Raw genomic sequence first — 97,258 nt, forward strand, 5'->3', positions numbered from 1 at the left:
CGTTGGCTATGGACCTATAATCACGAACGCCCCAACATGGCCCTCGGCGGTATCACGCCGAAACAGAAACTGGCCTTGGCCGCATAGCCTCTACTCTCAGGCCGCTTCAAAAACGGGGGGATTACCGAAAGGCGGCATGTCCTTTCATGGCGGTTTTATAGGAGTGATGATTGCCATGGCTGTATGGGCCTATAAGGCAAAGCGAAACTTCTGGGATGTGATGGACTTTATTGCCCCCTTGGTCCCACTCGGTTATGCGGCTGGGCGGATCGGCAACTTTATCAATGCCGAATTGCCAGGCAGGCTGGCCGATGCCAGCTTGCCATGGGCAATGATCTGGCCCAATGTCGACAACCTGCCGCGCCATCCGTCCCCAATATATCAGGCATTGATCGATGGCGTATTGCTGTTCATTGTCTTGTGGATATTTGCACGCAAGCCCCGGCCACGCATGGCGGTCAGTGGTGTATTTGCATTGGGTTATGGGTGCGCACGCTTTTTTACTGAATATTTCCGCACGCCGGATTATGAAGTGATATTTGCCGGGATCACGATTTCAGCTGGCCAGATGCTGTCAATCCCAATGATTTTACTGGGCGCCCTCTTGCTGTTATGGGCGTATAGAAGAACCCGGGAAAACCGTTTGGCATAGTTATTGAAGCTGGAAAGCGATAACGTAAAGTACTTCAAATGAGAGATAAACGGAACTTGATTGACGGGAGAAAGCCTATTGTTTTTATCCAAGTAGTAAATTGATTACTTAACATAACATCCTATTTTAATTAGCTGTGAAGGAGAAAGTCATGAAAAAAACCGGTTTAGTGATCACCGTCTTTGCTGTCCTATTGTCAGGCTGTGCTGCTACGGCGGGTGAGTCAAAAATGGACAGCGGTTCAACGCAGCACGGTAAGGGAATGATGATGGGTATGGCAAAGATGGATGCGAACAATGATGGCGTCATAGCCAAAGACGAATTCATGAAGTCGCACGAAATGATGTTTGAGCGTATGAAAAACAAGGATGGCGTAATTGAGGCTAAGAAAATGGAAAACTGCTGCGCCGGCATGATGGGGGACGGCATGAAGGGAGGAATGATGGGCGGAGATAAGATGAAAGGCCACTCCATGATGGAGGGATGCCCGATGATGGACGGGCATATGGGAAAGGGTAAATAATTTTCGCTGTTCGATAAAACGATCCTTTCCTTTGCAATGTTGTTGAGCGCCTTCGGTAACGGTTAAAATTGCGTCGGCTCATGCGTCACACTGCCATCAAGAATTTGGATGAAACTGACCTGATATAGGAATTTGTAGCCAGTCGACAGGTTAGTCTTCCGGTTCATTTTTCCAATCGCAACCTACTGAGACCAGCCGTCACGTTAGTTCATACATTGCATTCGGGTGCGTTTACCCTGAGTCCCGGTATGGAAGACGGTTATCCTTTCTTCGGATAAATGTCAGGCAAGCACCAATCAGTACTTACCGTAGGACGCAAGTGGAAAGTTTGGCTCAAGTAATTGTTTTAGGCACGATCCGATTAAGCTTCGATGTGCTCTCGGAATTCGATAATGCCAAGATAGAAGAAGCGCTTGGCAAATGAATCGGCACATTTGCCGCCTCACACAAGGCAACTCTCGCTGGTGCCGTCACGGCGAATTAGGGGCATGCTTTGCAGCGTATAATCCCTTCTACGATGCAATATAGGAACCGGTCCGGCCTGTTTTACATACATCCATAAACAAGCTATTACGTATTTGAAATCTTCCCGTCATGCATTTGACAGTTGTATTTACGTATGATGATTATGCAGTCTAGTTTAACTAACGGGAGAATTGTCATGTTCAAGAAAGTTTTTGTTTTTTCCACTGCCGCTATGATTGCGTTGTCAGCATTTGCCGGAGATCCGTTCACGATCGAAAAATCGATCGAGCTCAAGGATGGATCGACGGTTCACATCTTTAAAGACGGTAAGATGGGAATGGAAAACAAATTCGGAAAAGTCGTCAGCATGAATGACGGCGATATCATGGAGGCCAGCAGCGGCGAGAAGATTGCTATGGACGGTAACGAGACGGAGCGCTTGCGCATGATGCTGCGTCCTCAATACCAGTACTGATACTGAATGCATTAATGCCGAGTGGCGGCATAAGTGGTTTGCCAATGTGCGGGGGGGGGCTGAGGTCGTTTGTGGAACATGTGCCCCATGATCGGCATGTGAGAAGGTGGCCCCGTTGAGAAATTTGGCCCAAGGATATCGTTAAACGGTTGATTCGCTTCGCTCCCTCGTGGCACCGGAATAATTGAATCCCATCAGGTGCAGGCTTCGGATCGAGTGTATGCCTGCGGATACCGCACTAGAATCGATTTCTCCAGTAACCAACGCGCCGTCGGTGAATGCAATCAGTATTGGAATTTCTGCTTGCGAGACCGGGGCGCTTCATCCGCCATTCTTGGTGCGGCAAACCGCTTAATGCAAGAACGTTGCATTGCTGCCGGCTGCGCGTAATCGGATGGCGGTTATCAGTGTCCGACACACGTCCGCGCATCGTCGACATGCCTTGAGACACCTTCTGCAGTGATCATCGTGGTGTTTTGCGCACTCGGTGGCGCAGGCGTCGCAGGTCTCGACGCAAATTTCGGAAATATTCTTCACCTGAAGAAGTGTGTCGTTCGTTATCTGCTGAACCGCGTTATACAGCAGTGTCGCAAGACTTCGGCACATTTCTGCGCATTCCAGGCTGAGCATGAGGCACGCTTCGGATTCATTCTGATTGGATGAGATTCGCAAAACGCACTCATCGCAGGCCGCAGCGCATTCAATGCAGGCATGCATACATGCTTCGAACGGTAGCTGCTCCATTTTCCTTTATCAGATAAATATGGATGACTGGACACGGATGATTTAATACTCGGCCATCCACTAACGTGAGAAGTGTAATTGAGATGAACATTTGACCGGATTACAAATTTGTAATTTCCCGGGAAGTTGATGAGCGACAAATGTGATTAGTCGACCGCCGATTGGTGCTTATTGCTGGCACACGTCGCCTCGATAGGAGTAGGAGCCAATGTCCCTTCAAATTGTCGTACAAAAATGAAGGGGCTGGAAAGTGGCATTGAGAACCATGGCACCGACTAAAGGGCGCAGTACGCTTCGAAAGGCGCTCGCAGCAGTGCCGTCATGGAGAATGACGCAGGCGGAATTTTCACGCGCAGGTTCCGGTCAAAGAGATGTTGCCGCACATGACGCAGTCGTGCTCCACATGACGCAGTCGTGCTCAATACGTTGCCGCATTTTCGCAACTTGTCGAATAGACGCGGACTCCCCCAAGGCGCGACCAGTGACTGAAGTACCAACCGGTGATGCTACAAGTGCGATTGACGTGGCGACGGTGTTTGGTTTGTGAAAGCAGTATTGATTCATTTGGTTTTTTACTTCCCAAAGGAGAAACAAATGCTTAAAAATCTCTTCTTAGTTATCGCGTTAGGTACTGCTGGCGTTTCCGCATTTGCCGACGATGCCGCGCGAGCAGCTGCCCAGAAAGTGATCGAACTCAAAGACGGTTCGACTTTGTACATCTTCAAGGATGGAAAAATGTCCATGGCGGATAAATTTGGCCGGGCCAGGCGCATGAAACAGGGCATGGTGATGGAGACCAAGGACGGCCAGAAACTCATGATGCACGGCGATGAGGTAATGCGCCTAGAGGCTCTGACTCGGCAAGGGCATGAAGGCGGATGACCTCTAGCTGTGAAGTAGCAGCAGGCTATTTGCGTTGGCACTGAATCTGCTCATGGGTGCGCTGCCACGAATGCATTGATGACGTCTTTGCCGAAAACAGGCCCGCAACCATGCGAGCCTGTTTTCACTCCACACGCCAATAAAACTATGCGTTAGTTTGTGCCCGGTAGAACCGAATTGCCATCTGCGTCCACGCAGGCACTCTAACGCCATTAGAAGGTGTGATTGATGCCAATTGAAACGCCCGTTTGGCTCAACTGACCATTTCCTGCTGGTGTAGCTGCACTAAATCCAGGTAAGTTGATCGGGCTGGCAGTGTACTGGTTGCTAAAGGCGCTGGTGAACTTGGCGCGATCAACTTCCACATAGAGCTCGGTGCGCTTGGAAAGTGCATATGTTCCGGCAACAATAAACAGATCTCGCTTGCCGTCCGCACCGGCGGTGGTGGTGTTCTTGGTACGATAAAAACCGCCGGTCAACTTCATGGCCGGAGTAAAGTTGTAGCTGGCACCAACCCACGCATTTTTGATCTTGGCTTCCAACGCGCCAACGTCCTGCTGTTCATCGATATAACCGAGCGCGACGCGGAAGGGTCCCATGACGTACGCACCACCGACCAGCCACTGGTCGTTATCCTGGTAGTTGGGAGACACTGCAGTGCCCACGTTCTGGTTGCGCCGTGTGAAAACCGCGCCTGCAGTAATCGGACCGCTTTCATAGTTTACGCCAACCCCTTTAGACGCGCCGTTTCTGACACTACCGGCCTGTTCCCCAAGTGCATACTCGGCGCGCGCCGTTACGGGGCCAAACTTGTTGGTGTACTGGATATCGTTGTTAAAGCGGCCCCCAGATGCTGGGTCAGCGGATGCCGCAAAAGCGAGCGGAACAATGGTCGGGAATTTGTAAGCGAATGGGTCATATGCACCAAGTTGCTTGAGCGCGATACTGTATTGGCGACCGAGATCCAACGAGCCCCAGCTGTTGCTGGCGATACCAACAAATGCCTGGCGGCTGAACATCAACGGAGAGGAGCCGGTAAAGGCACCGGTTCCCAAAATAAATCCGGACTCCAGCACGAAGTGGGCATTCATACCGCCTCCCAGATCTTCCACGCCCCTGAAGCCGAGACGGTTGGAGTTGGAAATGCCGGATGAAATAATGCCTCTTGACATGCTAAGCAGACTGTCGCCACTGTTGGCGCCTGCTGCACCGGCATTAGTCAGATAGCGCAGGCCGCCGTCCACCGAGCCGTAGACGGTAATGCTGGATTGCGCGTAGGCAGCACCAGCGCAGGAGCTTGCGACGGCAAGGGCGATAAGCGTTTTTTTCATATAGTCACCTCGAAATAAATGTTATTGGCGTCCGATAGTGGCGGACGGTCCCAGACTAAACACTTTCTTGCCGGGTTTCTAAGTCGTGGCAAAGTGGGGAAAGATGTTTTAAAAACAGCTATCGAGCGACTGCAATGCGTTGCGTACCTGCAACATCAGTGAAGATAGGAAGGTCAATATCTTGCTATTTCATTGATAGTTCCGAGACTACTTGGCCGCCTTCGGCTTATCAATCTTTGAGATAGCCCCCTGGATGACCGGACACAGTTAGTGCGTTATCTTTACGCATAGGAATACGACTGTGAATATGACTAGGAATAACCAAAAAATCGAGGTGGTCACGGTGACCGAGCAGCGTCGCAGACGATGGTCGGCCCAAGAGAAAGCAGACCTGGTCCGCCTGACTTACGAGCCTGGCATGAGCGTATCGCTGGTGGCGCGCCAGTATGGCGTGGCATCCAGCCAGTTGTTCAACTGGCGCAAGCTCGATCGTGAGGGGGCGTTGACCGCAGTGGGCGCTGGCGAGTCGGTGGTGCCGGCCAGTGAATTGGCGAATGCCCGCGCACAGATCGCCCAACTCCAGCGTCTGCTGGGCAAGAAGACGATGGAGAACGAGATTCTCAAGGAGGCAGTCGAGCTTGCTCGGGAACGAAAGTGGATTGCGCGCTCACCCTTGTCCGACAAGGACGGCCAATGAAGATGGTCTGTCAGGCGCTCGGGGTGGCGCGCTCGCATGTGCATGAACTGGCCCACCGGCCGCAAGATTGGATCGATGGCCGCACAGCGGGCTGTGTCGATCCGGTTTCGGATGCGATGCTGATTGAGGCGGTGCGCGCTGAAATCACGGCACTGCCGACCTATGGCTACCGTCGTGCCGGGGCGCTGGTGAACCGGACGCGCAGCCTGATCGGACTGCGCCCGGTGAACCATAAACGCTTTTACCGGGTGATGAAGCAGCATTGCCTGCTGCTGCCGAAAGCACCAAAACGCCGTGCCAGCAGCCGTCGTCATGAAGGCCTGGTGGCAGTGAGCGAGTCGGATCGGCGCTGGTGTTCCGATGGCTTTGAAATCGCCTGTGACAATGGCCAAGTCGTCACCGGCACCTTTACCAAAGATTGCTGTGATCGTGAAATCATTGCCTGGCGTGCGTGGTCAGGTCGCGGTTTGCCAGGTGAGCCGGTACGCGAGATACTGATTGAAGCGGTGGAGAAGCGGTTTGGCGATGTCGATGCCGACCCGGTCACCTTGGAATTGGAGTTCCTAAGCGACAATGACGGTGCTTACCGCGCCCACGAGACGCATGCCATTGCCAAGCAGCTGGGTCTGACGCCGATCCATACGCCGGTCTGCAGTCCGCAGTCCAACGGCATGGCGGAAAGCTTTGTGAATACGCTCAAGCAGGATTACGTCAGCCAGATGGATTGCAGCAGCGCCGCCGCGGTGCTGGCCCAGTTGCCAGACGCCTTTGAGCACTTCAATGAAGTTCATCCACATTCTGCATTGAAGCGGAAATCGCCTCGCATGTTCAGGAGGGAGTTGGTGCGTCAGACTCAGGAAAATGACGCAAATTAAGCCCTAGCCTGTGTCCGGTTATACAGGGGCAAGATCATCTTCGCCATCGCACTCATCATCTCGGTCATGACGTTTTCATCTCGGCATCGTCTCGACCATTTCACACAAAAAGAGTGACAGGCTCGGCTCCATGCCGCCGGATAAGCCATCTATAGACATTCACCGCGCCTACTTTTCTATGGCAGCATGTGTCATCACCTTGTGGCCTTACAAAACGCGAACACAATAGTAATGTTGTCGTCACGCGTCTGTTAACACCCCATTCCTATACTCCCCGTCTTATCGATAAGTCGGGCATTCCACATCAATAAATCCAATTTAGGTTTTATATGTGGCGCGCATGAGGCCGTGTGGTATGCCCTTTGGGGGAGACATTTATATGGCAAGCCGCGAGGAAGTTGCGCTGTTTCGTGCTGCGCGTGCCGGGAATAGCTCTGCTCAAGTGGCGCTTGGAAAGCAATATCTGCGTGGTGGATCGGGATTGCCCCAAAGCGCCATATCTGCACTGTATTGGCTGGAGCGCGCGGCACGGGCGGGAGATGAGGACGCTTGGATGTTAATCGGCAGCCATATAAGCTTCGAAGCAGCCATACAAGCGCCGGATCCATTAGGCTTATGTGTCTGGTATGCACGCGCATTTGATTCGGGAGTAATTCCGGCGGGGCTGATATTGGCGAAACTTGTTTTGGCAATAGGAAAAGACGAAGTTGAGCCGATGTGGGATAAGGCTTGGTCGGCACTCGAGGTGGCTGCGGAATCCGGGATCGCAGAGGCGCAGTGGTTGCTCGCGCAGCAAATAAAAGAACGAGACACTGCCGGGCATCATGGCGCCGCCGGTTTGCAGGCCGAGCAAAATCCGAACGCGTATTTGAAATGGGCGCGGCTCGCGGCAGACAATGGAATCCCGGATGCGCGTCGCCTGCTGGCGGAACATGCATGGCATGCCTCGGACCATGTCGAGTTCTTGTACTGGGCTTTGCCGATTGCTCGTGCCATCGTCGGGCCAACTTTGCGCGGCAACTCTGCTGGGCAAAACGTAAGCGATGAGGATGCCGAGTTGTTATTCCGCTGTGCCTATGTGCGCATTCTCACCAACCATTGCGATACGGAGGAAATAGAAGAATTCTGGCAACTGGCCGCGGAGTCCGGTAACAAACACGCGCAATTCTGGTTGGGACAGTGGTTCGCAAAGGACGACGAAAAAAATAACGCACTTGCAAGTATTCCCCGCCCTACAAATTACCGGAAGGCACTACATTGGCTTAAATTGGCGGGGAGGCAAGGTGTCGGCGACGCTTGGTATGCGATGTCGAAGATTTATCTGAAGTCTGAATTCATGCACCGCAGCCTCGACGAAGCGGAAGTGTGTCTGACATATGCAGCAGAGGCGGGGCATGCAGGTGCGCAATTGGAGCTAGGGAAGCGAGCCTGGAGGAACCGCCGCAGAAAACGCTCAAATGACGTCCTGGCAGTTTACTGGCTACAAAAAGCGGCTGCCCAAGAATGTGTGGAAGCCCAGCAGTTGCTTGGGAAAGTCACCGACGCGGCAATTCCTGCGGTCTGGGCGCAAACTGCGTTGCACCGCATGTCGATTGCGCCATCGTCTTCGCTGGCTTGCCGTCTCTTGGCTGCCCGTGTCGAGCTCGCAGCACTGTTTGGGCTGTCTCAGCGAGAGGCATTGCTGATCGACATAAACAAGGCGGATCGCGGGCACTGCCTGGCGATCGACATCAGGGAACAATATGCTCGGGGCAAGCGCCGCCTGATCCAAGTGCAGAGACAGGACGAGCGTCACATACTTGATCGCATTAAAACGCTGTTTGAACATATGGATTGCGGAGCGAATGGTCCCGAAGGCAATTATCGGCAACGCCTCTATCGCTTGAAACGCGTCCTGTCGCCTGCGCGATTCAACGAGCAAAACGAAAAATCGCTTGTGCCGAGCCGGAAGGCAGCGTCGTTATGACACGCAACACGCATTCCAGCTGGTTTGCGACGGCGAGTGACGTCACATCACAAACGGGTGTGGGAAGGCAGCGAGTCAATCTGACGCCTGATGCGGCGCAGATAAATAATGTGATGTGCGGCTGGGGCTCTCGGCGCGAAATCCTGGTCCTAATCCTACCGACAATGCGTTAGGCTCGGCCAAGCGCGGATGAAAGATAACTGATTTGTAATCTTGGTGTAATTTTATCGTTCCCTGCGGTTGCGTAGAATCGCCCTCAATTACCACTATAGTGGTCCTGCAGCTCAATACGGAATATCGGAGAGCGGCAAACACACCTCTTATAGAGAGTATTGATTTAAGTCAACAAACTGTCGGTGTGCAGTTACGTAGAATGCGGCTTGCTTCATTACTGCATTGATAAGAATTTCTAATATAAGCCTTGTGATGAAATTTCCTCACCGATCCCGCGTTGTTGCTGCACTGATTGCGCTACTTAGTACGCTGTTTACACAGCTCGCTGTCGCGGCGTATGTCTGCCCCAGCGTGCAAGTTGCCCATGCGCTCGCCGTCCAAGCACAGCAGGCCGCAACGGATCATCACAATTCACCGAATTGTGATGAGGATGTGCCAGACCGGTCGCCGCTTTGCCAGACGCATCTGCAGACCGGTGCGCAGTCGGTCGACAGGCCGCCGCTGCCGGAGATAGCGCCGTTTTTTGCGATGACTCTGCTTGCTTCCATTGCAGACAACGATGCATTCAGCGACCTTATTCGCGCCACCAGTCCGCGCATTCTGATGCGCTCCCCCGCGCCGCCACTGTCCATCCAGAACTGCTGTCTTCGAATTTGAATCCCAGCCTGCCGGGTATGTCTCCGCACTGCTGTTGCGGCTGCGGAGCGGCTAAATGCTGTCTGGAGGTCAGATGTCAACCGATTCTTCATGCTTCTACGCCAGCGCCGAGCGAGACGCTGGCGGTTCAGCGGCAGAACCAAATCGTGGCCGGACACCGCTGGTGTCATGGACGCACTGGCTTGCTTGCCGGGAGCGGCATTGCGTGCCAAGCAAATAACGTATTCCTCGAATCTCGCCTTTGAAGGGAAACCATATGCAATCAATTTTGCGCATTTACGCGGTCTCGGTGGTCTTGGCCGTCGGCGCGACGAATGCCGCTCTTGCAAACGAGCCACGCTTGGGGCAGAGCGTAGAGAGTCTTCTGGAGTTTGCACGGGAGCGTAACCCGGAATACGCGTCGATGCGCCTGGAAGCGCAGGCTGCGACCGAACGCGCCGCCGCGGCCGGCACGCTGCCCGACCCGAAACTGCAGGTGGAACTGCAGGACATCACGAAGATGGGCGAGCAGAACCCGACCTTGTCGCCGAGCCGGGTCGGACGGACCACGTACCGGATCGTGCAGGAACTGCCCTGGTTCGGCAAGCGCGGCCTGGAACGCGAGGTCGCCTCGTTCGAAGCGGAAGGCGCGCAAGGGCTGGCGCGCGGCTCCTGGGCGGAGCTGTCCGCGCGCCTCAAGTCCGGCTATGCAAAGTACTACTACATTTACCAGAACGAGCGCCTGACGCGCGAAATCCTGGACCTCGTCGCACGCCTGGAAAGAGTGTCGCAGGCGCGCTATGCCGGCGGCCTCGCCGCGCAATCCGACGCGATCCGCGCGCAGGTGGAGCAGACCGACCTGCGCAACGAGCTGATCATGCTGGAGAACGAAAAACGCATGACGCAGGCCCAGCTGAACATGATTCTTGCCCGCCCGGCGAATGCTCCGCTGGCTGAGCCGGAGCGCTTGCGGACGCTGCCTCAGCCGGCACAGCTCGAATACGCCGCACTTGGAGATCGCGTGCGCGCACGCAATCCACAACTGTTTGCGGAAGAGGCACGGATCAGGGCGGCGGAAAAAAGCCGCGAGCTGACCTACAAGAACCGCTATCCCGACTTCGCCATCGGCATCGCGCCGATGCAGACCGGCAGTTCGGTGAAGGAATGGGAGGTGATGTTCGAGATGAACATCCCTCTGCAGCAGTCGCGGCGCCGCGCGCAGGAGCGTGAAGCGGAAGCGATGCTGTCGGCGGCGAAGTCGCGCCGGGATGCGACCGCGAACCAGGTGCTGTCCGAGCTGGCGGAAAACCTGTCCGCGCTCGACGCCGCACGCCGCACCGAGACGCTGATCACGAACAGCCTGCTGCCGCAGGCCGAACTGACCTACCGGGCCGCACTGGCCAGCTATGAAAACGGCAAGGTGGATTTCGCCACCCTGCTCGACGCCCAGCGGCAGATCCGCCAGGCGAAACAGAACCAGATCAAGGCGCAGGCGGAAGCACAGGCTCGTCTGGCCGAAATCGAACGACTCCTGGGAGAGGAACTATGAAACAAGGCACAAACATCGCAATCGGCCTGGTTGTCGTCGCCGCAGTGGCGGCAGGCGGGGGTTACTGGCTGGGCAATCGCACGGGGACAGAGCATGGCGTGACGCCGGTCGCGGCGGGCGGGGAGGGGGCGAAGAAGGAACGCAAGATCCTCTACTACCGCAATCCGATGGGCCTGCCGGACACCTCGCCGGTACCGAAGAAGGACCCGATGGGCATGGACTACATCCCGGTCTTCGAAGGCGAGGAAGATGCTGAGCCGGCATCTGCGAACCAGATCAAGATCAGCACGGACAAGGTGCAGAAACTCGGCGTGCGCACCGAAAAGGCGACCGTCCGGGAAATCGGGAAAGTCGTGCGCGCAGCCGGTCGCATCGAGCCGGACGAACGGCGCGTGTTCGCGATCGCGCCCAAGTTCGAAGGCTATGTCGAGCGCTTGCACGTGAACGCGACCGGCCAGCCGGTCACCAAGGGGCAGCCATTATTCGACGTGTACAGCCCGGAGCTGGTGTCGGCACAGCGCGAATACGCGATTGCGGCGCAAGGACAGCAGTCACTGAAGGGGGCTGGCAGCGAAGCGCAGGACGGCATGAAGCAGCTGGCCGATTCCGCGCTGATGCGGCTGAGGAACTGGGACATTTCGGACGAACAGATCCGCGCGCTGGCGAAATCGGGCAACGCAAAACGTACCGTGACCTTTCGCTCGCCGGTGACCGGCGTCGTCACGGAAAAGAAGGCGCTGCAGGGCATGCGCTTCATGCCGGGTGAGATGCTGTACCAGGTGGCGGACCTGTCCTCGGTCTGGGCACTGGCCGACGTGTTCGAGCAGGATATCGGTCTGGTCAAATCGGGGGCGAAGGCCAAGCTTCGGATCAACGCCTATCCGGACAAGGAATTTGACGGCAAGGTGACGTACGTGTATCCGACGCTGAATGCCGAAACCCGTACCGCCCAGGTGCGGGTGGAGCTGGCCAATCCCGGCCAGCTGCTCAAGCCCGGCATGTTCGCCAACATGGAGCTGGCGGTGGCGGCAAAGGCTGGCGCCGTGGCAGTGCCGGTATCGTCCGTGATCGACAGCGGCACGCGCCGCATTGTGTTGGTGCAGGCCAAAGAAGGCCGCTTCGAGCCGCGCGAGGTCAAGCTCGGCGCACGCAGCGACGACTATGTCGAAGTGCTGGACGGCGTGAAGGAGGGCGAGGATGTCGTCGTCGCCGCCAACTTCCTGATCGATGCCGAGAGCAACCTGAAAGCCGCGGTCGGGGGCTTCGGTCATGCGCACGGCGGCGCGGGGGCAACGGGTGGTGAGCCCGCACCGGCAAAGGCGGGCGGCACCGGCCACAAGGCAGAAGGCACGGTCGAGGATGTGGATGCGAAGGCCGGCACGGTGAGTATCAACCACGGCCCGGTTGCAAGCCTCAAGTGGCCAGGCATGACGATGGAATTCAAGGTTGCCAATGACGCGCTGGTGAAGGACCTGAAGCCAGGCACGGAGATCAGCTTCGAATTCGTCGAGCGCCAGCCGGGCGAATGGGTGATCACCGGCGTGCGGCCCGCTGCCGGCAAGGCGAATAACAACGCTCCCGCGGCCAATCCCCACGCCGGACACTGAAGAGGGCTCGCCATGCTGAACAAAATTATCGACTGGTCGGGCAGAAATATTTTCCTGATCCTGCTCGCCACCCTGTTCGTCACCATCGCGGGCATTGTCGCAGTGATCAGGACACCGATCGATGCGCTGCCCGACCTGTCGGACGTGCAGGTGATCGTCTACACCGAGTATCCCGGTCAGGCGCCGCAGGTGGTGGAGGACCAGGTCACCTATCCGCTGACCACCTCGATGCTGTCGGTGCCGAAGTCGAAGGTGGTGCGCGGCTTCTCCTTCTTCGGCGCGTCCTTCGTGTACATCATCTTCGAGGACGGCACCGACATCTACTGGGCGCGTTCGCGCGTGCTGGAATACCTGAACTTCGCGTCCGGCCGCATGCCCAAGGGCGTCACGCCGCAGATTGGGCCGGACGCCACGGGCGTGGGCTGGGTCTACCAGTACGCGGTGCTGGCCAAGGACAAGACGCTGGCCGAGCTGCGCACGCTGCAGGACTGGTACCTGCGCTACCAGCTGACCAAGGCGCAGGGCGTGTCGGAAGTCGCGTCGGTCGGCGGCTTCGTGCAGACCTATCAGGTCACGGTAGACCCGGTCAAGCTGCGCGCGTATGGCATTCCGCTGATGAAGGTGTCGCAGGTGATCCGTGACTCCAACCGCGACGTCGGCGGCCGCGTGGTCGAGATGGCGGAAACCGAGTACATGGTGCGCGGCAAGGGCTACCTGCGCGGCGCCGCCGACATCGAGTCGCTGGTGGTGAAGGCAGAAGGCGGTACGCCGGTGCTGATCCGCGACATCGCCCGCGTGGAACTGGCGCCGGACGAGCGGCGCGGCGTCACCGAATTGAACGGCGAAGGCGAAGTGGTGTCCGGCATTGCGATGTCGCGCTACGGGCAGAATGCGCTGGAAGTGATCCACAACCTGAAGGAGAAGATCGCCGAGGTCAGCGCCGGCCTGCCGCAGGGCGTGTCGATCGAAGCGGTGTACGATCGTTCCGACCTGATCCACCGCGCCATCGATACGCTGAAGGTCACGCTGATCGAGGAAAGCATCATCGTCGCTCTCGTGTGCATCGTGTTCCTGCTGCATGTGCGAAGCGCGCTGGTGGCGATCCTGATGCTGCCGGTCGGTGTCTTGCTGGCGTTCATTGCCATGCGCTCGCTGGGCATGAACTCCAACCTGATGAGCCTGGGCGGTATTGCGATCGCGATCGGCGCGATGGTTGATGCGGCGATTGTGATGATCGAAAATGCGCACAAGCATCTTGAACGACTGAAACCCGGAGAGTCGCGCGTGGAGGCGATGCTAACCGCCTGCAAGGAGGTTGGTCCGGCCCTGTTCTTCTCGCTGCTGATCATCACTGTGTCCTTCCTGCCGGTGTTTACGCTGGAGTCGCAGGAGGGCCGGCTGTTCTCGCCGCTGGCCTACACCAAGACCTTCGCGATGGCCGGCGCGGCCCTGTTGTCGATCACGCTGGTGCCGGTGCTGATGATGCTGTTCATCCGCGGCAAGATCATGCCGGAGGCGAAGAATCCGGTGAACCGCTTCCTGATCTGGGTCTACCGCCCGATCATCCAGGCGGTGATGCGCTGGAAGAAGCTGACCGTCGTCGTGTCGCTCATCGCGCTTGGCGCAACGGTGTACCCGGCGATGAAGCTCGGCAGCGAATTCATGCCGACGCTCAATGAGGGCACGCTGCTGTACATGCCGGCCAGCCTGCCGGGCATGACGATGACCAAGGCTGCCGAAGTGATGCAGACGCAGAACAAGATCATCAAGAGCTTCCCGGAGGTGGAATCGGTCTGGGGCAAGGCTGGCCGCGCCAATACCGCGACCGACCCGGCGCCGACCGAGATGTTCGAAACCGTGATCAACCTGAAGCCGGAATCCGAATGGCGCGAGGGGATGAACATGGACAAGCTGATCGCCGAGATGGACAAGGCGCTGCAGTTCCCCGGCATCTCCAATGCGTGGACCATGCCGATCAAGGCCCGCATCGACATGCTGTCGACCGGTATCCGCACGCCGATCGGCATCAAGGTGTTCGGCAAGGACCTCGTGGAGATGGAAAAGCTCGCCAAGCAGATCGAGGCGGTGGTCAAGAACGTGCCCGGCACCAGTTCGGCGTTCGCGGAGCGCATCACCGGCGGCTTCTACCTCAACATCGAGCCGGACCGCGAGCAGCTGGCGCGCTACGGCCTCACGGTGGGCGAGGTGCAGGAAGTGATCGGCACCGCGCTCGGCGCCGAGATGGTGACCACCACGGTCGAAGGCCGCGAGCGCTTCGGCGTGACGGTGCGCTATCCGCGCGAGTTGCGCAGTGACCCGCAGCTGATCGGCCGCGAGGTGCTGGTGCCGACCATGGGCGGCGCGATGGTGCCGCTGGGCCAGCTGGCGAAGATCGAAGTGGCCAAGGGCGCACCCGGCATCCGCACCGAGAACGCGCTGCTGTCGGCCTACATTTACGTCGACATCCGCGATCGCGACATCGGCGGCTATGTGGCCGAGGCGCGTCGCGCGGTCAACGAGCAGGTGCAGTTCCCGCCGGGATATTACGCAACCTGGAGCGGCCAGTTCGAGGCGATGGAGCGCGCGATCGAGAAGATGAAGATCGTGGTGCCGGTCACGCTGCTGATCATCTTCCTGCTGCTGTACCTGAACTTCAAGCGCCTGACGGAAACGCTGATCGTGATGCTGTCGGTTCCGTTTGCACTCGTCGGCGGCGTGTGGCTGATGTGGCTGCTCGGCTACAACATGTCGGTCGCGGTGGCGGTCGGCTTCATCGCGCTGGCCGGCGTCGCGGCCGAAACCGGCGTGGTGATGCTGATCTATCTCGACCATGCATGGGAAGACGTGAAGAAGCAGCGCCGCGAGTCCGGCGGCACACCGACCGCAGCCGACCTGTATGATGCAGTGATGGAAGGGGCGGTCGAGCGGGTGCGGCCGAAGATGATGACGGTGGTCGCCATTATGGCCGGCCTGCTGCCGATCCTGTGGGGCACCGGCACCGGCTCGGAAGTGATGAGCCGCATCGCTGCGCCGATGGTGGGCGGGATGATTTCTTCAACGGTGCTGACCCTGGCCGTGATTCCCGCGCTGTATGCGCTGGTGAAGCAGTGGCGTATCAAAAAAGGACTGGAAACCTGACAAAGACGTATTCCAGCTGTTTTACATTTTTTATAGGAGAGTCAAATGACTAAGACGAAGCAGGCGCTTGCTGTTGTTTTCATGTTATCCCTGGTGCTGCTCGGTGGTTGCGAAACCACAGACGGCGGTTCGACCAATCGTGGCAGCAGAGGACATGTTCACCAACATTGACGTGCGCGACTGAAGGAAGATGATGCTAGACAAGCAACTGCAGCCGATGAAACGGTGCCGCAGGTTGGCATGGCTCTCGATGTCTGCGCTGGCCGGGGCTTTCATGCTGGTCACCGCAAGTGCCGGCGCCCAGACGATGCAAATTCCCAGACCGAGTGCGGGGCTCATGCCGAACCCGGCGCTGGGGAAGAAGCTGTATGCCGCCAATTGCACGTCCTGCCATGGTGCGGACCTGAAAGGCAGCGACAAGGGGCCGTCGATGCTGCATAAGGTGTACGAGCCGTCGCACCACAGCGATATCGCGTTCCAGCTCGCGGCGAAAAACGGCGTGCGCGCGCATCACTGGAAGTTCGGCGACATGCCGCCGGTTCCGGCGGTGACGCCGGACGATGTGGCGCACATCACCGCTTTCATCCGTGTGGAACAGAGAAAGGCAGGCATCAACTAGGACCGGCAGCCATGCCGTTGACGACGACGGCTGCCATCCAGTTGTCCAGGTGACGGAGTAACAAGATGAAGTTCAATGGGCGATGGGTGCCGATCGAGGTGATGGATGTCATTATCCTGCTGTGGGCAGTGGCGGCGATTGTGCTGTGCCTAATCTTGTATCGGATCGCGCGGCCTGGAAAACCGAAGAACCCCACCCAGATGAAACCGACAACTGGTCAAAAAAAACGCAAGGCACGAAAGAGGTAGGAACGAAGCCCGATATTCGGCGTGCTGACCTGAATCGTGCAAAGGGATGATGAGAAATCCGCTCCAATCTGACGGGTGCCGGGTCGGCGAAGGCGCTGGTTGGATTGAGTCGGAACTACGCCACCTAAATGAGGTGGCCGTATCAATTTTTTGGTTGACGCCGCCACAAGCAGCGTCAACGGCAACCTTCGCCAGCAAAGGTGCTCCGCATGACACGACTGACTCTCAGGCCTTCGCCAGACTCCCGCGTCAAACGGGCAGAACTCCTGTCTTCCGTCGGCGCCGGCGTCTTGGGTGCCGGACTTGCCCTTCTTTTTGTGGATGCGCTCGAGCCGTACAAGCTGATAATCCTCATTCTCGGTCTGATTGCCCATGCCTTTGGCATGCTCCGAAAACACCAACTGGAGAATCAAGAAAGCATGGCGCGCGTCGGATGGGCTGAAGCAGCATATTGGCTGTGCTGGCTGGGCTTGGCGGGACTGGTCCTGATGATAGTGCTCCGGCGGCTATAGCTATCTTTAAGCGATTTCATGAGCGCGGCCGTTGACCTTCCCATTGTGGGAATGCTTACAGTAGGACTGTTCAGCCTGTCAGCGACGGCGTCTGAAGCAGGTCGCCGGGCTTTCAAGTTCTTTTCATCAAGGGGTATTGCTATGCAGACTACGGTTTTTAAAGTAACGGGAATGACCTGCGGTAGTTGCGTTGCCAAGGTCACGAATGCATTGCGAGCAAACAACGGGGTCAACGACGTCAGTGTTTCACTTGCCGCAGGCGAGGCGACGGTCCGGTTTGACGACCAGGCGACGTCGGCGGAGCAACTGCGGGAGCTTGTGCGACAGGCCGGTTACGCCACGAGCCCGGCGCAGGTCGAGAAGAAACCCACGTCCACGGGCGGTTGTTGCTGCCACTGATCGTTCAAGTTGCGTGCAGCAGGAGCAGATTGGTCGCGGCCGTATGAATCGGCTGCTTGATTCCTTCGAATAAGCGAGTACCAGTCAGCATGGATTGACGAGGAGAGTGGACGTTCGGTGTGCCGCCTGTCCGCAGTGAGGCCACGAGCATCAAGGCGGCATGGGCTTTAAATCGAACCGGTGACAATGGCCGAGCTTGGGTAATTTAAGGAAGAGGTGACATGCGCTGCCTCTTCCTTAGACCGATGGGCACACTGCGTCTAATGGTTTTTTAGTGCGCGGTTGCTCCTGAGCCTTTCCCTATGCCTTGGGTTTGCACGCCGGATGCCATCCGCCGGCATTCCGCGGCACAGCGTCGGCACGCTTCCGCACAGCGTTGACAATGGTCCATCTGGAACCGCTCGCATTCCTCACCGCACGCATCGCATATGTCGGCGCAAGCAGCGCAGATTATGCCCGCCAGTTCACTGCCGCGGGACATATAGCTTGCCGCCAAACGACAGATTTGTGCGCAATCGATATCCAGCTTGATGCAGCGAGCCATGTTCTGGACATCCTGCTCGCTCAAACAGGATACGGCACAGTGATCGCACGCCGTCGCGCAGGCATTACATTCGTCGATGCAGGACTGATATTGCTCATGAGCCATAATGATCTCCTTCGATTATGAAGTGGAAAGCGGCCAAGCTTGCCGAGTGAAGCTGAAAAAGAGAGCGGCCGCACCCTCATTTTTACAAAAACCTGTAGTTATTGCCTGTTGCCGGTAACACTAACGGCTTGTCCGTTGGCCATGACGCCAGGTTGAAAATCGCAGATGCTGAATTTTTTGCACAGTTTTTCCCGCATGTCGTTGATGTCCCTTGTCTGCATTTCAACGATGCCTTCACAATAGTGCTTCAACTGGTCGTGCCGGATATCGGCTTTTACCTGGCAATCCTGGCTCGGCAACAAAGCTTGGTAATGATGGTTGCTAAACAGTTTCAGAAATGCCTGATCGAACTGCGCGCCTGCTCCAGTTTGTTCCAGCGTTTGTATTAGCTGCTGTCCTTCCGGCGATAGTTGCGGCGTATGCTCTACGCCATACCATTCCCTCAAAAAGTGCTGTGCCTTATTGATTTCTTCACGCTGCATCCGGTTCGCCGCTCTTGCCATCGACTTGATATCGTCATCACTCGCCTTGGCGGGCGTAGGCGACGTGTCGGGCGTCGGCGAAGTGCCCTCCTGTGGATTATTAATCGGCGCGTCACGCTGCACATCGGTTCCGGCGGCAAGCTCGGTAATCCGGAGCGCTGAATAATGGTGGTTGATGATGAAGGAAAGATAGTCTCGTTCGAACGACGCGGTTGCGCCGCGCCCGGGTTCGTCCGCATGGCCGGTGGAAAGAAATACAGAAAGGGATAGGGCCGTTAGCGATCCTAATGCCCTCGCAAAGTGCTTCGTGCATCCTGACATGGTTGATCTCCTGAATGAAAAACCGATGGTTGAACAGTCGTTTGCCTGCGCATTTCACCCTTCGCAAAAAGAGACGATAGAACGCGCTCGGGCAGCAAATGCAAAAAGCGCACCGCTTTCCCTTTTCCAAGGTATTGGATGAATTGCCGCATACAGTGGAACGTGGTCATTGGCCCGTAGTGCGTAGCCTCACTCGGCGTAGCATGGGAACGTGCGCACATCCTCAAAGAAGAAGGGGCATATTCGATGAAGCTGACAAAAATGTAATCATCTTGTCAGCCTCGTCACAGGCGGGGCGGCTTACAATAAAAACATCTAATCGGGCATCACGCACGGTTCATCATGCGCGTGATGCATTGGCACGCCATTGTCGGGATACTTGATGACGATTCTTCAGTTCGGTCCCTTGCTGCTTCTGAGCCAAGCGTCCTTCCTCGGCGGTTGGGGGGCTTTCGGCAAAAGAAGAATTTGTCCTTCCCGAATCGCTTCCGCCCGCGCGCCTGGCACCGACGAAACCCGCGGCACGTCGCGCTCATTGCACCGGCACGGTCGTGGAGGAAAGCTGTATGAGCAAGCGTAGCCAGATTCAAGAGCATCTCCAAAAGCTCAAAGAGATCGGCGAAATCATGCGCGCAATGAAGAATGTGTCCTTGATGGAGGTGCATAAGCTGGGTCGCTTTCTTGAGCACCAGCAGCGCGTGTTGTCCGGGGTGGAGGCGGCGACACGGGATTTTGTGCGCCACTGTACCGGAGCACTTCGTCGATGGGAAGCGACTACGCCGACCCACATCGTTGCACTGGGTTCCGAGCGCGGATTCTGCGGCGACTTCAATGATGTGGTTGCTGATGCCTTGCTGCGCTTCCCCAACAAGGACTCTGCACACATTCTGGTCGTGGGAAGCCGTCTGGCGACAAGGCTGGAGGGACAGGTGGACGGCATCAGCATGTTTGAAGGAGCAAACACCGTCGAAGAGGTCCAGACCGTGATCGATGTGGTGATGCAGCGACTGGCCATCCCGGCAGCGGACACAGCCACTGACTCGCCTCATTTGGTCGCGGCAATCTGCCATCAGGAAGGGCGGGAAGGCGTGATTGCACAGCGCGTGTCGGCACTGCCGGCGGACGATCCCCAAGAACCCCGCGAACCGTACCCTCCAGTACTCAATGTGGCTGTGCCATCACTGCATTTCCAGCTGGTGCGCCACTACCTGTGGGTGCAAATGCACCAGCTGTTCTACAGTTCGCTTCTGGCCGAGCATCGCTTTCGCCTTCAGCACATGGAAAGGGCGCTTCAGCGAATGGAAGAGAAAACCGCCGCACTAAGCCGCCAGCAGAACATCCTGCGGCAGGAAGAAATCACCGAAGAGATCGAGGTGATCATGTTGAACAGTGACGTCAAGCGCGCCAGGCGCAGGCCAGAAGGGAGTCAGCCATGGCAGTAGATCCGGTTTGCGGCATGGTGGTGGACGAGGCGACGGCGACCAGATGCATCAAAGGCGCCGAGACCACCTACTATTTTTGCGGCGAGGAGTGTTATCACCAGTTTTCCGCCAAGCTGGGCGAGTTCGAGCGGTTGCGGCACAGTTCGGTCCCGGTGGGACGTGTCGCCGAGGTGCATGGACCGGTGGTAGATGTCGTCTGCGATCCCTTGCCGCCCCTGCACCAGGCGCTCTTCGCCAGCATCGATCATGAAGCGTACCTGTTCGAGACGCTACAGCATCTCGACGCGAACAGGATTCGCGCCATCACACTGAACCGCACTAGCGGTCTGCGGCGCGGCATGGTGGTTTATGACACCGGCGCTCCACTGCAGGTGCCAGCGTCGAGCCGGTGCCTGGGGCGCCTGCTGAATGTGTTCGGCCAGCCGCTGGACGGCCTGCCACCGTTCGCTGCGCAGGAATTCCGAAGCATCCTTGCCAAGCCCGCGCCGCTGAAGGACTCGATCAGCCCCAAGGGTATCCTGCAGACGGGGATCAAGGTGATCGATCTGCTGGCACCGTTCGTACGGGGTGCCAAGACTGGTTTGTTCGGCGGTGCCGGCGTGGGCAAAACGGTGCTGCTAATGGAATTCATGCACGCGATCGTCGCGCTGCACCAAGGGGTCTCCGTGTTCGCCGGGATCGGCGAGCGCATGCGCGAAGGCCACGAGCTGTGGCACGAAATGCAGGCGGCGGGCGTGATGCCACAAACCCTGATGGTGTTCGGCCAGATGGACGAGTCGCCCGGGGTGCGTTTCCGCGTGGGCAATACCGCGCTCACCTACGCCGAATACCTGCGCGACACGCTGCACAAGGAAGTGCTGCTGCAAATGGATAACGTGTTTCGCTTGGTGCAGGCGGGCAGCGAAATTTCGGGCCTGCTCGGGCGCATGCCGGCGACCGTCGGCTACCAGCCGACCCTAATGACGGAAGTGGCCGACATCGAGGACCGCATCATCTCCACCACCAGCGGCGACATCACTTCCGTGCAGGCGATCTATGTTCCGGCCGACGACATGACCGACCCTGCGGTCAGCACCATTCTCGGTCATCTGGATACGACGGTGATCCTGTCGCGTACTCAGGCCGGCAAGGGTATTTATCCGGCGGTAGATCCACTCCAGTCAAGCAGCAAGATGATGGACCGGCATTTTCTAGGAGACCGCCACTACACCATCGCCGAAGGGGTGCGCGAGCATCTGGCACGCTACCGTGAGCTGGAAGACATCATCATGATGCTGGGCATGGGCGAGCTGTCCGAGTCCGACCGTAAGGTGGTGCAGCGGGCGCGCAAACTGCAACGATACCTGACCCAACCTTTCCATGTCGTGGTCGAGCATACCGGCATCCAGGGCGTCTCGGTCAGCTTGGAAGAAACACTGGACGACTGCGAGGCATTCCTGCACGGCGATTTTGATTCCGTTTCGGAAGAGCAGTGCTACATGCGCGGAACCATGCGGGGAGTCGCCTGATGCGCGACTTCGTCCTCCACCTGCAGAGTGCAAGCCGGTACGAGCGCATCGAAGGCGTGGTGAGTTTCGTCGGCGAGGATGCGTCCGGCAGCTTCGGGGTCCTGGCCGGCCATGCGCGCGCCATCACCTGCCTGGACTTCGGCCTGGCGCGCTACCGCCTGGCAGACGGAAACTGGCAATACCTGGCGCTGCCCGGTGCGGTCCTTTATTTCCGCGACAATCAGCTCTACCTCAGTACGCGGCGCTTTGTCCGCGGCGACGACTATCTGGCCGTGGGCAAGGCGTTGGCCGAGGATCTCGCCGCCGAGGAAGAAAAGATGCAGGCGCTCATGCAAAGCTTGCAGCAGCTGGAGCAGGCGATGTTCAAGCGCTTGTGGGATTTGCAACGCGAACTGGGAGCCATTGGATGAGCGAGCGCAAACCGGACACGACCGAGCAGCAGGAATTGCGGCGACAGGTGGAGCGGCAGGCCCGGCGCATGAAAAAAGCCGACGAGGAGCGTCCGACCTTGATTGCGCAGACCGCTTACATCGGCGTCTTGGGGCTGCTCCTGGTTCTGCCCATGGTCGGCGGAGCGTATCTGGGGCACTGGCTGGACGGGCACGCTGAAGGCTATTCGATGCGCTGGACGCTGAGCCTGATCTTTGTCGGTGTGGTGGTGGGCGCCTTCAACGTCTATTTCTTTATCAGGGGAAGGTGATGGCCGCGGGTTCCAGTCTTTTTGTCACCGAAGTGTTCCGCATCGGGCCGGTGGTCATCACCAACACGGTGCTGCTGACCTGGATGCTAATGCTGGCATTGGGCGGGCTGGCATGGATCGCAACGCGGCGGCTAGGCGTCGTTCCGTCGCGCCGGCAAGTGGTGCTGGAGGGGATCGTCGCCGCGATCGAAGACGCGATCCACCAAGTACTGCCGCAGCAGACTGCCAGGGTGCTGCCCTTTGTCGGCACGCTGTGGATATTCATCCTCGTCGCGAACCTGGCGAGCCTGATCCCCGGGGTGCGTTCGCCGACAGGCGACCTGTCCACCACGGTGGCCCTGGCCATCCTCGTCTTTCTGGCTACCCACTGGTATGGGCTGCGGGAGCATGGCCCCCTGGCTTATCTGCGGCATTACCTGCTGCCCAATCCGATCCTGCTGCCTTTCCATGTCATCAGCGAGATTTCCCGGACCATTGCGCTGGCCATGCGCCTTTTCGGCAACATCTTCAGCCTGCAAATGGCGGCGCTCCTGGTATTGCTCGTTGCCGGCTTCCTGGTGCCGGTCCCGGTTCTCATGCTGCACATCATCGAGGCGATCGTACAGGCGTACATCTTCGGCACGCTGGCTTTGATCTATATTGCTGGCGCCATCCAATCGCAGTCCCCTTCATCGACAGAAAAGGAGTAAGAAGTGAATGAAATGACCATCGTCGTTACTGCTTCAACAGTGGCCGCAGCACTGGCCATCGCGCTCGGCGTGTTCTTCCCGGCGCTGGCCATGGGGCGGGCGATCAGCCAGGCGCTCGACGCATTGTCGCGGCAGCCGGAAGCGGAGAAGTCGATTTCGAGAACATTGTTCATCGGTCTTGCGATGATCGAATCGCTGGCGATCTACGTGCTCGTGGTCGTACTGATCGTGCTGTTCCGCAATCCGTTGCTGGAATACTTGGTGAAACAGTAAGAGAGCCAGTCGTGGAATTCAACTGGACCACGTTTGCGCTGGAAATCCTGAATTTCCTCGTATTGGTATGGATCCTGACGCACTTTCTGTATCGACCAGTAAGGAAAGCGCTGGACAGGCGCAAGGCGGTAATCGAAGCCAGCATCGGGAAAGCCGAATCGCAGCAGGCGGCGGCCGAAGGTCTCAAGCGCCAGTACGAAAACCGCATGGCGGACTGGGAGGCCGAGCGTGCCCGGGCACGCGCGCAACTGGCGGACGAGATCGCTGCCGAACGCGTGCGCCTTATGGCCGAGCTCCACCAGGCGATTGAGCTGGAGCGCGAAAAAAATCATGCGCTGGAACGGCGGCGCGCCATCGAGCTGCGACAGAGGGCAACCCGCGAAGCGGCCGCCGAGGCGGCAAGTTTTGCGGCGCGCCTGTTGTCGCGGCTCGCCAGTCCGGCGCTGGAAAGGCGGATCACCGAGATTGCGATCGAAGACCTGCCCGAGCTGCCGGAAGACCGGATCCGCGCACTGCGGCAAGCCTGTGTCGCGGACGAGGCGCACATTACCAGCGCCTATCCGCTTTCGGCCGATGTGCGTGCCAATATCGCGGCGGCGTTGTCGAACCTGGCCGGCGCCACTGTAGCCTGCTCATTTGAGCAGGACCGGGACCTGATTGCCGGCTTGCGCATGAGCACCGGTTCCTGGGTGGTTCGCTGCAACCTTGCCGACGAACTGGGATTTTTTGCCGAGACTAGCGACGCTCGCACAACTTGACGGACGGTATGCACCCTATGGATGAACAAATCACTCCTCGATCTCGTGACTATCGCTTTGGCGTGCGCATGACCGAGCAGGGCACGGTGGCATCGGTCGGCGACGGCATCGCCTGGATCACCGGTATGCCGTCGGCAGGCATGGACGAGGTGCTCAGCCTGGAGGACGGCAGCCGCGCCGTGGTCTTTCAACTGGAGGAAGACCGGCTCGGCGCCATCCTGCTGACACAAACCCCGCACCTGACTGCCGGCACGCCGGTGTATCGCGCGGGCGATGGCCTCACCATCGGCGTGGGAAACGAGCTGCTCGGACGAGTGATCGATCCGCTGGGCGTGCCGCTGGATGGCGGCGATGCAATCGAGTTTGCAATCCGCCGCCCCATCGAAACGAACTCGCCGCCGATCGTCGTGCGCGATTTCGTCACCAGTCCGCTCCATACCGGCAACAAGATCGTCGATACCCTGATCCCGGTGGGGAAGGGGCAGCGCCAGCTGGTGATCGGCGACAATGGCCTCGGGAAAACGTCGCTGGCGCTGGATGCGGTGATCAGCCAGAAAGGCAAGAACGTCCTGTGCGTCTATGTTTGTATCGGGCAGAAGCGTTCGAGCGTGGTCAGCGTCATTGACGTGCTGCGCAGTACCGGTGCGCTCGACCATACCGCGGTGGTGGTGGCGGAAGCGACCGCAATGACGGGCCTGAAATACCTGGCGCCCTTCGCCGGTTGCGCGGTCGCGGAACACTGGATGTGGCAGGGCAAGGACACCCTGGTCATTTATGACGACCTCACCACGCATGCCCGCGCTTACCGCGAGCTGTCCCTGCTGTTGCGGCGTCCCCCCGGGCGCGAAGCCTATCCGGGCGACGTCTTCTATCTGCACTCGCGCCTGCTGGAACGCTCGACGCGGCTCGCGCCGGCCCATGGCGGAGGCTCGATGACCGCATTGCCGATCGTTGAGACCGAACAGGGCGAGATTGCCACTTACATCCCGACCAACCTGATTTCGATTACCGACGGGCAGATCTATTTCGATCAGCGCCTGTTCGCCGGCGGCTTTCTGCCCGCGATCGACATCACCCGTTCGGTGTCGCGCATTGGCGGCAAGGCCCAGCATCCGCGTATCAAGAAGGAAGCCGGGCGCATGAAGCTTGACTATCTGCAGTTTCTCGAGCTGGAGGTGTTTACCCGCTTCGGCTCGCGGCTGGAAGCCTCGATGGAGGAAAAGATCAGGCGCGGGCGGATACTGCGGGAAATCTTCAAGCAGGAGCGGCTTGCACCTCTGTCCGCCGAGTTCCACTTCGCCTGGATGCTCGCCTATAACGAGGGCGCGTTCGACGACGTCGTGGCGGGCGGAGTTGCCGAGCGCTTGCGGGCGTTAAGGAAACTGGTCGAGGAAAGCGGCTTGACGCTGGAGGACAGCCGCGAACGCTGGCAGCAGTTGGTAAGCAGTCGCCTGAAGATGTCGGACAACCCTGCGCCCGGAGTTACCGGTGTAACGTAAGCACTCGGCGGCCAGCGGCGACGGCGCAGTCAGCCCGGCCAGGCTCGCCGACATGAGTCAGTTCCGCGAAAACGACCTGCCTGCAAAGTCGTAGGTGATCAGGTTGCCGTCCAGTTTGCCCATGCCCGGCGAATTCGTCGGCATACCCGGTGCAGCAACGCCTTTTACGTCGCGCCGCATGAGCAGCTTGTTGATCGCGGCGGCCGGCACATGACCTTCGATCACCTGGCCTGTCTTGTCGACCACGGCGGTATGGCAGGAGCCCATCGCCTCGGGAACGCTGAACTTTTTCTTGACCGCGGCCATGTCGTCCGAATTGATCGCCTTGACCTTGAAGCCGGACTCGCGCAGGTGGTCGACCCAGTCTTCGCAGCAGCCGCAGTTCTTGTCCTTGTAGACCGTGAGCGCTTCACCGGCGCCGAATGCGGCGCCATAGGTCGCGGCGAGCAGGGCGGTAACAATCCACTTCTTCATTTCACACTCCTTCAAATCGTAGTAATAAATCGTTTTCGATTACGGCAATGCGAGGGTCACCGTCTTCTCGATCGGCGGATAGCAGACCCCCAGTTTTTCATGACACCCCTGGTAGGAAGCGGCCAGCGTGATGCTGTTCGACTTGGGCGCACGGTTCAATGCAATCTCGGCCGGCACGGTCTTCTTGTAGACTTCCGTCTTGCCGAAAATCTGGTCGTTCTTCATTTCGCCGGTCGGCAGCTTCACCGCGCTGATGGATATGCCGCTGGCGTTCTTGAGCGCGAAACGGATCTTTTCCTTGTAGAGGTAATACCCCTTGGCGGGTAGGAGTTCCACAACCACGGTGTTCGGCCCCTTGGCCGCAACCTTTAGCTGAAACGCCTGGTCTGGCTCGATCAATTCCTCTTCGCTGGCGTTGGAGAAAAGCCCGGCCAGTCCTTTTTTCGCGCCGGGCGCGACCGATTGCTGAGCAAATGCCCATGGGACGTGTGCACCCGCCAGCATGGCGAGCACGGCAATGGCAACTCGTTTCTTCATTTTGAGAACTTTGACGGGTTTTCAGGCGGCATATTGAAGGCAAGCAATATACGTACCGCCTGCATGCAGGACAAAGAGCGTTGACATGTCAACGTGTAGGGCAGGATCAGCTATGCAGCCACTTCAAGAAACGATTTTATGCCTCCCACGGAAAAGCCAATAGCCCGGTGCGCGCAACTCAGTCCTTCACCCGATCATAAATAAACGTGCAACGCCTTGCGCCACGCGCAATCGTATCGGGCAGTTCGGTTCCGCGATGAAAGCGCATTTCCGGTGAAATCTCGTTGAATACCGTCTCATCCGAACGACAGAATGCCTCAGCCAGGCCTGCGTGTCCCATGTCGCGGAACGCTTCAAAGAAGCGGCAGCGGGTGATATGCAACGAAACCTGATTGTCCGAATGGACAATGCCGTCGTTTTCATTATTGCGGATGAAACCTTCCGCAATCTGCGCCTCGTGCTCTTGATGAAACCATTCCCAGGGACGGGAAATGCCGGGCAGCGGCAGATACGCTTGCCGCTGCACCGCATTGCCAAGTTTGTAAACGAACGCGTGCGTGACGCGGAACGCGACTTCTTCTCCCACACGCTCGCGCAGCCGGTTATACAACACGCCTACCAGTAGGAAGGTCCGCTTGACCTCGCACAGCCCCACGTCGTCATCCGGGCGCGCGAACGCCTTCCGGTACCGCGGCGTGTGCAGCAGCATCGACAGCACGAATGGCACACGCCGCCAGCCAAGCACCGGCTTCAACAGGTGGTTCAGCAGCGCCGGCACCACCCGGATCAGCACCTTGAGGCGTCGCCTTCGCTCCACGCGGGGATTCAGGGAACGGTATCGTATAGCCGTATTCATGCGAGTTTCCTTTGTCTGTGCTGCGTCTTGGCCGGCCCCCGCCTATAGTGACTTTTTACGCAGTCGTAAGGCATTGCCGATCACCGACACCGAACTCAATGCCATCGCGGCACTGGCGATCATCGGGCTTAGCAACACGCCCAGCCACGGGTACAGCACGCCTGCGGCAATCGGCACGCCGAGGAAGTTGTAGATGAAGGCGAAGAACAGGTTCTGCCGGATATTCTTCATCGTGTGCTGACTCAGCAGCCGTGCCTTGGCGATACCGCGCAGGTCGCCCTTGACCAGCACCACACGCGCACTGTTCATCGCTACGTCAGTGCCGGTGCCCATCGCAATGCCCACATTCGCCTGTGCCAGCGCCGGTGCATCATTGACGCCATCGCCGGCCATCGCGACGATGCGCCCCTTCTGCTGCTCGGCCTTCAGGTAATTGAGCTTGTCTTCCGGCAGCACGTCCGCCTTGAAGTCGTCCAGGCCCAGTTGTCTTGCCACCGCAGCTGCCGTGGTGGCGTTATCGCCAGTCAGCACGACGATGCGCAGTCCGGCAGCGTGCAGGTGATCGATCGCTTCCCGCGTGGTCGACTTGATGGGGTCGGCAACGCTGATGATGCCGGCCAGCTTGCCGCCGATGCCGACATACATGACGGTCTGGGCCAATGCGCGCAGCTCTTGCACTTGCGCGTCAATCGGCGCAACGTCGATGCCCTCCGACTCCATCAGACGCACATTCCCGAGGGATACCAGCTGGTCGCCGATACGGCCGCGCACGCCCTTGCCGGTGACGGATTCGAACTGCGCTACCGGCTGCGCCGGGACATTGACTTCCTTCGCATAGTTGACGATCGCAACCGCAAGCGGATGCTCGCTCAGCGTATCCAGGCTAGCGGCGGCGACCAGCACGTCGGTCCTGGTGAAACCGCTTGCCTCGACCACCTGCTGCACCTTCGGCTTGCCTTCGGTAAGGGTGCCGGTCTTGTCGACCATCAGCGTATCGACCTTTTCCATCAGTTCGAGTGCTTCTGCATCCTTGATCAGCACGCCTTCGGTAGCGCCGCGGCCGACGCCGACCATGATCGAGATCGGCGTCGCCAGGCCCAACGCACATGGGCACGCGATGATCAGCACCGACACTGCAGCGACCAGCCCGTTCGCCAGCGCCGGCGCCGGTCCGAACAGCGCCCATGCCACGAACGACAGCAGCGCAATGACCATCACCGCTGGAACGAACCAACCTGAAACCTGATCCGCCAGTTTTTGGATCGGTGCGCGTGAGCGGCCGGCCTCGTTAACCATCTGGACGATACGCGACAGCAGGGTGTCGGCGCCAATCTTGTCTGCCCGCATCAGGAAAGTGCCGGTCTGGTTCACCGTTCCCGCCGTGACCTTGCTGCCGGCGCGCTTTTCCACCGGGATCGGTTCACCGGTGATCATCGACTCGTCGATATTGGAGCGGCCGTCGATCAGCTCGCCGTCCACCGGCACCTTGCCGCCCGGTTTGACCCGCAGCGTATCGCTGACCTGCACCAGGTCGAGGTGCACCTCTTCCTCGGCCCCATCGGCTCTGATGCGAAACGCGGTGTTGGGCGCCAGTTCGAGCAGCGACTTGATCGCGCTGTTGGTGCGCGAGCGCGCGCGCAGTTCCAGCACCTGGCCCAGCAATACCAATGTCACGATGACGGCCGCCGCTTCAAAATACAACGGCACCATGCCACCCATCTTGAACGCGTCCGGCAGCGTCGCCGGGAACAGCAGCGCGAACATGCTGAACAGCTGGGCGGCGGCTGTTCCGAGCCCGATCAGGCTGAACATGTTCAGATTCCACGTCTTGAATGACGCCCATCCGCGCACGAAGAATGGCCATCCGCCCCATACGACGACCGGTGTGGCTAGAATCGCCTGGATCCAGTTAAAGGTGGCAATGCCGATACGGTGGTGCAGATTCAGGCCGGGAATGAACTCGCTCATCGTAATGAGCAGCAAGGGAAGCGTCAGCGCTAGACTGATCCAGAACCGGCGCGTCATGTCCTTCAGTTCGCTGGTGTCTTCGGTCACCGTGGCATCCATCGGTTCGAGGGCCATACCGCAGATCGGGCAGTTGCCGGGGCCAAGCTGCTGCACTTGCGGGTGCATCGGGCAGGTGTACATGACATCGGTCCGGGCCGCCTTGGCCGCCGCCGGCATGGTGCCATGCGCATGAGCGCCGCCGCCATGCGCGTGGGCATGCATTGGAGTGGGCGACGGTTCACGCTCCTTATGCAAGTAAACGCGCGGATTGGCGCGGAACTTGTCCATGCATTTGCTACTGCAAAAGTAATAGGTCTGGCCGCCTTCCGCGATCGCCTTCTCCGGGCTGGGGACAACGGTCATGCCGCATACCGGATCGGTGGCGGTTCCCGCTTCGGTGTGGTCGTGTGAAGACGGATGAGGATGCTCATGCGAGTGCGAATGCATAGGAAGGCCTTTTTAGTTGTCTTTTCTTTCGGATGACGTTCTGTTGCCGTGACTGTGGCCGCCATGGTCGCCGTGCCCGCCATGTCCGAATACATGCATCAGCGGGCAGAGCAGCAACAGGAGATAGGGCCAGCTGCCGAGCACGTGGGCCCAGTGCTCACGCAGCAGGTAAAACGCTGCTATCGCCACCAGCATGATGGCGACTACGCCGGTCGTCGATCTCCAGAACGGCGTTTCCTTCTGTTCACCCGGTTGTGTGGTGTGCAAATCTTGATGGGGCATGACACTCTCCTTAAACAGTCAATCGTTGAACGGCTACGATACGCTTACCGACGTGCCGACAGGATCAGCCGGCGTCACGCCGAAATCCGCAATCTTTTTCAAGATACCAAGGTCATCGCCAAACTTGCACAGCGCATCGCAATGTTCCTTCAGGATATCGAATGGAATGTAGCCGAGCCGGAAACTTGCGTCGGCATCGCGTAAGGCCGGGCGGCTCATTTGCGCCATGACTTCCTGCCTGCGCTTGTCTGGGGCGACCAGATAGAAATGGCAGTCCTGATGCGGCAGCGACCGCGCCAAGTCCTTCATGCGCAGGATGCCGGAATATATTGACGTGCTCTTTTCAATCTCGAACGCACAGACGATCTGCGTCGCGTCGGCGCTGAGCCAAATCACATCAATCAGCCCGACCGTGCCCGTAACTTCAGAAGAGGCACCGAAATCCGGTAACTTGTCCGTGGTAAGCAGCGCGAACGCTTCGCCATGGCAGGAGCGATGGCGATCGTTGCGCGCCACATAGACCTTGTAGTTCAGCGCGCGGCCGATACGGATTAGCATGTGCTGGACCTGCGTGTGCTCGGAATCCTCGCGCTGCTGCGCGATCACCTGCTGGTGGCGGCGCTGCGCGAGCTTTTCGGCATTTGCCTGCAGCACTTTTAACGCTGCGTTGGCGTTGTCTGGGGTGATCAGCCGCCCGCTGCCGATTTCGAACAGCAGCCCGGCGAATGCGCCCAGATCCTTCGATAGCGCGTTGCGGTAATTGCTATTGGCTTGCACGATCGCTTCGCGCATCGACAGATAGCTGGGCCAGGAACCGAGCTTGAGTTTCGTGCCGAACAGCGCGTTGAAACCGTTGAGGATGGCGGTATTGAAAGGCGGGATCAGCGTCGGATGCAGAAAGTACACGATGCTGGCGACTGCCGGGCCGAGTCCCTTGATGTTGGCAGCGGCAAGGCGGCTGATTTCATCCAGGATCTGTTCTTCGCGTGTTGCATTCAGGCAGGCATGCAGGAATGCGCCGAATTTTTGCTTGTTCGGCTCGTTCTCGTAAATATCCGGGATGCGCAGTTTGGGCTTCCAGTAGAACGGATGCGCAGCACCCTCGAACACCTGCTTTTGCTCTGTAATCGCCATGAGGACGGTTTCCAGCGGCGAGCCGCGGTAGTCATTGCCAAACGTTCCTTCGGCAATCGCGTCCACCGTGTCGCGCACGCCACGCCGAATCGCGCCGAATGCCTTCATGCGTTCTTCACCGCCGACGAACCAGGTGTTGTAGACCGATTCGGGGTCGGCTTTGTAGCGCTCGATCTGGGATGACGTCAAACCGTATGCAGCTGGCGTGGAAATATCGGACATGGACTCTCTCTGTCTCTTCTGAATGGGGCTCCCGTTTCATTGAACGGAGGCGTCGGTGTACGCATCTTATTTCGGCACGTGACTGACGTAATTTCACTTTCCCCACAACTTTACCACTTCCCGATTGCAGCATGAAATCGACCGGCGTCAGTAGCGATAGCCCTTGTTTTCGCCCGTCTCTGCACGGCGGGGTCTATACCGCTTGCGCCGTGACAGAGGTAACAAATCTGTAATCGAACGGTAAGGATATTGACGCTCGGTATGCTCTACACTGTTAACTGCAACGTGATAAGCAGTCCCGTTGGCCGCCTAGCGTGGTTTGAATGCCAGACGGAGAGTATCGCTCATTGATGGACCTGCCTTAAATCGATGCATGCGGAGCCCGAATTCGTGCACAGGAAAATGGCCGAGGTGGAGCGGCTGATCAACGAGATCGATGCGGCCTGGTTCGTTTATTTGAACAGTGTGCCAACCAAGGACGAACGGGAAAGGGGGCCGGCACTTGTCCGGTGCCTATGGAAAATTCAACAGAGTGGGGCTGCAGCCCGCTATCTCCTCCCTGCAGGAGCAGGTGACGGACCTGGCGCAGGTCGATAATGTGGTTGAGCTGGGATACGCGGAGGCGCCGGATGAAACTTCAAGGCTTATTGATTGAGGCGCTTGTACGGATCGTGCCCGCATCGTTGCTCATCGGAGCCGCGGCGGCCGCACTCGGATATTGGCACACGCGCGCGCAGACGGCCGAATACGATATCGCTGCACTGGCGAACGAAGCACAGCGTGTGGTGCCGGCCGAGCTGGGCGCGATGCCGCCGGCAATGCGCGATGCACGCCTCGACAAGGTGCTCCGTGACATGGTCGGAGGGCGATTCGCGGTGGCGCAGGCTTATTCGTCTAACGGTGCAAAGGTTTCCGAAGCGGTGCAGCCGGGCTTCGAGACACTGGCTGCCGCGCTTGCCACGCTGGAACACAAGGCGCCGACTTCGGCCGGCGCGGGCGACAATCCGGTCGTGCTGGGACAGCAAACCGTGCGTGTCTTTACACCGCTGTACGCGGCCAGCGGTACGCCAGTCGGTCACTTGGAAGGTATCCGCCTGGTTACCGCCGACGAGCGATTCCGCTACCGGCGCGCCGCAATCGAGTCGGCATTGATCGGCGCGCTCTCCGTACTGCTTTGCGCGTTCGTGCTGTCACCGCTCCTGATCCGCCTGGCGCAAAGAAACTACCGCTGGGCCTGCTCCCTGCTCGAAGCTCATCTCGACACGCTGGAAACGTTCGGGCGAGCGATCGCCAAGCGGGATTCCGACACCGGCCTGCATAATTACCGTGTGACCTGGATCGCCGCGCGCCTGGGGGAAGAAGCGGGGCTGCGTTCGGAGCAGTTGCGCAATTTGATCGCCGGCGCGTTCCTGCATGACATCGGCAAGATCGGCGTGCCGGACGCGATCCTGCTGAAACCCGGGCCGCTGGACGAGCATGAACGGACGATCATGCAAACGCATGTCGAGATGGGGCGCTACATCGTGGGCAGCGCCGGCTTTCTCGGTGCAATCGACGTGGTCGAAGCCCATCATGAAAAATGGGACGGATCAGGATACCCGAACAAGCTGGCCGGCGAGGACATTCCCTTGAACGCCAGGATCTTCTGCATTGCAGACGTGTTCGACGCGTTGCGCGCGAAGCGCCCGTACAAGGAACCCTGCACATTGGAAGCATCGCTGGCAATCCTGCGCGCGGGTAAAGGCGTGCACTTCGATCCGGCATTGCTTGAGCTGTTCGAGCGCATTGTCGATGAAATAGAGGCGAACGTGATCCATGCCGACGAACAGCAGGCCATCGAACTGATGCGCCAGATGGTTAGGAAACATTTCTTTGACCGCAACGCGTCCATGGCGGCCGAAGGTTGGTCTGGAAGAACCTGTCACGATACTGAACGAAGACACGGTGAGGACAACACTGCGCCGGGTCGGCCAACGTCCATGACTGCTGGGTGCGGGTAGGTGCTTTGCCACTGCTGCGGAACAGGGTTTGTTCACCGCGAAATGCAGTCATGATCCATTGCAGGATTGATATAAAAGGGGAAGGGGCATGCGAATTCAATTTCTCGGGGCCACAGGAACGGTCACCGGCTCGAAGTACCTGGTCACGTCGTCAAGTGCCAAGATACTGATCGACTGCGGGCTGTTTCAAGGGTACAAGCAGCTCAGGCTGCGCAATTGGCAGCCGCTGCCGGTCGAGCCGCAAGAAATCGATGCAGTCGTTTTGACGCATGCCCACCTTGACCATAGCGGCTATCTGCCGCTGCTGGTGCGCACCGGATTCAGGGGAAAGATCTACTGCAGCGAAGCCACCTACGACCTGTGCAAGCTACTGCTGCCCGATAGCGGCCGCCTGCAGGAGGAAGATGCCGCGTACGCGAATCGCCATAGGTATTCGAAGCACGCGCCTGCCCTGCCTTTATATACGGAACAGGACGCGGTACAGTCACTGCGCCACTTCTCGCCGCTCAAGTTCGGCAAGCGCTTGCAACTTGGTGCGGAGCTAACCGCCGAATTGGCGCCCGCCGGGCATATTCTCGGCGCTGCGACGGTGTCGTTGTGCGACGGGCGGACGACGACCGTTTTTTCCGGTGATCTCGGGCGCGCCGATGACCTGATCATGGTGCCGCCAGCACCGCTCGAACATGCAGATTATCTGGTCGTAGAGTCGACCTACGGGAACCGGCGGCATGATCGGACCGACCCAATGCACCTGTTGGCGCGGACCATACGCGACACTGCCAGCCGCGGTGGCACGGTCGTGATTCCTTCCTTTGCCGTCGGTCGCGCGCAGTCACTGTTGTATTACCTGCACCTGCTCAAGGAGTCTGGTGCTATCTCGCCGCTGATGCCGGTGTATCTGGATAGCCCGATGGCGCGTGACACGACGGCGATCTACCATAAGCATCGCACCGAGCATCGCCTGACGCCGGCGCAGTGCGACGCGATGTGCCATACCGCCCGTATCGTCAACTCGGTCGAAGAATCCAAGCAGATCGACCGCCAACGCATGGCAATGGTGGTGATCGCCGCAAGCGGCATGGCGACCGGAGGGCGTGTACTGCACCATATCAAGGCCTTTGCGCCGGACCCGCGCAATACGATTCTGTTTGCTGGCCATCAGGCAGGCGGCACGCGCGGCGCGGCGATGGTCGCCGGGGCCGACGCTGTGAAGATTCACGGCGAGGTCGTGCCGGTGCGCGCGAAGGTGGTCCAGATCGGCAACTTGTCCGCACATGCGGACGGGGATGAAATCCTCGGCTGGATGTCGCACTTTTCCGAACCGCCCAAGAAAACCTTCGTCACGCACGGAGAACCGGATGCGGCCGATGCGCTGCGCCAGCGTATCCAAAGCGAATTGCGCTGGAACTGCGCGGTACCGGAATATCTTGAGACTGTGGATCTGTAAAGCATGGAGAGGAGTGGCGCTATGAATGTAACACCGGAGCAGGACAGGCATGCCGTTGGGGCCAACAGCCTGCGCATACGTCGGTTGGGCATCGATACCTATCAGGAGCCGGTGATCTACATGCGGCGCGACTGCCACATCTGCCGCTCGGAAGGATTCGAGGCGCGGTCCCGAGTCGAGATATTTCTCGGTAACAGGCGGGTCATCGCGACGCTCAATGTCGTGTCATCATCGATTGTGGCCCCCGGCGAGGCGGCGTTGTCGGAGGCGGCATGGCGCGCCCTCGATGCTTTCGATGGCGCGGTGGTCGATGTATACCATCCCAAGCCGCTACAGTCGTTTTCCTTTGTCCGCTCCAAGATCTACGGTGGCCGCCTCACGGCAGACAGTGCCGGTGCCATCGTGCAGGATATTGTGGGGGGCAACTATTCCGACCTCGAGATGGCGTCGTTTATCACCGCCTGCGCGGGGCAGCGACTCGACGCGCAGGAGGTCATCTCGCTCACACGCGCCATGACGGAGGCCGGCGGGCGCCTGCGCTGGGGACAGCATCCGGTGGTCGACAAACATTGCGTCGGCGGCTTGCCGGGTAACCGCACCACGCTGCTGGTGGTGCCGATCGTCGCAGCATGCGGCCTGACCATCCCCAAGACATCGTCGCGTGCCATCACTTCACCAGCCGGCACCGCCGACACGATGGAAACCCTGGCGCCGGTCGCGCTGGACGTGACGCAGATGCGGCGTGTCGTCGAGAGCGAAGGCGGCTGCGTGATCTGGGGCGGCGCGGTGAGTCTCAGCCCGGCCGACGACATCCTGATTCGCGTCGAGCGGCCGCTCGACTTGGACAGCGACGGTCAACTGGTGGCGTCCGTGTTGTCGAAAAAGATTGCCGCCGGCTCCACCCACGTGTTGATCGACATACCGGTAGGTCCGACCGCCAAGGTCCGTTCCGCCGCGGCGGCACAAACACTCGGCACCATGCTGGAGAGCGTCGGCGAAGCGCTGGGGCTTGTCGTCCGCACGCTACTTACTGACGGCTCGCAACCGATCGGACGGGGCGTCGGGCCCGCGCTCGAGGCCCTCGACGTGCTTGCCGTCCTGCAGAACAAGGCGGGCGCACCGAATGACTTGCGCGAAAGGGCGTTGCTCTTGGCGGGCGAAGTGCTGGAACTGGGTGCGCGCGCACGGCCCGGCGAGGGCATGGCGATAGCGCGACAGGCGCTCGACAGCGGGCTGGCGTGGAGAAAATTCGAGGCGATCTGCAATGCGCAGGGCGGTCTGCGTGAACCGCCAGCGGCGTTGCACACGCATGTCGTCACTGCGCTCCATCGCGGACGCATCCATGCAATCGATAACCGCCGCCTGGCACGCATCGCCAAGCTTGCCGGAGCGCCCAAGGCGCTCGCTGCGGGACTCGTGTTGCATCACGCCGTCGGCGACCGTGTCGAAGCCGGCGATCCGTTATTGACGATTCATGCAGAGTCGCCAGGGGAACTCGCATATGCGCGCGCCTATGCGGAGACACAAGAAGACGTGGTAGCGATACAGGAGGAATGAGATGGCACCAATATTGTTTGCAATGCCGGGCAACGAGATCCTTGCCGCACGACTGGGCAAACTGCTCGCATGGGAGGTGGGCGCGATGGAGGCGCGCCGGTTTCCCGACGGCGAAACCTATCTGCGTTTTTTGACCCCAGTAAAGGGGCGTGATGTCGTATTCATCTGCACGCTTGATCGGCCCGACGACAAGGCGATTGCCTTGTATTTTGCCGCCAGCATCGCGCGCGAACTCGGTGCGCGCCGCGTCGGGCTGATTCTGCCCTATCTGGCCTATATGCGGCAGGATGCACGCTTCAAGGAGGGCGAGGGCATCACATCGGCGCACTTCGCGCGGCTGGTGGGCGGCGTCGCCGACTGGCTCGTCACGGTGGATCCACACCTGCACAGGCACCATGGTCTGGGCGCCATTTACCAGATCCCGACCCGGGTCGTTCACGCCGCGCCGGAAATCTCGCAATGGATTGCCCGTAATGTCACGCGGCCGGTGGTTATCGGCCCAGACTCGGAAAGCGAGCAATGGGCGGCGGAAGTCGCGAGAGGGGCCGGCTGCCCGTATACGATCCTGCAGAAAACGCGGTATGGCGACCGGGAGGTCGAGGTTTCCGTGCCGGACGTTTCGCAATGGCATGGATGCACTCCTGTGCTGGTCGACGATATCGTCTCGAGCGCGCGCACCATGATTGCAGCGACCGAACACATCCACGCGGCAGGCTGGGTGTCCCCAGTCTGTATTGCGGTGCATCCGGTTTTTGCGGGGGATGCCCTCCACGCACTGCAGACTGCCGGCGTTGCACAGGTAGTTAGTTGTAACACGATTGTGCATGCGACCAACCGGATTGACCTGTGTCGCCCGATCGCGTCCGCAGCCCACGAATTGTTGGTGCACGGGGTGCATTGAGCGCGTCACTCGCTGCGGCAATCGACGTGTCCAAGCTGTAGCATGCCACTTGGAGCGCCTTGGCCTACTCTGATCGGGGCATGCCTGCCACAACAATGGGCCATGGTCAAAAACAACGGATGTTTCCTTCCTAGAAACGTTCGTCTGTCTTATGCTCCGGATGCGCAGAAAGATATCGTCCAATTCGCGCTCAAACCACGTGCTGACCCAGCGATGGCCCTTTGACGACAGGCATGCGTGTAATTAAATGCATAAGTCACGCCAGTGCCAGATGCGCGACCTGCCGATGCAGGGATGGGGGGCAATGTCCGGCTGCGCAGGGTACGTTGATCCGAATGCGGATCGCGCATCCATCGTCAAACTTCATGGAGGCACGATTCACTTGCGGCGCGAGAACGAAGTGACGCGATTGGAAAAGCATTTTCTGCATCAGCTAAATATCAGCCGCTCCACCGCATTCGCCGTCGTCACGGCGGTGGAACAGTAACACCTTTCATTTGCTCCAGCGCGGCATGATTAGCTGATAAAAAGCATGCTGTGAAGGCAGAACAATTAATCTGCTTGAAGATGACGGAACCGACATGTAGAGGTCATGCTTGTGAAAGCCTCAGCCAGATAACATAACAAGGCCTTATAGCAATTCATAGGAGTGCAATATGCTTAAGAAAATCTTGTTCGCCGCTGCTTGCGGTATGGTATCGGTATCGGCATTCGCCGTGGATGCAAGTCAGGTACAGAAGTCCATCGAACTCAAGGATGGGTCGACGGTACATGTGTTTAAGGATGGCAAAATGGGCATGGAAGACAAGTACGGTCGGGCTGTCCGCATGAAGGAAGGGCAGATCATGGAAACCAAGGATGGTCAGAAGATCGCCATGGTCGGTGATGAAGTTGCCCGTCTCGATTTAATCTTGTATAGCGAGTACCGAGGGGGACGGTAACCAGCGACTGATATTCGCCATTGCCCAATCCCACTTTATGCGGGATTTTTTAGGCCACTCACCGAACCGCATTATTACATGCTGGCTTGCAATAGGCGGTTCAACGAGGAAGCCTGACTGAGTCAGCGACGCTCGCGTGCTGCCTTGTAGCTTGTCAATTTCGCAGCGGCGTCATTGCCATTCGATACGGCGATTTTCTGCACCAGCTGGTCGCAGGCTGCGCTTGCCTGCGAATCGTAGGATATTGCGTCCAGAGAACAGCCGGCTTCTTGGGCGATTTCACGATTCTCCATCAACTGCAGGCGGATTTCGACGTCTGTCTGCTGTGCTTGCCGTACTTGCGCACGCGTTAATCCTGTATCTGCATAAGCACCGGCAGCGGTGGCGAAAAACATCGCGGCGATCAGTCGTTGTTTGGTTTTCATGATATTTCCTTTGCTTTGAATGGTAAGCGCTTGTCGCAGGCTCTCTGCTTGTTTCATGCGTATGTCCGTACCTTATTCAAATTAGGGAAGAAGATAAATGTTCTAATCGGAAATAAACTATTTTCGAATGTGAAACAGTCGCAGTTGTGACTTGGCGGGAAAGCCTTGACTGGTGTAATCTTGTACGTCTTGTGGAATTGATTTATATCGTGCGACGTCTTCTTTGCATAATCCTGATGCTGCTGTTGCCCTTGCATAGCTTTGCGATGCAAGGCGGCTGGTATTTGGCCGCAAGTCCATTTGACATTGCGCACGAAATAGACCATTTGGCCGGCGCCGGCCACCACCATGATGATGATCACGGCTCGGTTCACTACGATAATTCCGGCGATTCCGCCAAACATTTCGCAGAACACGCGGCTGCTTATTCTTGCGTTACGCTGCCGTCGACGGAACTGCCGCAATTGACGATGACCGTGTCGAGTGCGGCCATTCCAGAGGCGCAACATTACCTGCCTGATCCATTCCCGGAGCGCCTGCAGCGCCCGCCATCTCTGCTTGGCTAACCCGCCGAGGACATCCCTGCATTTATTTCTGGTTTGACGAACGTTACGAGCGTTCGCGTGGCCATTGGTCGCGGAATGCAGCTGCCTTCGGCCAGTCTTTCTGATTGACGAATGGAGATTGCATGCGTATTTATTTTTTGTTTCACCATATTATTGTGGCGGCATTGGCACTGGCCTCGCCGATAGCGCTATCCCAGGCCTTATCGCCGGGCTTGAAGGCGGCGGTGGACGCGGCCTGGCAAAGGTTGCCGCAGGCGCGAACGCTAGAAGCACGGCGCGCCGAAGTGGCGGCCGCGCGTGATGCTGCGGCATCGTGGGTGGCCGGATCGCCGTCCGTCGGTCTGTCTCAGCGCAGCGACCGCTGGACTGACCGCAACGGCGTCCGCGAAACGGAGGTGTCGCTATCCGCCCCGGTCTGGCTGCCGGGCCAAATGTCCGCCCGCCAGACGCAGGCCCGGGCCGGCGCTGACGACCTGGAGGCGCAAATCGCCAGCACACGGCTTGCGCTGGCGGGCGAGGTGCGCGAGCGTTTATGGGCGGTCGCAGCGGCCCGGGAACTGCTCTCCGAGGCGAAGAACCGCCAGCAGTATCTTGATGGCACTGCCGACGAGGTGATGCGTCGCGTCAAGGCCGGCGACCTGGCGCGAACCGACGGGATGCTGGCCCAGCAGGAGGCGCTTGGAAGCAAAACGGCTGTGGCAGAAGCGCAAGCGAAGCTGCAGGAAGCCCTTGCCCGCTACACCACGCTCACCGGCCTGCCCGATATTCCGGCCGCAGAACCCGAGCCTCTTGCGCACACCATGCTCGAACCGCATCCGCGCCTGCTCGCGGCAAGAACGACGCTGGAGCAAGCGCAGGCCAACCTGAACGTCGTTACCAAAACACGCAAAGAACCACCCACCGTGGGCCTGACATTACAACGGGAAAGGGACGGTGGCGCGGACGAGCGTGCTTCCAGCGTCATCCTCGCAGTCAAGATACCGATTGGTACGGACGCGCGTAGCCGTCCGCTCGAAACTGCAGCGCAAACGCGGATCGCGACCGCTACCGCTGAAATCGCACAAACCGAGGCGACGCTTCGCGCCGACATCGAGCTGGCGCACCAGCAGCTGGCGTCGTCGCAACAGGCGCTGGAGGCGGCATTGGCGCGCGCGACACTGGCACGGGAGCATGCCCGGCTCATCGAAAAGGCGTTCCGGCTCGGCGAGCGGGGACTGGTTGACATGCTGCGTGCGCAAAGCGTATTGCACGAAGCCGAAGTCGCAGAACGCCAGCAGCGCGTGGCAGTAGGTCTCGCACACGCTCGCATCAACCAAGCATTGGGAGTAACACCATGAAACTACTGAACATCTTTTTGCTTTTCCTGGTGCTGACGCCTGCGGCGTTTGCTCACGGTGACGAAGACCATTCCAAGGATGGTGCGCCTGCCGCCCAGACGCAAAGCACCGGGCAACCGCGCCTGACAGCCTTCACGGAGTCCTTTGAACTTGTCGGCCAGCTTCAGGCCGGGGAACTGTCGATCTTCGTCGACCGGTACGATAGCAACGAGCCCGTCCTGAACGGCAAGCTCGAAGCCGAGCTGAACGGCTTAAAAACCGCGGCGAAGTTCCGTACCGAACCGGGTGACTATGTCATTAGCGACGCGGCATTTATTAATGCCCTTGCCAAACCCGGCAAGCACGCGCTCGTCTTTACCCTCGCGGCTGCCGACGAAAGCGACTTGTTGGAGGGGACGCTGGAAGTGCGGGCGAACACTGCGCCGGAGTCTCACAGCCACTTTCCGTGGGCGTGGGCAGGCGCGGCACTGGTTGCCGCAGTTGTAGTGACAGCGCTGGCGGTCAAGCTCCGCCGCTCCAAATCGCAGACGGGAAAATGAACATGGCAAACAAAACATCTTACTTAATCGCGGGCTTGATTTCTGCTGCGCTTTCCATGGCGGCTATTGCCAGTCCTGGCGCGCACGGCCCGAATGGGGAGCATCTGGATGCCCCCGCGACGGTGAATGCAACGGGGCTGGCGCGCCTGCCGGACGGCAGCGTGAATGTGCCCAAGCTGGCGCAGCGTCGAATGGCAATACGGACCGTCATGGCGCGTGCCGACGAGTATCCGCTGACGGTGGAGCTTAACGGCCGCGTCGGCATCGACCCGAATGCGGGAGGGCGGGTGCAAGCGCCGTTTGCCGGCCGTATCGAACCCACCCCCAAGGGCCTGCCCGTGGCGGGTCAGCGTGTCGAAAAAGGGCAGGTGCTGGTGCACGTCCGGCCGGTTGCCGGCGCCATCGAGCGCAGCAACCAGCAGGCACAGCTTATCGAAATACAGACAAATCGTCGTCTGGCGGAGCAACGGGTGAAGCGACTCGAGTCGCTGGAAGGCACCGTTCCACAAAAGGAAATCGAAGCAGCTAGGGCCGAACTGGCCAGCCTCGTCGGGCGCGAAAAAGCGGTCTCCGCCAGCGTCGGCGGCAATGAAGCAATCACGGCGCCGGCGTCGGGCATCATCGCCACGGCCAATGCGCTGAGCGGGCAGATCGTCGAGGCGCGTGACATCCTGTTCGAGATCATCGACCCTGAGCGAATGGTTGTCGAGGCGCTCACCACCGACCCAGCGCTCGCTGGCCGGATCGGCAGTGCCAACCTGGCAGACCTGCCGGGCGTCGAGCTCAGCCTGTTGGGCGGCGGCCGCAGCCTGCGCGACGGCGCTTTGCCCGTGAACTTCCGAGCGAGCGCCAGGAACGCGCCGCTTGCGGTCGGGCAGCCGGTGACGGTCGTGGCCAGGCTCACCGAGAAGGTCAAGGGCATCTCTTTGCCGGCCGCGGCGGTCGTGCGCAATCCATCGAATGAACCGATCGTCTGGATCAAGGCCGGGGCCGAGCGTTTCGTGGCCCAGCCGGTAGAACTGCGCCCCCTGGATGCGGAGACCGTAGTGGTGGTGAAGGGGCTGTCTTCCGACAACCGCGTGGTGGTTTCCGGCGCGGCACTCATCAACCAGATCAGGTAAGGGCGAACCGATGTTTAACTGGATAGTTCGTTTCAGCCTGAGCAACCGGCTCTTTGTCCTGGCGATGGCAGTGCTGTTGGTAGTGTACGGCACCCTGATGGCAACGCGCACCCCGGTCGACGTCTTCCCGGACCTGAACAAGCCCGTGGTCACCGTCATGACGGAGGCGGGCGGCATGGCGCCCGAGGAGGTCGAACAGCTGGTGTCGTTTCCGCTTGAGACCTCGTTGAACGGCATGCCCGGCGTGACTCGGGTACGCTCGGTGTCCGGCGTCGGCCTTTCGATCGTCTATGCCGAGTTCGACTGGGGCACGGACATCTATCGCAACCGCCAGCTGGTATCCGAGCGTCTCACTCTGGTCAAGGAACAGCTCCCGGACGGCATTACGCCCATCATGGGGCCGGTGTCGTCCATCATGGGCGAAATCATGCTGATTGCCTTGCCCATCGACGTCTCGAAGGCCAGCCCGATGCAGGCACGGGAATACGCCGACTTCGTTCTGCGGCCGCGTCTGCTGTCGATTCCGGGCGTATCCCAGGTCATCCCTATCGGCGGCGAAGTGCGACAGCTCCGGGTCGAGCCCGACACGGCGCGCATGGCTCAGTTCGGCGTGACCCTGGACCAGATAGAAACCTCGCTACAGGGCTTTGCGGCCAATACCAGCGGCGGCTTCATCGATCTGAATTCCCGCGAATACCTGATCCGCAACCTCGGCCGCACCAACCGGCTGGACGACATGAAGGGCTTGGCGGTCGCCTACCGCAATGGCGCACCCATCTTGCTGGAGCAGGTCGCGTCAGTCCGGTATGCCCCGGCATTCAAACGGGGCGATGGCGGCATGAACGGCAAGCCGGCGGTCATCGTGAGCGTTCAGAAACAACCTGCTGCTGACACGGTCAAACTCACGCGGGAGATCGAGAACGCACTGACGGAACTCAAGCAAGGGTTGCCGGCCGGGCTATCCACACCGGAAGTACTTTTCCGGCAGGCAGACTTCATTGAAGCGTCGATCGCGAACGTCGTGGAAGCGCTGCGAGACGGCGCCATCATGGTGGCCATCGTGCTGTTCGCCTTTCTGCTGAACTTACGCACAACCGCCATTTCGCTTATTGCCATCCCGTTGTCGCTGGCCGTCACCGCAGTTGTCTTTCATCTGCTCGGGCAGTCGATCAACGTCATGACGCTCGGCGGGCTGGCGATTGCCATTGGCGAACTGGTTGACGACGCCGTGGTAGATGTGGAGAACATCTTGCGGCGACTCAAGCAGCGCCGCAATGAGGAAAACGGCCCGTCGGTGTTGGAAATCATCTGGCGCGCCTCGGTCGAAGTCAGGTCGGGCATCGTCTATGCCACCGTGATCGTGGTGCTGGTGTTCGTGCCGCTGTTCGCGTTGCCGGGCATCGAGGGCCGGCTGTTTGCGCCGCTCGGCATCGCCTACATCGTCTCCATCCTGGCGTCGATGCTGGTATCGATGACCGTCACGCCCGTGCTGTCCTACTTCCTTCTGCCGAAGATGAAGCAGCTGTCGCATGGCGACAGCCCGCTTGTGCGCAAGCTGAAGGCGTGGGACACACGGGCTCTCGAGTGGTCTTTCCCGCGCGCCAAAGGCATTCTGGCCATCGCTGCCGTGGTCGTCGTGGCTGCCGCGGCGTCAGTGCCGTTCTTCCCGCGCGCGTTCCTGCCACCGTTCAACGAGGGCTCGCTCGTGATGGGCATGACGTTCACGCCGGGCACGTCGCTGGCGGAAGCCAACCGCATGGGAGCATTGGCGGAAACGCTAATTCAGGAAGTCCCGGAAGTGGCAAAGGTCGGCCGCCGCACCGGCCGGGCCGAACTGGATGAACATGCGGAAGGCGTCCACTCGTCGGAAATCGACGTGGACCTGAAGCGTTCCGAGCGCGACCGAGAGCAAGTGATGGCAGACTTGCGCTCGCGCCTGGCGGTTATCCCGGCATCCATTTCGATCGGCCAGCCCATCTCGCACCGGCTCGACCACCTGTTGTCCGGCGTGCGCGCGCAGATCGCATTGAAAATCTACGGTGATGACCTCGACACCTTGCGCGGCCTGGCCGAAGGACTGCGCGGCAAGCTGACAGGAGTACCGGGCTTGGTGGACTTGTCCGTCGAACGGCAAGTGCTTATCCCGCAAATCAAGGTGCGCGTCGATTATCGCAAGGCGGCGCAATATGGCTTGTCTCCGGGGCAGGTGCTGAAGGCGCTGGAAACCTTGTCGGAGGGCGACCGCGTGACGCAAGTCGTCGACGGCCCCCGCCGGTTCGACTTGATGGTGCGCTTGCCCGACCAAAGCCGCTCGCCCCAGGATTTGTCCCGCGTGATGCTCGACAGTCCTGCCGGCCAGGTGCCCCTGTCGGCCATTGCCGCAATCGAGGAAAGCGACGGACCGAATCAGATCGGTCGGGAAAACGGACGCCGCCGCATCGTCGTGTATGCCAACACCGACGGCTCGGACATGTCCCGCATCATCGCAGACATCCGCAAGGCAGTTGCGTCCATGTCGCTGCCGGGAAGCTATTTCGTCAGCATCGAAGGCCAGTTCCAGGCGCAGGAGCAGGCGACGCAACTGATCACGGGCTTGTCCCTGGTGTCGCTGGCGATGATCTTCCTGGTGCTGTATTCGCGGTACCGGTCTGCCGCGCTGGCGCTGGTTATCATGGGAAACATTCCATTCGCGCTGATCGGCAGCGTCATCGCCATGTGGATCGCGGGCGTGTCACTGTCGGTTGCTTCGATGGTCGGCTTCATCACCCTGGCCGGTATCGCGACGCGTAACGGCATCCTGAAGGTCAGCCACTACATCAACCTGTGCAAGTTCGAAGGTGAAACCTTCAGCACCAAGATGATCGTGCGCGGCTCGCTTGAACGCCTGACGCCCGTGCTGATGACGGCGCTCGTCGCTGCGTTTGCGCTGGTGCCCTTGCTGCTGGCGGCCGACGCACCGGGCAAGGAAATCCTGCACCCGGTCGCGGTCGTGATTTTCGGGGGGTTGGTCAGTTCGACGGTTCTCGACACGTTGCTGACCCCGCTGATTTTCTGGCTGGTCGGGCGCAAACCGCTGCAGATGCTGGTGGCAGGACAGACGCAAGAGGCATATTAAGGACGGGCTCATGCAGCGGCGCCCACGATAGAGCCGCTGCCTAGATGGATGGAGAAAGCAATGAAAAAATTCATGGCACTTGTGGCAATGACAGCGGCAATCGCGGCATCCGGCAATGCGTTGGCGCATGGCGAGGCACCGAAGCATGGCGGCATCGTTTCTACGACCAGCAACGACATCAGTTTCGAGCTCGTCGACAAGGATGGCAAAGCGACCATTTACGTGGAAGACCACGGCAAGCCGGTAGCAACTGCGGGTGCCTCAGGAAAACTGACGGTCTTGAACGGCACGGATAAGGTGGAACTGCCTCTCGAGCCGGCAGGCGAGAACAGCTTGGTAACTAAGGGCGGTGCGAACCTGGCCAAAGGCGCCAAGGCGATCGCTGCTGTTACATTTGCGGACAAGAAAGCCGTGAACGTGAGGTTTGCGATCAAGTAATACTGCGGGAGTAGCGAGCGGCGCATCGAGCTCTGCGCCAGCTCTTGCCACGCGCATGCAGCAAGCGATGGCGCTCGTGCTCCTGCCCGTCCCGCCCGCATTGGCTCATCGTCGTAATGGGTTCCGGTATGCCCGGGACTTCTACCGTCCTCATCGCACCCGATCTCGCAAGTCGCTCAGTGCTCCGTATGCTGGGCACACTGCTTGAAGCACTGCGTAGGACGGACCATCCGGTCATCCCCGGATTGGTGGTGCTCATGGCAATTCGGTCGGCTTCGACGATTGCCACAGCGAGGCGTGCTGATGGCAGCGCGCCATTTCCATGGAGCTTATCGAGCCGCTCTCGCGTCGCCAAAAGCGAAAATACGGGGATTAAATGTCCTCACGGTATCATTGCATAATGATACGGCCAGTGAGGCAGTCGAAAGGAGTCAGGGAGCATGTGTTTTTCGGCGACAGCAAGCTTTGTTGCAGGCATTTCATTAACTGCCGTCGGCGTCGCCACCTTGAGGCGCGCGGTGCCTATCACGGCGGTCCCGTTTGCGGCAATACCGCTGCTGTTCGGTATCCAGCAAATCATCGAAGGCATACTGTGGCTGTCACTTCGTTTCGATGTGGCGCTTCTGCGGACGACAACGACGTATGCATTTTCGGTATTCTCGCACACGCTATGGCCGATCTTCGTGCCGTTTTCGGTCGCTTTGCTCGAACCCGTGGCGTGGCGCCGGAATGTGATCTTCGCGTTCCAAGGCATCGGGATCGCCATCGGCCTTTACCTGCTGTACTTTATCGTGCGCTATCCGGTCACGGCGGTCGCAGACCAGCACATTGTGTACCTGTCGCCGCATTTTTATCAGGTGCCGGCGATGCTGCTTTATCTGGCAGCGACCTGTGTGGTGTCCGTCTTTTCCAGCCACAGCTTGGTTCGCGTGTTTGGTGCCTTGGCGCTGGTGCTGTTTTTCGTCGCATACTGGTTTTATACCGAAGCCTTGTTCTCGGTTTGGTGCTTTTTCTCCGCGGTGTTGAGTTTCATTATTTATCTCTACTTTCGATCCGACCGCCTGGAACATGCAGGAGCGCCCCAAGGAGCGTGAAGCCTACGCGCGTGTTTCGGTACAGCTGCCGTCGCCATGCCGCAAACGACGAGGAGCGGGTGTTTCCCGGCCCCTGCCCAATTCAGCATAGCGTGGCTGGTTCGGGGCCGACATCTTTCCTTACGCAGCTTCCTCGATTTCTATTGCTGCGCGAAAGGCCGGCAATCTTTGAGCGTTGACCTACGATGCTGCCTTGGCAATGGCAGTGCAACCAACAGCATTTTCATTAAGCGGCAAATACCGAGCTCACCGCATAAGGCTGACGTCATGCCAGCGGATGAAGCTCCTTCAATTTGGAAAGCATACGATCATAGCCGAGGAACTTTGCGAGCCAGAACACATCCTGACCGTCCGCATTGGTCCATGTCGGGTCCGCGCCGCCCAACAGCAGCAACGAGACGATCTCCCAGTTGTCCCGATACACGGCCCAGAATAACGGCCATTCACCGTCCGTATTACGGACGTTCGGATTCGCCCCACGGGAAATTAGGTAACGTACCGCCCGTTCATCCTGGTTGTATACAGCCCAGAATAACGGTGTCCATCCATGGGGATCCGTGCAGTTGGCACTAGCGCCGGCTTCAAGTAACTGATCGGCAAGGTCGAAGCGGCTGTGATAAATCGCGTAGAAGAACAGCGTAAGTCCTTTAGCGTCCACTGCCTCTGGATGCCAGCTCCACGCTTGGAGAACCTCGCGCAAGTCTTCGATCGATCCGGATCGAATCACTGCGAGAATTTGTTCCGGCACATGGCGTAATTTACTTTCATACATACATTGCAATCCCCCTTGTTAAAGTAATTAGCTACCGTGCCGGCACCATTATAAGTGAGCGTAAACGAGCAGTCCGTAATAGGCGTTCAGTGCCATGGCGTTCGCATGCACACGTTTTTCATGGCCGCCGTCACCGAACAACTAGCGCTCGGCATTGCGAATGAGTGCGCGGAAATGATCATCTACATGCCGTATATGGTGGCAAAGATTTTTTCACTGAGGCTGTCCCTGATTAACCGGTAACTGTCCAGCGATTTTGAGATTGCCGCACTCGCTTCCCTTTCCATCGCCGCAAACTGGTTGGCATCGTCGGCGGACATGCGTGTGCTTAAAATGAGTGGTGTGAGCATCTTTACCGACAGCATCCAAGGGTTGAGCTTTTCGGAAAACGCGATGTGGCCACTGCGCATCGGATGCAACCATTTCAGTAGTTCTGCACTTAGCGGGTTCGCGAATGCGGTGACCCAGGGGCTGAGCGTATTTTTATACAACAGCTCGTTCCATTCCGATACCGCTTGCACCTTTTTAAAGGATTGCTCCGGGTATGGATAGCGAATATGTTCGACCTGGCGTTCTTCGAAATGCACCGAATACTGCTGGTGGCCGACCGAATCGTCGGCAGGGCTGCTGATCTGCATCTCGTACAAGCCTGGCTTGAGCGCATCAAGCTTGCCTAGGCTTTGGAGAATCGCACGATGCTCACGCTTCGCCACGCTGGCTGACACGAAGATGCCCAAATGGCCGACATGCCTGTTAATGAGGTAGACGATGCGCTGGCCCGCCTTTTTCAGGTCGGCCGTGGTCGGGTAGATTGTCGGAATCCAGTTCAACGCCTGGTGCAGCGGGGTGATGTTGTCGCCGCCGGAGGCGAAGATCACAAGCGGGTTGCGGATACGCTTTAAGTCGACATAGCAGCATTCACAAATTTGCATCATCCCGCGTTCCAGCTTATTGCCGACGAACAGATTCTCGACGATCGACTGGATCTCTTCCCGGCTCAGGAAATAGTATCCGGTCCACCAACGTTCAAACTCGAGAAAGCGCTCGCGCTCGGTATCGATATGCGCAAAGGCATGGTAATTCTTGTCCCACAGCGTGTTGGCCGGGTTCAATTTTTCAAAGTTCTGCACCAGCCACGCGCCGTCAAACCGGCCGTTTCCCAAATCCGCCAGCCAGTGTGCAAGCCAGCTTCCCCCCATTAATCCGCCAGCAAGGCGCATCGGGTTCACGTCCGACTCACCAGCCCAATAGGACAGCGGCGAGCCGTTCAGCACAGTCGGCCCTGTCAAGCCTTCGCAGCCGGCGGCGAGCAGCGTCACGGCCCAGCCAGCTTGGCAGTTCCCATAGAGGACCGGCGCTTTGCCGTTGTGCCGCCGGTTGACCTCCTCGACGAAACGGCGCAGTACATGCAGCACGTCGGCCAGGGTCTGGTTGGGCTCCGGAATAGGGAAGAAAATGACGAAGTAAGTCGCATGGCCCTCATGCAGCGCCATGCCCACTTCGGAGTCGTGCTTGAAGCCGCCGATTCCCGGGCCATGGCCGGCACGCGGGTCGACGACGATGACGGGAGGTTTTTTGTTATCGACAAAGTCTTGCGCACGCTCGCCGTGGCAGCTCGTGATGTGCAGCAGCGCGTAGTTCGCAGGGCGTTCAAAACGGCGCGCATCGAGGATCAATTCATATTCGAAGTCGAGCAGTGGCGGCATGCCTGCTTCCGCATGCGCCAGCATGTTATTGGCGCTCTCGCGCAGCGTATCGAGGAACAATACGCTGCGTTGCCAGCGATCGATCTGATAGCGAAATGCCTGTTCAAAAAGCGGCAGCCGAGGTGCTTCTGTTTGCGCGGCCGGCGTGGCAATGGAGGCCCCATGTGGTTGTGCCGGTGGCGCTGGCGATCGGGGTGCCACGTGCTTGGTTGTCTTGACGTCATTCTTGCTTTTCCGGTTGGCGGATTTGTCACCGGTTGACTGGTTATCGGTACGCATAATCAACTCTCAAATGTTGAATCGGGAAACGCCTTGCCGAAAAGATCTCTGTCGGACTTGCCAATGTTGAGCGCGGCGGAAGGACCGGCTGTGCGAAAGCGGACATCGCGTCGTCGGTGCCGCTATCCACATGTTGATCAATCCGACTGTCTGGAGCGGCTGGCCGACGTTGACGACACGCGCGGAATAAAGGCGGGCACGTTGTTCATGTACTGCCGGTAGGCGTCACCGAACTGGTCGATGGCATCCTGTTCCTCGCGCCTGGCAAGCCGGGCGTAGACGATGGCCAGGATAGGGAACATGATCAAGGTCACCAGCGTTGGCCACTGCAGGAGAAAACCGAACATGATGACGGCAAAGGCGACGTACTGTGGATGCCGAATGCGTGCATAAGGCCCGCTTGTCGCAAGCTGACGGCTCCGCTGCGCTTGGTAAAGGACTTTCCAGGAGGCTGCCAGCAACAAGAACCCGGCCACGATCAGCACATTGCTCGCCATGTGGAACGGTCCGAAATGCGGGTCGACGTCCCAGCCGAGCATGGTCTCCAGCAAGTGCCCCGCATCGTGCGACAGGAAATCGATTTCGGGAAACGTCTTTGTCAGCCAGGGCCAGAGCAGGTAAATCGTGAGCGGGAAGCCATACATTTCTGTAAACAGCGCGACCACGAACGCCGAAAACGCGCCGAATGAGCGCCAGTCGCGCGGGCTTTGCGGCCTCGCAAAGCTGAACGCGAAAATGATGAAAACCAGCGAGTTCAGGACGACGAGCGTCCAGAGCCCATAAGCAGGTGCATTGTTCATGATCTTTCCTCTTCACCATGAAGTCTCTGCGGTGCGGCATTGTGTTCGGGATTGTGACGTGTCACGTCAACGCCGCGCGAGTGCCTGCCATGGCCTCCGTGACGATGAAACAGGTGTATTAAAGGGCAGGCAAGCAACAGCAGGAACGCAAAGGCATCATACAGATGGGCGCGGTACTGAGTCAGCAGAAAAAAACCGCCGATTGCGAGAAACACGATCAAGACCCATTTGCCACGGTTGATCCGGCGGTTTGACTCATGAATCTGTTGATAGTTATGTGCCATAGTGATCTCCTGTGTTAGTTGCTCTGCTGGTAATGCGTGAATCAAGCATGCTCGCTTCGCAGACGGTGACCACGCCATCCAATCCGCTCGAAAGGAGGCACCGGACGGCGCAGGAAATCCGGTTTGAAAATGTCGACATATGGGAGAGGCAGCCCGTACGCAGATGTGATCAGCAGCAAGCGATCGGTGTTTGGTGGCTCGAACAACTTTTCGCTGATTATTGAGGACGCCTGTGCCTCAAATGCGATCTCGCAGGGTTCATCGAGTTGGATGCAATTGCTCTCAGTTGCTGCGTATCCAATGGTTGCGATGCGTACATGAGTATGCTGATCAGGCGCCACGATGTTGGAGACGCAGCTATGCACGATACTCACAACCAACGCGAGAAGCCATCCCGCCAGCATGATGGCGGCAATGGCACAGTGATTGCGGTATCTTGGAATAAATGGCATGCGATCCCTATGCGGTAATCTAGCGTCTTCATCCTACAAGGGCTTGGGCAAAAACTTGTTTGACTTGCATCAAAATTATCCAAATGCGCGTGCCGACGGAGAAACGCGCCCCCACAGTCACAGCTACCCCTCGCGCAAGAAAGCGCATTTGAACGTCATTGCGACGTGCGGTTGTCCCGGCTTTCTCAAGAAACTACCGTATTTGAAGAGACATACGATTACCGGTGAAACAGCGTGTTGGGAGGAGGCAAGGGCTGCATTTCCATTGCGGCTCTGGACTATATACGGAGCCCCATCATCAGTTCCCTATCTTTGACCAGCGGCCTTAGCTCATAGCTGGCAATCCGGCGATACGTCCAGAAGATTCGGCACGCAGCTCGCTCCGCGACTCCTCTTTTGCCTTCAAAATCTCAAGGGCTTCTTCGCACTTGGCCATCGGGGTTACCATTTTTTGCAACAATCTTCTTCAAGCCTGCAATGGCCAGCACCTGTTCAGCCACGATCTTCTTCAGCCGGACATTCTCCGACTCCAGGTCCTTGAGGCTTTTTATTTAGTAGTTATACCGGCCACGCAGTTGACGTCGGCGGCCGCCATGCAATGATGGAATGCACGATGGCCAGGCCTAGACCGGTTGACGAAGCAGAATCGCTGCGCATGTGGTCGGCTCGATAGAAACGGTCGAACAGCCGGGGAATAGGTTCGGAAGTGATCGGCAGGCCCGGGTTGGTGACGGCGACAACAGTGGCCCCGGGCACCGGAGATGCCGTCAACTGGATTGTTCCCCCTTGGGCCGTATGGCGAATCGCATTGCTCACCAGGTTGCTGACCGCGCGGCGAAACAGCAGGGCCTCGGCATTGACCGTGCCGTGGGCCTGCACCGCGAGACGCACCGGCGCCTCTTCTGCGATGCCCTCAAAGTAGTCCACAATGCGCTGCAATTCGCTGCCGGAATCGATCGCTAGCCGGTCGAGCGCGACCTGCGCGTGATCAGCACGCGCGAGGAACAGCATGCTCTCAGCCATGCGCGCGAGCCGTTCTTATTCTTCGAGGTCCGATACCAGCAGCATATGGTAGTCCTCGGTGGAGCGCGGCTGCGACAGCACAACTTGCGTCTGCAACATCAGATTGTTGATCGGCGTACGCAGGTCATGGGCCAGATCCGTGGAGAATTGCGATAGCCGCTGAAAACTCTCCTGCAGTTGATCGAGCAAGGCGTTGAAAGCGTTCACCAGTGCCTGCAACTCCGTCGGCGCTGTGTGCGCGTCCGGACGTTGGCCGAGGCGCTGGGCCGTGATGGAATGCGCCTGCAAGGCAATCGTGCGTACCGACCACAGGCCATGGCTGGTCCACCGGTAGCCTAGCAGGGCGGCCAGCAGTGCAGCAAGCAAATCAATCATGCTGTATGCCGCCAGCAGCACCATCCTGGCCGATGCAGTACCTGTGACAACGATCAGCACCTGCTCGCGCGAGTCGCGGAGCGTCCCCCGGGCGGTTGCAGTCCGCGTGAGAAGCTCGTGCGTCGGGCTACATGCGCGCAATAATATGCGATCGAGAGCTTTCTTTGCAGGCGAGACCGGAATTGCAGACCATGCATCTTCTCTCGGCCACTGTGCAGTAGTGTCCTGCCGTCGGGCGCCTTAATGATGAGGAGCAGCCCCGGATGCCCGGTAATCGCATCGATAGATCGGTGCGGGTCATCGTGAATCGACTCCGTGGGATGGCGCACAACGTAACAGGGTACGGATGCGGGTGACAAGTTTGGCGAAGGCGAATGGTTTGGCCAAGTAATCGTCCGCATCCAGCTCAAGACCTTTGATGAGGTCTGCCAGATCGTTGCGCGCGGTGAGAAACAACACAAGGGTTTCCTGGGTCTTGCGTACCTATTGCACTATCTGCCAACCGTCCATGCCAGGCAACATTACATTCAGCACAATAAAGTCATACGCCTGCGTCGCCGCCGCGTTTAGTCCATCAGGGCCGTTTCTTGCCCAGTTAACGACATAGCCGGATTCGCTTAAGCTTTTGCGAAGATATTCGCCCGCTTTGGGCTCGTCTTCTTGGCTTTCGTGGATCCGAGCGTATGCGGCGCGCTTGTCCGACGTGGGCCGGAAAAGGGGGCTGTTCTGGGGCTCACATGGTATTATTGCGCGCTTCGCGCCGCATGCAATATTGTCCTTATTCGCGCGCCACTACAAACACAACAGACCGTCCCGTGTCATTGTCTTGCCCATCGTCTGTAGCATGAGACGGTTACAAGATAAGTGGCAATCATTTTTCCAATCTCCTATGGCAAGTCGTGAAGAGATGCGCATGATTCGCGATGCTCGTGCAGGGCAGGCGCCAGCGCAATTAGCCCTCGGCAAACGCTATCTGTACGGTGAGGGAACCTTTGCAAGGAATCTGGCGACTGCCCTGTATTGGCTCGATCGAGCGGCGCAACAGGACACGAAAGAGGCATGGGTATTAATCGGCACGCATATTCCGCTGGAGGTAGCATTGCGCGCAGTAGGTCCCATGCAATTGTTGCGCTGGTATGAACAGGCATTTGACGACGGCGTTATGCAGGCGGGCGTGGTGTTTGCCCGTCTGGTGCTGCAACACGGCGATGGCAACGTGGATGACAGGATACGGCGCAAAGGCCGACACGCCTTGGAGCAGGCCGCTTCAGCGAATATACCAGAGGCACAATGGTGGTTGGCACAGCAAATCGAAGCAGAGGGGATGGCAGTTTCCCATGGCTCGTCGGGCATACATAAAGATCAGCTTTCCGCGCCACAAGTTACTTCGTCGTTGCAGTTCGACTGGCTGACGCGTGCCGCAGAAAATGGTATCGGACAAGCGCAACGCTCCCTTGCCGATCATGCATGGGCTGCTAGTGATTTTACAACTTTCTTGCGCTGGTCTCTTGAGAAAGCCAGGAATATTATTTCCTTGCGGTCTAACCACGGAGCAAAAAAAGACCCATTGTCGCAGGACGATGCGGTACTGTTAACGCGCTGTGCGCAGGCGCTATTTGCTCATGGTGTGTATGACCCAGCTGAAGTAGAGCGATTCTGGATACATGCGGCGGAATCCGGTGATGCAAATGCCCAACTGTTGTTGGGATTATGGTTCGCAAAGATGGACACGAATGGTGACGGAGTTACCGATACTCGAAGTCGAGCCAATTATAAACAGGCGATACACTGGCTTACAGCAGCCGCAGAGCAGGGGAAGGGCGAGGCTTGGTACGTGCTCGCGATGATTCACGAAGGAATGGGGCCAATCCACCATGCCTTGCCCGATTCGCAGCAGTGCCTTGAAAAGGCCGCTGAAGCGGGCCATGTTGCGGCGCAACGGGAGCTTGGGAAGAAGGTGTGGCTTGCACGGCTGGATGATCCGTCGAATGACATTCGAGCCGTATACTGGCTGCAGAAAGCAGCCGCGCAGGGAGATTCCTATGCAAATTTTATGCTGGGAAAAATTACGAGCCCTCCTGCGCCAGCACCTTGGGCGCAAGAGGCGTTAAGCCGATTGGGCGGCGAAGTCGATCCACTGCTGCGATCAAGAATCGAGCTGGCAGCGCTGTTCGGCTTGACGCGCCCAGAAGCGCTTTTGGTGAATATGCATGATGTCGACCGCCGGCATTGCCTGCTAGTTGATATTCATGCTCAGCACAGCCGCAGTAAACGGCGCTTGATCTTGATTCGCACCAGCGAACAACGTCAACTACTTAGTCGCATCGTCCAACTCTTTAAGAATGTGGAATGTGGCCCGAAGGGCCCGGAAGGTAATTATCAAAAGCGTCTGTATCGGCTGAATGCGGCCTTGGGGGCGAGTAACGCGAAGGAACAGATTGACCAGGGTGTTAAATGAGGGTGAAACGGTACTTTGGCATATCAGGGATGTAGCAATACTAGAAAAGGATTTGTAGTGGCCCAGATAAACCGCTCAATTCCTACAGACAGAATCCCGATGAGAAATTGTTGCAGGAACGCGAGAAGTGAAAGACATCCACTGCAGAATTCGTTAAGGAAGTGATACTTACACACGGTTGATGCTATAGGAGGACCCCTTGCTCAGCGCTATATTCCCGTTGCTGAGTGCTAAACGATAAAGGGCCGCATCCTCTGATGCGGCCCTTTATCCAACTCCAGACGTTTTCAATCCGTAACAGACTCAGCGAAGGTATAGATCTGAAATACTCATCAATACCGTCGTGGATCTAAACAGACTGATCTCTGTCAAAGCTTAAAACCTGTGTTGCACACCCACGTTGAATGCCTTGGTGGTCGTGCCGCCTTCGGACGCGTTTCCGACGGTGTATGCCGCCGCGTTATCATTGCTGATACGTGCGATGGAGGTGTAGACATTGGTGCGCTTGGACAGGTTGTGCACATAGCCCAGAGCGATCTGGTTCGCATCGTTGTCAGCTGCGCTGCGATCGTTCTTGCGAATGTACGAAACCATTACGCTACCCGCGCCGACCGGAGCAGATGCGCCAATCAGCCAATCACGAGCGTCCAATGCTGCGTCATCCTTTTCGGATTCAAACGCAGCGTGGATTTTTGCAACACCAAAATCATAGGTGCCACCGACCAACGTCAGTTTCGTCTTGTTGGTGTCGACCGTGTTGTTCGAATTGTTGTGTGCCAGCGTGACGGCGATCGGGCCGTTTGCGTAATTCAAGCCGAGACCCAGGGTACGGCCAGCGGTAGTGTTGCCCGGTTGCTCACCCACACCGTACATCACGTCAGCCGTAAAACCGCTCATGTTGGGGGTGGAGTACTGAATCGAGTTGTCAATGCGCACAACCGTACCCATCAGGTTGTACGATGCACCAGCCAAGCCGGTACCAAACGGATCAACGGTATCCAGCGAGATGAAGAAGGGCGCATACTGGCGACCAAAGCTTACGGCGCCGAAGGACTTGCTAGACAGGCCAACCCACGCCTGACGACCAAACAATTGGCGGTCTTGGCCGATCGTACCTTGGTCAACATTGAATCCGTTTTCCAACTGGAAGTTTGCAGACAAGCCGCCACCAAGGTCTTCGCTGCCCTTGAAGCCCAAACGGGAGCCATTCCTGATACCGCTGGTCAATTTGGTCGTATCGGGACCATCGCCGAACTCTCGGACGAAACCGGCGTCAACGATACCGTAGATGGATACATTGGTTTGTGCAGATGCGACACCCGCAAAGGCACCAAGAACTGCCAGTGCAAGAAGCGATTTGTTCATGAATAATCCCCAAAGGTTTATCTAGCTGTTGTTGTCCTATTTTTGGCAAGGCCACTAGTGGTAACGTCCCTGCCAAATCTACCTCCCAGAAAATTTTCTAAAAAGCAGACTTACATTTCATCAAATATCTAATGAGGCGACAAAGAGAATTTGCAATGCAGCTAATTATTCGTTGTGAATGCACAACACAAGGAGCGCTCTTGCCTATAGGAAGGTAGTGTGTAATAACTACCCAGACAGAACCATCTTAGTATTGCATAAGAGAAATTGCTTTGGGCTATTTAGCCGAAGAGCGCAGTTTCTATGTAAAATTCCCCGATATCTCGACTCCCCAAGTATCGAGTTTGCCCGCATTCGAAAGATTGACGGGCTTTTTTATTAGCAAATCCCATAATTGGGATTCCCATGGACTGAACCGAATTTAGCGCGTTAGACGTAAAACGCTGTATTGCTAATTAACTGTGTTAGATACAGTTGCCGGATTGGCACATCTCCATCGGCCTGCCTTAGAAACCAATGAAACACTGTCGGTAAATCGTTTCGTTACGTTCGACCTCCCTTTCAAAAACAAACTTCATTTGTTAACGACCTGCACTTCTACTGAAAACACTTCGGCAAACCGTCACTTTCTTACAACAGTTTTTACATCATTATTTCTTTATTTTTAGCATTATTGTTTTATCTCAAGTTAAGGAAACGGGTTGTAAAAAAAGCGATTAATATGAGCCTGTCTGTCATAAGCAGACAGGTCTCCAAAATTTTCACTCAGGATTAATAAATGAAAAAATCACTCCTAGCGCTTGCCGTATTGGGCTCCTTCGCCGGTGTCGCCGCTGCCCAAACGAGCGTTTCAATTTACGGTGTTGTTGATGCCGGCGTTCGTTATGAAAAAGGCATCGTTGCAGATGACGCTACATGGAAGCTCCAAAGCGGCCAGCAATCGAGCAGCCGTGTCGGTTTTAAGGGTACTGAAGACCTCGGTGGCGGGTTGTCGGCCAGTTTCACGTTGGAAAATGGCTTTAATGTTGACGATGGTACTTTTTCAACAACAAATACCCTGTTCAACCGTCAAGCTTGGGTTGGACTGAACGGTGGCTTTGGCTCCGTAAAACTGGGTCGCCAACAGACTCCGTTGTACAACGCCCTCTTGGCGGTTGATCCCTTCAGCATCAACCTTGCCGGTAATGCACAACGTATTTTCGGTTATGGCTTATACGCTGCGGATCCTTTGAGCCGTACTGATAACACCGTCAACTATACGACGCCGAGCCTCAGTGGTTTTACTGGTCAAGTAGCATACACCTTCGGCGAGCAACCAGGTGACAGCTCTACTCGTCGCAATACAGCGTTGGGTCTGTCCTATGTCAATGGTCCGATCAACGTACAGTTTGCCTTCCACAAGGCAAATGACGCTGCTCTGACGGGAGCTCCTGCCGCTACTTTTGGCGCTGCAGCTGATTTGCGCACTGCGTTTATTGGTGCAACATTTGATTTCGGTGTAGCAAAGGCGCATGCCGCATTTGCCGAAAGCAAGGCAGAGGCTGCTGCCGAGCTGGACAATCGTAATTACATGATCGGCGTATCCGCCCCGGTCGGCGCCGGCACCGTAATGGCTTCGTATAATCGCAACGATGTTCGTGACATCGATGATGGCGTTACCAACCAGTATGCAGTCGGTTACAGCCATCCGCTGTCCAAGCGTACGAACCTGTACACGTCGTTTGGTTATACCAAGAACGATGACAATGTTCGTTTGAATGCTTTTGCCAATGGCGAGAGCAGCCGTCTGTTCAACGTCGGCGTTCGTCACACGTTCTAAAACATGTAGGACCTAAACTTTAGGTATTACAAATATGGAAATGAAAAAGGCACCCATGGGGTGCCTTTTTCATTAGAACTCATTTCATAAATGCCGTTCTGCGCGAATTTCAGGCAATGCGGAGTCTGAAATGGCGAGCCGGCAATTTCTTACGGATGAACAATGGGCGGTGCTGCTGACTTCCAATTCAGGTTGTTCTGCCTGCCATGTCTGTCGTGCCAGCGCTACGTCCGGGCGCGTTTGCTCGGATGCATGGAGTGACTTTTTTTGAGGCTGATGCCCAGCCGTGCCAGCGTTTTCCATAGGGTAGAGATACCGACCCGCATGCCATGCTCAGCTTCAAGCCAGTTGCAGAGCTGCTTGAGGGTAAGGTCGTTGACGGCATCAACTTTGTCGATCAGCGCTTGTTCGAGTCCGACCAGTTTGAGCGGCACGTGGCTGCACTGCACACCTGGCGTATCTTCGCCCAGGCGCCGCCGCCGGGAACGGGCGCGGGCCACGTAGGACTTGCTCACGCCAAAGCGTGCAGCGACTTCTCGAATACTGCCCTCGGCACGCAGTACGCGGTCGCGTAAATCTTGCCCGTAGGCTTGACCAAGATGCCATGTCATAACAGCCTCCGCTTAACCGTGCGTGCCCGTCTGACATCTTGATCCTTCCCTCAGTTCAGCTCCTTTAATGGGGCAAGTCAACCCGAAAATGCTCTAGCGTGCAGTCGGAAGTTGCGGAAGTATCTACGAAACCGGGAGTGATTCAGTATGAATCACCGCCAGTTTTGTAGACACCTCCACCCTCATGCTGGACTATCCCCGCTCAAGCTCAGCAACCCATCGGCTTTCAGCTCCTTGGCGAAAGCCGACGATGCTACGTTCTATAACGTGGAGATAACTATCCTACGCGGTTTACCGCGCAGTACCGGTTCATTGCAGGTTTGAGACCATTCCGGTAGCAGGTCACAATGAACCTAACACCTGTTTGTTTCCTGATCCCAGGTAAAGAGAGCAGCGTGTGAAGAATGAGGAGAGTATCGAGAATGGCAAGCTGCCGGAATGGGGTGCTCGCGCGATTCCGCCAGATCGAGATAATGTGAATTGCTCTGAGAAGGTGGTCCTGCAGAACAAACTCCTCCGTGGCTCGAATACAAGCAAGGCTGTCCAATACTTTTAGTTGTCCAATAATGATGGACAACTAAAAGTATTGGACATACCTTGACATATCTTCTTTAGACAAACTAACATTGTCCAATGTATTCAAATGTCCAATAAAAGTGGACGGTCTCCAAAAATGGACAAAATGCCTGCCGCCGAGAAAGAAATGCTGCGTAACGCCATCAAGGCGGCGCAGCGCCACGGCTTGGCAATCGAACTGATCAAAGAAACTCTCCAAACAAAGCATCCTCAAGCCGGTGTAGTAGCATGTGTTCGCCAGGGCGATCAGGAGATGAAGTATCTGATCGAATGCAAACGTAACCTGCGCCCTGCCACCCTTGGCGTCACCCTGCACCAAATGGACCGCCTCGGCCAGCCGGCGATACTGATCACCGATTACGTCCTACCCGACCTGGCCGACGAGCTGAAGGAACGCGGCATCCCTTTTCTGGATGCGGCAGGCAATGCCTATATCAAGCAGGCAAACCTGCTGATCTGGATAAAGGGGCAAAAACCCACCGTCAAAGCGACCGTCGTTAACCCTGGACGTGCTTTCCAGCCGACCGGCCTACAGCTGATTTTTACCTTGTTGTGCAATCCGCAGGCAATCAACCTCCCCTATCGCCAACTGGCAAAGATGGCGGGCGTGGCGCACGGCACCGTCGGATGGGTGATTCCGGACCTTCAGCAGCTTGGCTTTGTGCGCGACCTACAAGGCAAGCGCGGTACCCGGCGCTTGTTCGAGCATGAACGCCTGCTGAATCAGTGGGCGGATGCCTATGCCCGCGTGCTGCGGCCGCGCACCTTGATCGGCCGGTACTATGTCGCGGGCTTCGAGGGATGGAAAAATTGGCCGCTTGCGGAATACGGTGCCTTATGGGGCGGCGAACCTGCCGCGGCAATGCTGACCGAATATCTGCGCCCCGGCGAACTGACGGTCTACGCCGAAAAAATGCCTAGCCTGCTGGCAGCACGGCAAAAATTCATGAAGGAAGCCGGACCTCACCATATGGCCGCCGTGGAAGTGCGCAAGCGCTTTTGGAACTTTCCCGGCGACCCGGACCATATCAACATGGTCCCGCCTTTGCTGGTCTACGCCGACCTCTTGGCAACGGGCGATGCACGCTGTATTGAAACCGCAAAGATGATTTATGACGTCTATGTCGCTCGACTTTTCACAGAAGAGTGATCTTATTCCACTCGCTACCGTCGTGCAGGCTTTGCAGGTAGTCGCACAACCACTTGGAATTGATTATTTTTTGATGGGTGCCGCAGCACGCGACTTAATGCTGCAGCATGCGCACAAAATTGCGCCGTCCCGCTTGACCGAGGACGTGGACTTTGCAGTAAGCGTGCTGGACTGGCAAAGCTTTGAATCGCTTCGTGCAGCGTTGCTTGCCTCAGACCAGTTCTCTGGAAGACCCGGTCCGGCAATTCACAAGCTACGCCATAAGGCAACCGGATTACCTTTGGATATCGTACCATTCGGCGGCGTTGAAAATGCGGACCGCACGATCAGCTGGCCGCCGGACCATCACACCGTATTTGATTGTTTTGGCGCGAGGGAAGCATTTGAAGCCGGCATCCCGGTGCGACTACCAATTAATGTGACACTGCGCGTTGCATCCATTCCTGCCTTGGCGCTGCTAAAGATCACCGCTTGGAAAGACCGAAAGCATTCCCATCCCGGGCGCGATGCGGGCGACTTATTGCTCTATGTTCGTAATTACATGGATTGCGACAACTACGATCGCGCGGCACAAGACCACAGCGATTTATTCACAACGGACGATTATGACCATGAATCAACCGGTGCGCGATTGCTAGGGCGCGATATTGCAAACTTACTGGATAAACAATCCATTGAACCCGTCCTGTCGATACTGCTACCGCAAGCCGATACCGGCGGTCCTTTGCTACTTGCACAGCAATCTGGCCTTGATCTTGAACATGCCCGAAGGCTCATCGAAGCACTCTGCGATGGCCTGACCGACAATTTGTAGGATTAACACGAACTCCACCACCATGGGAAATAAGGGGGCTGGGTCGCATTAAAAAGAGCTGCAGCCGCAACTTTGGCTCGCGCCGTATGCATTACCTGTAGCTGTCGATGAGGCGATGGTGCCGGTCACTACGCCTCGCATCCTGGATGCGCGTCTAGTTGACGCTGAGACGGCAAGCGATTCTCAATTCTGCAGCTGAGGTATTCCAGGAAACCGGCTTCAATCGCACCTCGATTGCGGGCATCTGCCAGCGTGTCGGATATTCAAAGGCCACCCACGAGGCACTGGATCCGACGATGGAAGACATACATCAGGCTTTGTCGAGCTTCGGCACAAGGCTGCTGACGCTGCTGTACTCGCCGCAGGTGCAGGCAGTGCGCCGGCTTGTGGTCTCGGAAGCCGGCCGCTCGGACTTGGGCAAGAATGAGCTTTCCCCGAAATTTCGTCTTCCAGAGGTGACGTAAAATCAACGTTACTTTGGAAGAGCAAGAAATGAAGAAGATACCAAAACAGGCATACACGACCGAGTTCAAGGAGCTGGCTGTCAAGCGCGTTTCGGAGGGGCAGGCGATCGTGGCGGCGGCGAAGGGACTGGGGCTCAATGAACAGACGCTGCGCAATTGGGTCAAGGCCGCTGCGTCCGGCAAACTGACCGGGGCGGGCAGCAAGGTCGTCACACCGGAAGCGATGGAACTATCCCGGCTGCGTGCAGAGAACGCCCGCCTCAAGCGGGAGAACGAAATCATAAAAAACCGCCCCACGCGGTTGCCCGCGACCCTTATGAATAGAAACTTCAGGCGAGTACACTGGACGCACGCACGGACCGTGGCCGTAAGCTTCTTGGAGGTATGAACCCCGTCAAAAAACCTGGCCCAGGGGAAGCTGCGGACTCATCTGTGGCGGCGCCTCCGGGCGACCCCGTTTAGGAAATTGATTTAATCCGAGTCCCCGTCCTGTGCTTGAGCATTCAGGAGGTGGACCATGCCACAAGACCGAACAAGATCCAAGCCCGCCGGGCTGCCGATCATTCACCCGTTCGCCGCCGGTATCGACATCGGAGCGCGATTCCATGTCGTCGCCGTCAGTCCCGATTTGTGCGACGAACCCGTCCAGACATTCCAGGCATTTACCAGCGACCTGCAACGCATGGCCGACTGGCTCGTCGCAACGGGCACCAAGACTGTCGTGATGGAATCAACCGGCGTCTACTGGGTTGCCGCCTATGAAGTCCTCGAATCGCGGGGGCTCGACGTCGTCCTGGCCAATGCCCGCGAGGCGCGCGCCGTCCCCGGCAGGAAGAGTGACGTCAATGATGCACAATGGCTGCAGAGGCTGCATGCCTGCGGGCTGTTACGTGCGAGCTTTCGTCCCGGCCGTGCTATTGCGGAATTGCGTGCCTACCTGCGTGCCCGCGAACGGCACACCGATTACGCTGCTGCGCATATCCAGCATATGCAGAAGGCGCTGACCTTCATGAACATTCAGCTCCATCACGTGATTTCCACCATAACTGGCGTCACTGGCATGCAGATCATCCGCGCCATCGTTGCCGGCGAACGCGATCCCGACAAGCTGGCGGCGATGCGCGACGTCCGTTGCCAAGCCAGCGCCGAGACCATCCGCGGCGCTCTCGTTGGCAACTACCAACCAGAACATGTGTTTGCCTTGAAACAGGCACTTGCGCTCTACGATTTTTATCAGCACTGCATCGACGAGTGCGATGCCGAGATCGAGCGCAGCGTTGCACGGCTCAATATGGAGCGCCCCATGCCGAAAGCGCCATTGCCAAAGGCCAAGCACCGCACCAGGCAGCCGAGCGATCCGAACTTCGACGTGCGCTCGGCCATGTACCAGCTTGCAGGCACCGATCTGACCCAGATCCATGGCATCGGCCCGTTCCTGGCGTTGCGTCTGATTGCCGAATGTGGAACGGATCTGAGTCGCTGGCCCACCGCCAAGCATTTCACCTCATGGCTCACGCTGTCGCCGGAATGCAAGATCAGCGGCGGCAAAGTGCTGTCCGCGCACACCCGCAAGACCAGCAGCAGGGTCACCGTCGATCTGCGGCTGGCGGCAGTCAATGTGGGAAAGACCAATACCGCGCTCGGTGCATTCTACCGGCGCCTTGCCGCACGCATCGGCAAAGCCAAGGCCGTGACCGCGACCGCGCGCAAGATCGCCGTCCTGTTCTACAACACGATGCGGTATGGCATGGACTATCGTGATCCAGGCGCAGACCACTACGAGCAACAGTATCGTGATCGCGTCATCAAGCAACTGCATCGTCGTGCCGCGCAATTTGGATTTGCACTACAACCCCAGAATTGCCAAGCAAGCAGGTGAGTTTCTTAGGAAAGCAGCGGCGTACTTCGCGCGGGATGTTCTGTGAGGTACGCCTGGATCGACGCGCACGGCAAGGCCTTTGCGCTGACGGAAATGTGTGCAGTGCTCGACGTCAGCGTCAGCGGCTATCGTGCCTGGAAACGCGGCGGCACACCTGGTCGCAAACGGTTGACGGATGCGCAGATGCTGGCCGTGATTCGCGCCCTGCATGCCGAACTCAAAGGGGCATACGGCAGTCCGCGCATGCTCCGGGAGCTGCGCCTGCGCGGCTTTACAGCCGGCAAAGCGCGCGTCGAGAGATTGATGCGCGAGAACGGCATTCATGCCCGCCACAAACGGCGCTACAAGGTCACCACGGACTCGAAACACGGTCTGCCGGTGGCGGACAATCTGCTCGACCGCAATTTCACGCCGGCGGCGCCTAACCGCGTCTGGACGTCGGACATCACGTACCTGTGGACCGATGAAGGCTGGCTGTACCTGGCCATCGTTCTGGATCTGTTCAACCGGGAAGTGGTTGGCTGGTCGCTCAAGCCGCGCATGACCGCCGATCTGGTGACCGACGCATTGACGATGGCCTGGTTTCGCCGCCGGCCGGAGCCGGGCGTGTTGCATCATTCGGATCGCGGCAGCCAATACGCCAGCCAAACCTTTGCCGACAAGCTCAAGGAATATGGCATGACGTGCTCGATGAGCCGCAAGGGCAACTGCTGGGACAATGCCCCGACCGAGAGCTGGTTCAACAGTTTCAAGAATGAGCGGGTTCACGGCATCCGTTACGCAACCCATGCCGAAATGAAGGCTGCCAGCTTCGACTACATCGAGGTGTTTTACAATCGCAAGCGCCAGCATTCGACCCTCGGTTACCGCTCGCCAATCCAGTACTTGGAACGCTGGATCAGTGAGCAGCATCAGGAAAAACTGGCTGCATAAAGAACACCTGTTGGAAGACGAAGAACCGAGGGAACCACACACACGGCCTCGGTCGAGGCTGTGTGCAAACGATATTTGCATAGGTAATAAAGAGGTTCGCTGCAAATATTAGGAGAAACACGGGTATTAAATGGCCTGTAGGCCTATGTCTTCATCGCCTTAATCAGCGCTTCGGCTCCCAGAATATTTATCATCCGCTTCATGTTGTAAGCCAGGACGTGCAAGCTCATCTCAGTTCGCACCTTCGGCAGCCTCTTCATCAGGAAATGCGTCGCTCCCATTCATGCCTTGAGCGTGCCAAAGGGATGTTCGGCTGTGCTTCGTCGTATCCGCGCTGCGTCCGGGCGGTTGATCAGATGACTCTGCTGTCGCGGGATTGTTCCTCGAACGCTACAAAGCGGGCCAACATCTTGATGTGCTCAATAGCACACTCGACATATTAGAAAGGAGGTTCTGTGACGGGAACGGCGCGGAGGGATACCGCCGTGACGGGCCAGTCGTCTGCGGGCACTTTATGTATGGCTCTGACGATTCCGATCTTGATGACGCGCGTGTTCTTGAACAGCGCAACGTATCCGGGATGGTTACCGAGTTCCTGCGTCTGATAAGGGAAGGGATGAGCAGTCCTTAACAGGCAATAAAACGGCCTGTATCCCCGCATCCGAAGTATTAAATCTCTCAAGCTTCCACAATTGAGTCGGCAGTCCAGTACGACTCACTCCATGCCACTTCACGTGCGTGCCGCGAAGTGCGTGCATTAAGTTACCGTCTGTCATAAGATTGCTTTTTGGCTAAGATGGACGGCATGCTTTCGTTTTGGCGCAGCTGCAGCAATTGCTCGCCGGCGCATTGGCCCTCCAGGCAGAACAATGCAACAGGAAGAACAAGAACATGGAACCAAGCCTCGTCTATAGCAGAAGCGATTCCGAAGACGCGTATGGATTGATCCGCCTGGTGGCAATCAACTCCTACAAAAAATATCAGGCGCGAGCGCTCTACGTTGACAATCACACGCATGTTTCGGGCCGCAACGGCCGCGGAAAAACCACCTTACTGCGCCTGATCCCGCTGTTCTATGGCGAGCAGCCGTCCAAAATGGTGAAACCGTCTGGTGAGGTGCTACGGTCCATTCGCGAATACCTGTTCGACTCGTTATCCTCCTACCTGGTGTTTGAATACCGCAACCACGACGGCATCAAGCTGGTGATCATGTATTACGGAAGCGCCGATAGTCCGTCGTATATCCTGTGTGACGGCCCCTATGTAAGCGAACTGTTTGTGGAAGACGGGCGATTCATCGAGAGTCGCCATTTGAATACACGGCTAAAGATCCACAAACGCAATCCAACTCCCTCGCTCGGCGTGATGGACTATCAATGCGTGATTCAGGGACGTGGCCAGACCCGAAATGAGGTGCGTGTATACAGTCGGCGGTTTGCTCTGGCGGAGAAAGGCAACCTGGCTGGTATCGAGAAAATTGCCAGTGCAATGTTCTTCAAGGACATCACCTTCCCGGCCCTCAAACGCATGGCCTATTCCGTCACGGAGGGCTATCAACCGGATCAGGTTCTGGGCACGTCCATGACGGAAAAGATGTTGACGCAGTTCTTCGTCAACTTCAAGGCATACCAGGCGGTCATGAAGCATGCGCAGGCATTTATCGACGGTACTAACGCTCAACTTCGCATTGCCGAGGCAAAACGGGAACGCCAGACCTTGTCCATCAAGGCCAATCTCTTGAGTCGCCACCTGCATGACGAAATCGAGGCCACCAACCAGGAGCTGGCCCGGATTCAGGACGCGTTCGCCGACGTGTCGAAAGCGCTGTATGAACAAAAACGGGGCTTTCTGTCGCGGCGTAGCGCCGCGGCGGCCGAGCACGAATCGGCCGTGCGCCTGATCGCGAAGGTAGACCGCGAAGAACAAGAATTCGCAGCCCGGGACATGGCGCGCTTGCGGAGTTTGGTTGCTGCCATCGGCACCCTCGAGCAGACGATCGACAATCGGCAGGACATGCTACGCAATCTGAGTGCGCAATCCGACGATATTCGCGGCAAGTACGCGCAGCAGGAAGCCGCGGTGCTCACGCAATACACGGAGCGACTGCGGCCGCTCGATGCCAAGCGCGACGGCGTTCGCGTACGGCTGACCGCAGAGCAGGAGCGGATAGAGCACGAACGCGCGTTGACCCAAGCGCTCTTTGGGACCTGGCGAGACGAACAGCTTTGCGCCTTCGACAACCGCTTGCACAAAGCACAGAAAGCGCTGGAAGATGCTCGACTAGTCCACGCCGGACTGCGCGAGGCAGATGAGTTTGCTGCGCGCCGCGACGAATTGAAGATCGCTGAACAGAACATCCGGGACGAACTGGAGCAGCTGCATTGCGAAGCCCGGCAAGTAGCCGATGAAATGCACGCTGCCAAGCTGCAGTTCGCGGCGCGGGACGTCGAATTCAATGCCGCTAACCGCATTCTTTCGGAGAAACAAGACCAGCTTGCTCGCCTTTTGTCGCTGGAGTCTCCAGCTGAAGGATCGGTGCTGCGTTTTCTGCGGGAAGCCATGCCCAATTGGTATGGCAATATTGGCCGGGTCGTGCGCGGCGACATCCTGCTGCGGACTGATCTCAATCCCACCGTGGCCGACGAGGCAGGCGTGTCGATATACGGACTCTCGCTCGACCTGGATAAAGTAGATGCCAGCCTTGCCGGACAGGAAGAAGCGTTGGCCGGGCAGATCGGCCGCGCGCGCACCGAGGTCGATCACCATCGCAGCCAAGCAGCAGCGATCGAATCGCACATGAGCAAGCTCACGAAGCAGATTAATGAGCTCGCCAGCGCACAGGCAGTCAATGACCATAAGCTTGTCGAACGGAAGAAGGCCGCTGAGCGGGTGCACGCTGCCGCAATTACCAATGACCGCGCTGCACACGAGGAACTGGGCGAGCGACGTGCCAGCCACGAAATGCGGATCAAGGAAGCGCGGTCCTCCGTGGATCTGCTGATGGCCGAGCAGACCGAGCTGAAAGGAGAAATCGACCGCCGCGGCTTGGCGCTCAAGACACAGTACAACCGTCGTCTAGATGAAGCGCGTCAGCTTGAAAAGGCGGAGCTGGATGCGATCAAGGCGGACATGGAGGCGCTGGAACAGGACAAGACCGATACCGTGCGGCGATTACGAGATGCCTGTGAGCAGGAGCTGCGCGCTGGCAGGAGCAATGTTGAAGGCTTGCGGCAAATCGAACAGCAGATTAAGTCGGAAAAAGCGACCCTCGAGGCCGCCCGCAATGCGCGCGCCGATGTTGAAAAATATGAACGCTGGCTGGACGTGGGACCAGGCGAAAGGCGGCAGGCACGCGAGTGTGCCGATCAGTACGCGTTGGAGTTGGCCGAACTGGACGAGGCGATCGCGCGCGCGGACAACCAGGCCGAGGCGACAAACCGGCTCTTGCGCGAGCGGCAGGAAAGTATCCAGAAGAAGCTGCAAGCGACCGCCGAGTGCCGGCGCCTGGTCGATGAGTTCCGGCGCACGCACAGCACCGAGGGTGACGGCTACGAGCTGGCGGACGGTTTTGAACCGATCGGCGCGTCGCTCGAAGGCATCGCCACCGCGTATGCCCGTGCCAGCGCACAGATGCTGCAGTTCCGTAATGAGCGCGACCAGAAGATACAGCCAATCCATAGCCTGTTTGCGCGCGCCGAACCTGACTCCCACATCGCGCAGGCAAGCCGGGACCTGCCACGGATATATTCGGACACCGAGCAGCAGAGTTCCGTGGCCGCAATCATCGACGTGTTAAAGCGCTGGTATGACAGTGGGCACGCCCAGTCCCGCGAGAGCCTGAACGGCGAATGTCGCGCCGCCTGCCAGCTGTTCGTGACCTACCTGGGTAAACTCCGGGACTTCCAGTCCAGAATGCTGTCGCTGTCGCGCCAGCTGCAAAATAGCCTCGATACCGAGATGGTGTTCGACGCGATACGCCGGGTGTCGATCCGGCTTTCAGGCCGTGTCGAGCGGGTGCCGTATTGGTCGCCCCTGAATGCCCTGGAGACCGAATTCAAACGCTGGGAAGAAACGGGTTGTGCCGGAATTCCGCCACAAAGCCTGATCAACCAGCTCGTCGGCCTGGCTGCACAGATCCCGGGCGGGCGTATCGAGGAGTCGCCGGAGAACCTGATCGACATGGAAATCATTGTCGATGACGGTACTGAAAAGCGGGTCAGCAACGAAACCGAGCTGAAGAACGTCTCCAGCAACGGCTTGAGTTCGATGATCCTGTGTATGATCTTTGTCGCGTTTGTGAATCGCGTGCGCCGCGACGACCAGGTATGGCTAACTTGGGCGCTGGATGAAATCGGCACTATCGATGCCGGCAACGCGAAGGCGCTACTGGAAATGCTGGCGCTGCACCGGATCCGGCTGATCTCGGCCAGCCCGGAAGGGCGGGAAAGCACGCTGGCAATGTTCAAGAATCATTACGAGATCCTGCCAGACTTCGAAATCCAACGCTGCGTGCCCGCACAACGGAGGCGCCATGTCGGCTAAACGAATCCAGCAACTAACCCGGCACTTTTTGGAAGGCGGCTTTATCAATATCGACACGCAGACGGAACTGTACGAATTCCTCGAAGATAATCCGTCCAATGTGGATCTGGTAAACCAGCTGCTTGGCGGCATCGGCGTCAAAATCGTTCATACCTCTAATGGCCGTACCTGGTATCCGGCTTACCTGCATCTGGACGACATTACCCGCAAGCAGATTGAAGAGACCGTGGTGGAGAATAAGCGACGACTGCGCCATCTAGTCAGTTTTTTTCGTCTCACGCTGGCAGCCACCGGCGGCGCGGCGCCGCAGGGCGGCGTGGCGTTCCGGGTGTCGACGATGTCGGAGGTAATCCACTCGAACTCAAGCCTCGTCGACACGCTCAAGCTGCTCTGCAGTCGGCTAACGGTCAATAGTGACACGGTGCAGGGCATGACCAATGCAGTGATCAAGTGGGCAGAACGCCAAGATCTTATCAAGGTGATCGATCCGGCGCATGGCGAATACCGGTTCTCCGGAAAGGTGGACTGGATCAACGATATGGTGAATTCCTTCGATGAATGCATCGAGCGCCAGCCCGACCAGGAAGCGCCCGAGAACATGCGCTTGTTCTGAGGGCGGCCATGGATGACCAGATTATCAGCCTTCTGGGCGCTCTCAATACCTGCAAGCAAGAGCTCGCGCAGGTGTACGCGAATCCGCAGGGCGTGCATTTCGATCCGGAGGCACAGGCGAGCCATATCGCTCGGCTGGTCGCCGTCAAGGCGGTGCGGATTGCACACGACGGCAGCTACCGACTCGATTCGCGGCTGAAAAAATTCTTCGATTGGGCGGTTAACCGGCGCAGCATCTATGGCAATTCGACCCACTACAGCGATATTTTGTCGAACCTGGAAACCGCAGTGACCGGCTACATGGAATCGCTGGTGCGCGCAGAAGCCACCGAGCTGGCCGAGAAACTCGGAATCGTGTTCGAGCTGTGCGACGACTTCGCGTCAGGGATGACCGAAGACATCGAACAGTTCCGGTTCGTGATCGAAACACAGCAGGGCTTTGCCGGCACCAGCATCGAAGAAAAGATCCTGTATAACGAAAACCGGATCAATCGCGCCAAGGAACTGCTTAACAATGTCGGCCGTGTGCGGGACCTCGGGTTTGCCGAGACTGTCGAGAACTATCCGGACGTGGCAGGCGTACTGCAAAAGGAATTGTTCAACCGCTATGAAGGGATCCAGACGCGGCTGTACCAGGTGCATTCGGCATTGTCGTCGACGTTGTTCGAGTTGCGAGGAGTTAATGTCGGCGCATTGCGCATCATCGCGCTCGACAACTACCTGTCCAAGCATCCCGATTTTACGGTGCCCGCGTGGGAAACGATGGAGGCGCCGCCGCAGTGGGCAACTATCTTCCCGGGGGTGAAGGTTAAAGCATATCCGGATCCCGCCAATGAGTCGTATTCGACCGCACTGGCGGCGATGGTGGCCGGGGTGTCCGACGACGCGCCGGTGTCGCAGCGCATGCGGCGCTCGAACGAAGCGTCCGACGAGGCCGACCCGCCGGAGAAGAAAATTCCGCTGTCGTATTTTTTACGATCGCTGTATCAGTTCACCGATGCAGTGCAGGAAGCAAGTTCGCTCGGCGCGGTCGCCTGGCTCGAAGCGCACCAAAATGCGTTTCCGTTTGGCGCCACGGTCTGGTTGCAGATCCTTTCCAATGAGCTCGGCAGCGGCGCGCTCGACGTCCCGTCGCATATTGCAGCGTCGCGCGTGACCGAAGTCGTCGACGATGAATGCCGCCTCACCGATATCATTTTTACCAATTCTGTGCAGATTTCCGTTAATGAGTGACATCTTGCAAAGTATGCTCGGCGTGCTAGTGCGCGCCTACCAATCCGGCAAAGACAAGCTGCCGGCGTCCAAGGCTGCACGCCACTTTGTTGAGGAATGCGGTTTCGGGACCGTGATCGGCTCCAGTTGGCATCTCGGGGAGCGCGACCGTAAGGCGATTCGCGCGTATTTGGTGGAATACCACGGGATCACCCACCCCGAGATAGTCGATTTCAGCTTCGCGGACAAGTCGCGTGTGGACGCTGCTGCCATCACGCCGCAGGAAAAATATGCCGGAGCCGGGCCCCATGAGGGTTATGTCCTGATGCGCGCGCCTTCCCGCACGATCCGCCTCAACGGTATTAGTACCCCGACTGCGGGACGCGCCTGCCTTTATATAGACGTGCGTGAAGTGCGGACTATCGAACACGATTGCCTGGTGATCGTAGAAAACTTTGAAGCGGTGAAATGCTTCGAGAATGTGATCTTCCATGATTTTCCTTATCACGATCCGCTGGTGGTCTTCCGCGGTGATGCTGCGTTTCCGTCGAACGGTGCGCGCGCGCTGGCGACCGGGGCCTCGGTGCCGGTAATCGCCTGGACCGACTTGGACCCGCAGGGAGTCAATATTGCGGCCAGCATTCCGAACGTGTGCGGTGCAGTATTCCCATCACAGTTCGAAGCGCTGTCGCGCGCGGACCTGTATGACCGCCAACGCTTCCTCCTCAAGGAATTAGCGGCGTATCCGGCTGGTTGGCGGGAACCCGTGGCGGCGATGACGCAGGTGAGGCGTTGTCTCACGCAGGAGACGATGATCGCCAGGCAAGTGCCGTGCAGTCTCTACTGGTGTGATGGCCACGCTTGAGTCTTGCAGCCGTCTGGCCTTCCCCCGTTTCGATGGACACTTCCGTCAGGCGCATTGTAGATTTTCAAACTTTGCCCGGCTAACATAACCCAAGGTGGAATGCCTTCGCATCGGATTGTAAAACGTAATCTAAGACGTCCGCACGCGCCTCATCCCTAGTGCGATACCGCTTCCTGTTCAGTCGTTCGGTCTTCCGTGTCGAGAAGAAGCTCTCCATTGCTGCGTTATCCCAGCAGTTCCCGCGCCGACTCATGCTGCAAACGATGCCATGTGATTCCAGCAGTCGCTGGAAGTCTTCACTGGTGTACTGCGAGCCTTGGTCAGAAAGATGCAGCACCGCCTGAGGCCGGCCATGCCGGAAGATTGCCATGAGCAACACATCCATGACCAGTTGCGCCGTCATCGTTGGCTGCATCGACCAACCACACGACGCGAATACAAGTCCAGAACAACCGCGACAAACAGCCAGCCTTCACCAGTCCAGACATACGTCAAAGCAGCTACTCGCTAACATCGACCAGCTGCGCGGCCGGTTTCCGCACACCCAGGACCTGTATCGCGAAGTGTGCGTGCTGCTGTTCTTCCGGTACGGTATCACCCCGACCACCAACAAGCTATACCAGCTGGTGCGCAAGGGCAGCATGAGCGCGCCGGCCGAGGCACTCAACAAGTTCTGGGAAGATTTACGGGACAAGAGCCGCGTGCGCATCGAGCATCGTGACTTGCCATAGTCACTGAAGACGGCTGCGGGCGAGCTCGTCGCGGCACTGTGGTCGTCAGCGCAGGGCGCCGCGCTCGAGGGGCAACTGCAGAATGCACGCAGTGAAAACGGCTGTTTGCTGCAGAGACTGGACGACGCGCAGCGGGAATTCAGTGCTGAACTGCACAAGCTTCGCGCGGCAGCAGAACTTACAGAGGAGCAATTTCGTGCGAGCAAAACCCGTGCATTAATGGAGATCGATCGTGAACGGACTTCAGCTGCGAAGCTGCGCAGCGAACTAGAATCGGTTCGCACATCAGCCGAACAGTCGGCGGAACAGCATCGCGCTGAGTTCACGGCATTACAGGAGCAGCTCGGCAACTACCGGCAACAAGTGGTGCAACTGGAAGGAAGTCTCAAGGCCGTTACTGTGAATCGCGATCTTGCCGTCGCAGACCTGAACTCGATTCGCAACACCTTACAGCACCGAATCGAAAGAATGAATACACTCAAGTCGAAGCGGTGCTACTGCGCGGACAACTCGACTGGGCGCATGCGACTGTGGATAAGCTTAAGCACGCGGCCAAGATATCCCGTCCTGCACGCAAGGTGAAGTGGTCCAACTCTGCGTAGTGTACGTTTGAAGATGAACGGAATTTTCCGCTGCCACGAGAGAGCTGTTAGCTGCGAGTCGCTCCGATCCTGTGACATGAGGGACTCGGCTTCCTGGCTCAGCGCTGCTTGTTGGCTTGGGACAGGACCGAGGCCGCTAGTTCCTTCGTCTCTTTGGCGTATCGGTCGCTGGCCAAAACGCGTGCGGCCTTGTCTTCCATCTTGACCCCGGTCTGCTTGTCGCCACTGCGCTGAGACAGTGCCGAAGCGGCCAGGCTCTTGGCCATTTGCGACGAACTGCTGCTTTGCAGCGTTTCAGATGCCAGTCGGCCAATTCGTGAGGACGTCTGCTTCGTGTTCTTTGACATCGCTGCTCCTTTTACATCAAGATTTGGAGACGGGCCGAAATGGCACCACCTTATTGCCTTGAGCCGGTTGGTCATCAACCGGCTTCTGGGTCGCTTTCAGTCGCGCAAATTCGACGACGTTGGTTTTTCCCCGGAAGTAGCCTTCGTGCAGTCCGGCGAGCGCTTCAACGTCGCGCGCAGCCAGTCCGATGTGCCTCGGGATGGCTTCTAAGGGCATCACCTTCTCTTCGACCAACAAATCAATGGTTCGACGGAGCAGGCGAGGTTGCTCCGGTCGACGGTCATCGTCACCGGGTTCGGATTTCGCCCCCCACCGAGCAGAGCGACGCTTGAAAAGCATCAGAGCGCCATCTTCATCCAGCAGCTCAAGAGCCTTCAGCCGCATGATGATCGCCGCCGCAGATACGCCCCAACGGCGCTTCAGCAACAGCAAATCATCCAGAGTCGGTGGCACGCGAACTTCGGTGGCAAATGTTTCCGCGGGCAGCAAAAATGCGCCAGCGAAACGATGCGCCTGCTGCTCCATGAGTTTGTGGCGGGCGCTGTCCGTCGTGCGCTGAATATGACGATGCAAAACAAGATGCCCGATCTCGTGGGCAAGATCGAAACGACTGCGGTACCCATTGTCTTTGTCGGCGGACAGGAGGACCAGCGGCCGCCCCAATACCTCGCTCCAAGCCGAAAGTCCCTCGATCTGCGCAATGCCGGTTTCCTCCCGGACGAGGATGACCCCAGCGCCTTCCACGGCAAGCGCCAAGTCTTGAATCGCCGAACGGCCCAGACGCCACAGGTCGCGGCATTCACAAGCAGCCTTCTCGATGTCCTCGGCAATGATCTCTTCCGGGTCGGTGTAATTACGAGAGGGTAAATTGACATCAGGGTAGTCAACATACTCCATTAAGGCGGCAGCCACGTCCTGGGCCCACTCAAGCCGGGCCTCAAGCATTGCTCGTGCCGCGACGTGTGCAGAAGCGTTGCTGCGAAAAAGCGGCAACGACAACTTCAACCCGGGCGCACGCGTAAACCATTCCGGCGTGACATTGACCACGCCCGCAAGGCGTTCAAGCGCATCACGTTCGGGGGCTTGCGTTCCCGCGCGCCACTTACTGACGGTCGCCGGTGAAACATCGACCATCGAGGCCAGCTGGACTTGAGTCAGACGACGGGCCGCAAGAATTTGGCTAAGTCGATCTTTCTGAAATCCCTGTACACCACCCCTGCTCATGATCCTGTTCCGTCTTTGTCTTGTTTTTTGCCAATGTTCTTTTTCAGCTTCGGTACGGCCAAGTCGTCTTGTCCCGCCGTCGGTTGCTGTTCGTATCGCTTGATGAATGCGTCAATGGGTTCCCGGAAAAGCCAGGCCTGCATGTGTCGATCTGGGACCGCGATTTCTATGGAGACGGGAGTATCCGGTTGGCTGTGCAGTGATCCGGCAAAGCAGGCCACGATGAACACGACCGCTTGAGAGGGCTCCACGTAGCCGGAAAATAGCCCGGGTTGAACCAGCGGCTCGATGGCTGCGTTCGCCAAGGACATCTGTTTTCGAGTTTCGCTACGCCGTCCGGTGTTCCAGACCCCATATTTAGTGTTAAACCGTGCCAAGGTGAAGATACCTGCCCGACCTGTGACGATCTGATTGCCGCGCAGCTGCGAAGGAGATGCGTTCGCGACGGCGAGTGCGCGATGGAACGACTCATTCATATGGAAGTGGCGCAATTGACCGACCACACTGGGCAAGTGCCCGTCATCCATTCCTCGTGCTGCAGCATAGGCGCGTTGAGCGCCGACCAGCTTAGCTTCTTCGAGGCCCATGACAAGCTCGCGGGGAATGTTTCTCACAAGCAGGTCATGGATCGTTTCTTGGTTTGACAAGGCCATCGGCAACTCCGTCATCGGATTTCGTTCAACGGGATTCTACAACGAAATAATTTCGCTTAAAAGGTTTTTGTGTAGAAAATGCTGCGCTTTAAGCCGTAATGGTTACATTTTATAGCGTACACCGCGCGTCGAGTGGTAGCGTCAACGCTCTAGGGGCATGGGAGAATGTTCCATTTTTTCTTCAGTACATTGCTTTCGACGAAACAAAGGAACATACTCCTTCCATGCCTTCCAGTACCCATACTCAGCGCGTCCTCGATCTGGCCAGCCAGAAGGGACTGCTGCGCGCCAGCGATCTGGACGCCATCAGTGCGCCTCGGGTTGTCCTGACGCGCCTCATCGCTGCACGTCTCCTTGAGAAGGTAGGGCGCGGCCTCTATCGCCTGCCGGACGCACAGGTATCGGAATGCGAAAGTCTCGGCACTGTCGCCACCAAGGTGCCTCAGGCAGTGTTCTGCCTGCTCACGGCACTGCAATTTCATGAACTGACCACGCAGCTGCCGCGCCAGGTCTGGATCGCCATGCCTCGGGGCAGCCACCCGCCCCGCATCGACTACCCGCCCGTCAAGATGGTTCAGTTCACGGGCGATGCCTACTCAGCGGGCATAGAGGAAGTCGAACGCGACGGCGTCACACTCCGGGTGTACAGCGTAGCCAAGACCGTGGCGGACTGCTTCAAGCATCGCAACAAGATCGGTCCGGACGTGGCGCTGGAGGCGCTGAAGGACGCCCGAGCGCGCAGCAAAGCCTCTGTCGACGACATCTGGCGTTTCGCCAAGATCTGCCGCGTGGCAAACGTGATGCGCCCTTACTTGGAGAGCGTCGGATGAGTGCGGCCACCCCAAATATCTCAGCATCTGTCCGTGCCCGCCTTCTCAACGTCGCCAAGGCCCAAGGCGTCGATTTCAATCAGATACTGGTGCGCTTCGCCTTGGAGCGCATTCTCTATCGTCTGACACAGTCTCCGCACACGGATCGCTTCCTGCTCAAAGGTGCGCTGTTGTTCACGCTCTGGTACGACATGCCACACCGGCCCACACGCGATGCCGACCTGTTGGGCTTCGGTGCCAGCGACCTGGAGTCGATCGCACAAGTATTCCGGGACATTGCATCCGTAACGGTCGACGACGGCATCGTGTTCGATCCTGCCTCGGTTACGGTCGAGGAAATTCGCAAAGAAGTAGGCTACGGCGGCGTTCGCGTGGTCATCGCAGGGGACCTGGCTAGAGCACGCTGTAAGACGCAAATCGACGTCGGCTTCGGGGACGCAGTCACACCGGCACCTGTTGATTCCGTCTATCCGGTACTGCTCGAAGAGATGCCCGCGCCACGACTGCGTGCCTATCCAACGTATACCGTCATCGCGGAGAAACTCCACGCGATCGCTTTGCTGGGCATGACCAACAGCCGCCTGAAGGACTACTTCGATCTGTCGGTACTATTGGAACGAGAAACTCTGGACATCGATCTGCTGGCCCAAGCGATCAAGGCCACCTTCGAAAGACGGGGCATGGCAGTACCTGATGCACTGCCGGTCGGCCTGACGGATGAGTTTGCGCACGACGCCTCACGGCAGGCGCTATGGCTGGCATTTCTCAAGAAGAACGAGTTCCCGCCTGAGCCTTTGTCCGCCGTCGTTGGCCGTCTGAGCGTGGATCTGGCGCCCGCGTTGAACGCCGCCACTCGTTGAACGCCCATTCATAGCCGTTTCGCATCCTTCGTCACTGTTCGTGGTGGTCACGCAAACGGCAATCACAACCGCTTGATTTTATGACGTTCCTCGGTTTCCCGATGTCGAGCATCTTCAGACGAATGAAGATATTCACTGGTAGTCGAAATTGACTCATGGCCAAGGTTATCGCGTACATGCCGCAGATCCACATTACGGTTCGCCATATGTGACCCCGCAGTATGCCTTAGCCAATGGGCGGACGCGACTTCAACACCGGCAGCAAGTAGTTCGAAATCTGATCCGCGAGTCTTCAAGCGATGCGCGGTATCCAGGAAAACCTGTTTGACGAGCGCATGCACCGCGCCCCGTGTCATGTGACGGTGCTGTGTCCCAATCGGCAAGAGTAATGGAATTTCTTCGGAAGGAGTAGGGGCAATTCCCTTCTCGCGTCGATAGCGCGCCAGCTCGAGAATCAACTTGTTGGTTGCCGGGACAATTCTTGTCTTTTCGCCTTTATCGACAATTTCCAACCACCAGCGCTCTTACCGTCTTTGTCGCGCCGGCAGAAGAACCCACCCATTGTATTGCCGAAAACCTCAGAGATCCTCAACCCGCAGAGATAGAGTTACGAAGACAGCCAACGCGTCACTCGCGGTTTGGCCTTCCTCGTGCGTTGGCGGGACAGGGACAATGGGTTGCCGGAAAACACGGCCAAGCTCACTACTTTTTCAATTTGCCGTATTAAACTATGAGCCATGCGGCCGTAAGCGAGTTCATCCTGTCTGGAGCAGGCGACGCAACATGCGCGCCACCGTCAGTGAGGACCTCATACGCTCGTTCTAGCGAGGGCAGTGCCTGACTCATAATTTCCTGACTCTTCTGCGAGCGCACCGGCCCAAGTTGCGAGGGCCCCAGCCTCTATCTTGCTTAGCCATTCGTAACTCCTTTGCAGCGCTTCGCAAAAGCTTGCTGTATCCGTAGTCCCTCTCACATTTTCGTGACGAATCACGGCAATTGCTACCGCTAATAGCGCGCTGCGACTACAGCTTTACGCGTCTTGGCCGCACGATGTTTTTCTTCCCGAGGCTTGGCTTCGCAAGGCGCCGAAGGACGGGTGGTTCGGCCAGTACTTCACGATTTGTCAGCTGCGACTCCAGTTCGGTGGTGCGCTTCCTCGCTGCCTGCAGCACTTCCTCCAGCGTGCTCAGTCGTCCGCGTGCATTGGCCAACTCGTTGTCGAGCGCCGCGGCGCGCTGCCGGTACGTAAGCACCGTCGATTTGTTCTCCGCATCCACGCGATCGAACTCCGCTTTCCAGTGCCGTGCCTCGCTGCGCGCCTGGTCGATCTGAAGCAGGGTGTGCTTGCGCAGGCCGTCCAGCTCGACCTGACTTGCCTTCTGTTCTTCCGTCTTGCGGGTGAGGTCGGCGGCCAGACCGTCGATCCGCACATCCTTGGCTTGCAGGATCGAACGCGCCTCCGCCAGTGACTCCTGCAGATGACGGATCGAGTCATCGCGGCCGGCAATCGTCTCGGTCGCGGCGGCCAGCTTGATTTTCAGGTCATTGATCGTGTCCGCGGCGGCCTGTGCCTGCTGTAGTGCCTCATCGACACGCTGCTGCGCCTGAGCTTCGCGCTCCTTCAGCAGGTCACGCTCGTGCGCGAGTTCCTGTTCCGCTTCGGCGCGCACCACGTCGACCAGCGCCTTGAACGGTGCAATCAGGTTTTTCGGGATACCAGCGGCTTCATGGCTGCGGGAATGCTGCTCAAGCACCGACTTCAGCCATTCCTGGCAGTCGCGCGTGATGTCTGGATCGCTCCCGCGATATGGCATGCCGGACGCCTTAACCGCCGCCAGAGTGGGCCGAATGCCCTTGGCTGCCAGCGCTTCGCAGATCGCGAAGATCATCGTTTTCCTGTCCATGCCGCCTCCCTGTATACCGTGTTTTGACGGCCAATTTGCCGTCTCCGGCGTGCATTGTATCATCATAGGAATGATGCTTTTTGTCCTTTTTCGGCTGTTCTCGTGCTTTAACTTGACATTACGTTTATTATGACAAGTTCCGACAGGAAACCGGTATAATGGTCTGATGAAACTTACTCCTGACCGTGAAACATTGCCGGCGACGGTCGGCGACGCTCCCCGCGAAGCCGCGCCAGCTCTGGCTTCCAGTCGATTCGACACCACACAAGTCGTTGTCGTGGAACATATCGACACGCGGCGCAAACTAACCTCGGTGGCCAGTGATCGCGCCCTCATCGATGAATATGTGCGGACCAAATACTCGGATTCCGGTCGCGATCAGACCTTCAAGGAACTGGAACGCTTCAGGCTCTGGATAGAATGGCGCGGACTGTCGTTCAAGGAAGTCATGTTGGAGGATCTGCAGGAGTATCTGACGTTCGTGCTCGATCCGCAGCCGGCCGACATGTGGATTTCGGATAAGCGACGGTCGCGCACGAGTCCGGAATGGCGCCCGTTTGCCGGGCCGCTGTCACCGGCATCACGGCGCCTAACGCTGGTGGCGATTAAGGGACTGTTTCGCTGGGCTTGCGACAGCCGCTACCTGGACGGCAATCCAGCGTCGTTGCTGCCTAAGGTGCTCCCGGTTCCGGAGCATCTGAAGCACAAAGAGGGGCCGGCCAAGAAAGCGCGGATCACCCGCTACCTGCCCCCTGACGCCCTCGCCCTCGCCTATCAGGCGATCGAGGAAACCGTCGCAGATACCGATGCCGCAGCCCGCAGGAAGGCGCGCAACCGCTTCCTGTTCATGGCCTATGAAAAGACCGGCTGTCGGTTGTCCGAGGTCTTGAACGCGACAATGGGTGATGTTTACTGCGAGGCGGGAAGATGGTGGCTGTTTGTGACGGGCAAAGGCAATAAGGAACGGTTATTGCCGCTGCCGCCCGATCTTGTGAAGGCTTTCGAGGAATATCGCCTCACTTACGGGCTCACGCTACGCACCACACGCAATGACGTGACGCCACTGATCTTGAGGAGCCGTGGGGACGCCGTGCGGCCGACTCGCGCCGCGATCGACTTGATCATGAAAGGCGTCCTCAGCGCTGCGAAAGAATTGGCGCTCGCGCGTGGCGACGAGGACAATGCACAGCGGCTCGAAGAGGCTTCTACGCACTGGCTTCGACACTCGCTGCTGACACAATTGGCGAACAAAGGTGTACCGCTGACGACGGTGCAGGCGCAGGCCGGACACGAGTCACTCACAACGACCAGTCTGTATCTGCATACCGAAGATAACGAACGACATGATCATGTGCTCGCAGCACTAAATAAGTCTAATTAACTTGATTCTATGTGGAGTGCGGCACCGACTTGCCCACCAGGGCTCGTAGCTCTTCCCCTTGAGCGATACTTATTCGAAGGCAAGCGCCTTTCCTCCGAGATGTAATTGGCGTACCTTCCGTTGAAAAGTGTGCCCCCTCTCCCCCCTTCCCTGCCCCGGCTACCGCAGGACACCCAGCTCGAACGGTCCGGGGCATCGCGCCGTAGTCCCCGGTGGTGTCCGTTTGAAGGCAGGTTATCGCCCTCCCCCAACATTTGTGGCTTACCATCCCCCTCGCGATGATGCAATGGCTAAGCGAGCTGCATTACCTGCACGGCAATCCAATGAAGGGCGTCCTGCGGCTGACTGGAGCAAATCCCGAGATCGAGACGTTGCGTGCATCATCGAGAGCTGACTGGAAAATCGTTCGCAATTACCTGGATACGCTGAGGCGGAAGGACGACGTCGATCCGATAGACCGGATGCATAACGACAAATACTACCGACTTCCTTCAATCCTCGCCCTCGCCTACTCCACTGGCATGCGCTTACCGGAACTTGCGATTGCGGCGTAGGGACATCAAATCGTTTATCTGATCGGATGATGGCGCCACCTGCTGCGAAGCGGGGGTGCTCGGCAAGCGAAACAAGATGAGAACGGTGCAAATCACGTGCGCCCTGCCGGCCGAACTGGAGACGTGCCTCGCACGACGTCTTCACGCACGATTTTCTGTTATCCCTCCGGAGACACCGATCATTGCCGCCCTCCCCCAGTATGATGGCAAGCAGCCAAGACTAAGCACGCTCGATGATCCGTTGTCAGATTTGCGACTCTACAAACTGCTCAAGGGGTTCTTCAACGATGTGGCGGTATCGGTCAAAGATGCCAATCCGGATATGGCTGCGAGGATCGAAAGCGCATCCACCCACTGGCTGCGCCACACCTATGTCACCCATGCGCTTGAGTCCGAGATGGGCTTGAAGTGGTGCGAGATCTGCTCGGTCATGCGTCGATTGCCACCACTTCAATTTATATAAAGACTGATCGTGACCTCGCTAGCCGACAGGCTCATGAATTCGTCCCAGCGTTCTGACGCTCTTGCCCGATGCTCGACCGGGGGCATTCTGACCTTAAGCGGACCAGCAACCGCTACGCTTTTACTGCCCTCAGAACAAATGTTCCACATCGATCTTGCGCCGGCGCAAGGCGGCTCGATCGACTAATAATTCGTTTTCCCCCAACAACTTTTCCAGGCAGTTTAGCCTTCAGCGTTCTTGCGCCGGCGCAAGAAATCAAAAGCCGCCGCCAATCCTTTAGCTTACCGAGATCAAGTTGGCGGCCTTAAATGACAATCAGCCCTCCCCGCTTGTGGTGTCTTGCGCCGGCGCAAGACGCAATTCTCTTCATGTGCGTCACACTTCCACCGTCCACGCTTATCCGCGTCTTGTGATCTTCCCGTGTCGCATCTGGATATGAGCAGCGTTATTAGGGATGGCGTGCCCGTCACAAACACACCGAACGGTTTACACTAACAACTTATCGTCAGCCGGCTCTAAGCAAATATTCTTGCGCCGGCGCAAACAATGAAATGTTGCCCTATTCTTTTCACGCCTAAAGACTTAGACATCCGCGCTTTAAAGCAGTATAAACGGCGCCATATCGACTACGCTCGCCACCAATCGAAGGGCCTCGTGTCTAAACAATATCGGGCGGCGCTTGCAAGTATTAAGTGGCTATATACACAGGGGCGGCTCGTCTTGCGCCGGCGCAAGACGGCAAGTTCATGCTTCTGACCTCCGGATGAAAACCGCACTAGACACGTTAAATTGACCATGCCTGCGTCGCCTTCCCTACATAAGGTATTACGCAGCGCAAACCAGAAGCTCGTTCGCGCTTAATAGGAACCCGGAGCCTTTCTCGTTCTTATTATCCAACTATTCAGTGCGCGGAACCTCTTGCCTCTCTTTGCGCCGGCGCAAGGCGCGTCACAATTCGAATAAGTTGGCAGCGCGGCGAATTTGAGTGAAACGAAACACAAATTAAGAATTGAGCATTGCAATTAAACGCTCCACGAATAATAAGCGTTATGAACATTCCCGTTACTTAAGGCTGAGCTAGCGAATAAAGATGAATCCCATAAGGCGTAAGAATCGTAAAAAAACCATATTAAACGCGAGAGCACTTTACCGTGCTTTTAATATAGTTTATTATCGCAATTAAACGAATTATTAAGGGGAAACTATGATTATCGTAGTCGGAGCAGAGAAGGGCGGTGTGGGAAAGACCGCACTCGCGACTAACCTTGCCGCACTTGCAGTATCCGAAAATCTGGAAGTTCTGTTGCTCGACACTGATACCAATGGATCATCGAGTGCTTGGGTACGCATACGGAACGAAGAAAACGTCGAACCAACGATTCCACTGCTCACCGTGTCTCAGAATCCGCAGCATGAACTCAAGCAGCTGGCATCCAAATATGACCTGATAATCGTGGATGTCGGTGCGAACAGTTACACCACGATGCTTAACTCGGCAAAAGTGGCAGACATGGTTCTCGTCCCAACCGGTCCGGACCAAATGGAAGTCGAGTCAACGCTCAATACCTTTGAAGCGCTCCGGGAAATGGATGCCAAGCATAAGGACGGGAAGGTTCCTGCATACGTGGTTCTCAACCAGTTACCAACGAATGCCAAGTCCAAGGAGGAGAGTGCATTACGCGAATATCTTGTCGAATCAGGACTGCCGGTATTCGATGCGGCGTTACGTCACCGTTCATCGTGGAGGAATTCCCGTCGTGGCGGCTTGGCAGTACATGAGCTAAAGGGACGGGAAGCAGATCCGAAGGCTGCCGCTGAGATGCGAGCCATTTTCGCCGAAGCAGAACAACGAGCATGATACGAGGACGGAATGAGAAAATTTGCAAAGCGGCCTGACGCCACAGAGATAGCAAAAATCGCCGAAGTTGTTCAGGCTGTGGAGCAGGGCAGGGCGCCCACGCCGCATCTTGCGCCGGCGCAAAGCACTAACGAGGCAACGTACGAGCTCGGACGCACATATGAGATTCCGACACACGAGCTAAAGTCGAATCCCTTAAACGCCCGCCGTATCGTGTCCCCAGCGGGGCTTGACGAGCTGGCCGAGGGCTTAAAGGAACGAGGTCAAGATGTTGCGGCACTTGGTTATGTTGACGAGACAGGTAATGTCTGCCTGATTGATGGCCACAGGCGTTTAGAAGGTTGCCGACTTGTCGGATTGCCGCTTCGAGTCGAGATTCGACCAAGGCCGACAAACGAACAGGAACTGTACCTGGCATCGCGTGCAGCAAACACAGACCGGGAAGCGCAGACTCCTATCGACGACGCTCTCGCATGGAAAATGCTGCTTGAGCGCAAAATATTCCCGAGCCAGGCAGAACTCGCGCGGCGCCTGAATATCGAGCCAACCATGCTCAATCGCACATTGGGTTTAGCAGAGCTGCCGAAGCCTCTTATTGCCATGCTTTCGGATAGGCCCGCGTTGATGAACCTGCGAATGTTGGACGCGATTAAGCGTTTCTTTGACGTAGCCAGTGAAGAGGAAACTGAAGCGCTCATCATCGAGGTGGCAAGTAAAGATCTGAGTTCGCGCGACGTTGACGCTCGACGTGCGGCGGTTCAGAAAGGGCCATCGACTCGAGTACGCGGTAACACACAAGCGCATAAATACGACAAAGGAAGCTCGATTGTGAAGCGCTTTGCTGGTCAAGGACGTTTAGTCTTAGAGATCAAGGACGTTGTCGACGAAAAGCATGTCGATCTGCTACAGGATGAATTGAACAAGGTGGTTGCGAAGTACTTGTCCTCACAAACGTAGCGTTATTAAGGTTTAATACTCAAAGCAGCAGCAAGGGAATTCACAGTTTCTTTCCTGCTGCTTTAATTTGTTTACAGCGTTTACGGTTTACACGCGGAAAGACACAGTTACAGAGCCGCTTTTGGCCAATTATGGTGGAGAAAAACCCCCGTGATCGGTGGATGGATTCCCCCCGGTATGGTGGAGATTTTCCCCTTGGTACCGTGGAGGTAAACTTTCTTTCGTGGAGAAATCCCCCCTCCAATCGTGGATGGAATCCCCCTATATAGTGGAAGAATTCCCCCTCACCGTGCACTTTCATCCAAATCGAAACGTGCTCAAAACTCCTACCGATTCACCGCCTCGTATCGCCGATGCGATGTGAAAATCTCTCGATCACAGCCGAAGTAGCGGTGAAAAAACGCCGCCATCGGGTTGGAAATTCTAGTTGGGCTGTTCAAGAGGAGGGGGAGCATCAGCACGCGCCGCAAGAAAGCACTCAAAGGTCGCGGCGTGCGCGGCGGTATGGTGGAAGAATTCCCCTCCCTCTGGCTCCGACGTATAGTGGAGGAATTCCCCTCCATGGAATAGAACCAATGGTGGAGGATTTCCCCCTCGGTCGCGGGAGAGTATGGTGGAGAAATTCCCCCTCTGCCGCTTGTGCTATGGTGGAAGAATTCCCCCTGTACTTACACCCCCCCCTAGCGAGCACCCACTTTCAGAAAAGATACCATTTTCTAGCCCTTTTACTGCCTTTTGCACCCTGCCAACCGTAAGTTTTGCCTTTATCGAGCAAAGGAGCGCCTATTGTGGAAGAAAGTCCCCTGCACGAAAGAACCCAATGGTGGAGGAATTCCCCCGGAGAAGAGTCTCGCTATGGTGGAGAAATTCCCCTTCCGAGCAATCTTTCGGGCATGCTCGGTCGTCGTAAAGAAGAGAACTGTGGAACAACAATCTTGTTGACTTCTCCACGATTGCCGGTACGATTGCGGGATGTAAAAATCCCGATGATCCAGAGCAATGGCGAAACGCGGTACACACAAAAAGACGGACGCATTAGAGATAAAGACGCCACAGGCGCTTATCCACATTGAGCACCGCATTTCGCTGCTTCAGTACAAGTACTGGATATTGCTGCTCCGCGAGTTCAAGCGTCAGTACGACCTTGGAATTCCATCCGAGGAAAACGACTGGCGGTATCTCCCGATGGCCGTGATCAGTGAGGCACTTGGGTATACACCAAACAAAAAAGAGCTCTGGGATGACTTGGAGGCACTGAAAAATCAGACTATCGCTTATAACTTTCTGAGTAAGGACGGTGGGACGGCCAAGCGCGGCACAGGCTTTATCACCGAATGGGAAGTGCATGCGACCAGGGTGGGCTTCAAGTTTCCCAGCTTTATCATCGATGTAGTAAAAGGACTCGACGAACCGCGAGCCATTTTCCAAATGCTGAATTGGCAGATTTTCAATGCCTTCAGCGGAAAATATGAAGCGATCATTTACAAGCTTTGCCGAGATTATCGTGGTGTACGAAAGACTCCGTATTTTGATCTCGCCTCGTTTCGCAAATACATGGGCATCGAGGACCATGAGTACAAGGAATTCCGGGATCTGAATCGGATCGTCATTACTGGTCCAGTCAAAACCATCAATAGTTCCGACGTCTCAGATCTCAACATCGATGTCGAGTTTGAGAAGCGCGGCAGGAAAGTCGTTGGACTACGGTTCCTCATAGAGCCGAAGCAGCAGACGATCATTCCATTCGAACACGAAGACAATCCAGCGTTTAGGTTTGCCAAGGTACCAATCGACGTTGCTACTCAGCAGAAGTACCTGGAACTCCGCTCGCCCCGTGAGATTGAGATGTGCATCGAGCGAGCCAACCAATACGGTGAGCAGGAAGCGAAAAAGGGCAGGGCGGCACCGAACTACGGCGCTCTCTACCGTAAGGCGATTCAGGAAGGTTGGCACGTCACCTTGATCGCCAACGAAGAAGCGAAGAAGGAAGTTACTAAGCGTAAGGACGCGACCGAAAAGGTGCTGAAAGCGAAGGCTGAAGAGCAAGAGGCACGAAATGCGCAAGTTGCAGCCCGCATAAGCGAGGCGTTTGCAGCATTCGATACATTGCCGGAGGATCGGAAGGATGAAATCCGCGAGAGCTTCCGATCGACGCTTACCGTTGTCGCCATGCGCAAGAGCTTTGACAAGCAGGGCGAGCAAGCGCCACTCATCAGAAGCCAATTCGCAGAATATTTCCTTAGCCTCGGCGAGCCTGAACCATCCACATCTAGCAAAAAGCACCGTTGAGTTTCAGCGGTAAAGCGCGGCACTCGTTCTAAGCGGTTCAGCCGCTTGGTGAGAGCGGCACTCGCTAGTGCACACAGCTTATCACCCATTTTCCCAATCCAGAATCCATCATGCCTGTGCGCCGGCGCCATCTATATTTTTGCAACTAACGATCACATCGCCTCTGCGGAAAACCTCTTAGCTAGCAACAAGGCGGTGAATGGGTAGCCCGTGTAGGCAGGTAAGAGCTGGATGCGGATGAAAGACGTAGCTTGTCGGTTTCTGGTGGCAGTGGCGTTAAATAGATGTGTTGTGGTTGAGGCGGAGAGATGACGTCTTTTTGTGGTAAGGTCTAATTTGTTCGTTAGTTGCATAATTCCCTATGAATCAACCAACCGATTTGTTCGATGTCCGTAGCACCTGGGTGACTCGACCGCTAGTTGCCTTTGGCGGCTTCATTCGCAGTAAGAAATTCGTTGAACTCGGAAAACACGGGGCATATCGTCGCTCGGTAGGGCAAGACGTCCGACCTCTTAGCAAAGAATCGGCAGCGATCTACACGCTCATGTTCAAGACGTACCTACGCTGGATTCAAAACAGAGGCCTACGACTGCATGAAGTCGACCACCGTGACATCCAGGCCTTCCTCGAAGGTGCGCATGTCGACGAGAATAACCGAGCCCGAAAAATCAACAGCGCGATACGCACACGATATTTGCGCTTACTTGAGCGGGTCTACACGCACATCGGCATTGAACCGAATCCTGCAGCCGTAGCGGCTCGCGGCCCGCATGGTGATTCGTCGAACGGACGAGATGAGCCGACCGCATATTTGACTGAAGCGCAGCAACTGCGCTTCCTGGCGAACCTGCCGGCGGCCGAGCCGATGGATCCCGACATACCCAATGCTCCGAGCTGGAAGAAACGTCGGGATCGCGCAATGCTTGCGCTCATGCTTGGCTCTGGCCTGAAACTTTCTCAAGTACTCAACCTTCGCGTCGACCAGGTGAAGCGCAAACAACGCGACGGATCGCTTCCCATTCACATTCCCGACTATGTCTCGAAGGGGGCAGGGCACAACACGGTCGTACGCCCCTTCGCGGCCAAGTATGTCCATCCGTGGATTGAGGAACGCAAAGAACACAACATCCCATCGAAGCTACTCTTTCCGGCTAGTCTGGTCGCGGATAAACCGCTCCATAAAGCAACCGTTTATCGGCATGTGAAGGCGACGCTAGAAAAGGCCGGAATTGATGTGTCTCGCAAAGGCGGTCGAACCCTCCGCAACTCATTTGCCGTACGGGAGATCAATGAAGGCTCACCGTTGGAGCTTGTGAAAGAGTACATGGGGCACTACGAATTGCGTTCCACAGAGAAGTACATCGTGACGGATCAACGTCAGGGGAAGGTACGCAAAACACGGTGATCCACGTGCGTTTTGACGATTCACATCCAATTATCAAACCGGCAATACATGCGGACACTGTGTCCGGAGAAATGTGATCCTAACCTATTGATTCGTAAACAGGAGGTGCATTTTTTTGCGAAATTATGACGCCAATTTTTCGCAAAAAACCGCACTACGCAGCCATTGATCCTCTGTTACTTGCTGCTCCTCGGCATACGCAACAGAGGTACGTGCTGGAAGCGCAGCGTGAACATAAAGCGACCTCGTTAATTGGACTGGCATTCCGCGTGTGATCATTTCTGCATCGATCCCGCCAATGGAGAGTTATCGGCAACGTTTGGCCTCTTCCTTGACATAGCCGATGGTTGCCTTTGCCGCACCATCGGTCGTAATCACCTTCACCAGCGCATAAATTTTCGTGACTATCTGCAGTAACGGAAATGTCATTGCATGATGAAACCGGTGGAAGTCATACATAGCGGACTCCAGACTGCCGGAGCGAGAAAAGAGTTGGTGACCTGTACTAAAGACGTTCCACCAGGCCGCACGCCACGAGTAGCCTGTCTTGAATTGATGTTTCTCAGACCGGCCATCCACTCCCGACGCATCCTCCATCCATACCGCCGGCTTATGGGCATGGACACCGGTCCTACGACCCGATGCGGCTTTGATGACTGCCGACCGCTCGGCTGCAGCCCAATCGATGTCATTGACGCTATCACGGTGCGTGGTGTCCATTGTTGCTCTCCCTATAGTGACTTACCCCCTTTGTCTATCGTCTTGCCTCCAACTTGGCGGCAGCTTCAAGACCAGGGTAGTGATTAACAACATGCGCCAGAGCTTTCATTCGCAACTTTGCTCTTGCATCACGGATACCGGGGTGCCAGAAGTACATCGCCAGCGTTTTATCCAGTAACGGTTTCATCCTATCGAGCAAAACCGTCAGCGCAAGTCGATCTGCGGGGATCCCAACGAGTGATCTGACCGCAACTGTTCGCGCATTCGCAAGCAGTTCGTCGAACGGCTGATCGAAGGCAGGAAAGTCGACCGATTCGATCTCTTGGATGAAGTGCTCCATTTTCACGTCCGCAGAACGTCGATTGCGCTCTGCCATCCGAGCAGTCCGATCTTTCTCTGCAAGAAAATCAGCATTGAAAGTTTCGACCTGGAGTACGCGAGTCAGAAGGAAGAGGCGAGTAGGGCGTCCGGGGCGTTTGCCAGCTGGAATGAAAGTATCGTCATGCGTTCCAAGGAAGGTCCGAACCAAGCGATCATTCCAACCGCGGGCACGTAATTCTTGCATCGTCAGATATTCACTGGCCATTAACTACTTTCCGACCGACGCGATCGCGTCTGCTAGTCCACGTTTGGTCTTTGCATCCAGTGCAGGGATCGCCTGCAGCACCGCTTTCCCGAATTCGAGTTGCTCTCTTTCCTGCGCCGATAGTGGACTGAAAACCATTGCCGCCACAATTGACGACAGGGCAACCGCGCCGGCAACGATCCCAACGGTTTTCATGTCGTATCTTGCCGGTGCGGGCGGCAGGACCGGTGCCTTCGATCCAGCCAAACCCGCTCGCAAGCTGTCGGCGAACTTGGCAAGAACACCTTTTGCACGGTCCGTTTCGGCGCTGACATTCGAGCGGATCGAGGACGTGACCTCCTGTGAGATCATTTTTACTGCGTCGCGCGAGTTTGCGTTCATTGCCTCCGTCAATGAGGCGAGAGCTGCCTTCGTTGACTTCTCAATCTCGGACACTACGTCCGCGCCGGCCTGACGAACGTAGTGCGATTGCATGAGTGCGCAGATGATCACCGGGTCAACATTGTCCACTTGCAGCCCGGTGATCCGGAAAATCTCAACGCAGAGGTCATTCCTTTGCTCTGCCGTGAGCTTCATAGTGAAAGCTGATCCAGTTGTTCAAAGATGGATTTTTGAACTTGCCTCAACCGCGAACGCGGAACGAAGGTGAACAGGTCAGACGTCTTTGCCTGCTCGAACGTCAGGTTGTTCGAGATGAGCAATTCCATATCTTTGCCAAAGGTGTCTGCGGTGCGCTTTTCGACTTTCACAACACCGAGAATCCGCGACTTGTACTTTTGGAAAAGCTCCGATTCGACGAACGTTTTGTCATTCTTGAGCACCTTTCCAAAGAACTCATTTTCCCAAACGACTATGGCCGCTTCCTGGGTGCGTAGCAGCGCATTAAGACCTATGAGCGTATCATTCAAACCTTGTCCGCCGGTAAGGACGGAATGGATGATGACTTTCTTACCCGCATCGGCCAGCGCCGGCATGATCCCGGAATCGGAGAGATAGGCGGAGAGCGGCACAAAAGTCGCGGCGCCATTATCGATAACAGCATGTCCGTTATGCTCAAGCAGCTTCTCAATCAACCTGTCGAACTTGCGGGAGTCGATTTGGCTCTCGTTGTTCAGGATCGCAATTGGATCAGCGCCGAATGCGGCATAGCGAGAGAACGTCTGGTTAACGGGGTCCGTATCGGCGCAATATACCGACTCGTTCTTGCTTTGCAGGTACTGCGTGAGAAATGCCGCAATCAGAGATTTGCCAACGCCGCCTTTGCCCTGAAGAATGAAATGAATTGCCATATATGTCCTCTTTAAAATGGGATGTCCTTACCCTGATATTTCGACCAGTCGAATTTTTCTCTTGGCTCGGTTTGTTTGATTGTGCTGCTCACAATTGAGACAGGCTCGTTGAAAGCAGTGCTATTTCCGTCGTCTTTCCGAGTAAGGCTAGTCATGACCGGCTGAGACTCGCTTCGAACTCCCTGCGACTGGTCGAGATGGGCGTTCTTAGCGGCACGCTTTCTCAATCTGTAGAGAGTGCTTCTGAACGTCTCAACTGGTATATCGCCGTATCCCTGCTGCGCAAGGATGGCGACGATCGACTCGTAACCCAGTCCAGACTTGATAGCGTCCTCGATGTCACTGAGCACCGGTTCGAGTCTCTGGCTCACGGTCTGCTTTGGCGCTTTCGAAATGAACACCTGACGTAGAGGTACCTTGTCGCTTTCCACTAAGAGCTCCCTTTTTCAATAATTCTCTATTGCGGTGCACACTGAATGCACACTGGTTGCACACTGAATGCACACTGGTTGCGCACTGACTGCACACGCACTGCACACTGGATAGGGACTGTAAAGGCAGCACCGGTTTGCACTCCTTCGAAATCGCAGAGAAATGCGCGCCTTTTCCCTTGCGTAGTCATCATCAGGTGAGGTAAATTGGATATGTCGACTCTTCGGCAGTAACAAATCACCTCACCATCTGTTCTATTCCATAGGAACAGAACAGATTCTCAAGTCCGCTCTCGCGGAAATATGTCAAGCAAATGGGCTACTCGATGCGCTCCAGGAACACTGGCAGCGATCGTTAGCCCAAAAATCTAGCCCCTTAGAAAAGATCCTCAGCAATACTGAGGTCCGAGCAAAGCCATACGCATCAACGGCTGTAAGGACATTAGGAACACATAACTGCCCCTGAGTAAAAATCTCGCGGCAGCAAACACCGTCCTGACGCCCACTCCGGGCATCGACCAAAGCCTCAACGACTGATTCCGTGATGCGTCACGCAAAGTCAGATCGCACGAGGCAGTTCAATCTCTCTCGCATTGAAGGACTTCAACAAAGGTGACGATCTGCACTCCGCAGACTTATCTCCCTGTGCTCGTATAGGACGCGCACACAGATAGGCAAGTCACGACAGCTGCGGCTGGATAAATACGCGATATGGGTGTGAGCATCACCCCAGACCTGGCTGGGGCCGGGGCATGCTCCGCGAGAACCGCGTTATCAGATCGGGTCTTAGCTTCGGCTAAGCGACTGACTACCGTGAGGAGTCAGGGTTGTGCAGAAATGGCAATTAGAGGGATGCACAACCAAGCAAGTATTCTTAAGACGGGCCTCTACCCCTTGCCAGTAACAGCAGTAAAGCGCCGGCGGCAAAGATGTGTCTATTCAACGGGGGCAGATCTTTGCCGCAAAGAGGGCGCATCGTCACATTGATTAAACGGAGTGGAAATGGGTGAAGGTAACCAGCATCACGAGAATCAAGGCCGTGCCACGCTGCACGGCATCCTCAGCACTATCCTGAGCGAGAACGCGAAGAAGCGCGTCAACGGGCGTGTTGCGTCGGAACGGACCGCTTCCGCTTACGGCGAAGTCCTGCGCAAGAGCTTCAATGACTTACACTGTCTTGGATACAAGCTCCAGAACCCGCGCAATCTCAATGACGAACACATTGAGGCGCTGTGCAAGTTGTGGATGAAAGAGGGAAAGAAACCTTCCACGATGCAGGAAAGCCTGTCAAAACTTCGCGTATATGGCGGATGGATCGGCAAACCCAACATGGTGCGCAGCCTGTGGGAGTACCTGCCGGAAGTGCCACGTGACAATCTGAAGGTGGTCAAGGGCGCGGTCGGGAGCAAAAGCTGGACGGAAAACGGCGTCAATGTCGCCGACAAGATTCGGGAAGCCGACAACCTCGATCCACGCTTCGGCCTGATGATCCGGATGATGCTGGCCTTCGGGCTGCGCCGCAAGGAAGTCGTCCATACCAAGCCATGGAAAGCCGATCATGGCGATCGTCTCGTGATATTCCCGGGCGAAGCAAAAGGTGGACGGCCACGCGACATCCTTATCCATAACGAGGAACAGCGCAAAGTCCTTGATTTTGTGAAGTCCAAAATCGGGAAGTTCGAACGCCTGGGCTGGCCGACGCGGCTCGATGGCGGGTATGCCTCCTACGAATACAACCAAGGGCGCTACGAGCGGAGCATGGCCAAGATCGGGATCACGCGTGAGCGAGCCGGCGTGACTGGACATGGCTTGCGTGCGCAGTACGCGGAGAATGCGGCCATCATCGCCGACATGCTTAGCCCGACCTTGGGCGGCACGCCCGGCCAGATGGAGAGAAGCGAACTGGACATCAGGCGAGAACAACTCAGCGAACTTCTCGGCCACAGCCGCAAGAACATCACGGACCCGTACTTAGGCGGGTTCGGTCGCGAGAGCAAACCGGACTCCCCTGAAAAGCGCAAGGTCAACATCGAGAGCGCCTTGCAGCACCTCACTCCCGAGTTGATTGATGACGTCGCCGCAGAGCGCATTGATGACTGCATGAAGATCCTGCTAGCCATGCAGGCGATCAACATCAGTATCACGTTCCCCCAGGCTCACACTCTGTGGAGGATCCATAGCACACGGCATGCGACGGACTGGGTCAAACCCGATACTGGCATTGCGGTGGCGCTTGAAGCGGCAGCGATGAGGCTAACAAAACACTTTGAACAGTGTGCCGATCAGCGCCAGTTGCCTTTTCGGGCGGGAAGAGCCGGATAGGGGCTTTCTTGAAGGGCATTAAGTGCTGTGGTAGCCTAAAAGCAACTTTTCCGGATTTTGAGAAGGCGGATTGTCCGCCTTTTCACGGTTCTTAATACTGAAACTACCCGCGGCGGCAGGCGTCGAGAAGGATGTGAAATGAGCTATGGACCAACCTACGGAATGTGGACGGACACCGTTGATGAGATGAACGAGACGGTGGACGCGCTCGAGCGGTCTCGCGCATCCCTCAAAGAGTGGAAAGAGTACGCCCAGAAGCTTGAAACATCCCTCGCAAAGGTAAACGAGATGTTCCGCGATAGAGTTGGCGCAGAGGCAGCGCAAGCAGGGCTAAAAGATCTGGCGCTTCAAGAACTTCAACGCCTTGATCCAACGAACAAACTTCTTGACCCTGAATATAGGAAGGTGTCTTACGACAAGCTCAAAGACGAGTGCATGAAAACGCTCAGCAAATAAGCGTTTGCAGCATAAAGACAAAGCCCGTTCGCCGGGCTTCCCCAGACCTGACACCGGCGCCGTGCGCCTGAAAGATGATAAGCAATGAGTTATGGACCAACGTACGGAATGTGGGCGGACACCGTTGATGAGATGAACGAGACGGTGGACGCGCTCGACAAAAGCAATGCATTGCTTAAGCAATGGAGAGCCTATGCACAAAAGCTGGAGTTAGCCCTAAACGAGGCAAACTCCACTATTCGAAGAAAATCCGGCGAAGCCGAAGGTCACGCTGAACTAAAGCAAATGGCACTAAAAGAACTCGAGCAGTTTGATCCGTCCAACAAGTTACTTGATTCCGAATACTGCAAGACGATCTACACGAAGATTAAAGAGGAAACCATCCGGAAATTGGAGCAGAAGTAGCTTGCACAAGGACGAAGCGCAGCTTACTGGCGTTTCTAAGACTGATAGCGGCACAAAGCACCAGAACAAGGTTGAGTAATGAAGGCAGAAGCCAACATGGTCGAGTCATCGCAAAACAACGATCACGGACTGGAAGCGTTTCACCAGTTAATCCGTAACCATTTTCCGAACCTGACTGCAAAACGAGGCGTGAACCGATACTCGTTCTTCGCTCCGGATGACGTGCGTATTATCCGCGGTGAACAGAAGTCGCCAACATCATGCGTCAACGTCAAACGATCGTTGACCAGTCGGCTAGAGTCATGCGAACAGGCATTTAACTGGGATGGAACTGAAGAGCAACTCTTGGAAGCTGTCAAAGCCGAACTGGTCGTCTATGAGAGGCACTTCAGAAAGGAGTGAAGGTACTGCTTCTTCACAGGTTATAGAACATCAGGGAAAGGCAACCGCGGATTCGCCGACCAGGTGATCAGTGCCTTTCCGCTATCCTTGGCGTCCTTCTCCCGCCGCCGCATCTCGGAAAGAACGCATTCCTCTCCAACTCCCCATATCTCACAGCGCAGGCGATCCGGCGTGTCGATGAGAAGGTAGACGGGCTTTGCCGCTGGTTGTCCCTCGACAGCGATCTGCAGAGGCCGCAGAAAACTCCGGTTATTTGCGGTGAGATGCGCCTCGAACTCAAGCTCGATGCTGCTGTTTGCCGGAATCCCGTTCACGCTGGTCGTTAGCGCGGCAATGGATACCGCCTTCCACCATTCGCCGCCGGCCGGCTCGATCGCGGCCAGTCCGATGATCGACCCGCTTCCGCTGTCCAGCAAGTTGCGCACGAAGGCGCTTTGGCCAATCGCAGAATCCAGCATTTCCGTCGATATCAGCGTCTTCGGCATACGGGCACGATCGACTGCAGGCAAAAACACCTGCACCTTGTCCCGGTTGAAGGATGTCAGCCGCCCGAGGATGTACATTCGGCTTTCCGCTGCGGCCACTCGCTTCATCACGCCAGCGTTGTGCTCATTCATGGCTTTGTCGCTCTGTGCCGAAAGCACATAGAGGTAGTCGGCCAGCGTTTCTCCCTTACGGTTGATCACAAGCCGCTGTGCTGCATTGACCAGCACGAACGCCATCTGGTACCACGCGCTGTGCCATATCCTGCGGGACGTGCAGCGCAATATTGCCGTGCAGTTCGACCTGGTTACGCTGGACATTGCGCGCGGCGTGTACGGCTGGCTGCAGGGCTTCGGAATGGAGCGGCCTCTCATCATCAATTCCGGATACCGTGATCCTCGCACCAATGCGAAGGAGGGCGGCGTCCGGAACAGTTTCCATACCAAGGCGCAAGCACTTGACCTGCGCATCGAGGGCGTAAGCACTGCTTCGGTCGCACGCTTCGGCATGTATCTGGCAGGCGGTGGCGTTGGCTTTTATCCCGGCAAGTCTTTCACGCATCTTGATAGCGGACGGGTCCGGTACTGGCGCGGCTAGGCCGTTTGCGTTTGCGCAAAGATATCCACAATTCCTGTGGAAAAGACGTGCATATCGAACTACAAAGCCAGGTGCCATGCGGGTCGCGTCGGCAACGAGAAAAAATAGGCAGGCCGAATTTACGTGACGCGTCACGCACGGTCGGAACTGCGCTCTGTAGCTTCCCATTCGTTACTGAATCTGTGCATTTCGCCGAAAAAACGCTATCGCTTTTTCGACATCTTGAACACCACCATCAATAGATTCAGGGACTTACGCCATTTTTGCGCGGACACAGTGTCCGCGCAGCGCATCAGACCTGCATGACGCTGGCGAACGGCGTCGACTTGATCAGGCGCTGGCCGTACTTCTTCTCGACCAGCCGACGATCGAGAATCCAGACGTCGCCCCAATCAGCCTCCGTGCGGATCAACCGCCCGACAACCTGCGCCAGTTTCAACCCGGCCTTCGGCAGCATGAGAAGCGGAAACGGATGCAGCCCTTTGCTTTCCAGATGCTCTGAGTGCGATGCCAGGATGGGATCGTCCGGGGAAGGAAACGGCAGCTTGTCCACGAAGACCAGCGTGCAGTACTTGCCGGGAAGGTCCACCCCCTCGGCAGTGCTGTCCAGCCCGAAAAGAATGCTGCGCGCTCCCGCATCCACGCGCCGCTTGTGTTCCGCAATCATTGCGCTTGGCGCTAGTGCGCCCTGCATGATCACGATGCTCTTTTCCTCGTCGGTGAGGCTCGCGTAGACCGACTCCATCTTCTTGCGGGACGTGAAGTAGACCAGTGTTCCCATATGGTCGCCGGTGAACGAGTGTGCGCGCAGAATCGACGTCACCATCGAAGCATGTCCCTTGGAGTTCGCCTCCACGATCAGTCGCGGGACGATCAGGCGTGCGCGGCTGTAGTCGAGCGGCGAGGACAGCTTTGCCGTCGTCGTGTCTTGCGGCAGGCCGAGGCTCGCCAGTGTCGGACCGAACTCGCCAAGCGTCGCAATGGTGGCCGACGTAAGCACGCATCCCCGCATTTGCTTTCAAAGCATGCTCGACGCCAGAGACGCAGCTTCGAACGGCGCCGCATACACCGTATGTGCATCCTTGTTCACATCCACCCATTTGGCGCGGCCATTCTCGTCCACGCGAGAAAAGGCATCTAGTGTCCTGAGTTAGAAGTTCGAAGACAAAATCGTTCGATGCTGGCCAGGATGTCGTCGGCGGATTTGGTCCAGACAAACGGCTTGGGGTCGGCGTTATTGATTCTCAGGTAATGCCGAATGGCG

At 57.3% G+C, this 97,258-nt stretch carries 93 protein-coding genes and 7 pseudogenes; 64 read left to right on the plus strand and 36 right to left on the minus strand.

Going from position 1 to position 97,258, the window contains the following annotated elements; genetic code table 11:
* Positions 1-127: 127 nt before the first annotated feature.
* From lgt to ACYVIA_RS18395, 3 genes and pseudogenes are all read left to right on the plus strand, one after another.
* Positions 128-652 (plus strand): annotated as a pseudogene (gene lgt, locus ACYVIA_RS18385) (prolipoprotein diacylglyceryl transferase); the annotation flags it as partial.
* 151 nt (positions 653-803) lie between these two features.
* Positions 804-1,175 carry a hypothetical protein gene (locus tag ACYVIA_RS18390; protein ID WP_460843382.1) on the plus strand — a complete coding sequence of 124 codons (372 nt, stop codon included), beginning with the start codon at positions 804-806 and terminating at the stop codon, positions 1,173-1,175.
* Positions 1,176-1,836: 661 nt separating this feature from the next.
* Positions 1,837-2,115, plus strand: coding sequence for a CopK family periplasmic copper-binding protein (locus ACYVIA_RS18395; RefSeq protein ID WP_460843384.1), 279 nt, complete (start codon positions 1,837-1,839; stop codon positions 2,113-2,115).
* A 351-nt stretch (positions 2,116-2,466) separates the two neighbouring features.
* On the opposite strand, the gene ACYVIA_RS18400 is transcribed toward ACYVIA_RS18395, so the two are convergent.
* Positions 2,467-2,859, minus strand: coding sequence for a four-helix bundle copper-binding protein (locus ACYVIA_RS18400; RefSeq protein ID WP_460843386.1), 393 nt, complete (start codon positions 2,857-2,859; stop codon positions 2,467-2,469).
* A gap of 594 nt (positions 2,860-3,453) precedes the next feature.
* On the opposite strand from ACYVIA_RS18400, the gene copK (ACYVIA_RS18405) reads away from it, so the two are divergent.
* A complete protein-coding gene (copK, locus tag ACYVIA_RS18405; RefSeq protein ID WP_460843388.1) occupies positions 3,454-3,741 on the plus strand; it encodes a periplasmic Cu(I)/Cu(II)-binding protein CopK in 288 nt (95 codons plus the stop codon).
* 212 nt (positions 3,742-3,953) lie between these two features.
* Here copK (ACYVIA_RS18405) and ACYVIA_RS18410 read toward each other — a convergent pair whose 3' ends face one another.
* Entirely contained in the window at positions 3,954-5,072 is a 1,119-nt protein-coding gene (locus tag ACYVIA_RS18410; RefSeq protein WP_460843390.1) for a porin, read from the minus strand.
* 307 nt (positions 5,073-5,379) lie between these two features.
* Between ACYVIA_RS18410 and ACYVIA_RS18415 the strand changes: the two genes are divergently transcribed.
* From ACYVIA_RS18415 to ACYVIA_RS18450, 8 genes are all read left to right on the plus strand, one after another.
* A protein-coding gene (locus ACYVIA_RS18415; RefSeq protein ID WP_460843392.1) for an IS3 family transposase occupies positions 5,380-6,644 on the plus strand; the annotation gives its coding sequence in 2 pieces (ribosomal slippage) (positions 5,380-5,728 and positions 5,728-6,644; 1,266 coding nt in all).
* Between the two features lie 379 nt (positions 6,645-7,023).
* Positions 7,024-8,610, plus strand: a complete 1,587-nt coding sequence (locus ACYVIA_RS18420; RefSeq protein ID WP_460843394.1) for a tetratricopeptide repeat protein — start codon at positions 7,024-7,026, stop codon at positions 8,608-8,610.
* A gap of 426 nt (positions 8,611-9,036) precedes the next feature.
* Positions 9,037-9,441, plus strand: coding sequence for a hypothetical protein (locus ACYVIA_RS18425; protein ID WP_460843396.1), 405 nt, complete (start codon positions 9,037-9,039; stop codon positions 9,439-9,441).
* A gap of 256 nt (positions 9,442-9,697) precedes the next feature.
* Positions 9,698-10,969, plus strand: coding sequence for a TolC family protein (locus ACYVIA_RS18430; protein WP_460843398.1), 1,272 nt, complete (start codon positions 9,698-9,700; stop codon positions 10,967-10,969).
* Positions 10,966-12,576 carry an efflux RND transporter periplasmic adaptor subunit gene (locus ACYVIA_RS18435; protein WP_460843402.1) on the plus strand — a complete coding sequence of 537 codons (1,611 nt, stop codon included), beginning with the start codon at positions 10,966-10,968 and terminating at the stop codon, positions 12,574-12,576. The genes ACYVIA_RS18430 and ACYVIA_RS18435 overlap by 4 nt, the downstream gene beginning before the upstream one ends.
* Positions 12,577-12,588: 12 nt before the next feature.
* Positions 12,589-15,714, plus strand: a complete 3,126-nt coding sequence (locus ACYVIA_RS18440) for an efflux RND transporter permease subunit (RefSeq protein WP_460843404.1) — start codon at positions 12,589-12,591, stop codon at positions 15,712-15,714.
* Between the two features lie 45 nt (positions 15,715-15,759).
* Positions 15,760-15,885 carry a hypothetical protein gene (locus tag ACYVIA_RS18445; protein WP_460843406.1) on the plus strand — a complete coding sequence of 42 codons (126 nt, stop codon included), beginning with the start codon at positions 15,760-15,762 and terminating at the stop codon, positions 15,883-15,885.
* A gap of 19 nt (positions 15,886-15,904) precedes the next feature.
* Positions 15,905-16,333 carry a c-type cytochrome gene (locus ACYVIA_RS18450; RefSeq protein WP_460843407.1) on the plus strand — a complete coding sequence of 143 codons (429 nt, stop codon included), beginning with the start codon at positions 15,905-15,907 and terminating at the stop codon, positions 16,331-16,333.
* Between the two features lie 217 nt (positions 16,334-16,550).
* Here the strand turns inward: ACYVIA_RS18450 and ACYVIA_RS18455 are convergent, their stop codons facing one another.
* On the minus strand, positions 16,551-16,955 hold the full coding sequence (locus ACYVIA_RS18455; RefSeq protein WP_460843409.1) for a hypothetical protein: 405 nt from the start codon (positions 16,953-16,955) through the stop codon (positions 16,551-16,553).
* Positions 16,956-17,234: 279 nt separating this feature from the next.
* Between ACYVIA_RS18455 and ACYVIA_RS18460 the strand changes: the two genes are divergently transcribed.
* Together ACYVIA_RS18460 and ACYVIA_RS18465 are read left to right on the plus strand one after the other, a co-directional pair.
* Positions 17,235-17,492 carry a heavy-metal-associated domain-containing protein gene (locus ACYVIA_RS18460; RefSeq protein ID WP_460843565.1) on the plus strand — a complete coding sequence of 86 codons (258 nt, stop codon included), beginning with the start codon at positions 17,235-17,237 and terminating at the stop codon, positions 17,490-17,492.
* A 382-nt stretch (positions 17,493-17,874) separates the two neighbouring features.
* Entirely contained in the window at positions 17,875-18,162 is a 288-nt protein-coding gene (locus tag ACYVIA_RS18465) for a hypothetical protein (RefSeq protein ID WP_460843411.1), read from the plus strand.
* A gap of 77 nt (positions 18,163-18,239) precedes the next feature.
* Here ACYVIA_RS18465 and ACYVIA_RS18470 read toward each other — a convergent pair whose 3' ends face one another.
* A complete protein-coding gene (locus ACYVIA_RS18470; protein ID WP_460843414.1) occupies positions 18,240-18,944 on the minus strand; it encodes a DUF305 domain-containing protein in 705 nt (234 codons plus the stop codon).
* Here ACYVIA_RS18470 and ACYVIA_RS18475 point away from each other — a divergent pair.
* The 9 genes from ACYVIA_RS18475 to ACYVIA_RS18515 all read left to right on the plus strand — a co-directional run bounded on the left by ACYVIA_RS18475 (position 18,943) and on the right by ACYVIA_RS18515 (position 25,813).
* Positions 18,943-19,086: a hypothetical protein gene (locus tag ACYVIA_RS18475; protein ID WP_460843416.1), complete on the plus strand. Its 144-nt coding sequence runs from the start codon at positions 18,943-18,945 to the stop codon at positions 19,084-19,086. The two genes, ACYVIA_RS18470 and ACYVIA_RS18475, sit on opposite strands and share 2 nt — an antisense overlap.
* A gap of 424 nt (positions 19,087-19,510) precedes the next feature.
* Positions 19,511-20,386 carry a F0F1 ATP synthase subunit gamma gene (locus ACYVIA_RS18480; protein ID WP_460843418.1) on the plus strand — a complete coding sequence of 292 codons (876 nt, stop codon included), beginning with the start codon at positions 19,511-19,513 and terminating at the stop codon, positions 20,384-20,386.
* Positions 20,377-21,894: a F0F1 ATP synthase subunit beta gene (gene atpD, locus ACYVIA_RS18485; RefSeq protein WP_460843420.1), complete on the plus strand. Its 1,518-nt coding sequence runs from the start codon at positions 20,377-20,379 to the stop codon at positions 21,892-21,894. Before ACYVIA_RS18480 ends, atpD begins: the two co-directional genes overlap by 10 nt.
* A complete protein-coding gene (locus ACYVIA_RS18490) occupies positions 21,894-22,304 on the plus strand; it encodes a F0F1 ATP synthase subunit epsilon (protein WP_460843422.1) in 411 nt (136 codons plus the stop codon). Before atpD ends, ACYVIA_RS18490 begins: the two co-directional genes overlap by 1 nt.
* Positions 22,301-22,594, plus strand: coding sequence for an AtpZ/AtpI family protein (locus ACYVIA_RS18495; RefSeq protein ID WP_460843424.1), 294 nt, complete (start codon positions 22,301-22,303; stop codon positions 22,592-22,594). Before ACYVIA_RS18490 ends, ACYVIA_RS18495 begins: the two co-directional genes overlap by 4 nt.
* On the plus strand, positions 22,594-23,283 hold the full coding sequence (locus ACYVIA_RS18500) for a F0F1 ATP synthase subunit A (RefSeq protein WP_460843426.1): 690 nt from the start codon (positions 22,594-22,596) through the stop codon (positions 23,281-23,283). Before ACYVIA_RS18495 ends, ACYVIA_RS18500 begins: the two co-directional genes overlap by 1 nt.
* 12 nt (positions 23,284-23,295) lie before the next feature.
* Positions 23,296-23,556: an ATP synthase subunit c family protein gene (locus ACYVIA_RS18505; protein ID WP_460843567.1), complete on the plus strand. Its 261-nt coding sequence runs from the start codon at positions 23,296-23,298 to the stop codon at positions 23,554-23,556.
* An 11-nt stretch (positions 23,557-23,567) separates the two neighbouring features.
* On the plus strand, positions 23,568-24,314 hold the full coding sequence (locus ACYVIA_RS18510) for a F0F1 ATP synthase subunit delta (protein WP_460843428.1): 747 nt from the start codon (positions 23,568-23,570) through the stop codon (positions 24,312-24,314).
* Between the two features lie 17 nt (positions 24,315-24,331).
* The gene (locus ACYVIA_RS18515) at positions 24,332-25,813 is read left to right on the plus strand and encodes a F0F1 ATP synthase subunit alpha (RefSeq protein WP_460843430.1); all 1,482 of its coding nucleotides are present in this window, start codon (positions 24,332-24,334) and stop codon (positions 25,811-25,813) included.
* 57 nt (positions 25,814-25,870) lie between these two features.
* Here ACYVIA_RS18515 and ACYVIA_RS18520 read toward each other — a convergent pair whose 3' ends face one another.
* The 6 genes from ACYVIA_RS18520 to ACYVIA_RS18545 all read right to left on the minus strand — a co-directional run bounded on the left by ACYVIA_RS18520 (position 25,871) and on the right by ACYVIA_RS18545 (position 31,772).
* Positions 25,871-26,287 (minus strand): DUF411 domain-containing protein, encoded by a 417-nt coding sequence (locus ACYVIA_RS18520; RefSeq protein WP_460843432.1) that lies wholly within the window; start codon positions 26,285-26,287, stop codon positions 25,871-25,873.
* Positions 26,288-26,326: 39 nt separating this feature from the next.
* Positions 26,327-26,824, minus strand: a complete 498-nt coding sequence (locus tag ACYVIA_RS18525) for a protein-disulfide reductase DsbD N-terminal domain-containing protein (RefSeq protein ID WP_460843434.1) — start codon at positions 26,822-26,824, stop codon at positions 26,327-26,329.
* A gap of 178 nt (positions 26,825-27,002) precedes the next feature.
* On the minus strand, positions 27,003-27,680 hold the full coding sequence (locus tag ACYVIA_RS18530) for an L-2-amino-thiazoline-4-carboxylic acid hydrolase (protein ID WP_460843436.1): 678 nt from the start codon (positions 27,678-27,680) through the stop codon (positions 27,003-27,005).
* Between the two features lie 42 nt (positions 27,681-27,722).
* Positions 27,723-30,134, minus strand: a complete 2,412-nt coding sequence (locus ACYVIA_RS18535; RefSeq protein ID WP_460843438.1) for a heavy metal translocating P-type ATPase — start codon at positions 30,132-30,134, stop codon at positions 27,723-27,725.
* A gap of 12 nt (positions 30,135-30,146) precedes the next feature.
* Positions 30,147-30,416 (minus strand): DUF2933 domain-containing protein, encoded by a 270-nt coding sequence (locus ACYVIA_RS18540; protein ID WP_460843440.1) that lies wholly within the window; start codon positions 30,414-30,416, stop codon positions 30,147-30,149.
* Between the two features lie 33 nt (positions 30,417-30,449).
* Complete coding sequence (locus ACYVIA_RS18545) at positions 30,450-31,772, minus strand: hypothetical protein (protein WP_460843442.1); 1,323 nt, start codon at positions 31,770-31,772, stop codon at positions 30,450-30,452.
* Positions 31,773-32,401: 629 nt separating this feature from the next.
* On the opposite strand from ACYVIA_RS18545, the gene ACYVIA_RS18550 reads away from it, so the two are divergent.
* From ACYVIA_RS18550 to copK (ACYVIA_RS18575), 6 genes are all read left to right on the plus strand, one after another.
* On the plus strand, positions 32,402-33,772 hold the full coding sequence (locus ACYVIA_RS18550; protein WP_460843445.1) for an HD-GYP domain-containing protein: 1,371 nt from the start codon (positions 32,402-32,404) through the stop codon (positions 33,770-33,772).
* Positions 33,773-33,860: 88 nt separating this feature from the next.
* Positions 33,861-35,219, plus strand: coding sequence for an MBL fold metallo-hydrolase RNA specificity domain-containing protein (locus tag ACYVIA_RS18555; protein WP_460843447.1), 1,359 nt, complete (start codon positions 33,861-33,863; stop codon positions 35,217-35,219).
* Between the two features lie 21 nt (positions 35,220-35,240).
* Positions 35,241-36,776 carry a thymidine phosphorylase family protein gene (locus ACYVIA_RS18560; RefSeq protein ID WP_460843449.1) on the plus strand — a complete coding sequence of 512 codons (1,536 nt, stop codon included), beginning with the start codon at positions 35,241-35,243 and terminating at the stop codon, positions 36,774-36,776.
* Between the two features lies 1 nt (position 36,777).
* Positions 36,778-37,677 carry a ribose-phosphate pyrophosphokinase gene (locus tag ACYVIA_RS18565; RefSeq protein WP_460843451.1) on the plus strand — a complete coding sequence of 300 codons (900 nt, stop codon included), beginning with the start codon at positions 36,778-36,780 and terminating at the stop codon, positions 37,675-37,677.
* A 247-nt stretch (positions 37,678-37,924) separates the two neighbouring features.
* A complete protein-coding gene (locus ACYVIA_RS18570) occupies positions 37,925-38,164 on the plus strand; it encodes a hypothetical protein (protein ID WP_460843453.1) in 240 nt (79 codons plus the stop codon).
* 169 nt (positions 38,165-38,333) lie between these two features.
* Positions 38,334-38,618 carry a periplasmic Cu(I)/Cu(II)-binding protein CopK gene (gene copK, locus ACYVIA_RS18575; protein ID WP_460843454.1) on the plus strand — a complete coding sequence of 95 codons (285 nt, stop codon included), beginning with the start codon at positions 38,334-38,336 and terminating at the stop codon, positions 38,616-38,618.
* Positions 38,619-38,740: 122 nt separating this feature from the next.
* On the opposite strand, the gene ACYVIA_RS18580 is transcribed toward copK (ACYVIA_RS18575), so the two are convergent.
* A complete protein-coding gene (locus tag ACYVIA_RS18580) occupies positions 38,741-39,100 on the minus strand; it encodes a hypothetical protein (protein ID WP_460843456.1) in 360 nt (119 codons plus the stop codon).
* A 179-nt stretch (positions 39,101-39,279) separates the two neighbouring features.
* Between ACYVIA_RS18580 and ACYVIA_RS18585 the strand changes: the two genes are divergently transcribed.
* From ACYVIA_RS18585 to ACYVIA_RS18615, 7 genes are all read left to right on the plus strand, one after another.
* A complete protein-coding gene (locus tag ACYVIA_RS18585) occupies positions 39,280-39,609 on the plus strand; it encodes a hypothetical protein (protein ID WP_460843457.1) in 330 nt (109 codons plus the stop codon).
* Positions 39,610-39,731: 122 nt separating this feature from the next.
* Positions 39,732-40,946 (plus strand): TolC family protein, encoded by a 1,215-nt coding sequence (locus tag ACYVIA_RS18590; RefSeq protein ID WP_460843459.1) that lies wholly within the window; start codon positions 39,732-39,734, stop codon positions 40,944-40,946.
* Complete coding sequence (locus ACYVIA_RS18595; RefSeq protein ID WP_460843461.1) at positions 40,943-41,485, plus strand: hypothetical protein; 543 nt, start codon at positions 40,943-40,945, stop codon at positions 41,483-41,485. Before ACYVIA_RS18590 ends, ACYVIA_RS18595 begins: the two co-directional genes overlap by 4 nt.
* A gap of 2 nt (positions 41,486-41,487) precedes the next feature.
* Entirely contained in the window at positions 41,488-42,606 is a 1,119-nt protein-coding gene (locus ACYVIA_RS18600) for an efflux RND transporter periplasmic adaptor subunit (RefSeq protein WP_460843463.1), read from the plus strand.
* 10 nt (positions 42,607-42,616) lie between these two features.
* Complete coding sequence (locus tag ACYVIA_RS18605) at positions 42,617-45,721, plus strand: efflux RND transporter permease subunit (RefSeq protein ID WP_460843466.1); 3,105 nt, start codon at positions 42,617-42,619, stop codon at positions 45,719-45,721.
* Positions 45,722-45,781: 60 nt separating this feature from the next.
* Positions 45,782-46,159: a hypothetical protein gene (locus ACYVIA_RS18610; protein WP_460843468.1), complete on the plus strand. Its 378-nt coding sequence runs from the start codon at positions 45,782-45,784 to the stop codon at positions 46,157-46,159.
* A 440-nt stretch (positions 46,160-46,599) separates the two neighbouring features.
* Positions 46,600-47,253: a DUF6629 family protein gene (locus ACYVIA_RS18615; protein WP_460843469.1), complete on the plus strand. Its 654-nt coding sequence runs from the start codon at positions 46,600-46,602 to the stop codon at positions 47,251-47,253.
* A 265-nt stretch (positions 47,254-47,518) separates the two neighbouring features.
* On the opposite strand, the gene ACYVIA_RS18620 is transcribed toward ACYVIA_RS18615, so the two are convergent.
* The 8 genes and pseudogenes from ACYVIA_RS18620 to ACYVIA_RS18655 all read right to left on the minus strand — a co-directional run.
* Positions 47,519-48,025 carry an ankyrin repeat domain-containing protein gene (locus ACYVIA_RS18620; protein WP_460843471.1) on the minus strand — a complete coding sequence of 169 codons (507 nt, stop codon included), beginning with the start codon at positions 48,023-48,025 and terminating at the stop codon, positions 47,519-47,521.
* Positions 48,026-48,207: 182 nt separating this feature from the next.
* Positions 48,208-49,884, minus strand: coding sequence for a DUF3141 domain-containing protein (locus tag ACYVIA_RS18625; RefSeq protein ID WP_460843569.1), 1,677 nt, complete (start codon positions 49,882-49,884; stop codon positions 48,208-48,210).
* Positions 49,885-50,147: 263 nt separating this feature from the next.
* Positions 50,148-50,810, minus strand: a complete 663-nt coding sequence (locus ACYVIA_RS18630; protein ID WP_460843473.1) for a methyltransferase family protein — start codon at positions 50,808-50,810, stop codon at positions 50,148-50,150.
* Positions 50,807-51,094: a DUF2933 domain-containing protein gene (locus ACYVIA_RS18635; protein ID WP_460843475.1), complete on the minus strand. Its 288-nt coding sequence runs from the start codon at positions 51,092-51,094 to the stop codon at positions 50,807-50,809. The genes ACYVIA_RS18630 and ACYVIA_RS18635 overlap by 4 nt, the downstream gene beginning before the upstream one ends.
* Before the next feature lie 41 nt (positions 51,095-51,135).
* The gene (locus ACYVIA_RS18640) at positions 51,136-51,546 is read right to left on the minus strand and encodes a hypothetical protein (RefSeq protein WP_460843476.1); all 411 of its coding nucleotides are present in this window, start codon (positions 51,544-51,546) and stop codon (positions 51,136-51,138) included.
* A gap of 558 nt (positions 51,547-52,104) precedes the next feature.
* Positions 52,105-52,569 (minus strand): ATP-binding protein, encoded by a 465-nt coding sequence (locus tag ACYVIA_RS18645; RefSeq protein WP_460843478.1) that lies wholly within the window; start codon positions 52,567-52,569, stop codon positions 52,105-52,107.
* A gap of 15 nt (positions 52,570-52,584) precedes the next feature.
* A complete protein-coding gene (locus tag ACYVIA_RS18650; RefSeq protein WP_460843480.1) occupies positions 52,585-53,004 on the minus strand; it encodes a HAMP domain-containing protein in 420 nt (139 codons plus the stop codon).
* Between the two features lie 261 nt (positions 53,005-53,265).
* Positions 53,266-53,619, minus strand: a pseudogene (locus ACYVIA_RS18655) (response regulator); the annotation flags it as partial.
* Positions 53,620-53,788: 169 nt separating this feature from the next.
* On the opposite strand from ACYVIA_RS18655, the gene ACYVIA_RS18660 reads away from it, so the two are divergent.
* On the plus strand, positions 53,789-55,402 hold the full coding sequence (locus ACYVIA_RS18660; protein WP_460843482.1) for a tetratricopeptide repeat protein: 1,614 nt from the start codon (positions 53,789-53,791) through the stop codon (positions 55,400-55,402).
* A 375-nt stretch (positions 55,403-55,777) separates the two neighbouring features.
* On the opposite strand, the gene ACYVIA_RS18665 is transcribed toward ACYVIA_RS18660, so the two are convergent.
* Entirely contained in the window at positions 55,778-56,767 is a 990-nt protein-coding gene (locus ACYVIA_RS18665; protein WP_460843485.1) for a porin, read from the minus strand.
* Positions 56,768-57,545: 778 nt separating this feature from the next.
* Here ACYVIA_RS18665 and ACYVIA_RS18670 point away from each other — a divergent pair.
* Positions 57,546-58,586 (plus strand): porin, encoded by a 1,041-nt coding sequence (locus tag ACYVIA_RS18670; RefSeq protein WP_460843487.1) that lies wholly within the window; start codon positions 57,546-57,548, stop codon positions 58,584-58,586.
* 224 nt (positions 58,587-58,810) lie between these two features.
* Here ACYVIA_RS18670 and ACYVIA_RS18675 read toward each other — a convergent pair whose 3' ends face one another.
* On the minus strand, positions 58,811-59,197 hold the full coding sequence (locus ACYVIA_RS18675; protein WP_460843489.1) for a helix-turn-helix domain-containing protein: 387 nt from the start codon (positions 59,195-59,197) through the stop codon (positions 58,811-58,813).
* Positions 59,198-59,840: 643 nt separating this feature from the next.
* Between ACYVIA_RS18675 and ACYVIA_RS18680 the strand changes: the two genes are divergently transcribed.
* The 6 genes and pseudogenes from ACYVIA_RS18680 to ACYVIA_RS18705 form a co-directional block, all read left to right on the plus strand.
* Positions 59,841-60,923: a type IV toxin-antitoxin system AbiEi family antitoxin gene (locus ACYVIA_RS18680; protein ID WP_460843491.1), complete on the plus strand. Its 1,083-nt coding sequence runs from the start codon at positions 59,841-59,843 to the stop codon at positions 60,921-60,923.
* Positions 60,895-61,737, plus strand: coding sequence for a nucleotidyl transferase AbiEii/AbiGii toxin family protein (locus ACYVIA_RS18685; RefSeq protein WP_460843493.1), 843 nt, complete (start codon positions 60,895-60,897; stop codon positions 61,735-61,737). Before ACYVIA_RS18680 ends, ACYVIA_RS18685 begins: the two co-directional genes overlap by 29 nt.
* Positions 61,738-61,895: 158 nt before the next feature.
* Positions 61,896-62,201 (plus strand): TetR/AcrR family transcriptional regulator, encoded by a 306-nt coding sequence (locus ACYVIA_RS18690; RefSeq protein WP_460843494.1) that lies wholly within the window; start codon positions 61,896-61,898, stop codon positions 62,199-62,201.
* A gap of 28 nt (positions 62,202-62,229) precedes the next feature.
* Positions 62,230-62,487 (plus strand): annotated as a pseudogene (locus tag ACYVIA_RS18695) (transposase); the annotation flags it as partial.
* A 231-nt stretch (positions 62,488-62,718) separates the two neighbouring features.
* Complete coding sequence (locus ACYVIA_RS18700; RefSeq protein WP_460843496.1) at positions 62,719-64,080, plus strand: IS110 family RNA-guided transposase; 1,362 nt, start codon at positions 62,719-62,721, stop codon at positions 64,078-64,080.
* A gap of 9 nt (positions 64,081-64,089) precedes the next feature.
* Positions 64,090-65,013: pseudogene (locus ACYVIA_RS18705) on the plus strand (IS3 family transposase); the annotation flags it as partial.
* Between the two features lie 143 nt (positions 65,014-65,156).
* Here ACYVIA_RS18705 and ACYVIA_RS18710 read toward each other — a convergent pair.
* Positions 65,157-65,363: pseudogene (locus ACYVIA_RS18710) on the minus strand (transposase); the annotation flags it as partial.
* Positions 65,364-65,904: 541 nt separating this feature from the next.
* Here ACYVIA_RS18710 and ACYVIA_RS18715 point away from each other — a divergent pair.
* The 4 genes from ACYVIA_RS18715 to ACYVIA_RS18730 are packed head-to-tail and all read left to right on the plus strand — an operon-like array spanning position 65,905 to position 72,244.
* Complete coding sequence (locus ACYVIA_RS18715) at positions 65,905-69,555, plus strand: ATP-binding protein (protein ID WP_460843497.1); 3,651 nt, start codon at positions 65,905-65,907, stop codon at positions 69,553-69,555.
* On the plus strand, positions 69,545-70,168 hold the full coding sequence (locus ACYVIA_RS18720) for a condensin complex protein MksE (RefSeq protein WP_460843499.1): 624 nt from the start codon (positions 69,545-69,547) through the stop codon (positions 70,166-70,168). The genes ACYVIA_RS18715 and ACYVIA_RS18720 overlap by 11 nt, the downstream gene beginning before the upstream one ends.
* Positions 70,169-70,176: 8 nt before the next feature.
* On the plus strand, positions 70,177-71,400 hold the full coding sequence (locus tag ACYVIA_RS18725; protein WP_460843502.1) for a hypothetical protein: 1,224 nt from the start codon (positions 70,177-70,179) through the stop codon (positions 71,398-71,400).
* A complete protein-coding gene (locus ACYVIA_RS18730; RefSeq protein ID WP_460843503.1) occupies positions 71,393-72,244 on the plus strand; it encodes a DUF7281 domain-containing protein in 852 nt (283 codons plus the stop codon). Before ACYVIA_RS18725 ends, ACYVIA_RS18730 begins: the two co-directional genes overlap by 8 nt.
* Positions 72,245-72,289: 45 nt before the next feature.
* Here ACYVIA_RS18730 and ACYVIA_RS18735 read toward each other — a convergent pair.
* Positions 72,290-72,748: pseudogene (locus ACYVIA_RS18735) on the minus strand (IS3 family transposase); the annotation flags it as partial.
* Between the two features lie 65 nt (positions 72,749-72,813).
* On the opposite strand from ACYVIA_RS18735, the gene ACYVIA_RS18740 reads away from it, so the two are divergent.
* Together ACYVIA_RS18740 and ACYVIA_RS18745 are read left to right on the plus strand one after the other, a co-directional pair.
* Positions 72,814-72,975, plus strand: coding sequence for a DNA-binding protein (locus tag ACYVIA_RS18740; RefSeq protein ID WP_460843506.1), 162 nt, complete (start codon positions 72,814-72,816; stop codon positions 72,973-72,975).
* A gap of 105 nt (positions 72,976-73,080) precedes the next feature.
* Positions 73,081-73,557, plus strand: coding sequence for a hypothetical protein (locus tag ACYVIA_RS18745; protein WP_460843508.1), 477 nt, complete (start codon positions 73,081-73,083; stop codon positions 73,555-73,557).
* A gap of 118 nt (positions 73,558-73,675) precedes the next feature.
* Here the strand turns inward: ACYVIA_RS18745 and ACYVIA_RS18750 are convergent, their stop codons facing one another.
* The 3 genes from ACYVIA_RS18750 to ACYVIA_RS18760 are packed head-to-tail and all read right to left on the minus strand — an operon-like array spanning position 73,676 to position 75,817.
* Positions 73,676-73,924, minus strand: coding sequence for a hypothetical protein (locus ACYVIA_RS18750; RefSeq protein ID WP_460843510.1), 249 nt, complete (start codon positions 73,922-73,924; stop codon positions 73,676-73,678).
* 16 nt (positions 73,925-73,940) lie between these two features.
* Complete coding sequence (locus tag ACYVIA_RS18755) at positions 73,941-75,149, minus strand: XRE family transcriptional regulator (RefSeq protein WP_460843512.1); 1,209 nt, start codon at positions 75,147-75,149, stop codon at positions 73,941-73,943.
* Positions 75,146-75,817: an alpha/beta hydrolase gene (locus ACYVIA_RS18760; protein WP_460843514.1), complete on the minus strand. Its 672-nt coding sequence runs from the start codon at positions 75,815-75,817 to the stop codon at positions 75,146-75,148. The genes ACYVIA_RS18755 and ACYVIA_RS18760 overlap by 4 nt, the downstream gene beginning before the upstream one ends.
* 209 nt (positions 75,818-76,026) lie before the next feature.
* Here ACYVIA_RS18760 and ACYVIA_RS18765 point away from each other — a divergent pair, with 209 nt between their 5' ends.
* Positions 76,027-76,632: a type IV toxin-antitoxin system AbiEi family antitoxin domain-containing protein gene (locus tag ACYVIA_RS18765; RefSeq protein ID WP_460843516.1), complete on the plus strand. Its 606-nt coding sequence runs from the start codon at positions 76,027-76,029 to the stop codon at positions 76,630-76,632.
* On the plus strand, positions 76,629-77,492 hold the full coding sequence (locus tag ACYVIA_RS18770; RefSeq protein ID WP_460843520.1) for a nucleotidyl transferase AbiEii/AbiGii toxin family protein: 864 nt from the start codon (positions 76,629-76,631) through the stop codon (positions 77,490-77,492). Before ACYVIA_RS18765 ends, ACYVIA_RS18770 begins: the two co-directional genes overlap by 4 nt.
* Positions 77,493-77,554: 62 nt before the next feature.
* On the opposite strand, the gene ACYVIA_RS18775 is transcribed toward ACYVIA_RS18770, so the two are convergent.
* Together ACYVIA_RS18775 and ACYVIA_RS18780 are read right to left on the minus strand one after the other, a co-directional pair.
* Positions 77,555-78,004 carry a tyrosine-type recombinase/integrase gene (locus ACYVIA_RS18775; protein ID WP_460843523.1) on the minus strand — a complete coding sequence of 150 codons (450 nt, stop codon included), beginning with the start codon at positions 78,002-78,004 and terminating at the stop codon, positions 77,555-77,557.
* A gap of 510 nt (positions 78,005-78,514) precedes the next feature.
* Entirely contained in the window at positions 78,515-79,396 is an 882-nt protein-coding gene (locus ACYVIA_RS18780) for a DNA-binding protein (RefSeq protein WP_460843525.1), read from the minus strand.
* A gap of 166 nt (positions 79,397-79,562) precedes the next feature.
* Between ACYVIA_RS18780 and ACYVIA_RS18785 the strand changes: the two genes are divergently transcribed.
* The 7 genes from ACYVIA_RS18785 to ACYVIA_RS18815 all read left to right on the plus strand — a co-directional run bounded on the left by ACYVIA_RS18785 (position 79,563) and on the right by ACYVIA_RS18815 (position 88,303).
* Positions 79,563-80,777, plus strand: a complete 1,215-nt coding sequence (locus ACYVIA_RS18785) for a tyrosine-type recombinase/integrase (RefSeq protein WP_460843527.1) — start codon at positions 79,563-79,565, stop codon at positions 80,775-80,777.
* A gap of 278 nt (positions 80,778-81,055) precedes the next feature.
* Entirely contained in the window at positions 81,056-81,331 is a 276-nt protein-coding gene (locus tag ACYVIA_RS18790) for a hypothetical protein (RefSeq protein ID WP_460843529.1), read from the plus strand.
* 76 nt (positions 81,332-81,407) lie between these two features.
* Positions 81,408-81,794: a hypothetical protein gene (locus ACYVIA_RS18795; RefSeq protein ID WP_460843531.1), complete on the plus strand. Its 387-nt coding sequence runs from the start codon at positions 81,408-81,410 to the stop codon at positions 81,792-81,794.
* A 1,204-nt stretch (positions 81,795-82,998) separates the two neighbouring features.
* Positions 82,999-83,652: an AAA family ATPase gene (locus ACYVIA_RS18800; protein WP_460843533.1), complete on the plus strand. Its 654-nt coding sequence runs from the start codon at positions 82,999-83,001 to the stop codon at positions 83,650-83,652.
* Between the two features lie 12 nt (positions 83,653-83,664).
* Positions 83,665-84,609, plus strand: coding sequence for a ParB/RepB/Spo0J family partition protein (locus ACYVIA_RS18805; protein WP_460843534.1), 945 nt, complete (start codon positions 83,665-83,667; stop codon positions 84,607-84,609).
* 999 nt (positions 84,610-85,608) lie between these two features.
* Positions 85,609-86,898 (plus strand): replication initiation protein, encoded by a 1,290-nt coding sequence (locus tag ACYVIA_RS18810; RefSeq protein ID WP_460843537.1) that lies wholly within the window; start codon positions 85,609-85,611, stop codon positions 86,896-86,898.
* A gap of 361 nt (positions 86,899-87,259) precedes the next feature.
* The gene (locus ACYVIA_RS18815; RefSeq protein ID WP_460843539.1) at positions 87,260-88,303 is read left to right on the plus strand and encodes a tyrosine-type recombinase/integrase; all 1,044 of its coding nucleotides are present in this window, start codon (positions 87,260-87,262) and stop codon (positions 88,301-88,303) included.
* Between the two features lie 306 nt (positions 88,304-88,609).
* Here the strand turns inward: ACYVIA_RS18815 and ACYVIA_RS18820 are convergent, their stop codons facing one another.
* The 5 genes from ACYVIA_RS18820 to ACYVIA_RS18840 are packed head-to-tail and all read right to left on the minus strand — an operon-like array spanning position 88,610 to position 91,329.
* Positions 88,610-89,023 carry a hypothetical protein gene (locus tag ACYVIA_RS18820; protein WP_460843541.1) on the minus strand — a complete coding sequence of 138 codons (414 nt, stop codon included), beginning with the start codon at positions 89,021-89,023 and terminating at the stop codon, positions 88,610-88,612.
* 34 nt (positions 89,024-89,057) lie between these two features.
* Positions 89,058-89,609, minus strand: coding sequence for a hypothetical protein (locus tag ACYVIA_RS18825; RefSeq protein ID WP_460843543.1), 552 nt, complete (start codon positions 89,607-89,609; stop codon positions 89,058-89,060).
* A 3-nt stretch (positions 89,610-89,612) separates the two neighbouring features.
* On the minus strand, positions 89,613-90,185 hold the full coding sequence (locus ACYVIA_RS18830) for a hypothetical protein (RefSeq protein ID WP_460843544.1): 573 nt from the start codon (positions 90,183-90,185) through the stop codon (positions 89,613-89,615).
* Positions 90,182-90,898 (minus strand): nucleotide-binding protein, encoded by a 717-nt coding sequence (locus tag ACYVIA_RS18835; RefSeq protein WP_460843546.1) that lies wholly within the window; start codon positions 90,896-90,898, stop codon positions 90,182-90,184. The genes ACYVIA_RS18830 and ACYVIA_RS18835 overlap by 4 nt, the downstream gene beginning before the upstream one ends.
* 11 nt (positions 90,899-90,909) lie before the next feature.
* Complete coding sequence (locus tag ACYVIA_RS18840) at positions 90,910-91,329, minus strand: hypothetical protein (protein WP_460843548.1); 420 nt, start codon at positions 91,327-91,329, stop codon at positions 90,910-90,912.
* Positions 91,330-92,331: 1,002 nt separating this feature from the next.
* On the opposite strand from ACYVIA_RS18840, the gene ACYVIA_RS18845 reads away from it, so the two are divergent.
* The 4 genes from ACYVIA_RS18845 to ACYVIA_RS18860 all read left to right on the plus strand — a co-directional run bounded on the left by ACYVIA_RS18845 (position 92,332) and on the right by ACYVIA_RS18860 (position 94,914).
* Positions 92,332-93,651: a site-specific integrase gene (locus ACYVIA_RS18845; protein ID WP_460843550.1), complete on the plus strand. Its 1,320-nt coding sequence runs from the start codon at positions 92,332-92,334 to the stop codon at positions 93,649-93,651.
* A 138-nt stretch (positions 93,652-93,789) separates the two neighbouring features.
* On the plus strand, positions 93,790-94,107 hold the full coding sequence (locus tag ACYVIA_RS18850) for a hypothetical protein (protein ID WP_460843553.1): 318 nt from the start codon (positions 93,790-93,792) through the stop codon (positions 94,105-94,107).
* Between the two features lie 84 nt (positions 94,108-94,191).
* Positions 94,192-94,512: a hypothetical protein gene (locus tag ACYVIA_RS18855; RefSeq protein WP_460843555.1), complete on the plus strand. Its 321-nt coding sequence runs from the start codon at positions 94,192-94,194 to the stop codon at positions 94,510-94,512.
* A gap of 78 nt (positions 94,513-94,590) precedes the next feature.
* The gene (locus ACYVIA_RS18860) at positions 94,591-94,914 is read left to right on the plus strand and encodes a hypothetical protein (protein ID WP_460843558.1); all 324 of its coding nucleotides are present in this window, start codon (positions 94,591-94,593) and stop codon (positions 94,912-94,914) included.
* Positions 94,915-94,934: 20 nt separating this feature from the next.
* Here the strand turns inward: ACYVIA_RS18860 and ACYVIA_RS18865 are convergent, their stop codons facing one another.
* Positions 94,935-95,636, minus strand: coding sequence for a hypothetical protein (locus tag ACYVIA_RS18865; RefSeq protein WP_460843560.1), 702 nt, complete (start codon positions 95,634-95,636; stop codon positions 94,935-94,937).
* On the opposite strand from ACYVIA_RS18865, the gene ACYVIA_RS18870 reads away from it, so the two are divergent.
* Complete coding sequence (locus tag ACYVIA_RS18870; protein WP_460843561.1) at positions 95,617-95,994, plus strand: YcbK family protein; 378 nt, start codon at positions 95,617-95,619, stop codon at positions 95,992-95,994. The genes ACYVIA_RS18865 and ACYVIA_RS18870 overlap by 20 nt on opposite strands.
* 292 nt (positions 95,995-96,286) lie before the next feature.
* Here the strand turns inward: ACYVIA_RS18870 and ACYVIA_RS18875 are convergent, their stop codons facing one another.
* Both ACYVIA_RS18875 and ACYVIA_RS18880 read right to left on the minus strand, forming a co-directional pair.
* Entirely contained in the window at positions 96,287-96,994 is a 708-nt protein-coding gene (locus ACYVIA_RS18875) for a helicase C-terminal domain-containing protein (protein WP_460843563.1), read from the minus strand.
* A 137-nt stretch (positions 96,995-97,131) separates the two neighbouring features.
* Positions 97,132-97,258 (minus strand): annotated as a pseudogene (locus ACYVIA_RS18880) (IS630 family transposase); the annotation flags it as partial.

Source organism: Noviherbaspirillum agri, from assembly GCF_054780595.1.

Coding starts and splice junctions, on each gene's coding strand:
- ACYVIA_RS18390 (WP_460843382.1), top strand. CDS start 804: ATGAAAAAAACCGGTTTAGTGATCACCGTCTTTGCTGTCCTATTGTCA.
- ACYVIA_RS18395 (WP_460843384.1), top strand. CDS start 1,837: ATGTTCAAGAAAGTTTTTGTTTTTTCCACTGCCGCTATGATTGCGTTG.
- ACYVIA_RS18400 (WP_460843386.1), bottom strand. CDS start 2,859: ATGGAGCAGCTACCGTTCGAAGCATGTATGCATGCCTGCATTGAATGC.
- copK (WP_460843388.1), top strand. CDS start 3,454: ATGCTTAAAAATCTCTTCTTAGTTATCGCGTTAGGTACTGCTGGCGTT.
- ACYVIA_RS18410 (WP_460843390.1), bottom strand. CDS start 5,072: ATGAAAAAAACGCTTATCGCCCTTGCCGTCGCAAGCTCCTGCGCTGGT.
- ACYVIA_RS18420 (WP_460843394.1), top strand. CDS start 7,024: ATGGCAAGCCGCGAGGAAGTTGCGCTGTTTCGTGCTGCGCGTGCCGGG.
- ACYVIA_RS18425 (WP_460843396.1), top strand. CDS start 9,037: ATGAAATTTCCTCACCGATCCCGCGTTGTTGCTGCACTGATTGCGCTA.
- ACYVIA_RS18430 (WP_460843398.1), top strand. CDS start 9,698: ATGCAATCAATTTTGCGCATTTACGCGGTCTCGGTGGTCTTGGCCGTC.
- ACYVIA_RS18435 (WP_460843402.1), top strand. CDS start 10,966: ATGAAACAAGGCACAAACATCGCAATCGGCCTGGTTGTCGTCGCCGCA.
- ACYVIA_RS18440 (WP_460843404.1), top strand. CDS start 12,589: ATGCTGAACAAAATTATCGACTGGTCGGGCAGAAATATTTTCCTGATC.
- ACYVIA_RS18445 (WP_460843406.1), top strand. CDS start 15,760: ATGACTAAGACGAAGCAGGCGCTTGCTGTTGTTTTCATGTTATCCCTG.
- ACYVIA_RS18450 (WP_460843407.1), top strand. CDS start 15,905: ATGATGCTAGACAAGCAACTGCAGCCGATGAAACGGTGCCGCAGGTTG.
- ACYVIA_RS18455 (WP_460843409.1), bottom strand. CDS start 16,955: ATGGGCAATCAGACCGAGAATGAGGATTATCAGCTTGTACGGCTCGAG.
- ACYVIA_RS18460 (WP_460843565.1), top strand. CDS start 17,235: ATGCAGACTACGGTTTTTAAAGTAACGGGAATGACCTGCGGTAGTTGC.
- ACYVIA_RS18465 (WP_460843411.1), top strand. CDS start 17,875: ATGGTCCATCTGGAACCGCTCGCATTCCTCACCGCACGCATCGCATAT.
- ACYVIA_RS18475 (WP_460843416.1), top strand. CDS start 18,943: ATGGTTGATCTCCTGAATGAAAAACCGATGGTTGAACAGTCGTTTGCC.
- ACYVIA_RS18470 (WP_460843414.1), bottom strand. CDS start 18,944: ATGTCAGGATGCACGAAGCACTTTGCGAGGGCATTAGGATCGCTAACG.
- ACYVIA_RS18480 (WP_460843418.1), top strand. CDS start 19,511: ATGAGCAAGCGTAGCCAGATTCAAGAGCATCTCCAAAAGCTCAAAGAG.
- atpD (WP_460843420.1), top strand. CDS start 20,377: ATGGCAGTAGATCCGGTTTGCGGCATGGTGGTGGACGAGGCGACGGCG.
- ACYVIA_RS18490 (WP_460843422.1), top strand. CDS start 21,894: ATGCGCGACTTCGTCCTCCACCTGCAGAGTGCAAGCCGGTACGAGCGC.
- ACYVIA_RS18495 (WP_460843424.1), top strand. CDS start 22,301: ATGAGCGAGCGCAAACCGGACACGACCGAGCAGCAGGAATTGCGGCGA.
- ACYVIA_RS18500 (WP_460843426.1), top strand. CDS start 22,594: ATGGCCGCGGGTTCCAGTCTTTTTGTCACCGAAGTGTTCCGCATCGGG.
- ACYVIA_RS18505 (WP_460843567.1), top strand. CDS start 23,296: ATGACCATCGTCGTTACTGCTTCAACAGTGGCCGCAGCACTGGCCATC.
- ACYVIA_RS18515 (WP_460843430.1), top strand. CDS start 24,332: ATGGATGAACAAATCACTCCTCGATCTCGTGACTATCGCTTTGGCGTG.
- ACYVIA_RS18520 (WP_460843432.1), bottom strand. CDS start 26,287: ATGAAGAAGTGGATTGTTACCGCCCTGCTCGCCGCGACCTATGGCGCC.
- ACYVIA_RS18525 (WP_460843434.1), bottom strand. CDS start 26,824: ATGAAGAAACGAGTTGCCATTGCCGTGCTCGCCATGCTGGCGGGTGCA.
- ACYVIA_RS18530 (WP_460843436.1), bottom strand. CDS start 27,680: ATGAATACGGCTATACGATACCGTTCCCTGAATCCCCGCGTGGAGCGA.
- ACYVIA_RS18535 (WP_460843438.1), bottom strand. CDS start 30,134: ATGCATTCGCACTCGCATGAGCATCCTCATCCGTCTTCACACGACCAC.
- ACYVIA_RS18540 (WP_460843440.1), bottom strand. CDS start 30,416: ATGCCCCATCAAGATTTGCACACCACACAACCGGGTGAACAGAAGGAA.
- ACYVIA_RS18545 (WP_460843442.1), bottom strand. CDS start 31,772: ATGTCCGATATTTCCACGCCAGCTGCATACGGTTTGACGTCATCCCAG.
- ACYVIA_RS18550 (WP_460843445.1), top strand. CDS start 32,402: ATGAAACTTCAAGGCTTATTGATTGAGGCGCTTGTACGGATCGTGCCC.
- ACYVIA_RS18555 (WP_460843447.1), top strand. CDS start 33,861: ATGCGAATTCAATTTCTCGGGGCCACAGGAACGGTCACCGGCTCGAAG.
- ACYVIA_RS18560 (WP_460843449.1), top strand. CDS start 35,241: ATGAATGTAACACCGGAGCAGGACAGGCATGCCGTTGGGGCCAACAGC.
- ACYVIA_RS18565 (WP_460843451.1), top strand. CDS start 36,778: ATGGCACCAATATTGTTTGCAATGCCGGGCAACGAGATCCTTGCCGCA.
- ACYVIA_RS18570 (WP_460843453.1), top strand. CDS start 37,925: ATGCATAAGTCACGCCAGTGCCAGATGCGCGACCTGCCGATGCAGGGA.
- copK (WP_460843454.1), top strand. CDS start 38,334: ATGCTTAAGAAAATCTTGTTCGCCGCTGCTTGCGGTATGGTATCGGTA.
- ACYVIA_RS18580 (WP_460843456.1), bottom strand. CDS start 39,100: ATGAAACAAGCAGAGAGCCTGCGACAAGCGCTTACCATTCAAAGCAAA.
- ACYVIA_RS18585 (WP_460843457.1), top strand. CDS start 39,280: ATGCTGCTGTTGCCCTTGCATAGCTTTGCGATGCAAGGCGGCTGGTAT.
- ACYVIA_RS18590 (WP_460843459.1), top strand. CDS start 39,732: ATGCGTATTTATTTTTTGTTTCACCATATTATTGTGGCGGCATTGGCA.
- ACYVIA_RS18595 (WP_460843461.1), top strand. CDS start 40,943: ATGAAACTACTGAACATCTTTTTGCTTTTCCTGGTGCTGACGCCTGCG.
- ACYVIA_RS18600 (WP_460843463.1), top strand. CDS start 41,488: ATGGCAAACAAAACATCTTACTTAATCGCGGGCTTGATTTCTGCTGCG.
- ACYVIA_RS18605 (WP_460843466.1), top strand. CDS start 42,617: ATGTTTAACTGGATAGTTCGTTTCAGCCTGAGCAACCGGCTCTTTGTC.
- ACYVIA_RS18610 (WP_460843468.1), top strand. CDS start 45,782: ATGAAAAAATTCATGGCACTTGTGGCAATGACAGCGGCAATCGCGGCA.
- ACYVIA_RS18615 (WP_460843469.1), top strand. CDS start 46,600: ATGTGTTTTTCGGCGACAGCAAGCTTTGTTGCAGGCATTTCATTAACT.
- ACYVIA_RS18620 (WP_460843471.1), bottom strand. CDS start 48,025: ATGTATGAAAGTAAATTACGCCATGTGCCGGAACAAATTCTCGCAGTG.
- ACYVIA_RS18630 (WP_460843473.1), bottom strand. CDS start 50,810: ATGAACAATGCACCTGCTTATGGGCTCTGGACGCTCGTCGTCCTGAAC.
- ACYVIA_RS18635 (WP_460843475.1), bottom strand. CDS start 51,094: ATGGCACATAACTATCAACAGATTCATGAGTCAAACCGCCGGATCAAC.
- ACYVIA_RS18640 (WP_460843476.1), bottom strand. CDS start 51,546: ATGCCATTTATTCCAAGATACCGCAATCACTGTGCCATTGCCGCCATC.
- ACYVIA_RS18645 (WP_460843478.1), bottom strand. CDS start 52,569: ATGGCTGAGAGCATGCTGTTCCTCGCGCGTGCTGATCACGCGCAGGTC.
- ACYVIA_RS18660 (WP_460843482.1), top strand. CDS start 53,789: ATGAGACGGTTACAAGATAAGTGGCAATCATTTTTCCAATCTCCTATG.
- ACYVIA_RS18665 (WP_460843485.1), bottom strand. CDS start 56,767: ATGAACAAATCGCTTCTTGCACTGGCAGTTCTTGGTGCCTTTGCGGGT.
- ACYVIA_RS18670 (WP_460843487.1), top strand. CDS start 57,546: ATGAAAAAATCACTCCTAGCGCTTGCCGTATTGGGCTCCTTCGCCGGT.
- ACYVIA_RS18675 (WP_460843489.1), bottom strand. CDS start 59,197: ATGACATGGCATCTTGGTCAAGCCTACGGGCAAGATTTACGCGACCGC.
- ACYVIA_RS18680 (WP_460843491.1), top strand. CDS start 59,841: ATGTCCAATAAAAGTGGACGGTCTCCAAAAATGGACAAAATGCCTGCC.
- ACYVIA_RS18685 (WP_460843493.1), top strand. CDS start 60,895: ATGTCGCTCGACTTTTCACAGAAGAGTGATCTTATTCCACTCGCTACC.
- ACYVIA_RS18700 (WP_460843496.1), top strand. CDS start 62,719: ATGCCACAAGACCGAACAAGATCCAAGCCCGCCGGGCTGCCGATCATT.
- ACYVIA_RS18715 (WP_460843497.1), top strand. CDS start 65,905: ATGGAACCAAGCCTCGTCTATAGCAGAAGCGATTCCGAAGACGCGTAT.
- ACYVIA_RS18720 (WP_460843499.1), top strand. CDS start 69,545: ATGTCGGCTAAACGAATCCAGCAACTAACCCGGCACTTTTTGGAAGGC.
- ACYVIA_RS18725 (WP_460843502.1), top strand. CDS start 70,177: ATGGATGACCAGATTATCAGCCTTCTGGGCGCTCTCAATACCTGCAAG.
- ACYVIA_RS18730 (WP_460843503.1), top strand. CDS start 71,393: ATGAGTGACATCTTGCAAAGTATGCTCGGCGTGCTAGTGCGCGCCTAC.
- ACYVIA_RS18750 (WP_460843510.1), bottom strand. CDS start 73,924: ATGTCAAAGAACACGAAGCAGACGTCCTCACGAATTGGCCGACTGGCA.
- ACYVIA_RS18755 (WP_460843512.1), bottom strand. CDS start 75,149: ATGAGCAGGGGTGGTGTACAGGGATTTCAGAAAGATCGACTTAGCCAA.
- ACYVIA_RS18760 (WP_460843514.1), bottom strand. CDS start 75,817: ATGACGGAGTTGCCGATGGCCTTGTCAAACCAAGAAACGATCCATGAC.
- ACYVIA_RS18765 (WP_460843516.1), top strand. CDS start 76,027: ATGCCTTCCAGTACCCATACTCAGCGCGTCCTCGATCTGGCCAGCCAG.
- ACYVIA_RS18770 (WP_460843520.1), top strand. CDS start 76,629: ATGAGTGCGGCCACCCCAAATATCTCAGCATCTGTCCGTGCCCGCCTT.
- ACYVIA_RS18780 (WP_460843525.1), bottom strand. CDS start 79,396: ATGGACAGGAAAACGATGATCTTCGCGATCTGCGAAGCGCTGGCAGCC.
- ACYVIA_RS18785 (WP_460843527.1), top strand. CDS start 79,563: ATGAAACTTACTCCTGACCGTGAAACATTGCCGGCGACGGTCGGCGAC.
- ACYVIA_RS18790 (WP_460843529.1), top strand. CDS start 81,056: ATGATGCAATGGCTAAGCGAGCTGCATTACCTGCACGGCAATCCAATG.
- ACYVIA_RS18795 (WP_460843531.1), top strand. CDS start 81,408: ATGAGAACGGTGCAAATCACGTGCGCCCTGCCGGCCGAACTGGAGACG.
- ACYVIA_RS18800 (WP_460843533.1), top strand. CDS start 82,999: ATGATTATCGTAGTCGGAGCAGAGAAGGGCGGTGTGGGAAAGACCGCA.
- ACYVIA_RS18805 (WP_460843534.1), top strand. CDS start 83,665: ATGAGAAAATTTGCAAAGCGGCCTGACGCCACAGAGATAGCAAAAATC.
- ACYVIA_RS18810 (WP_460843537.1), top strand. CDS start 85,609: ATGGCGAAACGCGGTACACACAAAAAGACGGACGCATTAGAGATAAAG.
- ACYVIA_RS18815 (WP_460843539.1), top strand. CDS start 87,260: ATGAATCAACCAACCGATTTGTTCGATGTCCGTAGCACCTGGGTGACT.
- ACYVIA_RS18820 (WP_460843541.1), bottom strand. CDS start 89,023: ATGGACACCACGCACCGTGATAGCGTCAATGACATCGATTGGGCTGCA.
- ACYVIA_RS18825 (WP_460843543.1), bottom strand. CDS start 89,609: ATGGCCAGTGAATATCTGACGATGCAAGAATTACGTGCCCGCGGTTGG.
- ACYVIA_RS18830 (WP_460843544.1), bottom strand. CDS start 90,185: ATGAAGCTCACGGCAGAGCAAAGGAATGACCTCTGCGTTGAGATTTTC.
- ACYVIA_RS18835 (WP_460843546.1), bottom strand. CDS start 90,898: ATGGCAATTCATTTCATTCTTCAGGGCAAAGGCGGCGTTGGCAAATCT.
- ACYVIA_RS18845 (WP_460843550.1), top strand. CDS start 92,332: ATGGGTGAAGGTAACCAGCATCACGAGAATCAAGGCCGTGCCACGCTG.
- ACYVIA_RS18850 (WP_460843553.1), top strand. CDS start 93,790: ATGAGCTATGGACCAACCTACGGAATGTGGACGGACACCGTTGATGAG.
- ACYVIA_RS18855 (WP_460843555.1), top strand. CDS start 94,192: ATGAGTTATGGACCAACGTACGGAATGTGGGCGGACACCGTTGATGAG.
- ACYVIA_RS18860 (WP_460843558.1), top strand. CDS start 94,591: ATGAAGGCAGAAGCCAACATGGTCGAGTCATCGCAAAACAACGATCAC.
- ACYVIA_RS18865 (WP_460843560.1), bottom strand. CDS start 95,636: ATGGCGTTCGTGCTGGTCAATGCAGCACAGCGGCTTGTGATCAACCGT.